At 36.1% G+C, this 115,343-nt stretch carries 112 protein-coding genes, 1 tRNA gene and 1 pseudogene (2 of these 114 only partly in view); 51 read left to right on the top strand and 63 right to left on the bottom strand.

The features are described 5' to 3' along the window. The 5 genes from GZ212_RS01200 to GZ212_RS01220 form a co-directional block, all read left to right on the top strand. Positions 1-133, top strand: the end of a protein-coding gene (locus tag GZ212_RS01200; RefSeq protein ID WP_166956532.1) for an NAD(P)/FAD-dependent oxidoreductase. It extends 1,397 nt beyond the left edge of the window; only the last 133 of its 1,530 coding nucleotides appear in the window; its start codon lies beyond the left edge, outside the window; it ends in the stop codon at positions 131-133. 3 nt (positions 134-136) lie between these two features. Beyond that, the gene (locus GZ212_RS01205) at positions 137-1,006 is read left to right on the top strand and encodes a cupin-like domain-containing protein (protein WP_166956535.1); all 870 of its coding nucleotides are present in this window, start codon (positions 137-139) and stop codon (positions 1,004-1,006) included. Further along, the gene (locus GZ212_RS01210) at positions 999-2,699 is read left to right on the top strand and encodes a C45 family autoproteolytic acyltransferase/hydolase (protein ID WP_370520423.1); all 1,701 of its coding nucleotides are present in this window, start codon (positions 999-1,001) and stop codon (positions 2,697-2,699) included. Before GZ212_RS01205 ends, GZ212_RS01210 begins: the two co-directional genes overlap by 8 nt. After that, positions 2,696-3,985 (top strand): phenylacetate--CoA ligase family protein, encoded by a 1,290-nt coding sequence (locus tag GZ212_RS01215; protein ID WP_166956538.1) that lies wholly within the window; start codon positions 2,696-2,698, stop codon positions 3,983-3,985. The genes GZ212_RS01210 and GZ212_RS01215 overlap by 4 nt, the downstream gene beginning before the upstream one ends. 80 nt (positions 3,986-4,065) lie before the next feature. Continuing rightward, positions 4,066-6,492 carry an ATP-binding protein gene (locus GZ212_RS01220; RefSeq protein WP_166956541.1) on the top strand — a complete coding sequence of 809 codons (2,427 nt, stop codon included), beginning with the start codon at positions 4,066-4,068 and terminating at the stop codon, positions 6,490-6,492. On the opposite strand, the gene GZ212_RS01225 is transcribed toward GZ212_RS01220, so the two are convergent. Together GZ212_RS01225 and GZ212_RS01230 are read right to left on the bottom strand one after the other, a co-directional pair. Then, positions 6,489-7,826, bottom strand: a complete 1,338-nt coding sequence (locus GZ212_RS01225; protein WP_166956544.1) for a sigma-54 dependent transcriptional regulator — start codon at positions 7,824-7,826, stop codon at positions 6,489-6,491. The genes GZ212_RS01220 and GZ212_RS01225 overlap by 4 nt on opposite strands. Before the next feature lie 144 nt (positions 7,827-7,970). Further along, positions 7,971-8,291 (bottom strand): hypothetical protein, encoded by a 321-nt coding sequence (locus tag GZ212_RS01230; protein ID WP_166956547.1) that lies wholly within the window; start codon positions 8,289-8,291, stop codon positions 7,971-7,973. A gap of 272 nt (positions 8,292-8,563) precedes the next feature. On the opposite strand from GZ212_RS01230, the gene nhaA reads away from it, so the two are divergent. Continuing rightward, positions 8,564-9,886 (top strand): Na+/H+ antiporter NhaA, encoded by a 1,323-nt coding sequence (gene nhaA / locus GZ212_RS01235; protein ID WP_206080359.1) that lies wholly within the window; start codon positions 8,564-8,566, stop codon positions 9,884-9,886. A 32-nt stretch (positions 9,887-9,918) separates the two neighbouring features. After that, a complete protein-coding gene (locus GZ212_RS01240; RefSeq protein WP_166956550.1) occupies positions 9,919-11,577 on the top strand; it encodes an FAD-dependent oxidoreductase in 1,659 nt (552 codons plus the stop codon). Between the two features lie 165 nt (positions 11,578-11,742). Here GZ212_RS01240 and GZ212_RS01245 read toward each other — a convergent pair whose 3' ends face one another. The 4 genes from GZ212_RS01245 to GZ212_RS01260 all read right to left on the bottom strand — a co-directional run bounded on the left by GZ212_RS01245 (position 11,743) and on the right by GZ212_RS01260 (position 15,958). Next, on the bottom strand, positions 11,743-12,192 hold the full coding sequence (locus tag GZ212_RS01245) for a hypothetical protein (protein ID WP_166956553.1): 450 nt from the start codon (positions 12,190-12,192) through the stop codon (positions 11,743-11,745). A 283-nt stretch (positions 12,193-12,475) separates the two neighbouring features. Continuing rightward, positions 12,476-12,549: transfer RNA gene (locus tag GZ212_RS01250), tRNA-Asn, on the bottom strand. A gap of 57 nt (positions 12,550-12,606) precedes the next feature. Next, entirely contained in the window at positions 12,607-13,953 is a 1,347-nt protein-coding gene (rseP, locus tag GZ212_RS01255) for an RIP metalloprotease RseP (RefSeq protein ID WP_166956555.1), read from the bottom strand. A 70-nt stretch (positions 13,954-14,023) separates the two neighbouring features. After that, positions 14,024-15,958, bottom strand: a complete 1,935-nt coding sequence (locus GZ212_RS01260) for a M1 family aminopeptidase (protein WP_166956558.1) — start codon at positions 15,956-15,958, stop codon at positions 14,024-14,026. A 97-nt stretch (positions 15,959-16,055) separates the two neighbouring features. Between GZ212_RS01260 and GZ212_RS01265 the strand changes: the two genes are divergently transcribed. From GZ212_RS01265 to feoB (GZ212_RS01275), 3 genes are all read left to right on the top strand, one after another. Beyond that, complete coding sequence (locus tag GZ212_RS01265; protein ID WP_053970665.1) at positions 16,056-16,727, top strand: SCO family protein; 672 nt, start codon at positions 16,056-16,058, stop codon at positions 16,725-16,727. Positions 16,728-16,800: 73 nt separating this feature from the next. Continuing rightward, positions 16,801-17,034 (top strand): FeoA family protein, encoded by a 234-nt coding sequence (locus tag GZ212_RS01270; RefSeq protein ID WP_053970666.1) that lies wholly within the window; start codon positions 16,801-16,803, stop codon positions 17,032-17,034. Then, positions 17,027-19,126, top strand: a complete 2,100-nt coding sequence (feoB, locus tag GZ212_RS01275; protein WP_166956561.1) for a ferrous iron transport protein B — start codon at positions 17,027-17,029, stop codon at positions 19,124-19,126. The genes GZ212_RS01270 and feoB (GZ212_RS01275) overlap by 8 nt, the downstream gene beginning before the upstream one ends. 159 nt (positions 19,127-19,285) lie before the next feature. On the opposite strand, the gene GZ212_RS01285 is transcribed toward feoB (GZ212_RS01275), so the two are convergent. The 4 genes and pseudogenes from GZ212_RS01285 to GZ212_RS01300 form a co-directional block, all read right to left on the bottom strand. Then, positions 19,286-19,720: a hypothetical protein gene (locus GZ212_RS01285; RefSeq protein ID WP_166956564.1), complete on the bottom strand. Its 435-nt coding sequence runs from the start codon at positions 19,718-19,720 to the stop codon at positions 19,286-19,288. Positions 19,721-19,730: 10 nt separating this feature from the next. Next, positions 19,731-21,906, bottom strand: a pseudogene (feoB, locus tag GZ212_RS01290) (ferrous iron transport protein B). A 16-nt stretch (positions 21,907-21,922) separates the two neighbouring features. After that, complete coding sequence (locus GZ212_RS01295) at positions 21,923-22,945, bottom strand: FeoA domain-containing protein (protein WP_166956567.1); 1,023 nt, start codon at positions 22,943-22,945, stop codon at positions 21,923-21,925. Continuing rightward, positions 22,942-23,601, bottom strand: a complete 660-nt coding sequence (locus GZ212_RS01300) for a metal-dependent transcriptional regulator (RefSeq protein ID WP_053970670.1) — start codon at positions 23,599-23,601, stop codon at positions 22,942-22,944. Before GZ212_RS01300 ends, GZ212_RS01295 begins: the two co-directional genes overlap by 4 nt. Positions 23,602-23,706: 105 nt before the next feature. Here GZ212_RS01300 and GZ212_RS01305 point away from each other — a divergent pair, with 105 nt between their 5' ends. Further along, positions 23,707-25,959: a TonB-dependent receptor gene (locus GZ212_RS01305; RefSeq protein WP_166956570.1), complete on the top strand. Its 2,253-nt coding sequence runs from the start codon at positions 23,707-23,709 to the stop codon at positions 25,957-25,959. 9 nt (positions 25,960-25,968) lie between these two features. Here the strand turns inward: GZ212_RS01305 and GZ212_RS01310 are convergent, their stop codons facing one another. Continuing rightward, positions 25,969-26,889 (bottom strand): hypothetical protein, encoded by a 921-nt coding sequence (locus GZ212_RS01310; protein ID WP_166956573.1) that lies wholly within the window; start codon positions 26,887-26,889, stop codon positions 25,969-25,971. A 227-nt stretch (positions 26,890-27,116) separates the two neighbouring features. Between GZ212_RS01310 and GZ212_RS01315 the strand changes: the two genes are divergently transcribed. Together GZ212_RS01315 and GZ212_RS01320 are read left to right on the top strand one after the other, a co-directional pair. Then, entirely contained in the window at positions 27,117-27,635 is a 519-nt protein-coding gene (locus GZ212_RS01315; RefSeq protein ID WP_166956576.1) for a hypothetical protein, read from the top strand. Positions 27,636-27,652: 17 nt separating this feature from the next. Then, entirely contained in the window at positions 27,653-28,177 is a 525-nt protein-coding gene (locus GZ212_RS01320; protein ID WP_166956579.1) for a hypothetical protein, read from the top strand. Between the two features lie 53 nt (positions 28,178-28,230). Here GZ212_RS01320 and GZ212_RS01325 read toward each other — a convergent pair whose 3' ends face one another. The 3 genes from GZ212_RS01325 to GZ212_RS01335 form a co-directional block, all read right to left on the bottom strand. Next, positions 28,231-30,027 carry a hypothetical protein gene (locus GZ212_RS01325; protein ID WP_166956582.1) on the bottom strand — a complete coding sequence of 599 codons (1,797 nt, stop codon included), beginning with the start codon at positions 30,025-30,027 and terminating at the stop codon, positions 28,231-28,233. Positions 30,028-30,037: 10 nt separating this feature from the next. Further along, complete coding sequence (locus GZ212_RS01330; protein WP_166956585.1) at positions 30,038-30,577, bottom strand: RNA polymerase sigma factor; 540 nt, start codon at positions 30,575-30,577, stop codon at positions 30,038-30,040. 61 nt (positions 30,578-30,638) lie between these two features. Beyond that, positions 30,639-31,427, bottom strand: a complete 789-nt coding sequence (locus GZ212_RS01335) for a TerB family tellurite resistance protein (RefSeq protein ID WP_166956588.1) — start codon at positions 31,425-31,427, stop codon at positions 30,639-30,641. 117 nt (positions 31,428-31,544) lie between these two features. Between GZ212_RS01335 and GZ212_RS01340 the strand changes: the two genes are divergently transcribed. The 4 genes from GZ212_RS01340 (at position 31,545) to GZ212_RS01355 (ending at position 34,439) form a co-directional block, all read left to right on the top strand. After that, positions 31,545-31,955 (top strand): BrxA/BrxB family bacilliredoxin, encoded by a 411-nt coding sequence (locus GZ212_RS01340; RefSeq protein WP_053970676.1) that lies wholly within the window; start codon positions 31,545-31,547, stop codon positions 31,953-31,955. 76 nt (positions 31,956-32,031) lie between these two features. Then, a complete protein-coding gene (locus tag GZ212_RS01345; protein ID WP_166956591.1) occupies positions 32,032-32,769 on the top strand; it encodes a 1-acyl-sn-glycerol-3-phosphate acyltransferase in 738 nt (245 codons plus the stop codon). A 12-nt stretch (positions 32,770-32,781) separates the two neighbouring features. Next, complete coding sequence (locus tag GZ212_RS01350) at positions 32,782-33,774, top strand: acyl-ACP desaturase (protein ID WP_053970678.1); 993 nt, start codon at positions 32,782-32,784, stop codon at positions 33,772-33,774. Between the two features lie 14 nt (positions 33,775-33,788). After that, on the top strand, positions 33,789-34,439 hold the full coding sequence (locus GZ212_RS01355) for an HD domain-containing protein (RefSeq protein WP_206080360.1): 651 nt from the start codon (positions 33,789-33,791) through the stop codon (positions 34,437-34,439). Here GZ212_RS01355 and GZ212_RS01360 read toward each other — a convergent pair. Continuing rightward, positions 34,436-35,320 (bottom strand): AraC family transcriptional regulator, encoded by an 885-nt coding sequence (locus GZ212_RS01360; RefSeq protein ID WP_166956594.1) that lies wholly within the window; start codon positions 35,318-35,320, stop codon positions 34,436-34,438. The genes GZ212_RS01355 and GZ212_RS01360 overlap by 4 nt on opposite strands. 207 nt (positions 35,321-35,527) lie before the next feature. Here GZ212_RS01360 and GZ212_RS01365 point away from each other — a divergent pair, with 207 nt between their 5' ends. Then, positions 35,528-36,127 (top strand): hypothetical protein, encoded by a 600-nt coding sequence (locus tag GZ212_RS01365; RefSeq protein ID WP_166956596.1) that lies wholly within the window; start codon positions 35,528-35,530, stop codon positions 36,125-36,127. An 81-nt stretch (positions 36,128-36,208) separates the two neighbouring features. Here GZ212_RS01365 and GZ212_RS01370 read toward each other — a convergent pair whose 3' ends face one another. The 8 genes from GZ212_RS01370 to GZ212_RS01405 form a co-directional block, all read right to left on the bottom strand. After that, a complete protein-coding gene (locus GZ212_RS01370; RefSeq protein WP_166956599.1) occupies positions 36,209-37,282 on the bottom strand; it encodes a PA0069 family radical SAM protein in 1,074 nt (357 codons plus the stop codon). 110 nt (positions 37,283-37,392) lie between these two features. After that, positions 37,393-38,175 (bottom strand): enoyl-CoA hydratase/isomerase family protein, encoded by a 783-nt coding sequence (locus GZ212_RS01375; protein ID WP_166956601.1) that lies wholly within the window; start codon positions 38,173-38,175, stop codon positions 37,393-37,395. A gap of 3 nt (positions 38,176-38,178) precedes the next feature. Further along, entirely contained in the window at positions 38,179-39,639 is a 1,461-nt protein-coding gene (locus GZ212_RS01380) for an ATP-binding protein (protein ID WP_166956604.1), read from the bottom strand. A 50-nt stretch (positions 39,640-39,689) separates the two neighbouring features. After that, positions 39,690-40,238, bottom strand: coding sequence for a CopD family protein (locus GZ212_RS01385; RefSeq protein ID WP_166956606.1), 549 nt, complete (start codon positions 40,236-40,238; stop codon positions 39,690-39,692). Between the two features lie 2 nt (positions 40,239-40,240). After that, positions 40,241-41,602, bottom strand: a complete 1,362-nt coding sequence (locus GZ212_RS01390; protein ID WP_166956609.1) for an MATE family efflux transporter — start codon at positions 41,600-41,602, stop codon at positions 40,241-40,243. A gap of 4 nt (positions 41,603-41,606) precedes the next feature. Next, positions 41,607-42,635, bottom strand: coding sequence for a ferrochelatase (gene hemH / locus GZ212_RS01395; protein WP_166956611.1), 1,029 nt, complete (start codon positions 42,633-42,635; stop codon positions 41,607-41,609). Positions 42,636-42,647: 12 nt separating this feature from the next. Then, positions 42,648-43,400, bottom strand: a complete 753-nt coding sequence (locus GZ212_RS01400) for a ThuA domain-containing protein (RefSeq protein ID WP_166956613.1) — start codon at positions 43,398-43,400, stop codon at positions 42,648-42,650. Continuing rightward, positions 43,360-44,259, bottom strand: coding sequence for a helix-turn-helix transcriptional regulator (locus tag GZ212_RS01405; protein ID WP_053970688.1), 900 nt, complete (start codon positions 44,257-44,259; stop codon positions 43,360-43,362). Before GZ212_RS01405 ends, GZ212_RS01400 begins: the two co-directional genes overlap by 41 nt. 189 nt (positions 44,260-44,448) lie before the next feature. Here GZ212_RS01405 and hemA point away from each other — a divergent pair, with 189 nt between their 5' ends. From hemA to GZ212_RS01480, 15 genes are all read left to right on the top strand, one after another. Then, positions 44,449-45,708, top strand: a complete 1,260-nt coding sequence (gene hemA, locus GZ212_RS01410) for a glutamyl-tRNA reductase (protein WP_166956615.1) — start codon at positions 44,449-44,451, stop codon at positions 45,706-45,708. After that, the gene (gene hemC / locus GZ212_RS01415) at positions 45,701-46,612 is read left to right on the top strand and encodes a hydroxymethylbilane synthase (RefSeq protein ID WP_053970690.1); all 912 of its coding nucleotides are present in this window, start codon (positions 45,701-45,703) and stop codon (positions 46,610-46,612) included. Before hemA ends, hemC begins: the two co-directional genes overlap by 8 nt. After that, positions 46,609-47,256 (top strand): uroporphyrinogen-III synthase, encoded by a 648-nt coding sequence (locus tag GZ212_RS01420; protein ID WP_166956617.1) that lies wholly within the window; start codon positions 46,609-46,611, stop codon positions 47,254-47,256. The genes hemC and GZ212_RS01420 overlap by 4 nt, the downstream gene beginning before the upstream one ends. Continuing rightward, positions 47,253-48,278, top strand: coding sequence for a uroporphyrinogen decarboxylase (gene hemE, locus GZ212_RS01425; RefSeq protein WP_166956619.1), 1,026 nt, complete (start codon positions 47,253-47,255; stop codon positions 48,276-48,278). Before GZ212_RS01420 ends, hemE begins: the two co-directional genes overlap by 4 nt. 3 nt (positions 48,279-48,281) lie before the next feature. After that, positions 48,282-48,818 (top strand): GNAT family N-acetyltransferase, encoded by a 537-nt coding sequence (locus GZ212_RS01430; RefSeq protein ID WP_166956621.1) that lies wholly within the window; start codon positions 48,282-48,284, stop codon positions 48,816-48,818. Further along, entirely contained in the window at positions 48,808-49,710 is a 903-nt protein-coding gene (gene hemF, locus GZ212_RS01435; protein ID WP_166956623.1) for an oxygen-dependent coproporphyrinogen oxidase, read from the top strand. Before GZ212_RS01430 ends, hemF begins: the two co-directional genes overlap by 11 nt. After that, positions 49,701-50,726 carry a DUF4421 domain-containing protein gene (locus tag GZ212_RS01440; RefSeq protein ID WP_166956625.1) on the top strand — a complete coding sequence of 342 codons (1,026 nt, stop codon included), beginning with the start codon at positions 49,701-49,703 and terminating at the stop codon, positions 50,724-50,726. The genes hemF and GZ212_RS01440 overlap by 10 nt, the downstream gene beginning before the upstream one ends. Before the next feature lies 1 nt (position 50,727). After that, positions 50,728-51,717 carry a porphobilinogen synthase gene (hemB, locus tag GZ212_RS01445; protein ID WP_166956627.1) on the top strand — a complete coding sequence of 330 codons (990 nt, stop codon included), beginning with the start codon at positions 50,728-50,730 and terminating at the stop codon, positions 51,715-51,717. 25 nt (positions 51,718-51,742) lie between these two features. Next, the gene (locus GZ212_RS01450; protein WP_166956630.1) at positions 51,743-52,831 is read left to right on the top strand and encodes a CNNM domain-containing protein; all 1,089 of its coding nucleotides are present in this window, start codon (positions 51,743-51,745) and stop codon (positions 52,829-52,831) included. Next, a complete protein-coding gene (locus GZ212_RS01455; RefSeq protein WP_166956632.1) occupies positions 52,831-53,304 on the top strand; it encodes a methylated-DNA--[protein]-cysteine S-methyltransferase in 474 nt (157 codons plus the stop codon). The genes GZ212_RS01450 and GZ212_RS01455 overlap by 1 nt, the downstream gene beginning before the upstream one ends. Positions 53,305-53,341: 37 nt before the next feature. Continuing rightward, a complete protein-coding gene (locus GZ212_RS01460) occupies positions 53,342-54,499 on the top strand; it encodes a serine hydrolase (protein ID WP_166956634.1) in 1,158 nt (385 codons plus the stop codon). Beyond that, the gene (locus GZ212_RS01465) at positions 54,489-55,202 is read left to right on the top strand and encodes a 3'-5' exonuclease (RefSeq protein WP_166956636.1); all 714 of its coding nucleotides are present in this window, start codon (positions 54,489-54,491) and stop codon (positions 55,200-55,202) included. The genes GZ212_RS01460 and GZ212_RS01465 overlap by 11 nt, the downstream gene beginning before the upstream one ends. Before the next feature lie 2 nt (positions 55,203-55,204). Beyond that, the gene (locus GZ212_RS01470) at positions 55,205-56,893 is read left to right on the top strand and encodes an ABC transporter ATP-binding protein (RefSeq protein ID WP_166956638.1); all 1,689 of its coding nucleotides are present in this window, start codon (positions 55,205-55,207) and stop codon (positions 56,891-56,893) included. A 421-nt stretch (positions 56,894-57,314) separates the two neighbouring features. After that, a complete protein-coding gene (locus tag GZ212_RS01475) occupies positions 57,315-57,959 on the top strand; it encodes a hypothetical protein (protein ID WP_166956640.1) in 645 nt (214 codons plus the stop codon). Between the two features lies 1 nt (position 57,960). Next, on the top strand, positions 57,961-58,617 hold the full coding sequence (locus tag GZ212_RS01480; RefSeq protein WP_166956642.1) for an outer membrane protein: 657 nt from the start codon (positions 57,961-57,963) through the stop codon (positions 58,615-58,617). A 3-nt stretch (positions 58,618-58,620) separates the two neighbouring features. On the opposite strand, the gene GZ212_RS01485 is transcribed toward GZ212_RS01480, so the two are convergent. From GZ212_RS01485 to GZ212_RS01525, 9 genes are all read right to left on the bottom strand, one after another. Further along, positions 58,621-59,274, bottom strand: a complete 654-nt coding sequence (locus GZ212_RS01485; RefSeq protein ID WP_053970704.1) for a 3-oxoacid CoA-transferase subunit B — start codon at positions 59,272-59,274, stop codon at positions 58,621-58,623. A gap of 2 nt (positions 59,275-59,276) precedes the next feature. Further along, the gene (locus GZ212_RS01490) at positions 59,277-59,978 is read right to left on the bottom strand and encodes a CoA transferase subunit A (RefSeq protein WP_166956644.1); all 702 of its coding nucleotides are present in this window, start codon (positions 59,976-59,978) and stop codon (positions 59,277-59,279) included. 290 nt (positions 59,979-60,268) lie between these two features. After that, positions 60,269-62,599 (bottom strand): penicillin-binding protein 1A, encoded by a 2,331-nt coding sequence (locus GZ212_RS01495; RefSeq protein ID WP_166956646.1) that lies wholly within the window; start codon positions 62,597-62,599, stop codon positions 60,269-60,271. 6 nt (positions 62,600-62,605) lie between these two features. Continuing rightward, the gene (locus GZ212_RS01500) at positions 62,606-63,094 is read right to left on the bottom strand and encodes a gliding motility lipoprotein GldH (RefSeq protein ID WP_166956648.1); all 489 of its coding nucleotides are present in this window, start codon (positions 63,092-63,094) and stop codon (positions 62,606-62,608) included. Continuing rightward, positions 63,084-64,313 carry a regulatory iron-sulfur-containing complex subunit RicT gene (locus GZ212_RS01505; RefSeq protein ID WP_166956650.1) on the bottom strand — a complete coding sequence of 410 codons (1,230 nt, stop codon included), beginning with the start codon at positions 64,311-64,313 and terminating at the stop codon, positions 63,084-63,086. Before GZ212_RS01505 ends, GZ212_RS01500 begins: the two co-directional genes overlap by 11 nt. Before the next feature lie 117 nt (positions 64,314-64,430). Further along, positions 64,431-65,435: a radical SAM protein gene (locus tag GZ212_RS01510; protein ID WP_166956653.1), complete on the bottom strand. Its 1,005-nt coding sequence runs from the start codon at positions 65,433-65,435 to the stop codon at positions 64,431-64,433. A 22-nt stretch (positions 65,436-65,457) separates the two neighbouring features. Continuing rightward, positions 65,458-65,688, bottom strand: coding sequence for a ferredoxin (locus GZ212_RS01515; protein WP_166956656.1), 231 nt, complete (start codon positions 65,686-65,688; stop codon positions 65,458-65,460). Beyond that, on the bottom strand, positions 65,688-66,932 hold the full coding sequence (locus GZ212_RS01520) for a peptidase U32 family protein (protein ID WP_166956659.1): 1,245 nt from the start codon (positions 66,930-66,932) through the stop codon (positions 65,688-65,690). The genes GZ212_RS01515 and GZ212_RS01520 overlap by 1 nt, the downstream gene beginning before the upstream one ends. Before the next feature lie 3 nt (positions 66,933-66,935). Further along, a complete protein-coding gene (locus GZ212_RS01525) occupies positions 66,936-68,015 on the bottom strand; it encodes a rhodanese-related sulfurtransferase (protein WP_166956662.1) in 1,080 nt (359 codons plus the stop codon). A 308-nt stretch (positions 68,016-68,323) separates the two neighbouring features. On the opposite strand from GZ212_RS01525, the gene GZ212_RS01530 reads away from it, so the two are divergent. The 5 genes from GZ212_RS01530 (at position 68,324) to GZ212_RS01550 (ending at position 72,597) form a co-directional block, all read left to right on the top strand. Further along, complete coding sequence (locus GZ212_RS01530; protein WP_166956665.1) at positions 68,324-68,728, top strand: hypothetical protein; 405 nt, start codon at positions 68,324-68,326, stop codon at positions 68,726-68,728. A gap of 125 nt (positions 68,729-68,853) precedes the next feature. After that, positions 68,854-69,297 (top strand): hypothetical protein, encoded by a 444-nt coding sequence (locus tag GZ212_RS01535; RefSeq protein WP_166956668.1) that lies wholly within the window; start codon positions 68,854-68,856, stop codon positions 69,295-69,297. Positions 69,298-69,318: 21 nt separating this feature from the next. Further along, positions 69,319-70,104 (top strand): hypothetical protein, encoded by a 786-nt coding sequence (locus tag GZ212_RS01540; RefSeq protein WP_166956670.1) that lies wholly within the window; start codon positions 69,319-69,321, stop codon positions 70,102-70,104. Between the two features lie 79 nt (positions 70,105-70,183). Further along, positions 70,184-71,593: a hypothetical protein gene (locus GZ212_RS01545; RefSeq protein WP_166956673.1), complete on the top strand. Its 1,410-nt coding sequence runs from the start codon at positions 70,184-70,186 to the stop codon at positions 71,591-71,593. A gap of 104 nt (positions 71,594-71,697) precedes the next feature. Beyond that, positions 71,698-72,597 carry a CPBP family glutamic-type intramembrane protease gene (locus GZ212_RS01550; protein ID WP_166956676.1) on the top strand — a complete coding sequence of 300 codons (900 nt, stop codon included), beginning with the start codon at positions 71,698-71,700 and terminating at the stop codon, positions 72,595-72,597. On the opposite strand, the gene GZ212_RS01555 is transcribed toward GZ212_RS01550, so the two are convergent. Next, complete coding sequence (locus tag GZ212_RS01555; RefSeq protein ID WP_166956679.1) at positions 72,594-73,538, bottom strand: FAD-dependent oxidoreductase; 945 nt, start codon at positions 73,536-73,538, stop codon at positions 72,594-72,596. The two genes, GZ212_RS01550 and GZ212_RS01555, sit on opposite strands and share 4 nt — an antisense overlap. Positions 73,539-73,986: 448 nt before the next feature. Here GZ212_RS01555 and recA point away from each other — a divergent pair, with 448 nt between their 5' ends. From recA to GZ212_RS01575, 4 genes are all read left to right on the top strand, one after another. After that, positions 73,987-74,994, top strand: coding sequence for a recombinase RecA (recA, locus tag GZ212_RS01560; RefSeq protein WP_053970718.1), 1,008 nt, complete (start codon positions 73,987-73,989; stop codon positions 74,992-74,994). A gap of 107 nt (positions 74,995-75,101) precedes the next feature. Beyond that, positions 75,102-75,527, top strand: a complete 426-nt coding sequence (locus GZ212_RS01565) for a hypothetical protein (protein WP_166956682.1) — start codon at positions 75,102-75,104, stop codon at positions 75,525-75,527. Positions 75,528-75,556: 29 nt separating this feature from the next. Continuing rightward, positions 75,557-76,099 (top strand): sigma-70 family RNA polymerase sigma factor, encoded by a 543-nt coding sequence (locus tag GZ212_RS01570; RefSeq protein ID WP_166956685.1) that lies wholly within the window; start codon positions 75,557-75,559, stop codon positions 76,097-76,099. Beyond that, positions 76,099-77,733 carry a hypothetical protein gene (locus GZ212_RS01575; protein WP_166956688.1) on the top strand — a complete coding sequence of 545 codons (1,635 nt, stop codon included), beginning with the start codon at positions 76,099-76,101 and terminating at the stop codon, positions 77,731-77,733. Before GZ212_RS01570 ends, GZ212_RS01575 begins: the two co-directional genes overlap by 1 nt. Positions 77,734-77,819: 86 nt before the next feature. On the opposite strand, the gene GZ212_RS01580 is transcribed toward GZ212_RS01575, so the two are convergent. After that, positions 77,820-78,557: a 1-acyl-sn-glycerol-3-phosphate acyltransferase gene (locus GZ212_RS01580; protein WP_166956692.1), complete on the bottom strand. Its 738-nt coding sequence runs from the start codon at positions 78,555-78,557 to the stop codon at positions 77,820-77,822. A gap of 123 nt (positions 78,558-78,680) precedes the next feature. Here GZ212_RS01580 and trpS point away from each other — a divergent pair, with 123 nt between their 5' ends. Further along, positions 78,681-79,649, top strand: a complete 969-nt coding sequence (gene trpS, locus GZ212_RS01585) for a tryptophan--tRNA ligase (RefSeq protein WP_166956695.1) — start codon at positions 78,681-78,683, stop codon at positions 79,647-79,649. Here trpS and dprA read toward each other — a convergent pair. Beyond that, the gene (dprA, locus tag GZ212_RS01590; RefSeq protein WP_166956698.1) at positions 79,646-80,746 is read right to left on the bottom strand and encodes a DNA-processing protein DprA; all 1,101 of its coding nucleotides are present in this window, start codon (positions 80,744-80,746) and stop codon (positions 79,646-79,648) included. The genes trpS and dprA overlap by 4 nt on opposite strands. 105 nt (positions 80,747-80,851) lie before the next feature. Between dprA and GZ212_RS01595 the strand changes: the two genes are divergently transcribed. Together GZ212_RS01595 and GZ212_RS01600 are read left to right on the top strand one after the other, a co-directional pair. Next, on the top strand, positions 80,852-81,790 hold the full coding sequence (locus GZ212_RS01595) for an SPOR domain-containing protein (RefSeq protein WP_166956701.1): 939 nt from the start codon (positions 80,852-80,854) through the stop codon (positions 81,788-81,790). A gap of 97 nt (positions 81,791-81,887) precedes the next feature. After that, positions 81,888-82,400, top strand: a complete 513-nt coding sequence (locus tag GZ212_RS01600; RefSeq protein ID WP_166956704.1) for an acyl-CoA thioesterase — start codon at positions 81,888-81,890, stop codon at positions 82,398-82,400. Between the two features lie 4 nt (positions 82,401-82,404). On the opposite strand, the gene GZ212_RS01605 is transcribed toward GZ212_RS01600, so the two are convergent. The 19 genes from GZ212_RS01605 to GZ212_RS01695 all read right to left on the bottom strand — a co-directional run bounded on the left by GZ212_RS01605 (position 82,405) and on the right by GZ212_RS01695 (position 100,402). Continuing rightward, complete coding sequence (locus GZ212_RS01605; protein ID WP_166956707.1) at positions 82,405-83,628, bottom strand: murein hydrolase activator EnvC; 1,224 nt, start codon at positions 83,626-83,628, stop codon at positions 82,405-82,407. Next, positions 83,628-84,407: a DUF4292 domain-containing protein gene (locus GZ212_RS01610; RefSeq protein ID WP_166956710.1), complete on the bottom strand. Its 780-nt coding sequence runs from the start codon at positions 84,405-84,407 to the stop codon at positions 83,628-83,630. The genes GZ212_RS01605 and GZ212_RS01610 overlap by 1 nt, the downstream gene beginning before the upstream one ends. Beyond that, positions 84,407-85,774 (bottom strand): lipopolysaccharide assembly protein LapB, encoded by a 1,368-nt coding sequence (locus GZ212_RS01615; protein ID WP_240923696.1) that lies wholly within the window; start codon positions 85,772-85,774, stop codon positions 84,407-84,409. The genes GZ212_RS01610 and GZ212_RS01615 overlap by 1 nt, the downstream gene beginning before the upstream one ends. A 22-nt stretch (positions 85,775-85,796) precedes the next feature. Further along, entirely contained in the window at positions 85,797-86,813 is a 1,017-nt protein-coding gene (locus tag GZ212_RS01620) for a nucleotidyltransferase family protein (protein ID WP_166956714.1), read from the bottom strand. 76 nt (positions 86,814-86,889) lie between these two features. Continuing rightward, the gene (gene dut / locus GZ212_RS01625) at positions 86,890-87,324 is read right to left on the bottom strand and encodes a dUTP diphosphatase (protein ID WP_166956717.1); all 435 of its coding nucleotides are present in this window, start codon (positions 87,322-87,324) and stop codon (positions 86,890-86,892) included. A 1-nt stretch (position 87,325) separates the two neighbouring features. Continuing rightward, the gene (locus tag GZ212_RS01630) at positions 87,326-88,753 is read right to left on the bottom strand and encodes a lipopolysaccharide biosynthesis protein (protein ID WP_166956721.1); all 1,428 of its coding nucleotides are present in this window, start codon (positions 88,751-88,753) and stop codon (positions 87,326-87,328) included. Positions 88,754-88,909: 156 nt separating this feature from the next. After that, entirely contained in the window at positions 88,910-89,770 is an 861-nt protein-coding gene (atpG, locus tag GZ212_RS01635) for an ATP synthase F1 subunit gamma (protein ID WP_166956724.1), read from the bottom strand. A gap of 89 nt (positions 89,771-89,859) precedes the next feature. Continuing rightward, positions 89,860-91,440, bottom strand: coding sequence for a F0F1 ATP synthase subunit alpha (gene atpA / locus GZ212_RS01640; protein ID WP_166956727.1), 1,581 nt, complete (start codon positions 91,438-91,440; stop codon positions 89,860-89,862). 77 nt (positions 91,441-91,517) lie between these two features. Beyond that, positions 91,518-92,054, bottom strand: a complete 537-nt coding sequence (gene atpH / locus GZ212_RS01645) for an ATP synthase F1 subunit delta (RefSeq protein WP_053970732.1) — start codon at positions 92,052-92,054, stop codon at positions 91,518-91,520. A gap of 5 nt (positions 92,055-92,059) precedes the next feature. Beyond that, a complete protein-coding gene (locus GZ212_RS01650) occupies positions 92,060-92,560 on the bottom strand; it encodes a F0F1 ATP synthase subunit B (protein WP_053970733.1) in 501 nt (166 codons plus the stop codon). An 81-nt stretch (positions 92,561-92,641) separates the two neighbouring features. Continuing rightward, positions 92,642-92,833 carry an ATP synthase F0 subunit C gene (gene atpE / locus GZ212_RS01655; RefSeq protein WP_053970734.1) on the bottom strand — a complete coding sequence of 64 codons (192 nt, stop codon included), beginning with the start codon at positions 92,831-92,833 and terminating at the stop codon, positions 92,642-92,644. 32 nt (positions 92,834-92,865) lie between these two features. Then, positions 92,866-93,987 carry a F0F1 ATP synthase subunit A gene (gene atpB / locus GZ212_RS01660; protein WP_166956730.1) on the bottom strand — a complete coding sequence of 374 codons (1,122 nt, stop codon included), beginning with the start codon at positions 93,985-93,987 and terminating at the stop codon, positions 92,866-92,868. A 115-nt stretch (positions 93,988-94,102) separates the two neighbouring features. Next, positions 94,103-94,492 (bottom strand): DUF6168 family protein, encoded by a 390-nt coding sequence (locus tag GZ212_RS01665; RefSeq protein WP_053970736.1) that lies wholly within the window; start codon positions 94,490-94,492, stop codon positions 94,103-94,105. Beyond that, positions 94,485-94,661, bottom strand: a complete 177-nt coding sequence (locus tag GZ212_RS01670) for an AtpZ/AtpI family protein (RefSeq protein WP_082316523.1) — start codon at positions 94,659-94,661, stop codon at positions 94,485-94,487. The genes GZ212_RS01665 and GZ212_RS01670 overlap by 8 nt, the downstream gene beginning before the upstream one ends. Before the next feature lie 13 nt (positions 94,662-94,674). Beyond that, the gene (locus tag GZ212_RS01675) at positions 94,675-95,100 is read right to left on the bottom strand and encodes a polymer-forming cytoskeletal protein (protein WP_166956733.1); all 426 of its coding nucleotides are present in this window, start codon (positions 95,098-95,100) and stop codon (positions 94,675-94,677) included. A gap of 13 nt (positions 95,101-95,113) precedes the next feature. Then, positions 95,114-97,675 (bottom strand): hypothetical protein, encoded by a 2,562-nt coding sequence (locus GZ212_RS01680; RefSeq protein WP_240923698.1) that lies wholly within the window; start codon positions 97,673-97,675, stop codon positions 95,114-95,116. 105 nt (positions 97,676-97,780) lie between these two features. Beyond that, positions 97,781-98,488 carry an ABC transporter ATP-binding protein gene (locus tag GZ212_RS01685; protein WP_166956735.1) on the bottom strand — a complete coding sequence of 236 codons (708 nt, stop codon included), beginning with the start codon at positions 98,486-98,488 and terminating at the stop codon, positions 97,781-97,783. Between the two features lie 12 nt (positions 98,489-98,500). Continuing rightward, entirely contained in the window at positions 98,501-99,985 is a 1,485-nt protein-coding gene (locus GZ212_RS01690; RefSeq protein ID WP_240923700.1) for a DUF5687 family protein, read from the bottom strand. A gap of 15 nt (positions 99,986-100,000) precedes the next feature. Then, positions 100,001-100,402: a DUF2059 domain-containing protein gene (locus GZ212_RS01695; RefSeq protein WP_166956737.1), complete on the bottom strand. Its 402-nt coding sequence runs from the start codon at positions 100,400-100,402 to the stop codon at positions 100,001-100,003. A gap of 117 nt (positions 100,403-100,519) precedes the next feature. On the opposite strand from GZ212_RS01695, the gene GZ212_RS01700 reads away from it, so the two are divergent. Further along, positions 100,520-101,581, top strand: coding sequence for a ferredoxin--NADP reductase (locus GZ212_RS01700; RefSeq protein ID WP_166956739.1), 1,062 nt, complete (start codon positions 100,520-100,522; stop codon positions 101,579-101,581). Positions 101,582-101,604: 23 nt separating this feature from the next. Here GZ212_RS01700 and GZ212_RS01705 read toward each other — a convergent pair whose 3' ends face one another. Both GZ212_RS01705 and GZ212_RS01710 read right to left on the bottom strand, forming a co-directional pair. Then, entirely contained in the window at positions 101,605-102,621 is a 1,017-nt protein-coding gene (locus GZ212_RS01705) for a glycosyltransferase family 9 protein (RefSeq protein WP_240923702.1), read from the bottom strand. A gap of 9 nt (positions 102,622-102,630) precedes the next feature. Continuing rightward, positions 102,631-103,242 (bottom strand): DUF4254 domain-containing protein, encoded by a 612-nt coding sequence (locus GZ212_RS01710; RefSeq protein ID WP_053970742.1) that lies wholly within the window; start codon positions 103,240-103,242, stop codon positions 102,631-102,633. Between the two features lie 71 nt (positions 103,243-103,313). Between GZ212_RS01710 and upp the strand changes: the two genes are divergently transcribed. Continuing rightward, positions 103,314-103,973 (top strand): uracil phosphoribosyltransferase, encoded by a 660-nt coding sequence (upp, locus tag GZ212_RS01715; RefSeq protein WP_166956741.1) that lies wholly within the window; start codon positions 103,314-103,316, stop codon positions 103,971-103,973. Here upp and GZ212_RS01720 read toward each other — a convergent pair. Continuing rightward, the gene (locus tag GZ212_RS01720) at positions 103,962-104,888 is read right to left on the bottom strand and encodes a DUF6427 family protein (RefSeq protein ID WP_166956743.1); all 927 of its coding nucleotides are present in this window, start codon (positions 104,886-104,888) and stop codon (positions 103,962-103,964) included. The two genes, upp and GZ212_RS01720, sit on opposite strands and share 12 nt — an antisense overlap. A 117-nt stretch (positions 104,889-105,005) precedes the next feature. Between GZ212_RS01720 and GZ212_RS01725 the strand changes: the two genes are divergently transcribed. Next, positions 105,006-105,233 (top strand): hypothetical protein, encoded by a 228-nt coding sequence (locus tag GZ212_RS01725; RefSeq protein WP_053970745.1) that lies wholly within the window; start codon positions 105,006-105,008, stop codon positions 105,231-105,233. Here GZ212_RS01725 and purD read toward each other — a convergent pair. After that, positions 105,228-106,499 carry a phosphoribosylamine--glycine ligase gene (gene purD / locus GZ212_RS01730; RefSeq protein WP_166956745.1) on the bottom strand — a complete coding sequence of 424 codons (1,272 nt, stop codon included), beginning with the start codon at positions 106,497-106,499 and terminating at the stop codon, positions 105,228-105,230. The two genes, GZ212_RS01725 and purD, sit on opposite strands and share 6 nt — an antisense overlap. Positions 106,500-106,582: 83 nt before the next feature. On the opposite strand from purD, the gene GZ212_RS01735 reads away from it, so the two are divergent. Genes GZ212_RS01735 through GZ212_RS01745 form a run of 3 tightly spaced genes read left to right on the top strand, consistent with a single transcriptional unit; the run spans position 106,583 to position 110,158 of the window. After that, entirely contained in the window at positions 106,583-107,893 is a 1,311-nt protein-coding gene (locus GZ212_RS01735; RefSeq protein ID WP_166956747.1) for a phenylacetate--CoA ligase family protein, read from the top strand. Between the two features lie 3 nt (positions 107,894-107,896). After that, a complete protein-coding gene (gene wecB / locus GZ212_RS01740; RefSeq protein WP_166956749.1) occupies positions 107,897-108,988 on the top strand; it encodes a non-hydrolyzing UDP-N-acetylglucosamine 2-epimerase in 1,092 nt (363 codons plus the stop codon). A 3-nt stretch (positions 108,989-108,991) separates the two neighbouring features. Next, positions 108,992-110,158 carry a glycosyltransferase family 4 protein gene (locus GZ212_RS01745; RefSeq protein WP_166956751.1) on the top strand — a complete coding sequence of 389 codons (1,167 nt, stop codon included), beginning with the start codon at positions 108,992-108,994 and terminating at the stop codon, positions 110,156-110,158. Here the strand turns inward: GZ212_RS01745 and GZ212_RS01750 are convergent. The 5 genes in view from GZ212_RS01750 to GZ212_RS01770 are tightly spaced (at most 32 nt apart) and all read right to left on the bottom strand, a layout consistent with a single transcriptional unit that may run on beyond the window. Further along, a complete protein-coding gene (locus GZ212_RS01750; RefSeq protein WP_166956753.1) occupies positions 110,155-111,513 on the bottom strand; it encodes an undecaprenyl-phosphate glucose phosphotransferase in 1,359 nt (452 codons plus the stop codon). The two genes, GZ212_RS01745 and GZ212_RS01750, sit on opposite strands and share 4 nt — an antisense overlap. 32 nt (positions 111,514-111,545) lie before the next feature. Next, positions 111,546-112,796, bottom strand: coding sequence for an O-antigen ligase family protein (locus GZ212_RS01755; protein WP_166956755.1), 1,251 nt, complete (start codon positions 112,794-112,796; stop codon positions 111,546-111,548). Next, positions 112,775-113,875 carry a DUF1972 domain-containing protein gene (locus tag GZ212_RS01760; protein WP_166956757.1) on the bottom strand — a complete coding sequence of 367 codons (1,101 nt, stop codon included), beginning with the start codon at positions 113,873-113,875 and terminating at the stop codon, positions 112,775-112,777. The genes GZ212_RS01755 and GZ212_RS01760 overlap by 22 nt, the downstream gene beginning before the upstream one ends. After that, positions 113,850-115,139 carry a hypothetical protein gene (locus GZ212_RS01765; protein ID WP_166956759.1) on the bottom strand — a complete coding sequence of 430 codons (1,290 nt, stop codon included), beginning with the start codon at positions 115,137-115,139 and terminating at the stop codon, positions 113,850-113,852. Before GZ212_RS01765 ends, GZ212_RS01760 begins: the two co-directional genes overlap by 26 nt. Before the next feature lie 20 nt (positions 115,140-115,159). Continuing rightward, positions 115,160-115,343 carry the 3' portion of a glycosyltransferase family 4 protein gene (locus GZ212_RS01770; protein WP_166956761.1) on the bottom strand. Its footprint extends 977 nt past the window's final position, so only the last 184 of its 1,161 coding nucleotides appear in the window; the start codon falls outside the window, past its right edge; the stop codon is at positions 115,160-115,162.

Genomic DNA, 115,343 nt, shown 5'->3' on the forward strand with positions numbered 1-115,343 from the left:
AGGACAAAGTCTCAACATGCATGGAATTCTTGGAGTAACAATAGGAGCCGTCTTAACCTGTTCAGAAATATTAGGAAAAGCCTATTTGGTAGATGCCATCAATGAAGCAAATCAAACTCAAGAAATAACCTAACCTATGGAAAGGATTCAAACCAAACCAATTGAGAGAGTAAAAGACATTTCAAAAGAAGCGTTTATTGAAAGGTACTATAAACCTCAAAAACCTGTTTTAATTGAAGGTTTGACAAAAGAATGGCCGGCCTACAAAAAATGGAATTTGGATTATATTCAAAGTCTATCTGGAGATCAAGAAGTGCCTCTTTACAATAATGAACCCACCAAAGGAAAACAATATTCGGCTGAACCCGTTATGAAAATGAAACTCTATGATTACATAGAGATTTTAAAGACGAAACCCACTGACCTGAGGATTTTTTTCTATAACATTCTAGATAACATGCCAAAACTGATTTCGGATTTTGAATACCCCGATATCGGTCTAAAATTTTTCAAAAGATTGCCTGCTATGTTCTTCGGAAGTGAAGGTTCAAAAGTACTTCCGCATTATGATATGGATTTATCCGATTTGGTTCATTTTCATTTTCATGGAAAAAAAAGTGTTATGCTATTTGCTCCAGATCAAACTCAATACCTTTATAGAATTCCCTTTTCGGTACACAATTTAGAAGAAATAGATTTAGACAATCCCGATTTTGAAACCTACCCTGCCTTAAAGAAATTACAAGGTTATGAAGTAGTCATGAATCATGGTGATGCTTTGTATATGCCCAGTGGTTATTGGCATTATATTAAATATCTCAATGGTGGTTTTTCCATGACTCTTAGAGCTTTCACCAAGAAACCAAAGACCTTTGCTAAAATGTTATATAATGTTTTTTTTATGCGGCATTTTGAAAACGGTATGCGTAAATTGTGTGGTCAGAAATGGATTGATTATAAAAACGAAATCACCATCAAAAACACCCATAAGAATCTCAGTGAATAACGCCCAAACTTCTATCATAAAATCCTTGGCTCCTTCTTGGCTTATTATTGGTCTTTTGGTTATCAATCTTTGGTCTTGTGGTGTTTCTAAGTCCATTAAAGATGCTCCAGAGGTAAGTAATTACAATCATAACATTCCCGAAAGAACCCAAATCAATGATTCCACCTTTGTGCTTAATTCAAGCCATCTTACCAAAAACGAACAAGGGCAATGGGAACTTATGGTTTCTGGCGATCCTCTCGAAATCGGAATGAAAACGGGACTTTTGACCCAGGAACTCTTTGTGAAACAAGAAGCTGCCTTTTTGGGAAAGGTGGAGGACATGGTCCCATCGAAATTCAAACAGAAACTACTTAGAAAAATATTAGCCTGGTACAACCGAAAAATGTACCTACACATTCCTGAAGAATACAAATCAGAAATCTACGGGTTATCAAAATATGCTGGTGATAAATACGACTATGTTGCCGATGATTATCTTCGCATTCTTTACTTTCATGGCGCCCATGATATTGGACATGCTTTTCAAGATTTGGCTTTGGTCGGTTGTTCTTCCTTTGCCGCCTGGGGAAACAAAACAGAAGATGGCAGCTTGATTGTTGCCAGAAACTTTGATTTCTATGCTGGTGATGACTTTTCAAAAAATAAAATCATCGCTTTTGTTGAACCCCAAGATGGTTACGCTTTTATGTCTGTTACTTGGCCGGGAATGATAGGTGTTGTTTCAGGAATGAATACCCAAGGACTTACAGTAACCATCAATGCTGGCAAATCAAAAATACCTTGGGCTGCAAAAACGCCTATTTCCTTGGTGACAAGAGAAATTTTGCAGTATGCATCAAATATTGAAGAAGCAATCGCCATAGCCAAGAAACGTCAGGTATTTGTTTCAGAATCTATTTTTGTGGGTAGTGCAAATGATAAGAGGGCTGTAACCATCGAGGTGTCTCCAAAGAACTTTGGTGTTTATGAAGTTACGAACTCCAATGAATTGATTTGCTCCAACCACTTCCAGAGTGATGCTTACAAAGATGATGAAAGAAATTTAAAGCATATAGCCGAAAGTCATTCCCAATACCGCTATGAGCGTATAGAGGAACTGCTGAACCAAACTGAAAAACTTACTCCTAAGAAAGCCATTGACATTTTGAGGAATAAAGAAGGTCTTCATGACGAGGCTATAGGTTATGGGAACGAAAAAGCCTTAAATCAATTACTAGCCCATCACGGTATTGTTTTCAAACCAGAGCAGGGATTGGTCTGGGTTTCTTCCAATCCTTACCAGTTAGGAGCATTTGTAGCCTATGACTTGAATAAAATTTTTGACAGTTCCATCAACGCTTCACCCGAAATCTCATTACAGGAAACACGGTTAACCATTGAAAAAGATCCTTTCCTTTATACCGAGGCTTATAAAAATTATGAAACTTATCGTATTGATAGTCGGAAGATAGTTCAAGCTATAGAGGAAGACACCTCCTTGGAAACAGCATTTCTAAACCATTTTAAAGCGCTAAACCCAAACTTCTGGCAAGTTCATTATTTAGTTGGTAAATATTACTACGAAAAAAGAGAATACAATGAGGCTTTGCTTAATTTTGAAAAAGCACTGACCAAAGAAATTACTACGATACCGAGTAAACAAGAGGTCGAAACTTATATTAAAAAAACACATCGGAAATTAGACGAATGATTCCTGAAATAGAAAAAGCATCCGTACAAAATATAAAGGCTTTCCAAGAAGCCAAACTGCAAGAATTATTATCGTATTTAAAGGAACATTCCACCTTTTACCAACGGCTGTTTGCAGGTCAAAATATTGATATAGAGCAAATCAAAACTTTAGAAGATTTGGTTCAAATTCCAGTGACCACCAAGGATGACCTTCAAAGATATAATGACGACTTTCTTTGTGTACCCAAAAACAAAATCATTGATTATGTAACGACCTCTGGCACTTTAGGGGATCCGGTAACTTTTGCTCTAACAGATAAAGACCTTGATCGTTTGGCCTATAATGAGGCTATTTCATTTGCCTGTGCTGGTGTGACTGGCGAAGATGTACTACAACTGATGACCACCATAGACCGCCGATTTATGGCAGGATTAGCCTATTTTCTGGGTGTAAGAAAATTGGGAGCAGGTATCATTAGAGTTGGTGCTGGTATACCAGAACTGCAATGGGATTCTATTCTAAAATTCCGACCAACCTATTTAATTGTTGTTCCTTCTTTCCTTCTTAAATTGATAGAATATGCGAAGTCGCATGATATTAATTTAGAAGAATCTGGTGTTAAAGGTGCTATCTGCATTGGTGAATCCTTGAGGAATCAAGATTTCACCTTAAATACTTTAGCTGAAAAAATCACCTCTCAGTGGGACATTCAATTATTCTCTACCTATGCGTCGACAGAGATGAATACCGCCTTTACCGAATGTGAATTTCAAAAAGGGGGACATCATCATCCGGAATTAATTATAGCTGAAATACTCGATGAACACAACCTCCCCGTACCTTCTGGAAAAGTGGGCGAATTGACCATTACCACCTTGGGTGTTGAGGGTATGCCTCTATTAAGATTTAAAACGGGAGATATGGTTACAGCCCATGAAGAACCCTGTGAGTGTGGTCGTCATACCATGAGATTGGGGCCTGTGGTGGGGAGAAAGAAGCAAATGATTAAATACAAAGGAACTACCTTATACCCTCCTGCCATGGAGAATATATTGAATGATTTTAATGAGGTAGAATGTTATGTTATAGAAATTTATCATAATAATATTGGTACTGATGAAATCTGTATAAAAATTGCGAGCCATAATAAATCAGATAAATTCATGCACAATATCAAGGATCATTTCAGAGCCAAACTAAGGGTTACTCCTAAAATAGAATTCCATGACAAAAAGGAAATTGAAACCATACGCTTTCCTTCCATGAGCCGAAAGCCCATTCTTGTAATAGACAAAAGAAAATAGCATGCCTTTTTAGTCTGGGTATAGGAGCTGCTGGTACAAATTTTCAATTATTTGATTACCTTGTCATTTCATTTTGATCTATGAAGCTACCAAAGCACAGAATTACCCTCAAAGTCATTATTGGCTACATTATTTTAGGTATCCTCGCAGTCATTTCGGGTTATTTGGTATTATCTGAAATCAAAACTTTTACCCAATTCCAAAACCAAGATATTTCTGATCGCAACAAGATCATTAAAACAGGTGGATTAATTGCCGATATTTATGAAAATGAAAGTTTGGCTCGGGCTGCTATTCAACTAAGTTCTTCTGAAAAGTTTGATGTTTATGTTGAGGAAAACGAAGCATTACTTAAAAAAATAGATTCCCTTAACTTCATGGTAGATAATGACTATCAAAAGCTCATTTTGGATAGTATTAAGGTTGTTTTTAATAAAAAACTTCAAAACATTACAGACCTTAAGGAGTTGAAACTAAATGACAATTCAGATCGTTCAATCGAACAGGCTATCAAGAAGTTAGGCTCTATTGAATCTATTTTAGGAAAAATCACGGTAGAAGACTTTGTAGAAAACCCAAATGCCTTGGATAGGAAGACTAAAACAAATCTTCAAGAATATGTAGACCTCATCAATAAATACAACCCGCAAGATTCTATAAACACTATAAGCCAGAAGGAAATTGATTCCATAGTGACCATTTCCAAAAGTATGCTTAGGGATTTACAACGTGACAATACCAGACAAAGAGCCTCCCTCTTGGAAACAGAACGAGAATTGATTGAAAACGACCTTACTACTTCCCGTAAATTAAGAGAGCTCTTAAAAGCATTGGAAAGTGATATCATTCTTTATTCAAACAATTTAAATAAGCAACGGGCACAAACCTTAAATCATAGCCGACAAATTATCATTATAGCATCTGTTATCAGTTTTATATTGATAGTTATTTTTTCCTTTATCATTTTAAATGACTTTTGGAAAAGTCAGGAATACAGAAAACAATTGGAAGCTGCCAATAAAACCACGTCTTCCCTTTTAAAGAGTCGCGAGCAATTAATTTCTATGGTAAGTCATGACTTAAGAACGCCGTTAAGTACTGTGACGGGCTACAGTGAATTGCTTCAAAAAAATACCACTTCAGTTAAAGAAAAAAATTATCTAGAGCATATTAGGAATGCTTCATCCTACATGGGACAATTGGTGGAGGATCTTTTGGAGTTTTCAAAATTGGAAGATGGGAAAATAGCTATTGAATCAGTACCATTCAATATAAGACAGAATATCGATGACATTGCTCAAGGTGCGCAAAACATTTATAAAAACAAGCCCGTAGAACTCATAGTAGAACATGACGAACAAATATCATGGCCTATTGTTAGCGATCCCTTTCGAATCAAACAAATCCTCTACAACCTGATTGTAAACGCCTATAAATTTACCAAAACGGGCAGTATAAAAGTTAGAAGCACTTTAGAATCTGAAGGATCTCATGACTTTTTAAAAATTTCCGTAAGCGATACAGGAATTGGTATTAGCAAAGACCAGCAAGAAACTATATTTAAGGCCTTTACGCAGGCCGATTCCAGTGAGGAGACTAAGCAAAATGGGTTTGGTTTAGGCTTGACTATTTCCAAAAAATTAGCGGAATTGCTGGGAGGCACCTTGACCCTTGAAAGTGATTTGGGCGTAGGCAGTACTTTTACCCTAAGAATTCCTGTTACTTTTTCAAAACAGCAAATAGTATTGGACACTCAGGCTCCTTTGGAAAACCAATGGAATCTTACCGCTTTGATTATTGAAGATGATCCCTCCTTAAGACAATTACTGAATGAATTGTTAGTCCAATATGGTGTGAGGCCTCATTTATATTCCAATGGGCAAGCGGCATTAGAACAATTGCACGGACTTACCTATGATTTTGTGCTCACGGATATACAGTTGCCAAAAATGAACGGTATTCAATTTATGGAGCGTCTAAAACAGGAGCCAACCTATAGTAACCAACCCATTTTTGCCATGACAGGTCGGGCAAATCTTTCCGTAGAAGATTACAAAGAAAGTGGCTTTGCTGAAGTATTGATCAAACCCTTTCACCCAAATGAGCTACAAAAATTATTGACTCAGTATTTTAAGAGTCGTTCTTTTGAGGCCGAAATAAACTCATCTTCTGTTGAATCATCAGAACCTGAAGGATTCAGCGTAAAATCTTTGGGATCTTTTATGAATCATGATCCCGAGGCCATAAAAAATACGCTTCGCTTGTTTTCTGAAGACAACGAACAAAACTATTTCCATTTGACGCAAGCTTTTCAGAATAAAAATATTGAGGCTATAAACCAAGTAAGCCATAAGATGTTGAGCATGTATCGACAACTAGAGGTGGAGCAGCTATTACCGTATCTCGAAAAATTTGAAACGGCATCAACCATTTCCGAAGAAGAATTTGAAGCATTTCAGGATAATATGGAAGTATTTTTAGCCTCTTTAAAATCGTATCTCGGCTAAGACAAATTGTACTCCTTTAATTTGTTATAAAGCGTTTTTCTAGTGATGTTAAGCAATTTAGCTGCTTGGGTCTTATTGTTTCCTACCTCTTTTAGTGCACTCACTATTAATTCCTTTTCATTTTCTTTGGTCGAAAAAGTTTTAGTAGGAATTTGGCTGGATTGCTCTTTTCCAAATTCTTCAGGAAGCGAATGTTTTTCAATCACCTGATCCTGAGTCAAAAGAACAGCTCTCTTTATGACATTGGACAACTCACGCAGATTTCCAGGCCAAGAATATTGCTGAAACAAAGTCATCACCTCTTTTGAGAACCCTACTATCGACTTATTCAATTGTTCATTGGCCATATCAAGGAAAAAGTCTGCAAATAGCACGAAATCATCCATACGATCCTTCAAGCTTGGAACTTTGATAGAAAATTCATTAAGCCTATGAAACAAATCTTCCCTAAAGTCTCCATTCCCAACCGCCTCAAATAAATTCTCGTTGGTAGCTGTAATGAGTCTGATATCCACTTTTATTTCTTCATTACTACCTATGGGCTTGACCTTTCTTTCCTGTAGCGCTCGAAGCAATTGAATTTGATTATCATAACTTAGATTCCCTACCTCGTCTAAAAAGAGTGTTCCACCATTGGCTGCCTCAAAGTGTCCCGTTTTATCACTTATGGCCCCTGTAAAAGAACCTTTTTTATGACCAAAGAATTCACTAGATGCCAACTCTTTTGGAATAGCACCACAGTCTACGGCAACAAAAGGTTGGTGCTTTCTATTACTTTGGTTATGGATCATTCTAGCAACAACCTCCTTCCCCGTTCCACTCTCTCCACTTATTAGAACAGTCATATTTGTTGGTGCTACCAGCCCAATGTAATCATTCAATGTTTTTGATGCTCCACTGATTCCAGCAACAGTATCCGGAGTTGATTTATTCTCGGATAAGTTATTTTCCAGGATTTCTATTTCTTCTGGTAATTGATCTTCCAAGGCATTGTGAATGACTTCTAAAACTTCATCTGGATTGAAAGGTTTGGAGATATAATCAAAAGCTCCCTGTTTCATAGCTTGAACAGCGGTAGAAACTTCAGCGTAGCTAGTCATCAACACGACAGGCACTTGGTAATAATGTGTCTTAATTTTCTTCAGCAATGAAATTCCATCGCCATCAGGCAACCTCAAATCTGTAAAAACCAAATCGTAGGATTCAGATTTTAGCTTCAAAACAGCCTTTTCCATATTAAAGGCCACTTGAACCTTATAGTCATGGCGCTCTAAGAACAGTTTAAGCATCTCAGAAAATGTGATGTCATCTTCTACCAACAATATGGATTTCATACAAGTAATCTCCTTTTTTACAAAAGTATTAAGGAAGCTTCACCAATTCCTTTAAAAAAAACATAAAAAAAGGGACGTCTTTACTAAAACGCCCCTTTAACAAGAAAAAATTCGAGTTTTCAGGATAAAATTTATTCTTAGCTATTAATCATCAATTTCATTTAAATCGTCTTTATCTATCCATTTTCCATCTTTGGAAGCAAAAACGGTTTTGGTTGTTCCCTCTACCATCAAATCTAGTTTGTACTGACCTTTATTATTGATATAGGCCTTATTAATGGTAGCTGTTTCGAAATCGTCTTTTACGGCATTGGTTACCGCGGTAGGCAATTTATTGATGGCGATTTCTTTGAAATCATCCACCATAACTACTATCATATTTTGGGTTTCACATGAATTATTAGTGGTGGCGAAGGCTGACAATCCTCCCGCCAATATCGCGACGGTTAAAATTACTTTTCTCATAATACTAAGTTTATTTGTTATTATTTGATTTATGATATCTATTGAAACAAACATGCCAGATAGCATTTAAATCACTTGAAACAATATAATCATCTGTTTTTCTAATACTTAAAGTTATTTTGAACAATTATTGAGAAAAGGAATCTGTGTAATGATGTGAAATGCACCATGAAATCCGTATAAATTTTACACATGGTTCATGTGGAAAGACGCTCTCGACTTTGAGATTATTATAAATATTAGTAATTTTTAGAAAATTTAAATCCTTTCCATTGCGTACTCTATTTCCAATAAAACGACTCATTCTTACGCCATTTGAAAAGTTTGTAAACATAGCCAGCTCCAGTGGTTTCATTTTATTTTTTGCCACCATAGTAGCTCTTATTTGGGCTAATTCACCATGGTCAGACTCATATGAAGCTTTCAAGAACTACCCTTTGGGATTCAGATTTGGAAATTTTGAGTTAATCAAACCGGTCCTATTATGGGTAAATGACGGACTCATGTCTATCTTCTTTTTCCTGATTGGATTGGAAGTGAAACGAGAAATTTTAATTGGAGAACTCAATACCTTAAAAAAAGCATCACTTCCCATTTATGCTGCTTTAGGCGGTGTGATTTTACCTGTCTTGATTTTTATTTTTCTAAATGACAACCCTGAAACAACCAAAGGTTGGGGAATACCAATGGCTACAGATATTGCATTCTCTTTGGCTATTCTCACAGTTTTAGGTAAACGAGTACCCATCGGTCTAAAAATATTCCTAACGGCTTTGGCCATCGTTGATGATATTTTAGCGGTAATGACCATTGCCATATTCTACAGTTCTAAAATTGAATGGATGCTCTTAGCTATGGCCATGATCCCTTATGCCATTTTGGTTTTACTTTTATTCTTAAAAAAATACAGCAAATACGTTTCGGTTATTTTGGGTTGTATCATTTGGATGCTCTTTTTAAAATCAGGGATTCATCCAACCATATCTGGAATTTTGGTTGCTTTTACCCTGCCCCTGAGTCAGACTTTTACGGTAAGAAGCTCTATTGCGCAATTGGAACAAACTGTGAGAAAATTAGCTAAAGCCAAAGCTTCAAATAAACCAATACTTACCAAAGAGCAAATTTATGCTATAGATGATATTGAAGATTGGACCAATAAAGTACAATCACCACTTCAATTACAAGAAAATGGGCTGCACGGATGGGTTGCTTTTTTTATAATTCCCATTTTTGCCCTAGTCAATGCAGGCATCAATTTTACTAGTAATACAGAGAGTATTGATTTATCCCTAGTGACCAATCTAGCCATCGCTCTTATCGTTGGAAAAAGTCTGGGGATTTCTTTGTTTTCCTTTTTGAGTGCCAAGTTTGGGCTTTCTGAATTGCCTTTAAACATAAAATACCAACAAATTATTGGTATTGGCTTTTTGGCCGGAATCGGATTTACCATGTCTATTTTTATAGCCAATCTGGCCTATGCTGATAGCCAAAAACTTATTGAGGACTCCAAATTTGGTATTCTAATCGGGTCTACTCTATCTGGAGTTATCGGTTATTTGGTTTTAAGATACTTTGGTCCCAAGAAGAACCCTTGATTTATGAATTTGACAATTTTAAATAATCCATTATGATAAGGAGCAATTTGATTATTATTCTTATTTTTTTGACTTCCATCGCATTTAGTCAAAATACTCTTCAAAAGGAAAACTATAAAGCAGATATTATTATTTATGGAGGTACGTCATCTGCGATTATATCGGGAATTAAAGCAGCTTCCTTGGGCCGAAGTGTAATAATTATTTCTCCCGACACCCATTTAGGAGGTATGACCACCAATGGTTTGGGATTCACAGATAGTGGTCATAAAGAATACATTGGCGGGTTAGCCAAGGAATTTTACCATAGGGTTTATCAATATTATTCAGAAGAAACGACTTGGAATTGGGTTTCCAGAAACAAGTTTAAAAATAAAGGTCAAGATGCCCCAAGTATAGATGATAAGACCCAAACGATGTGGACTTTTGAACCCCATGTAGCAGAACAAATTTTTGATGACTGGTTAAAAGAATATCCCATACAAATCTTAAAAAATGAGTGGTTAGATCGAGAACGACCATTAGATAAAGAAGCTCGGCAAATTATCGCCTTTTATACCCTTTCTGGTAAACGCATAGAAGGAAAGATATTTATTGATGCTTCTTATGAAGGAGATTTAATGGCTTTAACTGGGGTCTCCTATCATGTAGGACGCGAATCCAACTCAGTTTATAATGAAAATTACAATGGGATTCAAAAAGGAGTATTCCAACATGATCATAATTTTAAAGATTTAAAAATCAATGCCTATTGGGAGCATAATAGCAAAAAGTCTGGTCTATTGCCAAAAATATCTGAGGATACTCCTGGCAAAAATGGTGATGGAGATCATCGTGTTGAGGCCTATTGCTACCGATTATGTTTAACTCAAGTTAGGGATAATTTCATACCTATAACAAAACCAGATGGCTACAACCCCAAAAATTATGAACTATTAGGCCGAATCTATGAGGCTGGTTGGGACCAAACTTTTGTCAAATTTGATGCGATTCCAAATGGTAAAACCGATGTCAATAATCACGGCCCCTTTAGTCATGATAACATAGGAATGAATTATGAATATCCTGAGGCGTCTTATAAAAAACGGAAAGAAATAGAAAAAGAGCACCAAGCCTATCAACAGGGTTTGCTTTACTTTATTAAGACCGATCCTAGAGTCCCTGATTCCACAAGATTAGCCATGGCTAAATGGGGTTATGCAAAGGATGAATTCAAGGACAATAACGGGTTTCCACATCAATTGTATATCAGAGAAGCACGCAGAATGATTGGCTCCTATGTCATGACTGAGCATGATGTCATGGGGAAGAAAAAAATAAAGGACCCAATAGGGATGGGTTCCTACAGTTTAGATTCTCACAATGTACAACGATTTGTTACCTTTTTTCATCATGTAGAAAATGAAGGCGATATTGGGGTAAATCCACCACACCCTTATAGTATTTCTATGAGGTCTATAATACCAAAAGAAAATGAATGCACTAATTTAATTGTACCTGTTTGTTTATCGAGTTCACATATCGCCTATGGAAGTATTCGGATGGAACCTGTTTTTATGCTGTTAGGAGAATCTGCTTCTCAATTAGCTGACCTTGCCCTCAAGAATAAGACAACAGTTCAAAAAGTCAATTATAACGCTTTAAAAGGGGCTCTACTGGAAGCGAATCAGATTTTAACCTACCAGAAATAGTTCCTAACGATCTAAAAACAAAAAAGCCTTGATTTCTCAAGGCTTTTCTTTGAAAGCTCCCACAAATTAAACCACTTTAGTAGGAATATCGTTATTTACTAATTAAGATTGTCTGTAATCGAAAGCGTGGCTGAAAACATACTGACGAAACATAAGATTAATCTACTAAGGACAAATCTCTAAATCATCTGTTACTCCTGGACTTTGTCTGTCATAAATATAATCCATCACTCCTTCTTCACTCACGTCAATCCAGTGAAGCAAATTCTCTTCCACTGCAATAATCCAAACATGCTCATTATCAAATGTAATCTCCAAATACTCTTCAGAATTTTCGGTGATTATTGCATTAAATTCACTAATCTTATAATCAAAATTTTCATAACATCCCTGTCCATATATCAATAACCACTGCTCAAAAGGAACAGACTCGTCATTATGAAACATTAAAAATTCGCTGTTAAATTCATTAACCGCAATATGCCAAACAGTTCCTTGATATTGTTCTAAAAAAGTTCTTTCAACAACAGGATTGGTGTCACCGTCATCATTTGAACATGACGTAGCAATTGTAAAACAAAATACAACTATCAAAATAAAATATAAATTTTTCATGACATATAGATTTTGATATATAAATTATTAAAAAGTTAAGATTTAAAAAATGATAAAAATCATTAAAAAAGCTCAAAACCTGTACGTAACGTAAATAGAATAAACAGATTAACAAAAACTGGTTTAATTGGTTAATTATTCCCTAAAAAATTGATTTTGTCAAAAAATGGATGTCGAACCAAAAGTAGAAATATTGCTTTTGAGCTTTTAACCAGAGTTAACCAGCTTCCCAAGAATTAAACATAAAAAAAGCCATCATTTCTGATGGCTTTCTCTAAGTTTGCTCCCCCTCTTGGGCTCGAACCAAGGACCCTTTGATTAACAGTCAAATGCTCTAACCAACTGAGCTAAGGAGGAGTGTTTTTTCTTTTTGCGAGTGCAAATATATACTTATTTTTTAATCTCTACAAAATTTTAATCAAAAATTGCTTTAAAAAGATCATTGCCGTTTGCAAATAGGACTAAAGCAATCAAAATCACGAAGCCAACCATCTGCGCATACTCCAAAAATTTATCCCCAGGTTTTCTTCCAGAAACCATTTCATACAATAGGAACATTACATGGCCACCATCTAAAGCCGGAATAGGCAATAGGTTTAAAAATCCTAACATGATAGATAAGAAGGCCGTAATACCCCAGAAATATTGCCAGCTCCATACGGTTGGGAAAATATCATAGATGGCTTTAAAACCACCCACTCCCTTGTAGGCACCTGTACTTGGTGTAAAAATAGCTTTAACCTGCTTAACATAAGAAACCAAACGCTCTTTGGTTTTACTAAATCCAACTGGTATAGATTCTAAGAAACCATATTTTTTAACATCATACTCATAATATCCTAATTCTTCCAAAGTTTCTGGGGTGGCTCTCGTAGCGTATACAAGACCTAATTTTCCATCATCAGATATTTTAAGTGGTACATTAAGCTTTTCATGATCTCTTAAGATATGCGCCGTTACTTGTTGCCCTTTATAGGAGTCTAAACTTGAAACTACTTGGTCAATGTATTTGGTATCTGTATCATTAAAACCAACAATCACGTCTCCTTTTCTAATTCCACTTTGAGCATTAGCCGATGTATCTGGAACTTGGGCAATAATAAAAGGCATTCTTAAATCAATGAATCCTTTTTCTTTGGCATCAATTAATTGGGCTAAAAAATCTTGAGGCAAAGTAATAGTTGACTGTTCACCATTTCTTAAAATGGTAATGTCTTTCCCAAACAATACTTTTTCTGGAACCTCGGCAAAGTTTTCAATCTTCTCCCCATCAACCGCAATGATTTTATCACCAGTTTTCAAACCTGCTTTATTGGCAACAGTACTTTCAATCACATACCCATCTGAAATGTTATCATTAGGTAAGAACTTATCTCCATAATAATAGCTCATCCCAATATAGATCACTATGGCCAAAAGAAAATTAACTGTAACTCCTCCCAACATAATAATCAACCGCTGCCAAGCTGGTTTTGACCTGAACTCCCATGGTTGTGGTTCTTGGGACATTTGCTCGGTATCCATGCTCTCATCAATCATCCCGGAAATTTTCACATAACCTCCTAGAGGTAACCATCCGATACCGTAAACGGTTTCACCAATTTTTTTCTTGAAAAGAGAGAACTTAATATCGAAGAACAGGTAGAACTTTTCTACTCTGGTTTTAAACGCCTTGGCGGGAATAAAATGCCCCATTTCATGCAAAATGATCAAAAGGGACAAACTCAATAGAAATTGAGATATTTTTATAACAAACTCCATATGCTAGCAAAAATTACTGGGCACAAAAATAACTTTTTAAAGACATTTAGAAAATTTAACGTCAAGTTATCTAGTTTTTTAACACGGTCTTAGTAATAACGCCCCTATTTGAGTGAATTTTTATAAATAAAACACCTGCCGATAATTTTGAAATATCAAGCGACTCGCTCCAATTCGAACTCAAAACATGCTGTCCTAAAGCATTATACACTTTAATTTCATCTACTTGTAAAGATTCAGGCTTTTTAAGATAAATGGTGTTTTTACTTGGATTGGGATATAGTTGGAAGGCACTTTGCAAGGATTCTTCAATGCCCAAAGAAATGGTATTGTTTTTGGAAATTAAATCTGATTCTGGGTCAAAAAAGACATCTGTAACATTAAAAGTGATGCTTTCAGTAAAGGTTTGGTTGTTTTCTGAATTATCTAGTACAACATCCAATATCTCACCTTCGGCACCCACCAAACGAATGGGAACTGGAGCCTCAAAAAATGAGACGGATTCATGACTTTGGGTTTGCCCAATATTGATTTCAACAACAGTAGGTGATATTTGATCCACTGAAATATTATATGTGGGATAACCCTCATTGTAAATCCAATCATTAAAAAACTCTGTTAAATCCTCCCCTGAAGTGGCTTCCATGATATTCTGAAAATCTGGAGTTTTAGCATAGCCGTAAGCCAAATCATCATCGACTAGAAAATCTTGCATGCCCTGATAAAAATCGGTCTCTCCCAGTTTTTTTCTTAGCATGTGAAGGACCATAGCTCCCTTATTATAACTTAATCTACTACTAAAAACCCTATTGACACTCAAAGTATCAGCGTCTGGAATGTAGACCGCACCATCTGGTAGTGAAGTGATCGAATTTACACGGTTCTGCTTCCAGGTTATGAAAGGTGAATTACCATCAAAATCTTCAATTACCAATCCTGCCAAATAGGTTGCAAAACCCTCATTTAACCAAATATCCTTCCAACTTCCGCAGGTTACTTTATCACCATACCATTGATGAGCCAACTCATGGGCTATCAATCCTCTGTTGAATCCACCCATAAAAGAAACCGTGGTATGTTCCATACCTCCGCCCCACCCAAATTGAGCATGTCCATATTTTTCGTTTGCAAAAGGATATTCTTCAAATAAATCTGTAAACAGATTCATAATATCTACCGTGACCGGGGTTTGTGCTTGTGCCGTAGCTAGGTTTTCTGGATAGACATAATTCACAATCTCAAAGGGACTCCCATTGTTTTCAACCGTATGGTTATAAACCTCATAATTGGTCACAGCAATAGCAATAAGATAGGCTGGTATGGGGTATTTATGCTTAAATCTGGTTGTTTTTTCGTCTCCATTGATTTCTTGACTAATTTCCAACCCATTGGCGACTGCAATATTTTCTAGAGAATTTGGATTGAATGTCGGTGTGGTTAAATAGACATCTACCGAATCTATCTTATCAATTAAATCCTGCTTACAAGGCCACCAACCTTTTGCTCCATAAGGTTCTGAAAGCGTCCAAATAATGGGATTTCCATTATGGGTTGATTGCTCAAAAGAACCAAAACCAGAACTTACAGGGTTTCCGGAATATGAAATGGTCAAAGAATCCAGTGTCCCCATGAGTTGAGTTTCTGGCAACGTAATTACCACCTCATCATTATCGTTTTGATCGAATTCCAATGAAGTCCCATTTTGGGTCACATTGGAAACAGTCATATTTCCAGTTAGTTCAAAAACAACCTGAGTGAGATCTTCTTTGGCCTCAAAATAGGAAGTCACATCGCCTGAGATAAAAGCCATTTCCGGATTCACATCTAATTCCAGTCTGTGATATTTTAAATCGTAATTACCAGTATTTTCATTCATTATAACGGCCAATCTATTAAGGGCAGCTTTGGCCTCTGCTTCACTTATTTTTTCTACAGTGCCATTCAAATCCTGAGCAAAAATTTGAAATGGTAATAGACATAAAAAAAGGAACATGCTTCTTTTCATAACTCATTTAATTAGCTTGTTAAAATTACCCATTTTATTGATAATGAATTGTATTTTTGTCAATAATTCTGACTGTTCAAGACTAATCCTCTTACTTATGTTGAACTTCTTTAAGGGTTACAAATACATTGGTATTTCTTTGGCCGTTATTTCAGTAATCATTGTTATTATCATTTATAACGTTTTAAATGTTTACCAGCCTTTGCCCATATACCAGCCCACCATGGTCAACTCTGAATTGGTTGATAGCACCTTGCATTACCAAAAGAAATACCATAAGATTTCAGATTTTAAATTGGTTAATCAAAATGGGGATACCATAACGCAAGAACTATATAAGGATAAAATTTATATAGCTGATTTTTTCTTTACAACCTGTCAAACTATTTGTCCTATCATGACCGATAACATGGCGCAACTTCAAGAAAAGCTAAAAGATGACAACCAAGTGATGTTACTTTCACATTCAGTGACTCCTGAAATTGATAGTGTACCACAACTTAAAAAATACGCCCTGAAAAAAGGGGTCATAGATTCTAAGTGGAATCTGGTTACTGGTGACAAGAAACAAATTTATGAGTTGGCAAGGAAAAGCTATCTGGCTGTAAAAACAGATGGTGACGGCGGTCCGTTTGATATGATTCATACTGAAAACTTTATGCTGATCGACAAAAAGAAGCAAATAAGAGGCTTTTATGATGGCACCAACCAAGAAGATATGGAACGTCTATTAAACGATATTAAAACACTTGAAAAAGAATATGAGTAGTTTTCAAGCCATCGGTTTTTTTGGCGTGGAAAAATCACTTACTTTTGCTTTTTTAAAATCAATCTAAATAAGCTTGAACCTGACACTGGCACAATTAAAAAAGGGACAAAGAGGCATCATAAAGGATGTTTCCTCCATCCATATTCCACTTAAACTACTGGAAATGGGTTGCTTGCCAGGTAATTTTGTAGAACTAGTTCAAGTTGCTCCGTTTTCAGATCCCCTGTACCTCAACATTAACGGTTCTCATTTAGCTATTAGAAAAGAAACTGCTAGCCACATAATAATCGATTTAGAAAATGAGTAAGCAGATTAATGTTGCATTAATTGGAAATCCAAACACGGGAAAAACCTCTGTTTTCAATGCCCTAACCGGTTTAAACCAGAAAGTAGGTAACTATCCTGGCATAACGGTTGAGAAAAAAGAAGGCATTTGTAAATTACCTAGAGGTGTTAAAGCCCATATCATTGATTTGCCAGGAACCTATAGTTTAAATGCGTCTTCTCTTGATGAGAATGTGGTTATAGAGCTCTTGCTGAATAAAACCGATAAGGATTTTCCCGATGTAGCAGTCGTAGTGAGTGATGTAGAAAACCTAAAGAGAAACCTGCTTTTATTTACGCAAATCAAGGATTTGGAAATCCCAACCATTTTAGTCATCAATATGGCTGATAGAATGGCTTATAAGGGTATCAGTTTAGATATAGATTATCTTGAGAAAAAATTAAACACCAAAATAGCCTTAGTTAGTACAAGAAAAAAACAAGGTGTTGATGTTTTAAAAGAACTTATTGCCAATTACAAGGAGCTTTCTACAGAGCCATGTCTCAATGCTTCTGAAATAGACCCTCAGTATTTTGACGGATTAAGAAAAGCATTCCCTAATCAGTTGTTGTATAAACTTTGGTTGGTAATTACCCAAGATGTCAACTTTGGCAAGATTTCAAGGAATGAAATCGAGGTTTTGGATGATTTTAAAACCAAACCGAAGGCAGATTTAAAACGCTTACAGCAAAGAGAAACCATAAAAAGGTACCAATTTATTAATGATGCCCTTAAAAAAGGACAAACCATTGATTTAGCCACGGCCAAGGATTTAAGAATCAAATTAGATCGTATTTTAACCCATAAAGTATGGGGTTATCTTATTTTCTTCTTTATCTTATTGACCATCTTTCAAGCAATATATGATTGGTCTAGTGTGCCTATGGACTTTATTGATGGTATTTTTGCCTCTCTAAGTGAGTGGACCAGTACCCATCTTCCTCAAGGACAGTTCACCGATTTGATAGCAGAAGGTGTTATTCCCGGACTGGGAGGTATCGTGATATTCATTCCTCAAATTGCCTTTCTATTTCTATTCATTTCCATTCTAGAGGAAAGTGGTTACATGAGTCGGGTGGTATTCCTAATGGACCGTATCATGAGAAGATTTGGACTAAGCGGAAAAAGTGTGGTCCCTTTAATTTCTGGGACAGCCTGTGCTATTCCGGCGGTTATGGCCACAAGAAACATTGAAAGTTGGAAAGAGCGCCTTATCACTATTTTAGTAACCCCATTCACTACTTGTTCGGCTAGATTGCCTGTTTATCTTATAATCATTGCGTTGGTCATTCCTGAAGGGCGTTTCTTAGGATTAAGCTATCAGGCCCTTACCCTTATGTTATTATATTTATTAGGATTTGGCGCCGCTATTTGTTCGGCTTTTATACTCCATCAAGTTCTAAAAATAAAAAGCCGTAGTTTTTTTGTAGTTGAAATGCCTAACTACAAATTGCCTCTGTTTAAAAACGTGGCTCTTACGGTTATTGAAAAGACCAAAAGTTTCATTTTTGGCGCTGGTAAAATCATACTTGCCATATCCATTGTTTTGTGGTTTTTAGCGTCCTATGGACCAGGAGATAATTTCAATAATGCCGAAGAAATTGTTACAGAACAATTTAAGGACCAAGACCTATCTGAAGAAGATTTAAATCACCATATTGCCTCTTATAAATTAGAACATAGTTTTATAGGCCGTCTTGGAAAAAGCATTGAACCTGCCATCCAACCATTAGGCTATGATTGGAAAATTGGTATTGCCATTGTGAGTTCTTTTGCAGCCAGAGAGGTTTTCGTGGGCACCCTTGCTACGATTTATAGTGTGGGAAGTGAGGAAGAAGACACCATCAAAAATAGAATGGCAGGAGAGGTTAACCCAATTTTAGGAACGCCATTGTTCAACTTTGCCTCCGGGATTTCACTATTACTTTTTTATGCCTTTGCAATGCAATGTATGAGTACGTTAGCTATTGTAAAACGCGAAACAAACAGTTGGAAATGGCCCGCCTTACAACTCGTTGTTATGAGTAGTTTTGCTTATTTGGTAGCCTTGGCGGCTTTCCAAATTTTAAAATAATTTGTATCTTTTAGAAATGGAAAATGATATCATCCAAACCATATTAGTTTTTTCGGCAGTGATATTAGCCGCAGGCTTTCTTGTTCGGAAGTTTTTCTTTCCAAATAGTAAAAAAGCTGCCAATTCCTGTGGCAAAGATGATTGTGGCTGCCACTAAAACTACTCCATTATTGTAATAACCTGAAGACACCTATCACTGTCTTTTAGGGTAACTCCATCAACTGGATATGGCTTTAAGTTCTGTACATGAAGGGATTCGCCATCTACATCCAAAATTTGAGTCATGTCATCTTGAAAGTGCCTATAGGAAATCATTAAGCTCTTTTCTTCTAAAAGGACCCCTTCTTTAAAAATTTTCACTACCACAATGGCTTCGCCTGGACTAATGCAGTTCACCCCTTTAGGACAACGTGAATCTTGTTTGACCTCCATGAATTGCAATTGATAACCTTTCCATTCCATGGTTTCACCAAATTTTAAATTAAGAAGAATCTGGGGAGGATCCCCTTCCAATTTTATTTGGTCTTGGGCATACCCTAATTGCCCTAAAAAGGATATCGCTAAAACAACAAAAAAATACTTGATTGCATGCATCTTTTCAAATTTAAGAAAACATATACCAAATCTGTGCCACTAAAAAAGTAACTACAAATCCCATAGCCAAAGGCATCAATGTGGCGACCGCGGTCCATTTTACACTTTTGGTTTCTTTGTAAATAGTATAAATGGTCGTACTACACGGATTGTGAAGCAAACTGAACAACATAAGGTTGATGGCCGTTAATAATGTCCACCCTCCTGCTTTTAAAATTTCGGCCGTAGCATTGGCTGAATCCAACTCAAACATTACCCCAGCACCTGCTCCACCAGCCATCCCAGTAACCAAAACCGTAAGCATCAAAACCGTAGGAATTACAATTTCATTAGCCGGAATCGCCACAATATAAGCCACTAGAATGACTCCATTGAGACCTATCAACCACCCAAATCCATTGAGAGAATCAATCATCCAATAGGCAATACTGTGGTCTCCAATCATAATATTGGATATCAACCAGATGACAGCTCCAGCTGGGGCAGCAAAAACGATGGCACGCCATAGAACAATGAGTGTTCTATCAATCAAAGAAGTGTATAGTGTCTTCCAAAACCTTGGTGGACGATAGGGAGGTAATTCCAAGTTGAATGTAGAAACCTGTCCCTTTAAAACCGTTTTACTTAACAACCAAGAACTGGTAAACATAAAGGCCATTCCCAGAATGGCAATACCTATAACGGCAAATACAGAAGCTGTACCAGATAAAGCTTCGGGAACTATCGCACCAACAAAAATGGAGGCAATCAAAATTTGTGTTGGCCATCTCCCATTACATAAGGAAAAGTTATTGGTTATAATAGCTATTAAGCGTTCTCGTGGACTATCAATAATTCTCGTAGCTACAACTCCAGCAGCGTTACACCCAAATCCCATACTCATGGTCAATGCTTGTTTTCCATGGGCGCCTGCTTTTTTAAACAAATAATCCAAGTTAAAAGCCACCCTTGGCAAGTATCCGAAGTCCTCCAATAGCGTAAAAAGCGGAAAGAAAATGGCCATAGGAGGTAACATTACGGCAATAACCCAGGCCAAAGCCAAATACACTCCATCTATTAAAAAGCCACTTAACCACCAAGGCATCCCTATACTATTGGCACCAGATTTCAGTGCTGGGTGAATGGTATCCAACAATAATTCTGCAAGCAGACTAGAAGGATAGTTTGCGCCGATAATGGTAATCCATAAAATAACACCTAAAATCAAAAACATGATTGGGAATCCCCACTTCCTGCTAGTAACTATCTGGTCAATTTTGACATCGATAGCATTTCTTCCCCTTTTGCCGGCTGTGTTAACCGTTTCTTCTACAATCTCAGAGGCATCCGCATAAATACTTTCACTAATGTGATCATGAAATTCACCTCCTAGTTTCCATCGAAGCTCATTTGACAACCCTATGATATTTTCAACTTCATTCTTCATCTTACTGCATCTCAAATTCACCATTTCTTAAGGCCTCAACGACCCTTTCATCTCCCTCTAAAAGTCTGAAAGCAATCCAACGACTATTGGGAATGGATGGGAATTGTTTTTTTATTTTTTCACTTAATTTTTGAACCGCCTCATTAATGCTTTTGGGCACATTGGTAATTCTATGTGGTTGACAAACTATTTGTCCGTTAGCTACTTGACTTACCACATCAATAAGCTCTGGAATTCCTTTATTAAACCTGGCACTTGTGGGAACCACGGGGATTCCCAAACGCTTAGCCAATGCTCTCTCATTAACCTCAACGTGATTTCTCTTGGCTTCATCCATCAGATTTAAACATAAGACTGCTTTACCTGTTATTTCCAAAATTTGAAGTACCAAATTCAGGTTTCTCTCCAATCTTCCAGCATCTACCACAATTACGGTGACATCTGGCTTTCCAAAAAGGATAAAGTTTCTGGCAACCTCTTCGTCCTGTGATGTAGAAAGCAAAGAATAGGTTCCTGGTAAATCTACCAGTTTGTATTTTTTATCATTGTATTGATACGCTCCTTCAGCTCTTGTTACCGTTTTACCTGGCCAATTACCCGTGTGCTGCCTTAACCCTGTCAAGGCATTGAATACGGTACTTTTTCCAGTATTGGGATTACCCGCCAAGGCAATAACAAAATCGGTATTTTCTGCATTGACCCCCAATTTTTTTAATCCGTGTGGATTAAATTGCGGACATGCCTCACATGCACTTGTTATTTTCTTATTCTCCATTTTACCGTTTTTTAATAAGTATTTTGGCCGCCTGATCTTCTCGCAAAGCAATGGTGGTTCCTTTAACCAAATACGCTTTTGGATTGCTTAAAGGGCTTACCAAATCAATTTTTATAGGGGTGCCTTTTACAAAGCCTAAATCCAGAAGTCGTCGTCTGCCATCACCTCTAAATTCTTTGGAAATCCCTATAATTTCAGCCTCCTCCCCCTTCTTAAGGGAAGACAACCTAACAGCATCTTCCTCAAATACCACTTCCGTTTCAAAAACTTGAATCGTAATATTTTTTGCCACTTCTGGAGCTAAGACAAACTCTTCGCCCTCTGAATAGAACAACACCCGTTGCTTGCTATTTTCAACCACCCTAATTTGTGAACCTATATGTATGTTTTCTGCTAAAATCTGCCGGTAAATCACATCAGGTTCATCTTCGATATGAACAATTTTACCAACGGTATCTACTTCCAAATCTGCCAAAGATTCTCCTTCTATATCCAATACGTCTCCTTCATGCGTTGGGATAGGGTCTCCATGAGGATCGTACATGGGGTTTCCTAATTGGGTCGCCAACATATTGGTTTCCTCATGATTTAATCGGTGCTCCATTTTCTCAGCACGATGGTGCCACTCGCTTTTTTCAAATCCTGTTTTTTCCGCTAGATATTTTTCCCAAAGACGGTGAACACGCACAATTTTTATAGCATAACTCCTACCTGATGGCGTTAGTTCCAGCACCTCTTCAGTTTGGATGATGAGCATGCTTTTTTCCATGGTTTCCAAAACATCCTCTAGCGTTCCATCACTGTATTTCAAACTCTTGATCAAATCTTCCTTGAAAATATCAACTCCCTGATTTTCCCAAGTGTACATTTGTTTCAAAATATCTTCTGTGATGGTTTTTTGATCGGTTCTAACACTGTTTTGAATAATCCAAAACCAACCTTTGGTAGGTCGAAATAAAAAATAAAGCAAGCCTGCAAGAAGCACAAAAAGAATCAGGTTATATAATGGCTGACTTATATTCATTGGTTGCTCTTTACAAATAAGTTATTCGAAACCACTTTAGATATACTCAAAGGCTTGTTGTGCACTTCTAAAATCATGGATTCATCAAAAGCCTCTTTGGACAATACCTTAAACTGGGTTCCCAAAGCAATCTGATGTTTATCCAGATACTTCAAAAACTCTTTGGAAGAATCCTTAACACCAACACACATGCAATGTTCGTGTTCTTTGACCTGCGCCAAAAGCACCTTGTCCGTTTTCTTTATTTGTCCGTTTTTATCTGGAATGGGATCTCCATGTGGATCATGTGTGGGAAATTCTAAAAAGGCATCAAGTTGATTAATCAATTTTTCAGACTGAATATGTTCCAATTGCTCTGCCACTTCGTGAACCTCATCCCACGAAAAATTAAGGTGTTCCACTAAAAAAACTTCCCACAACCTATGTTTTCTAACTACCGAAGCCGCCAGTTTTCTGCCATTTTCTGTAAGCTTCGCCCCTTGATATTTTTTATAAACCACTAATTCCTTCTCTGCCAACTTCTTTATCATATCAGTTACAGAGGAAGCTTTAGTGGCCATTTTATCAGCAATAGCATTAGTACTCACCGAAATAGTTCCAAATTTTCCTAGATGATATATGGCCTTTAAATAATTTTCTTCGGCTAATGATAACATGGTTTTTCTTTTGGTCAAAGATATAGATTTACTTTAATAAAAACAATTTTTTAGTCTTGTCTAAATTTTATTTTAACTTTGCATAAAAATAAGTTTATTTCATACATGCGCCTCCTTTACTTTTTTATTCTTTTGGGCATTTTCAAAACCCACGGACAAAAGGATTTTACTATTTCGGGTTTGGTTACCTCCAATGGCGAACCACTACCCTACGTCAATGTTTATTTAAAAAACACCAATCTGGGAGGTGTGACTGATGAGCAAGGGAGTTATTTAATAAAAAATGTGCCTTCCGGGATTTATACCCTTACAGCTTCCTTTACAGGGTTTACTACCAAAACCAATAAAATAGAGATAACCAATCAAAATCTTAACATAAACTTCGCTCTTGATGAAACCGAAGCTCTAAACGAAGTAGTCATAACAGGAACCTTAAAACCTGTGAGCAGACTCGAGAGTCCGGTACCTGTGGAAATCTACTCGACCACCTTTTTAAAACAAAACCCAACCCCCAGTATTTTTGAAGCTCTACAGAATGTAAATGGAGTGCGCCCCCAAATCAATTGCAATGTTTGTAATACGGGAGACATCCATATCAATGGATTAGAAGGTCCTTACACCCTGGTTCTTATTGATGGCATGCCGATAGTAAGTGGACTTTCCACCGTATATGGCCTGTCGGGAATTCCTAATTCATTGATTGAGCAAATAGAGATTGTGAAAGGACCTGCTTCTTCTTTATACGGAAGTGAGGCCGTGGGCGGTTTAATCAATATCATTACCAAATTACCAGAAAACACTTCCAAACTCACATTAGATAGTTTTGTAACAGGCTGGGGAGAAGCCAACATTGATTTAGGATATAAAGCTACACTTGGCAATAAAACGAATGTCTTGACCGGAATTAATTATTTCCATTACAGCAACCCCATAGACAACAACAACGATCATTTTACTGATGTAACCTTACAAGACCGAATCTCGGTTTTTCAAAAATGGTCTTTTGACAGACCTAAAAACAGAGCTTTTTCAATTGCTGGTAGGTATTTCTATGAAGATCGATGGGGTGGAGAAATGAACTGGAACAAGAGCTATCGAGGTGGCGGCGACATTTATGGCGAAAGCATTTACACCTCTCGTTTTGAAGTGATAGGGAATTACCAGTTGCCTTTTAAAGAAAAAGTAAACCTCCAGTTTTCATACTCCGACCATGATCAAAACTCCGTATATGGGAACATGCCCTACATAGCGCAACAACGTATCGGTTTTGGACAATTAATTTGGGATAAGTCCATCCAAAACCATGATTTACTCTTAGGCACTGCGATAAGATACAATTACTATAACGACAACACCACAGCCACAGAAACGGCCGACGAGGTAACCATTCCTTCGCTTTTCATTCAAGACGAAATAGCCTTTAACAGCAAACATCATGTATTATTAGGCGCCCGTTATGATTACGATAAACGCCACGGGAGCATTTTTACCCCCAGAGTTGCCTATAGATTTAAACCTACTGACGAAGACATTGTCCGTATTAATGCTGGAACGGGGTTTAGAGTCGTCAATCTATTCACCGAAGAACACGCCGCTTTGACCGGCGCGCGCGATGTGATAATAGAAGAAGCCTTAGAACCTGAAGAATCATATAACGTGAACATCAATTACCTCAAAAAGATATACACAACTAGTGGTATGATGTTTACCCTAGATGCTTCGGCTTGGTATACCTATTTCACCAATCAAATTGTACCCGATTATGAAACCAATCCCAACCAAATTATTTATGATAATTTAGACGGACACGCCATTTCACAAGGTGTAAGCCTAAATTTTGATGCCGTTTTTGCTCATGGTATCAAGGCCAATATAGGCGCCACTTTTCAAGAAGTGAATCAATATGAAAACGGCGAAAAAAACAGGCAATTGCTTACCGAACGTTTCTCAGGAAATTGGGGTATGACCTACAAACATTACCCTACAGACCTTTCCTTTGATTATACCGGAAGCATTTATGGCTCTATGTTATTACCAACTCTAGGTGAATTGGACCCCAGAAGCAACGAATCGCCTATATGGAGCCTTCAAAACATTCAAGTCACGTATGATGGTTTACAAAACATAGAATTCTATTGCGGTGTCAAGAATATTCTCAATTGGACTCCTGGTAAAAAGGAGCCCTTCTTAATAGCTCGAGCCGACGATCCCTTTGATGAACATGTGGATTTTGACAGCAATGGTAATGTCATTCCTACCCCAGACAATCCGTATGCGCTTACTTTTGATCCATCTTATGTGTATGCTCCCAATCAGAGCAGGCGCTTGTTTTTTGGTATGCGCTTAAACTTAAAGTAAATGTTTGCTTTACACGCCGAGATTAGGCAATACAAACGATTTGGTATTTGGATGCAATCTGATCCACAAACCTGGATTGGCGTTTAATTGCTGTTTGGCTTCCTCCAGATCGGAACTAATTGTTGTTTGAAGCACCTTTGCATAAGTGTCTACTTTAGCTGGAGCTGTATCAGCATCAACCACCGACTGCACCACTTTTTTGGCTTGTAATATCGCCGCAGGACCAAGAGTTAAAATATATTTTGCTGCTCGACATTCCTGTTCGTCTCTTTCACTCACCAAACTGCCCCCTGCCTTAAATTTATTGATATGATGCTCTAAAATACTATTTGAAATAGGTATGATTCCCGCAACATGATGCCACTGCGCCCCTGAAAACGGTTTTATATAAGCCAAGTGAGACGCTTGGTTGGCTTCTGGTCCATGACCAATAAAAAAGATATCCAATCCACCTAAATTTTCTAGTTTCGTCAAATACCCCATAAGCGCCGTTTCCAGGTCATCTGTATCGGTTTGCATGGGGGTAAAGCTTTTTATTTTTTTGAAGAAGGTGTCTCCCAAAATACGTTCAAAATCCCTAACAAAACTGAAGCCATTAGCCATTTTCATTGGTGCCAAAGCGTCTTGTGTAAATACATTTAACCGACTTAACAATGCATCTTTCTCACCTGTTTTAGCGATCTCACCCAATAAACGATGTAATTCCTGAGCACCACGACCACCCAAAAGCGCGATGTTAATATCCCCTTCTTTTTCGGCTGCAGTTGCATATAATTCCTGCAACATGGCTTGTCCCACAGCTGCTTCGGAAGGCAGCACAGTTGGCGTTATTCCATGATCTACCAATTGAAACTCTGAAGCATCTAAATGAGACAACCATACATTATTATTTTCTTCTTGTCTTGTAAAAGGCGCTTTATTTTCTGTCATATCTGTTTTATACTATACGAATGAGGTTCAAAAATAAGCACAACAGGTTATTTTACACTTACTTCGTTCGATCTTTTTAAAATTGCTTGTCACCAATAACCTTATTCACGTAAAATAACACGTAGTTCTACGTATTTTTAATCAATTTTACCATTTGATAACATTTATTCTCATTTCTCTGTCATGATAAACTAAAACATCTGTTTATATTTAAACAAAAAAAGCAAATGAAACAGATAGCCCTACTCCTGTTTTCTATTTTTTTACTTTTCAGTTGTAAAAACGATGACGACAACCAAGAAGCCCTACCTCCAGCTACCCAAACAGGTGCTGGCACTTTTGCCTGTTATGTTAATGGTACTAGCTATATAGATGCTTCTGGAGGCTACTTTAATTGCTTTTATCAATTGGTGGATGGGGAGTATTATTTTCACATTGCAGGAGAGGACAGTGCTTTCGGAATTAGTGAAATTACTATTTATGCAAGTAAATTTGAGATTTATGAAGGAGAAAATTATGAATTGACAAATTTTGGAGATTATTCAATTGCTGCATTAATTTTAGCAGAAAATAGTCTTTCATATTCATATACTGACATATCGAACCCTGGAACTTTGACCATTACCAAACTAGATTTTGAAAACTACATTGTTTCTGGTGTTTTTGAATTTGATATTATCCACCCTACAACCGGTGAAATCATAGAAATACGAGATGGCAGATTTGATACGCTCTTCACCCAATAAAAAAGTTTTAGTTTTTTATGAAAAACCCTGTTATCTTACTTTGTTCCTTATTACTGTTGATTTTTAGTTGCAAAAACGATGACGATAACCAAGAAGCACTACCTCCAGCTACCCAAACAGGGGCTGGCACTTTTGCCTGTTATGTTAATGGTACTAGCTATATAGATGCTTCTGGAGGCTACTTTAATTGCTTTTATCAATTGGTGGATGGGGAGTATTATTTTGGAATTGGTGGAATTGATGAAAACCACAGCGTCTTTGATCTTATCGTAATAGCTTCTATTGGAGTAGAGATTGAAAATGAAATGCATTATAATTTAACTTGTAAAGAGCCCGAAAATTATTATGCCGAAGTCCTATTTTCCAATCAATACTTAGGTGCAACTACTTGTAATTCAAATTTAGGGAACATGACCATTACCAAACTAGATTTTGAAAACCACATTGTTTCAGGAGTTTTTGAATTTGATATCATCCATCCTACAACTGGGGAGACCATAGAAATACGTGATGGGCGATTTGATACACTTTTTACACAATAAACATCGAAATTCTTAAACTCTCTTCCCACTTAATAAGTACATGATCATAGAGCCTACTCTTCCAAATATGTATTCAGGTTTTCTAATTCTTCCTTCAAACCATCGCCATTTAATTCTTTGAAATCAACCTCTAATTCCGAAATATCTCCAACCAATTCCTCTTTCAATCCAAAATAAAATACATCTCCTTTTTTCTTGATCACAACCAGCATCACCTCTTCATCTTTTGGCAACTCACCAAAATCAAAATAGTTATTGTTTGATTTGCCACGAAGAATGGATTTTATCGATTTAAAAACCAAACTAACCTTGCTTCCGTCGGCATTTTTTAATTTGAATTTATATTTTACCCTTTCTTTTCGGCTGTTTATAAATCTATCGCAATTAATCCAACCCAATTTTGAGCTAACCATGACATATTGAAGAACATCATGGGTTGAAACCGAACGACGACCTGACCCCTTGATACTATCTCGCTCCGCCCATTTTCTATTAAAACCTTGAACATACAAAGAGTCGTCTGCCACCCGTATGACACGTCTTGACTTCGTTCTTCCTGGAAATTTAAATTCCAACGGAATAAAATAAGGAACCATCACTTCCTTGTTTCTCTGTTTGGCCGGACTCATTTGCGGCAATAGGTGAGCAACCCTCAACGCCTCCTCTCCTATTTTTTTATGAGGCGCATGGGCATATACATTGAAAACGTTTCCATTAGTATCAATTTTAAAAAATACGTTAACAGAAAATTTCCCAGTAAACTTTAACTCTTCAGCAATACTTAAATTAAACTTCTCTAAAAAGAAGGCCTTCATTTTCTCATTGAAGCAAGATATTAAAGCTTCCCTTCCTTCTTCTTGACATCCAGGGAAAACAGGGGGCTGCTCAACCAGGTTAAACGGGACTTCAACATAAGCCTCTTCAAATATTTCTGAAACTGGCTCCATGACTTCAATATTTTCCAATTCATCTTCCTCCTCTACCATCACCCAATTAACTCCAGAATCTGCCCACTCTCCAGTAAACAATTCCATATCCTTTTTCTTCTTTTTACACGGAAAACTTATTTCTATGGATTGATCAAGTTCTAAATTTTCACCTTCCCTTAAAGCCTCAACAAACAACATGCCTCCAGTTTCCAGAATTTCGCCTTCTGAGGTTGTTGATAAATTTGCCAACAGCATATCAGATATTTTGTAATACTCCGTAACCCTAAAATCAACCACGCCTTGAACCTTTAATCCTTTAGAATTCTTAAAGGAATTGGCTTTAATTTTAATTTGGGTCCCCTCGGGAAGCTTTAAAATTGTGTCCTTTTCAGACTGTAAAACAAAGTGAACCGCCTTTTTTACTAGCCTATCTACATGGCTACTTTCAACAGAATCTTTAGTATTTCTAATATGCTTATTGCCTTTAAGACTCTTTTTTTCCACAGGAATATCTTCTTTCCTATCTATTATGGTATCATTTAAAATAGAATCTATACTTACTGGCGGAACTATAATCGCTTTACTGGGCAGTTCCTTTTTTGGCAGTTTTGAATCTTGGCTATTGTTATCATTTGTTTTTAGGACCAACAAATAGACCAACAAAAACCCAACTAATGCAGCCGTAATTAAAATTCCGATCTTAAAATACCTCCTTGTCCTATATAACTTCCTAGCTTGTTGAATATCTTTTTTTAACGATGTCCTTTTCATTCCACCTAAGAATGCTTTATGAAAAGCAAAATCATTTTGAAAATCAACATCTGACTCCAAGTCTTTTTCAAACCTTAAAGCCTCCTCATAACTAAGCTGCTCTTTCAAATAAGCTTCAATGGCATCTATATTTTTTGTGAATTTTTCCATGGTTTCTGAATTAAGAATGATTGGTAATTAAAGTTTCATAAATGCTCTTAACCTTCTTAAGGCATTTATACTTTTGATTCTTGGCAATTTTTTCAGATTTGAACTGCATATGTTCTGCAATAACTTTGAAAGACCAATCTTTCAAGTAAAACAGTTGCAGCAATTGCCGACATCGATTTCCTAATTCAGAGAATGCTTTCTCTGCTAATTTGAATTTCCTTTCCTCCAAAACATCTTGGAACATTTCGGTTTCTTCCTTTGAAAAATCCATAAGCTCCTGTTTTGAGTATCCCTTTTGGATATCCTTCCAAACAAAACGTGATACAGAATATAAATAAGTGTAAAATGAAGAAGTAAGTTTGAAATTTGACTTTTCTAAATTGCGATGCAAGATGATTAGTGATTCTTGAAACACATCTTGAGCATCATTTTTAGTGCCTCCTTTAGACAAAATAAGCTTCTCAATCCTAGGGTAAAGGGCGTAAAGTTTTAGAAAGGCTTTCTCCTCTTGACCATTTTTAAAAAGAGCCAATATCTTTTTATCATTCATAAGGTTGTTTTTCTTATTAATGGTCAAATAGACAAAAGGTCTCCTTTAAATATCCATTTTTTTAAAATCCTTTTTCTTTTTGAAGTTGTTCGTAAGCCTGTTGTACCTGTCTAAATTTTTCCTCGGCTCCTTCCAGGTGCTCCTTCCCTAAATGCGCCACCCGATCGGGATGGTATTTTTTGGCCATTTTTCTATATGCGGCTTTTATCTCTTCAACCGAAGCATTTTTATCAATTTCCAAGATTTTATAGGCGTGGTCCACGCTGTTATAAAACATCTCTTTAATGCTTTCAAAATCTCGAGAGCTAACCCCTAAATAACCAGAAATGGTATAGATCTGCTTGACTTCAGCCTCGGTGACATGTTCATCTGCTTTAGCAATACCAAATAAAAAGTGAATGAGTTGAAGTCTGGAGGCGTGGTCCATCATCCGTTGAATTTGCATACAGACCTGTCTTGTAGAAATATCTTGTTGGTTAATATTTTTAAACAGCTTAAAGGCGTGGTTAGCCCGTTCCTTACCATACATGTTAGCAAAATATTGACGCACAAAATTCAGTTCTCTTTGATCTTGATGGTTATCAGCCTTAATCACTATAGATGCCAAGATCAACAAACTCACCTCAAAATCTCCGGAGGTTGTTTTTCGCTCGGTATACTGATCATAATTAGGCCTTTTTCGGTATCTAGGTCGTTCTCTTTTTCTGGGCTCCCCTTCTCCCAAATAGGGAAATCCATCACCATCTGCCATCGAATCTACAACCGACCCCAAAGCCAATCCAATAATTGCTCCTATAGGTCCGCCAAAAGACCAACCCAAAGCAGCTCCAAGCCATTTTGAAATACTCATGGAAACTATCAATTTAATTTATAGGTAAATATACTATTTGTTAGTAGAATGCTTCTGCCATTTGTTACACAATTGGTATCTTTGCCCCACAATTATTAATCATAAAAAATTAAATATATGTATCCAGCAGAATTAGTAAAACCAATGCGCGAAGATTTAACCAATGTTGGGTTTGAGGAATTGCATACTGTAGAGGCTGTTGATGCTGCTATAGCCAAAGAGGGAACGACCTTAGTAGTGGTCAACTCTGTTTGTGGTTGTGCGGCAGCAAACGCACGTCCTGGGGCAAGAATGAGTTTGCAAAATGCTAAAACGCCTGATCATTTGGTGACCGTTTTTGCAGGTGTAGATAAAGATGCAACAACTAAAGCTAGAGAATATATGATTCCTTTCCCTCCAAGCTCTCCTAGTATGGCTTTGTTTAAGGATGGTGAATTGGTTCATATGCTAGAGCGTCATCACATTGAAGGAAGACCAGCAGAAATGATTGCTGACAACTTAATGGATGCCTATAACGAGCATTGCTAGATTTAAAATCTAAAAAAAATTAAAGCCACATATCAATGTGGCTTTTTTGTTTCCAATTTTGGACTAACTTTGACCCATGCAAAAAATACTAGCTTATCCCTTAACTATTTTATATTTTCTGTTTTTTGGGCTGACCTTAATTGTTTTTCATCCCATTCAATGGGTTTGCTTTAATGTTTTTGGTTATCAAGCACATAAAATAAGTGTTGATTGGTTGCAGTTTTTTCTGATGCGCTCCATGAATGTTTTAGGAACTACTTATACGTTTCATAACGACTATGACATTGATACCAACCAACCTCTAATCATTGTAGCCAACCACCAAAGCATGTATGATATTTCTCCCATTTTATGGCATATGAGAAAACATCATCCAAAATTCATCAGTAAGATAGAATTGGGAAAAGGAATTCCCAGTGTGTCCTATAATTTAAGACATGGAGGCTCTGTTTTGATCGACAGAAAAAATCCAAGGCAATCCATTCCTGCCATTATGAAATTTGGAGAATATATCGAAAGCAACAATCGGGCAGCGGTGATTTTCCCAGAAGGAACTAGAAGCAAAGATGGAACTCCTAAAAAATTTCAAACCAAAGGTTTGGAGATGTTATTCAAAAAAATACCATCTGCTACCATAGTACCCATCACCATTAATAACTCCTGGAAAACGTTAAAATATGGGAAATTCCCTATGGGATTGGGCGCAAAAATCTCTTTAACTGTGCATAAGCCCATTAAATTGGCTACCTTTGAAAATAGGGAGAATTTGGTTTCTACAATAGAAGAAACCATTACCTCTGGAATTCAATACTAAAACCTTATAATTATGTCTTTAAAAAATGTAAGACTGGAAGTGATGCAGTTCTTGGAAAAAGACGTGGATTCACTCATCGAAAAATATCTTATCCCCATAGATAGCATTTGGCAACCTACCGATTTTCTGCCAAACTCAGAAAAAGACTCCTTCTTGAACGAAGTGGAAGAAATTAGAGAACTCTCAAAAGAATTACCCTATGACTTTTGGGTGGTACTTGTTGGAGATATGATCACCGAAGAGGCTTTGCCTACCTATGAATCCTGGTTGATGGATGTTGAAGGGGTAGACCAAGTGGGCAGAAATTCGTGGTCTAAATGGGTACGCCATTGGACCGCTGAAGAAAATCGCCATGGTGATGTGTTGAACAAATACTTATATCTCTCAGGAAGAGTCAACATGAAGGAAGTTGAAAAAACAACGCAATACCTAATTGCTGACGGGTTTGACATTGGAACCGATCGAGATCCTTATAAAAATTTCCTGTATACGAGTTTCCAGGAATTGGCTACCTATATTTCACATAATCGAGTCGCTCAAATTGCCAAGAAAAAAGGCAATATTAAGCTGTCTAGAATGTGTAAAATCATCTCAGGTGACGAAATGAGACACCACAATGCCTATTGTGAGTTTGTAGAACGTATTTTTAAGGTGGATCCTAGCAACATGATGTTGGCTTTCCACCACATGATGAAGTTAAAAATTACCATGCCGGCTCATTTCTTAAGAGAAACTGGGCAAAGCATTGGTCAAGCTTTTGAAGAATTTTCAAATACAGCACAACGTTTGGGTGTTTACACCTCTAAAGATTACGTTGACATTTTGGAAAAACTTCTTGTACGCTGGGAAATAGATAAAATTGGAAACCTCAACGATGAAGCTGAAAAAGCTAGGGACTATCTTATGAACCTACCAGCTAGATTAACCCGATTGGCTGAACGCATGAAAATCCCAAATGAACCTTATCAGTTTAAATGGGTTGAACCAGCTGCATTAAAAAGCTAAACATCTCTTTCTTTTTGGAACAAGAGCTTATAAAAAAAACTGAAGCGTTTGTTAAGCAAGAATTACAACATGCCGAAGGAGGCCACGATTGGTTTCACATCGAGCGTGTATATAAAAACAGCCTCTTGATAGCCAAAACCGAAAATGTCAATCATTTAATTGTTGCCTTGTCTGCATTACTTCATGACATTGCCGACAGTAAATTTCACGATGGCAATGAATCTATAGGTCCTGAAAAAGCTGAAAACTTTCTCAGGACCTTACATTTGGATCAAACCTATATTGATCATATTGTTCAAATTATCAAGAACATTTCTTTTAAAGGCGGAAATTTTCAACCCGATTTTCATTCAGCTGAGTTGGAAGTTGTTCAGGATGCTGACCGCCTGGATGCTATCGGAGCCATAGGAATTGCCAGAACCTTTAATTATGGTGGGTTTAAAAACAGGAAAATTTATGATCCTGAGGTAAAACCTCAACTCAATATGACCAAGGAAGCTTATAAAAAATCTGAAGCTCCAACTATTAACCATTTCTATGAAAAGCTTTTACTTCTCAAAGACCGCATGAATACGGAAACAGGAAAAAAACTGGCTCAAAAACGACATGATTTTATGGTTGATTACCTCAATCAATTTTATTCCGAATGGAATGGTACGGTTTAGTACTGAATAATGTGTTTAATTTCTGCGCGATATTTGGAGGCGCTCTTTCCTGTAATTTCCTTAAACAGTTTATTGAAGTGTGAGAAGTTATTAAAACCACTTTCAAAACAAACATCTGTAATACTCAGCTGACTTTCGTTTAGTAACTTGGTGGCGTGCACTACGCGATATTCATTAACGAGTCTCGTAAAGGTTTTCCCTGTTGCCTTTTTCAAATACCTACAAAATGCCGGTTCGGTCATACTCACCTTATCTGCAATTTCCTCTAAGGAGATGGCTCTTTTGAAGTTGTTGTTGATGAATTTGAAAATGATATTTAGCTTTTCGTTGTCCTTAGGTTCTGTCTCAAAAGCAAACCCATCGACGTTCAAAAGTGTGTAATCTTTGGAAAGCCCAAGTTCATTGAGTATTTCCAATAGCTTGATGATTCTTTCAAAACCTTCATAGGTAACTAGACTTTGTATCTTAGGCCCCACTTCCTTTTTTGTTTCAGGCTTAAATAAAATACCCTGCTTTGCTCTTTCCAATAACTGTTTGATATTGGTCATTTCAGGTTTATCAAAAAACAAGTCCCCCAAAAAATCAGGTTTGAATTGAATAATGGTTTCGGAACCATTACTAGTCAAACGATCTGTAAACCCATAGTGCGGTAAATTGGAACCTAAAAGCATTAACTGACTATTGTTAAAATAAGACAGATGGTTTCCAATATGACGCTTCCCTTTCCCTTTATTGACATAAACCAATTCTATCTCTGGGTGAAAATGCCATTTTCCATTACTCTTTTTAATCACATCATTAATGGCTTCGGTATGATGCCTTACCAAAATAGAGTTACCAAAACCTGTTGTAACCTTTTCGTATGTAGCCTTTATTTTCATTTCAGAACTCTTTTCGCTGCAAAATTAAAATTTACTCGAACTGCAAAAATATGGTTTTTTAACAACTATCTATACTATTTTAACCCTACAACGTTTTCGTTTATTTATTGATGTTAATTTAGCATATAAATTTGAAAAAACTGTTGTTTTTATCTGCTCATTTAGCCTCTAAATTTGCCCCATGTGAAACCCATAAATCTCACTGTTATGAAAAAAGTACTTAAAAACAGCTTAATATTGGTAGCCGTATTTACTACCTTCTTAAGCTTCGGAAATGATTTTCCGCCATTGGCTAAAAAAAGAGCCGTAAAAGAAACCTATGTGACCTTTAAAGATGTTAAAAAAGGTGCAACATTAACCTTAAAGGATAACGATAATGAAGTTATCTATCTTGAGAAAATTCTTTTGTCGGGTACTTACGAGAAAAAATTTGATCTTTCTTTACTTCCTTCAGGAGAGTACTATTTTGAATTGGAAAAAGACATTGAAATAAAGACCAAACCATTTACTGTCACTTTTCAAGAGGTAACATTCCACGACAAAGAAGAAAGCCAATTCCATAAACCAATAGTTAGAATTGAAGAAGAAAAAGTGTTTATTTCTCAGTTATCCCTTAAAAAGCATCCACTTAAAATTGAGCTTTTCTATGACGGAAATGGCAAGAGCAACGAATTGGTTTATTCTGAAAAACTATCAAACGACATTATCTTGGAGAGAATTTTGAAACTTTCTAAAAATGAAAAAGGAAACTACAAATTAGTTATGTATTCAGAAGGACACGAATACATCGAAAAATTTAGTTTATAAGTCTGTTTTTGAATTTAAATTAGTGTGTGAAACGCTTATTGATTTTGAGTAAAAACCCCGAAGGATCGGGGTTTTTTTATTTTAAAACAGCCTTAACTGACCATTTTTATTAACCTCATGCAAAGACGTATTTAAAGGCGTCAAAGCTCTATCCTTGAAATATTTTCTTTTGGCCAAGCTCATGGCTATTCCTATTTGCTCTGCAATTTTTCCTTCTCCCTTCATCCTGACACCATACCTACTTTCATTCAAAGTCCCTCCATGGCAGCTTTCAATTTGATGCAACACCTTTTCGGCGCGATCTGGCAGAGTCTTTTTGATCCAATCTGTGAAAATTTCACCAATAGCGCCGTTCAACCTAACCACTGTATGTCCAATTGATTGTGCTCCATACTCTGAAATCTTTTTTGCCAATGGTAAAATTTCATGACTATTTATAGATGGGATGACAGGAGCTATCATCACATTCACGGGAATACCTGCATCGCTAAGTATTCGAACCGTGTCCAATCGCTTTTGAATAGTTGCCGTTCGAGGTTCTAAAATGCGTCTGGTTTCCTCAGATAAAGAGGTAATGGACATATTGACTTGAATCAGCTGGTCCTTGTTTAGCTCTTTCAATAAATCCAGATCCCTTAAAATCAAACTGTTTTTAGTTATAATTCCCACGGGATGCCTTAATTTTAAAAAAACTTCCAAACACTGTCGGGTTAATTCAAATTGCTTTTCGGCTGGTTGGTAACAATCTGTATTACCAGACATGACAATAGGATAAGCCTTCCATGATTTTTTTGATAAAAAAGATTCCAAAAGTCTAGGCGCGTTTTTTTTAACCATAATTCGCCTTTCAAAATCAAGGGCTGCATCATAACCCCAGTATTCATGAGAATTTCTTGCATAGCAATAAACACAGCCGTGTTCACAACCTTGATAGATATTCATGGAATATGACATCCCCACATCGGGACTATCCACTTTATTGACTATGGTTTTTGGAAAAACTTCTAAAAAAAGCGTCTTGTTTTTATCAGCCTCTTCGCCTTCCTTAGCACAATACTCCAAAAAATCTGCCCGAACTTCATGATTCAGTTCAAAAAACCGATTGGCGACATTCATTTGGGCACCACGCCCTTTGATGGCAGTTTTGGAATCCATAATACTGGTTTAAAAAGAAATTTGCTCAGGAAATCTTTTTAAAGCTATCAATTATTAGCCTCCAATAATGTTAAAGTATTTTGAAGTTATCCACAATGGACTCTGCCTTCCTATTTTCCAGGAAAATCAGCAGGTCGTTTTTCTAAAAATGCTGTGGTTCCTTCAGCGAAATCTTCTGTTCCAAAACAGTTTCCAAATTCATTGATTTCGAGTTCAAAACCATTAACACCATCTTCATAATTGCCATTGATAGCCTTAATTGCTGAAGCAATAGCAACTGAAGAATTTTTCATGATTTTTCCCGCTATTTTTTGAGCTAAAGGCAATAACTCCTCTTGGCTAGACACGTGGTTTACCAAACCATATCCCAGTGCCGTATTGGCGTCTATCATACCAGCGGTCATAATAAGCTCCATCGCCCTACCTTTTCCAATCAATTGCGGTAGTCGTTGGGTTCCACCATAACCAGGAATCACACCCAAAGAAGTTTCAGGCAATCCCATTCGGGCGTTGTCACTAGCAACTCTAATATGGCATGACATAGCTAATTCCAATCCGCCACCTAAGGCAAAACCATTGACAGCAGCTATCACAGGTGTTGACAAATGAGCTACGAATTCAAACAATAACTCTTGCCCTTTAGCCGCTAAAAGCTTTCCCTCGTTGACATCAAAATGGGCAAACTCACTAATATCGGCTCCCGCTACAAAAGCCTTTTCACCACTACCTGTAATGATAATGACTTTAACATCACTATCTTGATCTGCCTCCTTGAAAGCTTCGTGAAGTTCGGCAATGGTTTCTTTATTTAATGCGTTTAGTTTTTTCGGACGATTAATGGTAATGGTAGTAATTCCGTTATCAAAATCGGCAATAATATTGTTGTAAGACATAATTTATTCTTTTGGAAAGGATACCCTAAAAGTGGTCCCTTTATCTTTAATAGATGTAAAGGTAATACTTCCATGGTAAGTTTCCACGATGTTTTTAACCATAGCCAGGCCAAGTCCCATCCCACTCGTTTTGGTAGTAAATTTAGGTTCAAAGATTTTTTCTTTGTTTTCTTCTGAAATTCCTTGCCCATTATCGGCGACAGAAATAACCACGTTTGATGCTTCTTCAAAAACATGAACCACAATATTTTTGGGCTCTTGATCTTCAGGAATCGCTTGGATACCGTTTTTAACCAAATTGGTAATGACCCTTATAAGCTGTGTTCTATCAAACTTGGCAGTAATTTGTTCTTTATCTGAGTTGAAATGGATAAAGTCCTCACTAAAAATATCCAAAGCCAATTTGGTAATTTCTACAACATTAAGGGTTTCACTTTTTTGTGCAGGCATCTTGGCAAAATTTGAAAATGCCTCGGCAATAGAACTCATAGTATCAATTTGCTGAATCAAGGTTTTTGAATATTCATTGACCTTATTGAAGATTTCTGGATCTTGAGGATCAAATTTCCTTTGGAAACTCTGCACGCTCAGCCGCATGGGTGTCAAGGGGTTTTTTATCTCATGAGCTACTTGTTTTGCCATTTCCCTCCACGCTTGTTCCCGCTCACTTGTGGCCAACTTAACCGCACTATCCTCCAGTTCGTCAATCATGCTGTTATATGAAGACACTAATAATTCTATTTCCTCACTTGGTGACTCAATGTTGATCTTTTTGTTTCGCTTTTCTAGTCTTGTTTCCTTGATTTTATCACTAATGGTCTTCAAGGATTTTGTGATGTATTTGGACAATAAGTAGGCCAATCCTACTGCAATGAAAAGCATAAACAAATAGGCAATTCCCAACTTAATCAAGAAATCTTCCAACTCTTTGTTTAGAAAGTTATCATCTCCCAGATAGGGGATATGCAAAATGGCTAGAGGTTTAAACTTACGATCTGTGATATAGGAAAAAGAAGCCTGCTTTATCTGACCGTCTTCCATACTTTTAATGACATATCGATGTTCAGCTGTATTGGCCAATTGGTTTAAAATCTCAGCATCGAGACATTTTGGAATAGAATCGTTGGGCATGCTGGCTTTTGAAGAAATCAAAAAGCCTCCTTCCAGATCATATAAATTAATCGTTAGCCTATGAATGGCAGCAATTTCATAAATCTTATCATTATACCTGAAAATATTAGGTATTTTCTCAGTTTTGACTTCGTAAGTTGTCTCATTGATCACATAATCTATGTGTTCTTTAATATTTGCTTCCTTACTTTCTAGTCTGTCCTTATGATAGTCCTGAGCTTCTTCGTTATATTGATAAACTGTTACCACCGCAATGACAATGGAGGCTAAAAGCACCAAAAAAATCATGGCTATAAAGATGCGGTAACGAAACGAAAATCTTCTAAGCTGCATTTAAAGAAATCTATTGAATTGACCTAAAGGTAACAATTATCACACCAAATTTAAGCGTTTGGATTTTTACTTCTTATATTCTTGTAAACCCTAAATCCAAGCATGATTAATATTCCAAGAACTATTAAACCAACGAGACCAAACACCCAATTGATGGCACTTTTCAGAATAACCAAAAAGACTACAGCAAATAGGATAAAGGTGGCCCCTTCGTTCCAAAGTCGCATAAAATTGGAAGTTTTTTTTACCTCTCCTCTCTGTAGCTGCTTGAAAAACTGATGGGTTTTTAGATGATAAATTATCAATAGCACCACAAAAAGCAACTTCACATGCATCCAAGGTTGTTGCAACCAAAATGGTTGTAAAATTAATAACCAAACGGCAAAAATAGTTGCTAAAATAGCAGATGGCCAAGTAATAATATTCCATAGCCTTTTGGCCATCAATCTTAATTGATCCCCCAAAATTTCCTTTTCGGGAGATGGTTTATGAAAAGCCTCAATTTGATAGACAAACAGTCTAGGAATATAAAAAAGACCAGCAAACCAAGTAATCACAAAAATGAGGTGTAATGATTTTATGTAGTTATAATATTCCACAGTTAATTTGATTGAATAGGTTGACCAATTAAATGTTTTCTCACCTCCTTATTCAAAAAATAGGCCGTAACAATGGTTGATAAAACATCAGAAATAGGAAAGGACATCCATACACCTCTTTCCCCTAAGAAAATAGGTAAAATAAGAATAAGTGGAATAAAGAAGAATCCTTGCCTAGTCAAGGTTAATAAAAGTGCCGGAATGGCTTTACCTATGGCCTGAAAGTAGGCAGCACCTATTAGCTGGATGGCAATAATAGGAGTTGCCGCAAACACCCAACGCATAGCAGAAGGTGTTTCTTTTAGAACTTCCTCATCATCAGTAAACAGCCTGGTGATGTAATCTGGAAAAACCATCAGCAACACAAAAATGATACTGGCCAAGATAATGGCATATTTAATTGCTGTATTAATCGATTCGCGAACTCGAGCATATTCAGAAGCGCCATAATTATATCCCGCTATTGGCAAGAATCCCTGCGAAATACCAAAAACAGGAAACAAGGCAAACATGAGCATTCTTCCGACAATGGCATAAGCCGTTACAGATAACTCCCCGCCTAAATTGAAAAGAATATTATTCATAAACAGATAGGTAATACTCACAACCGCTTGTCGAGCAAGGGTAACAAAACCCAGCGACCCTATTTCTTTAACAATATCTTTTTTAAGAAACAAATGATGGAAACTCAATTTCAATTCAGAATGTTTGGACTTGAAATACCAAACAATAAAGAGGAAACACAACAAATATGATCCGGTAGTTGCCCAAGCAGCACCTGCCATTCCCCAATCCATCAAATTGATGAAAACGTAATCCAAGATTAAATTTCCAATAGATGGTATCAACATGGCATACATGGCAAATTTAGGCTTGCCCTCGGCTCTAATAACCGTATTCCCCATCATACAAAGTGCCAAAAAGGGCACCCCATATAACACTATGATATAATAAATCTTTGCTGGACCAAAAATATCGCCTTTTCCACCAAAAGCTGGAATCATGGTGTCTACAAAATAAAGCCCCAAAACAGCCAAAATGACTGTAAAAGTTATGGTTAACGACAATTGATTCCCGAAGGTTTGGAGGGCCTTCTCTTTATTTTTTGCACCCAAAGCCCGAGAGATTATAGAAGATCCCCCTACACCAATACTCATACCAAGTGCGGCAATAAAAAAGGAAACTGGTAACACAACGTTGATAGCCGCAATGGCAATAGAACCAATCCAATTTCCAACAAAAATGGTATCCACCAAGATATTCAGGGACATCACCAAAATACCTATGGAAGCTGGAACCGCTTGCTTCACCAATAATTTACTTATTGGCTGCGTGCCTAAATCATCTGATGTTACTTTGGACATAAATTTAAGATGTTACAGATTGGCCCCAATGGTTTATCCATTTGCTCAACAAATTTACCCATTCTTGGTCATCATTCAAACAAGGCACTGTGGTGTAATTCTTACCTCCTACTTCATGGAAAATTTCCTGACCTTCCATGGCTATTTCTTCTAATGTTTCTAAACAATCACTAACAAAGGCAGGTGTTACAATGGCTAAGTTTTTTACACCATTTTTACCTAACCTTTCAATCGTTCTATCGGTATAGGGTTGTAACCATGGATCAAATCCTAATCGAGATTGGAATGATGTAGAAAAGGCGCCTTCCTTCAAATTGAGTTTTTCAGCCACAAGTCTTGTTACTTCAAAACATTGATGTCTGTAGCAGAATTGGTGCGCTTTTGAAGCAGTCACACAACAGCTACCATCAATTTTACAATGTGATTTGGTAATATCACTCTTTTTAATGTGTCGCTCGGGGACGCCATGGTAAGAAAACAAAACGTGATCATAAGATTGACCTTGCAGATGTCTAGCAATACTGTTTGACAGCACATCAATATAATCAGAATCATTATAAAAGGCTGGTAAATCCGCTATGCTTAAATTCGGAAAAAATGCCTTTCTAACTTCTTCAGCTTTAACAATAATTGTTTCTGTAGTTGCCATGGCAAACTGAGGATATAGAGGAATCATCAATACTTCGTCAACACCCTGATCAACCAACTCCTGAAGTCCTTTTTTGATGGTCATACTTCCATATCTCATTGCCAATGCCACGGGAAAATCGATTTGCTTTTGAATCTTTTCCTGTAATCTTTCTGAAATTACAATAAGGGGAGAACCTTCTTCCCACCATATTTTTTGGTAAGCCGCTGCTGAAGCCTTGGGTCGTGTGTTTAAAATAATCCCACGAACAATAAAACTACGCAATAGGTATGGCACATCAATAACACGTTCATCCATTAAAAATTCATCCAAATAGGTCTTTACATCCTTTGGATTCGGGCTATCTGGAGAGCCTAAATTGACCAACAATACGCCTTTTTTCATCTATATTCTATTCTATTTTTTTAAACAATATTGAATACCACCAAGTAAATGGCCTAAAAACTCTTTTTCTAGATAAGATTCCTTGGTATGGCCACATCCTGTGTAAAATGACCTGCCACCATCAAATTCTTGATACCAAGCAATGGGATGGTGTTTTCCATTTTCTCCACCAATATAGGATGATTCATCCAACTCCATGATAACCTGTATATCATCTTTTATACGCTTGTAATTATACCATTCATCAAATCTTGTCCACTCTTTTGAAAGATGTTGGCAAGCCTGATGACTAGGCTCAATAACTCTAATTTTGGCTTCTGATTGTTCTGGGTGATTTAAAAAATAAGCCCCGACCAAATCACCATACCAGGTCCAATCATATTCAGTATCTGCCGCAGAATGTATTCCCATAAAAGCGCCACCCTTGTTTATGAAATTCTTAAAACTAATTTCTTGTTCAGAATTGAGTACCTCCCCGGTTGTATTTAAAAAAATGACCAAATCGAAATCCTTTAATGTGTCTGGGGAGAATATTTTTGAATCTTCGGTATGTACCACCTCAAATTCATTTTCTTTTCCCAACTTCTTAATGGCCTGTGCACCGGTTTCTATGGACTCATGCCTGAAACCAACCGTCTTAGAAAAGACTAAAACACGATCATTTTTACTACACGAAAAAAGCAGTCCAAATATCAGAAACAGGAAACCCATTCTGAAAATTGCACTAAACAATGGATTGAATATATTTTTTAGGTGTTGTACCATATTTCTTCTTAAATGCCGAAATAAAGTGGCTGGCTGTACTATATCCAACTTTTAAACCTACTTCATTGACATTATGCTCTCCAGATTCTAAAAGTTTTCTAGCATATTCCATCTTGTAATCAAACAAAAAGCTAAAAACGGAATCACCATATATTTCTTTAAAGCCTTCTTTCAATTTTTTCAAGCTCAATCCAATTTCTTCAGATAACTCTTGCAACGTTGGTGGCTCAGCCATCCTTGTAATCATAATATCTTTGGCCATCCTCAGCTTTTGCACATTGGTTTCATCTACTAGAAATGGGCATTGTTCAATATTGGCATCTTCGCTGCGGTGAAAATACAAACTTAAAAGTTCATAGGCCTTACCTTTAAAATAGAGATGCTTTATATTGCTATTAAGATTGTAATTGATAAGTTGATTTAAAACAATGGCCATGGACGGCGTAATAATACCATCTTTGTAGTACTTTTTATCACGATTATCCGCACTCAAAAAAGTAATATAATCTGCTTCTTGAGAGAACAAACCGTGAAACTTCTTAATAGAAATAATTAAGGATATAAGCCACGAACTTGGATTCAATTCTAAATGTATTGGTAAATCCCTTTCTGGATTGTAAAGCAACAAGGACTTTTCATCAGGAATATTTAGGGCATATCTTCCTTGATTAAACATAAATTGACATTCACCTTTAACACAAAAATGAAACTGGATAAAACTACTATCAATCTCACGTTCAACGATTTGTTTTTCTGCAGTGTCATTTTGATAAGTGAGCACTAAAAAATCAGAATCTACTTCCACCTCAGTGAACGACCCTTTAGCGGTATTTTTTTCTGTATTTAAATTAGCTTCCATTTTCTTTTATTTAGAATTATTCTAAACAGATATTCTGTAATACCCTATACAGTCCACAAAAGTATAACTTTTCACTGCTTTATGCCCAAATCGACACTAAAAAACCAATAGCGACAATAAAAGTTCCTTAAGCGTTATTTTTTTTTTGACCAGCCTTCTATTTTTGTCCATTGAATTTCCAAGTCAGGTATGGAATACAACAACATTTCGAAAACCACATCATTTTATGCCATTGGTTTAAGTTACAAAAAAGCCGATGCCGAAACTAGAGGTCTTTTCAGTTTGGACGAAACTGGGAAGCAATTAGTTTTAGAACAAGCCAAAGAGAATGGCCTTGACAGCCTCATAGCCGTTTCCACTTGCAACAGAACCGAATTGTTTGGGTTTGCCGAACATCCCTACCAGCTCATAAAATTACTTTGTGATAATACTAAAGGCTCTATTGAAACCTTTCAAGAAGTTGCCTATATCTATAAAAACAACGATGCCGTTTCCCATATGTTCAGAATGGGTTCGGGACTAGACAGTCAAATCCTTGGTGATTTTGAGATTATCAGTCAGTTAAAAATAAGCGCTAAACGATCTAAAAAATTGGGCATGCTGAATGCCTTTTTAGAACGTTTGGTCAACGCCATTATTCAGGCTAGTAAGCGCATTAAAACCGAAACAGACTTATCTTCAGGAGCTACATCGGTATCTTTTGCCTCCGTTCAATACATCATGAACAATGTTCCTGAAGTGAGCGCCAAAAACATTTTACTCTACGGAACAGGGAAAATAGGCAGAAACACCTGTGAAAATTTGGTAAAGCATACCAAAAATGAACACATTACCTTAATCAATAGAACAAAAACAAAGGCCGAAGAAATTGCCGGCAAGTTTAATCTATTGGTAAAAGACATCAACCAACTGCAAGAAGAAATTCAAAGTGCAGATATTTTGGTAGTTGCTACTGGTGCTCAAAATCCGACAGTTGATAAAAGCATCCTTCAAATCAAAAAGCCTTTATTAATTTTAGATTTATCCATTCCAAAAAACGTCAACGTGGATGTCACTGAATTGGATCACGTGACGTTGGTACATTTAGATGATTTAGCAAAAATTACAGATGAGACGCTTGAGAAGCGTAAAAGTCATATCCCCGTTGCCGAGACCATCATTGAGGAGATCAAAGCTGATTTCAATATATGGCTTAACACTAGAAAATTTGCACCTACTATTAAAGCTTTAAAATTGAAACTCAATGATTTTAAAGCTGCTGAATTGGAAAACCAAAGGAAAAAATTTGTAAATTTCAACGAAGAGCAGGCAGAAATTATCGGCAATAATATTATACAAAAAATAACCAATCACTTTGCTCATTATCTAAAGGAAGACGCTATGTCTACCGACGAAAGCCTCGACTGGATTAAAAAAGTATTTCAATTAGAAGATACAGGGCATGTCTAAAATAATTAGAATCGGTACTCGCGATAGCAAATTAGCGCTTTGGCAAGCTGAAACCGTTCAAAATAACCTTCAACAATTAGGATACCGCACCGAATTGGTTCCTGTGAAATCCCAGGGTGACCTCATATTGGATAAACCTCTTTATGAATTGGGGATTACCGGAGTTTTTACAAAAACATTGGATATTGCCATGATTCAAGGTGATGTAGATATTGCGGTGCACTCCATGAAAGATGTTCCAACCAGACTTCCCAATGGCATTATTGAAGGGGCCGTTTTAAAACGTGCTAACATAGAAGACATCTTAGTATATAAGAAGTTGGATTTTCTGGAATCAAAAGGCACAATAGCTACGGGAAGCTTAAGGAGAAAAGCTCAATGGCTTCATAAATACCCTAACCACGAAGTAACTGGCTTGAGAGGGAATGTGATCACACGACTTCAGAAACTTGAAGAATCTGATTGGGATGGAGCAATTTTTGCAAAAGCGGGCCTTGAGCGTATTGAAATCTTACCTGAAAACCATATTTCCCTGGATTGGATGATTCCAGCACCAGCACAAGGAGCCATGTTGGTTGTTTGTATGGATTCAGATGAGTTTTCCATTGAAGCCGTTTCCAAACTCAATCATCAAGAAACCCAAATTTGTGTAGGTATTGAAAGAGAATTCCTTAAAGTTTTGGAAGGCGGGTGTACAGCACCCATTGGCGCTATTGCCAAGATAAACCATGACCAAATTGATTTTAAAGGCGTGCTGTTATCTCTTGATGGGAAGGACAAAATAAGCATAGAAAGAACCATAGCTCTGGATAATTACACAGGCTTTGGAAAAGCCTGTGCTCTGGAAGTTTTAGAAAATGGAGGTTATAATTTGATGCAAAGCATCAAGAAGGAGCTGTCATGAAAGTAATTTCAACCAAAATATTGACTCAGGATCAAAAACAGATTCTGAAAGATGCCTCTATCGAATTAATTGAATACTCTTCCATTCAAATTGATTTTTTACCTTTTGATGAAGATATTATTGCAGATAATGCCATCATAACCAGTCAAAATGCCGCCAAAGCGGTTATTGATAAAAAAATTCTAATCAGAAACTGTTATTGTGTTGGTGAAAAAACCAAATCCTTTTTAGAAGAAAATGGCCAAAATGTGAACAAAATGAAGCAAAATGCTTCAGATTTGGCTCATTTTATATCTAAAAACCTAAATAATGAGCAGTTTTGGTACTTTTGCAACAACTTAAGGCGAGATGATTTACCAAGTATCTTAAAGGCTCAAAACATCAAGATTAATGAAGTTGAAGTCTATAAAACGTCTTTAAATTTTCAAAAAGTAAATGAGGCATTCGATGCTATCTTGTTCTTTAGTCCGAGTGGTATCGAAAGCTTTACAAATCAAAATAAATTAAAGGATCAGGCTGTTTTTTGTATTGGAAACACTACCGCTCAAGCTGCCAAAACTTTTACAAACAACATTCATACTGCCAGTAAACCAACCATAGAACATGTATTGCAACAGGTAGTTAAATACTCAAAACAAAAATGATTAAAAACGATTTATTCTTAAGAGCACTTAAAGGAGAAACTGTAGAAAGACCACCGGTTTGGATGATGAGACAAGCCGGCAGATATTTACCAGAATTCATGGCGATTAGGGAAAAATATGATTTTTTCACTAGATGCCAAACTCCTGAATTAGCAAGCGAAATAACCGTTCAACCCATCAGAAGATATGGAATGGATGCTGCTATTCTTTTCAGTGACATTCTTGTTATACCGCAAGCCATGAATATTGAGGTCCAAATGAAACCTAATTTTGGTCCTTACCTGCCCAATCCAATCAGAAGTCAAAAGGATGTAGATCAGGTCATAGTTCCAGACGTAAAAGAAACGCTAGACTATGTTTTTCAAGCTATTAAGGCAACTAAAGAATTATTGAATGAGGAGATTCCTTTAATAGGGTTTGCAGGTTCCCCTTGGACCATTCTATGTTATTGTGTGCAAGGTCAAGGCAGCAAAACTTTTGATAAGGCTAAAGAATTTTGTTTTACAAATCCAATAGCAGCACATCAGTTACTTCAAAAAATTACAGATACTACTATTGCCTATTTAAAGGAGAAAGTAAAAGCAGGAGTCAACGCTGTACAGGTATTTGATTCTTGGGGAGGCATGTTATCTCCTGTAGACTATCAGGAATTTTCATGGCCTTATATCAACCAAATCATTGAGGCTTTAAAAGATGATGCGCCAGTCATTGCTTTTGGAAAAGGTTGTTGGTTTGCATTGCATGAAATGTCAAAAAGTAATGCCTCTGCATTGGGAATTGACTGGACTTGCTCTGCGCAAAACGCACGTTATCTAACAGGGGGTAAAATCACACTTCAAGGAAACTTTGATCCAGCTAGATTACTTTCACCACCTGCAGAAATAAAAAGGATGGTCCACCAAATGATTAATGAGTTTGGGAAAGACAGATATATCGTAAATTTAGGACACGGTATTTTACCCAACATTCCATTGGATCATGCTAAAGCCTTTGTTGATGCGGTAAAAGAATATACCGTATAGCATATGATATCAGTTTTTGAGACATTTTATATTGACACGCTTAAACCTGAAGACGCATTGAGCTTAAGTAGCTTAATGATTCGTAATGGAAAAAGGTTTCAGGAATACCTTCCCAAGACCTTAGCAGCCAACTTATCAGAAAGTGCCTCAAAAGACTACATACAAAAAAAGCTTACTGAATTTGAGAATAAAGTAGAATTCACTTTTGCAATCAAAGACAAAGACACCCATAAAGTAGCTGGATTGGTCATTTTGAAAAATATTGATTGGGTCAAAAAGCAGGGAGAATTTGCCTATTGCTTAGGAAGAAAATACTCAGGTAAAGGTTGGATGAGTCAAAGCATGGAATCTCTCAAGGAATATGCCTTTTTAAATTTAGGTTTAAATAGGCTTCAAATTTTAATTCACAAAACAAATATAAGCAGTATCAATGTTGCTAAACGGGCTGGTTTTTCTTGGTCTGAAACCTTGGAAAACGAGTATGTTTCTGGAAAATCAACATTAGATATGGAATTATATGAATTAGCTCATGAAAGATAGATTTTACCAATACATACAAGACTTACAAGACATTATTACTTCAAAATTAGAGGAGCTTGATGGTAAAGCTCGTTTTCAAGAGGATTTATGGGAACGACCAGAAGGTGGTGGCGGACGCACTCGTGTCATCCAAAACGGGAACGTATTTGAAAAAGGAGGCGTCAGCATTTCTGCAGTTCATGGAGCATTACCAGAATCTATGCAAGCCTATTTTGGTGTTAAGGATGCTGATTTTTTCGCCTGTGGACTAAGTTTGGTACTACATCCAAAAAACCCAATGGTGCCAACCGTACACGCCAATTGGCGCTATTTTGAGATGTACAATAAGAAAGGTGAGGTTGTTGATCAATGGTTCGGAGGCGGACAAGATCTAACTCCTTATTATCTATTTGAAGAAGATGCCATTCATTTTCATAAAACCTGCAAATGGGCCTGCGATAGACATCATCCAGAATTCTATCAAAAATATAAAGAAAAATGTGATGATTACTTCTGGAATACCCACAGAAATGAGGCTAGAGGTATTGGTGGATTATTCTTTGATTATTGCAAAGCCCAGGAGGATTTTGGAATGGATGCATGGTTTGATTTTATAACCGAGGTAGGTGATAGTTTTTTAGAAGCCTATGTGCCTATTTTATTAAAAAGAAAAGACTTAACTTACACAGAGCAACAACGTAAGTGGCAAGAAATAAGAAGAGGACGTTATGTTGAGTTTAATTTGGTACATGATAAAGGCACTTTATTTGGTTTAAAAACCAATGGAAGGATTGAGAGTATTTTGATGAGTTTGCCTCCACACGTGCAATGGGTCTATGACCACCAACCAAAACCAGGAACAGAAGAAGAAAAACTAATCAACATATTAAAACAACCGAAATCATGGGTTTAAAAAAACTAGCACTATCTCTTTCATTAGCCATTTTACCTATTATCACCTTTTCTCAAGAAACCGAAGAAGAGATCGTTTATAAGGAAGAATCTGAATACAAGGTTTCCTACCCCAACAGAATTACGGCAAGAGCCTTTTATGTTAACACCTCAAATTCTTTGATTTTAAAAGACCGGTTTTCTGATCTGTTTTTCAATCTCGAACCCAATAAGCAAAACCGAATAGGTGCTTCGGTTTCTTTTAGAGGCCTCTCAGCTTCTTATTCCTTCGCTCCCGACTTTCTTGCCGAAAATGAAGACAATGAACATTCCAGACTTTTTAATTTTAGCCTAAGGAATTTTTTTGGAAAGCACTTTATGCAAACCTTCGATATTTTTAATGAAAAGGGCTTTTATTTAAAATTAAACAATGATGACGCCATATCTGTATATCTTCCAAATACCAACAACTTTAAAATTGGAGGTGCAACATCCTATATTTGGAATGAGAACTTTTCATTTAGGGCCATTACCTCACAAGATGAAAAGCAATTAAAAAGTACAGGGAGTTTTATCCCCAGAATTGTATATTATTACACCAAGTTTAATTTGGAAGGTGAATCGGGAACAGATGGTTCCTACATCGACTCCAGTTACTATTCTTTTGATATCGCTTTTGCGCCTTCTTACTATTACAACTTTGTACCAACCAAAAATTTATTACTGTCGGCAGGAGCTTCAGCTGGTATAGGCCTAAACAGATCCAAATCGGAAGGCGAAGACCCTTTGGTGACGCTATTGACCGAATTAAACTTTAGAGGATCAGCAACCTATGATATAGACAACCTCTATTTAGGAGCGCATTACAGCTACTTAATTTTGAATCATGCCGCAGATAGAACAAGCCGAATAAAGGATAACATTCCTTATTTCCAAATTTTTGTAGGATATCGATTCAAAGCTCCTAAATCCCTTGTTCAGTTTGCTGATAAAATGCAAGGGAAATTGAATGAAGAAATTGAAAAAATAAAACCATAACATGTATCCTATAAACCGCAACAGAAGATTAAGAACAAATGCAAGTATTCGTTCTTTAGTGCGAGAAACCATAATAACTCCAAACGATTTTTTAGTACCCCTATTTGTGGTAGAAGGAAAAAGTGTCAAGGAAGAAATTGCTTCCATGCCTAACTATTTCAGATTAAGTCTAGACCTTTTAGAAAAAGAGGTTAAGGAATTATGGAGCATGGGATTGAAATCTGTCTTATTATTTGTAAAAGTACCTGACCAACTAAAAGACAACAAAGGAACCGAAGCCATCAACCCCAATGGGCTCATGCAAAAAGCCATTAAAACTGTCAAGGATGCCTGTCCTGAAATGATTGTTATGACCGATGTTGCCATGGATCCTTATTCCATCTATGGCCATGATGGCATTGTGGAAAATGGCCTGATCCTAAATGATGAAACTGTTGATCTTTTAACTGAAATGAGTCTTTCTCATGCAGAAGCAGGCGCTGATTTTGTAGCTCCCAGTGATATGATGGACGGTCGTATTTTATCCATTCGTGAAGCCTTTGAAGACGAAGGTTTTTTCAATACGGGTATCATGGCTTATTCCGCTAAATATGCGTCTGCATTTTACGGCCCATTTAGAGACGCTTTGGATTCAGCACCAGTGGATTTAAAAAACATTCCTAAGGACAAAAAAACATATCAAATGGATTATGCCAATCGCTTTGAGGCGCTAAGGGAAACCGAACTGGACATTGAAGAGGGAGCAGATATTGTTATGGTGAAACCAGGATTATGCTATCTGGACATAGTACGCGATATTAAAAATGAAGTAGATGTCCCACTGGCTGTTTATCAAGTTTCTGGGGAATATGCCATGATCAAAGCAGCAGCAGAAAAAGGTTGGCTAGACCATGATGCCGTTATCCTTGAACAAACTTATGCGATCAAAAGAGCAGGGGCAGATATTATTGCTAGCTATTTTGCTAAGGATGTTGTGAAATTGATTTCGTAACTTCGTACAAACCCATAACCAAAACATGAGCGCACTATTTTTCTGGGCCTTTATCTCCATCTTCTTTTCCTTTATGTGTTCCATTCTGGAAGCCGTACTATTAAGTGTTACGCCCACCTTCATTACAGTCAAAAAACAAGAGGGTAAACATTATGCCACAGTATTGGAAAACTTAAAAAAAGACGTTGATAAACCTCTTATTTCTATTCTTACGTTAAATACCATTGCCCATACCCTGGGTGCTATGATGGTAGGAATTCAAGCAGAGAAACTACCTTATAAAATAGAATTGTTTGGAATTAATACGGTAGGAGTTGTATCGGCGGCCATGACCCTATTAATTTTAATTGCCTCAGAAATCATACCTAAAACCATTGGCGCCACCTATTGGAAATCTTTGGCAAATTTCACTTCAAAAGCTCTAACAATCTTAATTTTCCCTTTAAAATGGACTGGAATTTTATGGGTATTACAATTAACTACTAAACTTATTGGTGGAAAGGGACATCATGGAAGCGTTTTCAGCCGAGAAGATTTTCATGCCATGACCAATTTGGCAGAAGAAAAGGGTGTGTTCCTAGAATCTGAAAGCAAGGTGATTAAAAACATGTTGACTTTTAAGGATGTTTTGGCAAAGGATATCATGACCCCAAGAACGGTCATGAAAATTGAAAATGAAACAACAACCATTAAAGATTTTTTCGATAGAAATTCCAATATTCGCTTTTCAAGAATTCCTGTTTATACTGATGATACTGATAACATTACAGGTTTGGTATTAAAGGATGAAATCTTTAGGGAAATGGCCTTTGGGAATGGGGACAAACTACTATCAGATATCAAAAGGACCATTATCATTATAAATCGTAGCATGCCCATCCCAAAACTATTCGAGCAACTTGTAGAGAGTAAAAACCATATGGCTTTAGTAGTTGATGAATATGGCTCTGTAAGTGGTTTGGTAACTATGGAAGATGTCATTGAAACGCTTTTGGGCATGGAAATTATGGACGAAAGTGATAGCATCGCAGACCTTCAACTATTAGCTAGAAGAAGTTGGGAAACCCGAGCTAAACGTTTGGGTCTGATAGAAGAACAGAAACCAAAAGAATAATGGATTTCTGCATCATCCATACCCCTTTAGGCTACACTAAAATTGAAGGGGATCATTTGGGTGTTTCCAAGATTTCTATTTTGAATAGTGAAGTGAGCATATCAAAAGCCATCCCAAAATCTCTTGAAGAATGCTCACGTCAATTACAAGAATATTTTGAGGGTAGCAGGACAGAATTCCAATTAAACTTGAATCCAGCAGGAACAACTTTTCAAAAGAAAGTTTGGACCGAATTACAAAAAGTACCCTACGGAAAAACCAAAAGCTACCTTGAACTATCCCGCAACTTAGGAGATGAAAAAGCCATCCGAGCCGTTGCCAATGCCAATGGCAAAAACCCCCTATGGATTGTTATTCCTTGCCACAGAATTATAGGAAGTGACGGCAGTCTTACAGGTTATGCAGGCGGATTGCACAGAAAACAATGGCTTTTGGAACATGAAAGTCCGTATAAACAAGAAATACTATTTTAATTTTTTGGTTATATTTAGTTACATCTAAATTAACTATATGAAATTTTTAAAGCCCCTTGCCAAATGGTTAGTTATTGTCCTAGGACTCCTAATCATTCTTCTTTATATCACTAACACTGACTACCTTATCAAGGCCGTAAGAACCATTTATTTAAAAGGCCATACCACTGCTTATCTAGAAGATTACAAAGAATTTGACAATAAATTCATTGAAGCAGGAAACCCAATACCCTGGCCCTATCACAAGGACTTCAACTTGGCTACCATAACTGATAAATTGGCCCAGACTAACAAAGAGTTAGGTACCATAGCTTACGTGATTATTAAAAATGACAGCATTTGGTTTGAAACATATAATGATGGCTTTGGCGAAGACTCCAAATCCAATTCCTTTTCCATGGCAAAAAGTTATGTTACCGCTTTACTTGGAAAAGCCATTATGCAAGGATATATTAAAGGACTAGATCAACCTGTTTGTGATTTCCTCCCTGAATTTTGCGAGGGAATGGCAGCAAAAATGACGGTTGGCGACTTATCCAGTATGTCCTCTGGAACCAATTGGGATGAAGCCTATTATTCGCCATTTTCAATCACCACCAGAGCCTATTTTGACGACAATTTAAAAGAAGTCATTAAAGGGTTAAAAGTGGTTCAAGAACCTGGCCAACAGTTTAAATATGCCAGTGGAGATACTCAATTGCTTGCTCTTGTTTTAGAGCGAGCCACCGGTAAAAAACTATACAATTATCTTTCTGAAGAGTTATGGAAGCCCTTGGGATGTGAACTGGATGCTCCATGGCAAGTTGATAGTGAAGAACATGATTTTGTTAAAGCCTATTGTTGTATTGCTAGTGATGCCAAAGATTTTGCAAAATTAGGAAAGCTATATAAAGATTATGGCAATTGGAATGGAAAGCAGATTTTAGATTCAGCTTTTATAGCCAAATGTGTGACACCCAGATTTTCATCCAGTCCCCAATATGGTTATGGTTGGTGGTTAAAAACTATAGGAGACAAATCCTTTTTCATGATGCGGGGACATCTAGGACAGTATGTTATTGTAGAGCCTGAGGACAACATTATTATTGTTCGTTTGGGTCATTCTAAAGGCGCAGGAAATGCCGTTGCAGTATTTACAGATGATATCAGCATCTATATTGAAGAAGCTTACAAAATGTTAGGTTATGATCTCTAAAATTAATCTTGAAAACATCCTTTTTTTAGACATTGAAACGGTTCCCGAAACAGAACATTTCAATGATTTGGATGAAACAAAACAGGAATTGTGGGACGCCAAATCCAGATACCAAAGAGGTGATGACTATTCTCCCAATGAATTTTACGACCGAGCTGGTATTTGGGCAGAATTTGGCAAAATCATTTGTATCTCCGTTGGCTATTTCAATCTTAAAAATGACGTAAGAACCTTTAGAGTTACCAGCTTTTATGGTGAGGAACCGAAACTATTAAAAGATTTTAAAAACCTACTCATTACCCACTTTAGTCAAACCAAACATTTACTATGTGCCCATAATGGGAAGGAATTTGATTTTCCATATATTGCCCGACGAATGATCATCCACAATATAGAACTTCCTTATAAATTGAATCTGTTTGGCAAAAAACCTTGGGAAGTGCCTCATTTGGATACCTTAGAACTTTGGAAATTTGGTGATTATAAAAACTACACCTCCTTGAAGTTATTGACTAATGTTTTGGGAATCCCTTCTCCTAAGGAAGATATTGACGGAAGTGAAGTTTATAAAGTCTATTACGAAGATGGTGATATTGACAGAATAATCAAATACTGCGAAAGAGATACCATTGCCGTGGCTCAAATTTTCCTGAGATTACGCGGCGATGACCTGCTTCTGGATGACGAAATTATCCACATTTAAGGATGGACAACAAATTATTAGACATTACAGACTTACATGTTTCTTTTGTTTCCAATCAAAAGGAAAAAGAAATCATTCATGGTATTTCGTATCAACTTTTTGAAAATGAAATTTTAGGGGTTGTAGGTGAATCTGGTTCTGGGAAATCAGTTTCTTCATTAGCTCTTTTGGGTTTACTGCCCAAAGGAATTTCTAAAATCACCAAAGGCTCCATATACTTTAAGGGGCAAGACCTTACTCATTTATCAGATAAGGAATTTCAAGCTTTGAGAGGCAATGAAATTGCCATGATTTTTCAAGAACCCATGAGTTCCTTAAATCCATCCATGCGATGTGGTGAACAGGTTATTGAAATTCTTTTACAACATACCTCATTAAGCCAAAAGGATGGGAAGCAGAAAACCTTAGAACTCTTTGAGAAAGTAAAATTACCAAACCCAGAAAGGGTATATAAAGCCTATCCACATGAGATTTCAGGCGGACAAAAACAACGGGTTATGATTGCGATGGCCATTGCCTGCAACCCTAAAATTTTAGTCGCTGATGAGCCAACCACCGCTTTGGATGTAACCGTTCAAAAAGAAATTATCCTTTTGTTGAAACATCTTCAAGCCACCGAAGGGATGAGTATTATTTTTATTTCGCATGATTTATCCTTGGTTTCCGAAATTTCAGATCGTATTCTAGTTATGTATCAAGGTCAAATAGTAGAACAAGGCCCTGTTAAAGACATTTTTCTAGCCCCAAAGGAAACTTATACCAAAGCACTTATAAACTCAAAACCCGCTTTGGATGTCAGACTCAAAAAACTACCTACCATCCAGGATTTCATAAATGACACCACTAACAAGGATGTCATTACCCTGGAAGACCGCCATAAAAAACATCAAAAGCTCTATTCGCAAGCTCCTATTCTTGAAGTGAACAATGTAGAGAAGGAGTATGTATCCCAAGCCGGATGGTTTGAAAAACCCACTTTTTTTAAGGCTGTAAACGATGTTAGCTTTTGGTTGTATGAAGGCGAAACCTTAGGACTGGTTGGGGAGTCCGGTTGTGGTAAATCTACTTTATCAAATGCCATTTTAATGTTGGATACACCCACCGCTGGTCAAATATTTTATAAAGGTACTGACATCACAAAATTAAACAGAAAGTCGTTAAGGCGATTAAGAAAAGACATTCAAGTAATCTTTCAGGACCCGTTTGCTTCCTTAAACCCAAGAATTCCCATTGGTAAAGCTATTATGGAGCCCATGAAAGTCCATCATATTGGCTCTTCTGATAAAAACAGAAAGGAAAAAGTCATGACATTGTTGGATAGAGTAGGCTTAAATTCTGAATCGTTTTATAAATATCCGCATGAATTTTCTGGCGGACAAAGACAACGCGTGGGAATTGCCAGGGCCATCGCATTAGAACCTAAATTGGTTATTTGTGACGAATCTGTTTCTGCGCTTGATATATCGGTGCAGGCACAAGTTCTTAATCTATTAAATGACTTGAAAGATAATTTTGGATTTACCTACATTTTTATTTCCCATGACTTATCGGTGGTGAAATATATGTCTGACCAATTAATTGTCATGAATCAAGGAAAAATTGAAGAGATGGGTGATGCTGATAAGGTTTATGGGCATCCAGAAAAAGAATACACCAAAAAATTAATTCATGCTATACCCAAAGGGTTATAGCATGAATATTTTCTTGGCCAGATACCAAAGACTTTTAACAAATCTTATCGTTCTGTTGTAGTTCATGAATAGTCTCATCTCATAACTAGAAGTAGGTCGTTCAGGTAGATTTGAGGCAACATTCATAATAGGTTAGTTTAGTAAATTTGGGGCTCTTTAACTACGGTTTTAGATTTGGGGCATCTTAAAATCTTAGTTGTTAATTTTTTATTTTTAGTTGGTTAATTCTTGGTTTTGATTGGGACTGCTAATATGGAATAATTTTCTTTTAAAATCAGCTTAAAAGCCATATTATTCGATAAAATACATCTTTTTTTAACATATTTAGTTAAAAAATATGTTTTTTCTTACATTAAATTTTCTTTTAAGCTGAGTTTTCTATCTCGTTTATTTCCTTAACTTTAAGTCAAAAATTGCTTACATGAAAAAATTACTTCTACTTTTCATAATGGGTTTTCTATGTAGTTGTGAGATCCAATATGATATTTCCACCCGATATGTGTTTGAAGGACATATCACAGACAGAAACAACCAACCCATCAAGAATCAAACCATTGAATTATGGATCTATAATTCCCATGATACCGATCTTATTAGCTACACAACTTCTTCAGAGGATGGTAGTTTTGAAATGGTCATTCCGAAACCTACCAACGAAAGAGAGTTTGAAGTTAGAATTTTAGGAACCTCTCAATACCGTCAAAAAGCTTACGTCAACATTTGGGAGTCTGATATAAAAAATTACTACTTCCCACTGGATAATGTCACCCTTATTGAGAATGATGACATCACTCAGTTGCAAATCGCTTTAAATCAGATAAACCCAGAAAATACCATAACAAAAATGGAACTTGATGGCCTATTAGCAGATTTAACCGTTTGGGTAAACCCGTTGGAAACCGAATACCCAGAATATTATTATGACATGTACTCTAAAACTGTTGCTAAAAACCAAATTCTAGACCTACACTATGAAGTGACAAATAGTTCAGGCCAAACCACTGGTTTTGATGAACAAATAATCGTTGGAAATGAAGTAGAAACCCCATATACTATTACCTACTAAGATGAAAAAGATTCTATTTATCCTAATTTTAATAGGTTATTCAACCTTCATTAAAGCTCAAGAAACCGCGGACCAAAACGAAAGTCAATCAACCGAATCCAAAGGTTTATCTGTGAAACCCCAAATGTATTTTTACACATTACACCATTTTAATTATGGGAATAACTTCCTTTCAGATGGTCATGAGCCCAAATTGGCGGGAGTAGGATTTCAACTAAATACTATCGAATATTACAATTTCAAATTGGGGTTTGGATTTGACTATATGAGATATGACGTCACCAACGTTGCTACCATAGGAAATATTAATAGAACTCATTACCATTCAGCATATGGTAAAATTCTATACCAATGGGATATCACAAAACCCATCTCTCTTGAACCCTATGTGGGTTTGGGAGCAGTTCAAGTGCGTCAAAATTTTAATTTAAATCTAAATGCATTGAATGAGGACTCTAACAGCTTCTACGGAATGATTTTTTATGCGGGTCTAAATGTGACTTTTAATTTAATTGACCATTTTTCGGTGTATGTTGGAGGTAATTACAATAATGTTAGTTTTAACATCGACACCCACAAAACCTGGGAAGATTACTTTAATAAAATCAATCAGGCCCAAATACATTTAGGCCTGATCGTAACTTTTGGTGATAATTAGAACTTAAATATTCATTTCAGGAACTTCGCCATCAACGATTAAAGTCCCTTCAGTGGCATTTTGAATATCTTCCACTGATACTCCAGGAGCGCGTTCCAAGAGATGGAATGCCCCATCCTTTATTTCAATAACGGCTAAATTGGTTACTATTTTGGTAACGCAACCAACTCCTGTCAAAGGCAATGTACAACTCTTTAATAACTTAGATTCTCCAGCCTTATTCGTATGCATCATGGCTACAATGATATTTTCGGCACTAGCTACCAGGTCCATGGCGCCGCCCATACCTTTTACCATTTTTCCAGGTATTTTCCAATTGGCTATATCTCCATTTTCGGCAACCTCCATGGCTCCCAAAATAGTTAGGTCAACATGCTTTCCTCTAATCATCGAAAAGCTCATGGCTGAATCAAAGAAACTAGCACCAGGAAGCGTTGTTATGGTTTGCTTTCCTGCGTTAATGATGTCGGCATCTTCATCACCTTCAAAAGGGAAAGGCCCCATACCTAACACCCCATTTTCACTTTGAAATTCGACTTCAATATCATCACGAACAAAATTGGCTACCAAGGTTGGAATTCCAATTCCCAAATTCACATAGTATCCATCTTTAACTTCTTGAGCAATTCGTTTTGCTATTCCGTTTTTATCTAACATACCTAATTTCTTTGTCTTACTGTTCTTTGTTCAATTCGTTTTTCATAGGTCTCACCTTGGAATATGCGTTGTACAAATATTCCCGGAATATGAATTTGATTGGGATCTAAACTACCAACCGGCAATAATTCTTCAACCTCAGCTACCGTAATTTTGGCGGCTCCACACATGGCTGGATTAAAGTTTCTCGCCGTACCCTTGAATATAAGGTTTCCTGCTTCGTCACCCTTCCAAGCTTTTACAAAGGCAAAATCTGCCTGAAAGGCTTCTTCTAAAACATACATTTTACCATTAAATTCTCTTGTTTCTTTACCTATGGCTACTTCGGTTCCATATCCCGCAGGCGTATAAAACGCAGGAAATCCAGATTGAGCTGCTCTGCATCGTTCTGCCAAAGTACCTTGTGGGATCAACTCTACTTCAAGCTCGCCACTTAGCATTTGTCTTTCAAATTCATCATTTTCTCCTACATAAGAAGAAACCATTTTCTTTATTTGACGCTTTTGCAACAGCAATCCCAAACCAAAATCATCTACCCCTGCATTATTGGAAATACAAGTCAGACCATTAACATTTAATTTTACTAGTTCAGCAATGGCATTTTCAGGTATACCACACAGACCAAATCCACCTAACATCAGGGTCATATTATCGGTTATACCTTCTAATGCTTCCTGTACATTAGATACCTTTTTTAAAATCATTTTTGTTGATTGTTTGTATTTGTAATTTATGGTTTGAAAAATACGAAAATAACCGCGAGGAAAACAGAGAAATATTAAAATTCACCCCTTGACTATTGGCGAATTCGCAAAACAATGGTCTATGAATTTAAATCCTTTTTGAACAAAAAAAATCTGAAAGCCTATTCTTTTCAAAAGGCACCATGAATAGAAACTATTTTTATAGGGTAAAAAATAACACGTCTAGTCGATAATCTATCCTAGGATAAACAATTGACTAAAAAATTTATCTAACCTACTTTTAGAAATAGTTAAAAGATATCTAGAGCATCGGGCTTTTCTTCCTCTGGAATCGTTTCTTCCGAAGAAGTACTATCATCACAATCAACTGCAATAGTTAATTCTTCTGGACGTTCAAAATCCGCCTTAGAGACCTCCAGTTCTTCGTCATTATAACAGCTTTTCATAAACTGTCCCCAAATAGGAAGTGCCATTGAGGCTCCTTGTCCGTAAGTAATCGTTCTAAAGTGTGCAGCACGGTCTTCAGCACCAACCCAGACCCCTGTGACCAAGTTTGGAACCATACCCATAAACCAGCCATCACTTTGATTTTGGGTTGTTCCCGTTTTACCAGCTATAGGGTTGTCAAATTCGTAAGGATAACCTGTTATGATTTCTTTATAAACGGCTACATTAGTTGCCCAATTGCTGCGTAACCTTTGCCCCGAACCATATTGGGTAACACCTTCCATTAAATTAACGGTTACATATGCTGCCTCCTCACTTAGTACATCTCTTGTTTCTGGTTTGAATTGATATAAGATGGTCCCATTTTTATCTTCGATATGGGTTACCATGACTGGTTTGTTATAAACCCCTTTATTAGCGAAAGTAGCATAGGCCGCCACCATTTCATATACACTTAAGTCAGCTGTTCCTAAAGCGATAGAAGGTACTGGTGGGATCTCTGCTTCCACACCTAATTTTTTGGCCAAATCCACCACGGGTTGTGGCCCAACCTTATCTATCAATCTAGCAGTAATGGTATTAACCGAATTTGCTAAAGCACTCTTTAATGTTAAGTTTCCACCATAGCTTCCATCTGAGTTTTTTGGCGTCCATGGCTCTATCAAACCGTACTTTCCAGCTTCAATAGTTATTTGGGTATTAGGCAGCTCATCGCATGGAGACAAATGCAATTGATCGATAGCCGTAGCATATACAAATGGCTTGAACGTAGAACCAACCTGTCTTCTACCTTGTTTAACGTGATCGTACTGAAAGTGTTTATAGTTCATACCTCCAACCCAAACTTTTATGTGACCTGTTTGGGGATCCATAGACATCATACCTGGCTGAAGGAATGATTTGTAATATCTCATGGAATCCAAAGGTTTCATGATTGTATCTATTTCACCTTTCCATGAAAAAACCGTCATTTGGGTAGGTGTGTTAAAAGATTCCAATATTTCCTTATCTTCTTTTTTAAGGTCATACTTCATGTGCCTCCACCTTTCTGATTGTCTAATTCCACGCTTCATCAAACCATCAATCTCATCTTTAGTTAACTCTAAAAATGGAGCGGTAGGGTTCCTGTCTGGAGTGTTTTGGTGATCAAATTCGGCTTGAAGTCTAGCCATGTGTTTTTGAACCGCTTCCTCGGCATAGGCTTGCATTCTAGAATCAATAGTGGTGTAAACTTTTAAGCCATCGTTATAAAGGTTGTACTTAGATCCATCAGGCTTAGGGTTATCTTTTATCCAATCCTTTAAGAAATCCCTCAAGTACATTCTAAAATAAGTAGCAATTCCCTCACGGTGGGACTCAGGAGAATAATTCAAATCAAGATCCAAATCTTTTAAAGAGTCCTTAACTGTTTCTTGGATGAAATCATATTTATACATCTGATTCAGAACCACATTTCTTCGATTTGTCGTTCCAACAGGGTTTCTCCTTGGATTATACAGAGAAGAATTCTTAAACATCCCAACCAACATAGCAGATTCCTTGACTTCTAAGTCTCTAGGCTCCTTATTGAAATAAATTCTTGATGCCGAACGAATACCATCAGCATTATTCCCAAAATCATAAATATTAAAATACATGGCTATGATTTCTTCTTTGGTATACTGGCGCTCCAAACGAATGGCGATAATCCATTCTTTAAATTTTTGAAGAATTCGTTCTACGATATTTTGGGATCCTTCGCCATGAAACAATTGTTTGGCCAATTGCTGAGATATCGTACTTGCTCCACCTCCTTTTCCTAAGGTTAAAAAGGCTCTTAAAGTTCCACGTGCATCTATTCCAGAGTGGCTATAAAATCGAGCATCTTCAGTAGCTACCAAAGCATCTACCAAGTGTTTTGGAAGATCATCAAAACCTACTGGAGTTCGGTTATCGTTAAAATAATATTTACCCAGTGTTTTCCCATCAGAAGAAATAACTTCGGTTGCCAAATTGGTTTTTGGGTTTTCTAATACGGTATGGTCTGGCATTTCTCCAAAAACGCCCCAAGATGCCAATAAAAAAAGAAGGACGACAAACAGAATTCCTCCCAGAAATAATCCCCAGAACCAGCGGATAAATTTGCCAAAATCACTATTGGTACTGGATTTCTTGGTTTGTTTTTTCTTTGCCATAGCCAATTAGTTTTGTTCTATTTTTTCGATTCGGAAACCTACATCTGTAACTCCTTTCAAGTTTTCAACACCATCTACTTCTCCATTCTCCCTCATAGCCTGTTGTACCTTCAGGGTATACTCCCCAGACTCCTTAAAAACAACACCTTCTTTATACCACAACTTATTCTCTTTGATGTCTGAAAATCCAGTTCCTAGCAAGGATCCATCTGCTTTCGCCATTTCATATTCCAAAGTATCTGTTACCTTTTTCCCATGAGGAAAATCCATCTCCACAATTAAAAACAAGTTTTTGAAGGGGTAATCATTGGTGTTTCTAAGATTTACGAATAAATTATAGGGTTGGATCGTATCTGGAGGATTAATTTTAAAACTAATGATCGAGTCCTTATGCCATTTATTTGGTAAGGAATGATAAGTATCATAAACCCTTTTGGAATCGCAAGAAACCAAACTAATAGTTAAAATAAGTAGGAGGAACAGCCTATTTTGCATTCGATTTTTTGTTTTGGGGTTTTCTTCCTCTTTTGTTATTGTTATTCTCTTTGTTATTGTTATTCTTAGTGTTGCTGCCTTTGCGATTGTTGTTGCTCTTTCTCTTGTTATTGCGCTTTCTACTTCGCTTAGGCGTATCAAAACGAGTTAAACTATCTTGACCTACAACGTTCTCAAACTCATTTTTAGTATCTTCAACCAAGTCTGCAGCATATTCTTCAAGACTCGCTACTTTCTTCTTTTGTTTGTTCAATTCCAATATTTCATTGGCTTGATCTTGGGTAAGTTTGTGCCAATTGGCATACTCCCCTTCATAGGCATACCATAGAAAGCCTTTAAAAATATCCGTCTTTTGACAAACGGCAGTTCCCTTTTCAGTAACTAATTTGGCATCTGTTTTAGGAAAGTCTTTAAGCGCATCCAGATAGGTGTCCAATTCATAATTAAGACAACATTTCAGCTTTCCACATTGGCCTGCCAACTTTTGGGGATTTAAAGAAAGTTGTTGGTATCTCGCCGCCGAAGTACTTACCGATCTGAAGTCGGTTAACCATGTAGAACAACATAATTCCCTTCCGCAAGAACCAATCCCACCAAGTCTGGCTGCTTCCTGACGGAACCCAACTTGTTTCATTTCAATTCTAGTCCTGAATTCTTTGGCGAACAGTTTGATTAATTCCCGAAAATCGACGCGATCTTCTGCGGTATAATAAAAGGTAGCCTTACTAGCATCCCCTTGATATTCTATATCTGAAATTTTCATTTCCAAGCCCAAGTCTATTGCAAACTGACGGGCTTTCACTTTCATTTTCTCCTCCTTTTCTCGACACTCTGTCCATATATCTATATCCTTTTGAGAGGCTTTTCTATAGATCTTTAAAACATCGGTCTTAGTGTCAAATTTCTTCCTTTTGATTTGTACTCTTACTAATTCACCAGTAAGCGTAACCATTCCTACATCATGACCCGATTGGGCTTGTGTAGCAACGACATCACCAATTGAAAGCGATAAATTTTCGTTATTTATATAATAGTGTTTTCTTCCATTTTTAAAACGCACCTCAACCCAATCATAAGGTTTTTCCCCATTGGGCAGAGACATATTAGAAAGCCAATCGAAAACAGTTAATTTATTACAACTGTCCGTTCCGCACGTACCATTATTCCTACATCCCTTTGGCTGACCGTTTTTTCCAGTCGCGCAACTTCCACATCCCATAAATACTGTATATATATTGATTCTGAACGAGATAAACCCTATTTCAGAAGACGATTAATAAAAATTGTTCAAGATGTAAAGATAAGATTATTCTAATGAGATAAAAAACCTATTTTTCTAATTGAAATCCACCTCGTAATTTAGTCTGTTAGAAAGCGATTTTAAGGTCTTTTTAGACTTGAAGATATTGGAAAACAATTGCTTTTCCCATCCTATTTTTTTTGAATACTCATTGAAACTTTCCTCTCGCCATTGAAACCCATTTTTCCAAAACTTTTGAGGGGATACATAGCAAAAAGTATAATCAAAAATAAGACTGGAATCATTGATTGATTCCTTACTTGGAATTTGGTCTGGCGCCAACAAAACAATATTATTTGCTTTGCAATTGGTTCTTATTTGGCCTATGATATTGGGATAGTCCTTCCGTAAAACATCTAGGTCAAATTCTTGATATTCTGTATTTCCAATTTTTTGAATGGGTCTAATTTGAAGTACATCAAAACTCTGCCCATCAAAATGCTTAAATAGGTGCGTTAACTCATGAAAATTATCCTTATTGAAGGTATAATTGATTCTCACCTTAAAATCATAGCTCTTCTTTAACTTGGCAAATGCTTTAAACGCCTCATGAAATTTCTCATAGTTTGCCTTTTTCATAAACCCTTCATAGCTTTCTTTAGTAACCCCATGAAGAGAAATGGTAAATTCATTTAAACCGGCATCCAATAGTTCCTTGATACTATCTTCAGTCAATAAATTGGCATTGGTAGTTATGGAAATATAAGGTACCTGATATTGCTTTCCCAATGCGACAATCTTTGGCAGATTTTTATACAAAGTTGGCTCTGTACCACAACCTATCTGAAGCTTTAATGCTCTCTTAAAAATGGCTTTAGCCACTTGCTCCAACTCTTCTTCTTTAAACTGACCTTTGAGAGTTTTTACATAATCAGCATCTGTAAAATAGCACATTTTACATCTGAGATTACATGCTAAAACAGGGTCAAGATTAACCGCTAAATACCGCTTGTTCAACTTATGCAATAAATAGAGTCCCATGAATTTAACCCGGTGGCTCTTTATTTTTCTATTAAGTTGTAAAAGCTTGTAAATATTCATTCGACGTAGTAGGGTTTACCTATTAAACGTTTTTGACCGAAATTATTTTAACGGGACACGCCTTTGCGGCTTGATCACAGGGTTCAAAAATAGTGTGGTCTGGCGACTTTATGGTAAAGAATCCCTTTTTTTCTTGACTTCGTAGCAGTACCGACTTCCCATCCTTTTTTGACATTTGAAATTGCTCTGGTGCCAATTCCACACAATAATTACAGCCTATGCATTTATTTCTTTGTAGGGTAACTACAACCATTAAGCTTCTACTTTATTTTCAACAATTTTGTAGAGTTTGTCAGAAGGGCGCACTCTAAAAGGAATAGGAATGGTCACTGAATCGCCTTTTCCTCCTTTTTCAAGTTGTTCATCATTGACCAACATGGTATCCACGGTGATTTCTTTGGAACCCGTAGTAGGACCCGTTATTAAAATGGTATCGCCAAGTGACAAATCATAGGCCTCGATTTTGAATTCGGCAATGCTTGTTTTGGGATAATAATGAACTCCTTTCCCTATATATACTTTCTTTTGGGTAGCATGAGACCCAGAACCTTTACTCCATTCTCCAAGTTTTTGACCTAGGTAATAACCACTCCAGAAACCTCGATTGTATACTTTTTCCAAGTCCTGCATCCAACCGATCACTTTTTCTTTACTATAGGTTCCTTCTTCTATACTATCAATAGCTTCACGATAACATTTTATAACCTGAGCCACATATTCTGGAGCTCTTCCCCTACCTTCAATTTTTAAAACCTTGATTCCAGCATCCACGACTTCTTCTAGAAAATCAATAGTACACAGATCTTTTGGAGACATGATGTACTCATTATCTATCTCCATTTCAAATCCAGACTCTTGGTCAATAACTGTATATTTTTTTCTACAATTCTGTTTACAAGCCCCTCTATTTGCTGAAGAATTATGAGAATGTAAACTCAAGTAACATTTACCAGACACCGCCATACACAAAGCACCATGACCAAAAATTTCAATTTCCACCAAACGCCCAGAAGGTCCTTTGATCTGTTCCTTTTCAATCTGTTCGGTAATCTTTTTGACCTGCCTTAAACTTAGCTCTCTACTTAATACCATAGTATCAGCAAACATGGTATAAAACTTTACCGTTTCAATATTGGTAATATTGATTTGCGTAGAAATATGCACCTCCATTTGATGTTCGCGAGCCATAGCTATCACCGCCTGGTCCATAGCAATAACCGCCGTAATATTTGCCTCTTTGGCCTTTTTGACAAGAGTCTTTACAATTGACAAATCATGGTCATAGATAATGGTATTCAAGGTAAGGTAGGTTCTAACTCCTTTTTCTTGACATCTTCTGGATATTTCAGGGAGGTCGTCTAAAGTAAAGTTAATAGAAGCCCTTGCTCTCATGTTGAGTTGCTCGACTCCAAAGTATACTGAATTGGCCCCATTGTCCAAGGCTGCCTGTAAAGATTCAAAATTACCCGCCGGCGCCATTAATTCTATCTGCTGCATAACTTAGTCTTTTAATACATTGGGTTGTAATACTTCGAATATGTTTCGCAAGTCTTGCTTAAAAGGTAGGTGATCTGCTCTTCCTTTTTTGAATATATCATTGCTATTTCCCTGCCCTTTTCTCAAAGCCTTTTGCTCCTCATAAGGTAAATGGATGATTTCCTGACAATTGGTTGAACAGCAATTCTCCATCTTTTCTTTACATTCATCACACTGAATAAAAAGCAGGTGGCAGGCTTCATTGGCACAATTGGTATGGGTATCAGCTGGTTTCCCGCACTGATGACACTGAGCGATAATATCTTCTGAAATGCGCTCGGAGCGTCTTTCATCAAAAACAAAATTCTTTCCTATGAATTTGTTCTCCAGTCCCTGAGCGTTCACTTGTCTCACATAGTTAATGATCCCACCTTCCAACTGAAACACGTTTTGAAATCCACGATGTTTGTAATAGGCACTGGCCTTTTCACAACGGATTCCTCCAGTGCAATACATGACCAAGTTTTTATCTTCTTTGTGATCTTTTAAATCGTCTTCTATGATAGGTAGAGACTCCCTGAAAGTATCTACATCAGGAGTTACCGCATTTTTGAAATGTCCTATTTCACTTTCATAATGGTTACGCATATCTACCAACACCGTGTTTGGGTCTTCAATAAGCTCATTGAATCTTTCGGCATTGACATGCACACCAATATCAGTCACATCAAAGGTTGCGTCATTTAAACCATCGGCTACAATTTTATCACGCACTTTGACTTTCAATTTTAAAAAGGCAAAGTTGTCATGTTCTATGGCGATGTTAAGGCGCACATCCTTTAAAAAGGTGATGGTATCCAAATGGGATTTGAAGGCATCAAAATTTATGGCTGGCACTGATAATTGGGCATTTATACCTTCATGGGCCACATAGATTCTTCCTAGGACATCTAGTTGGTCCCAAGCTAGAAACATATGGTTCCTGAATAATTCTGGATTGCCAATTTTGGCGTATGTGTAGAAAGAGATGGTAAGCCGGTCTTGACCCGCTTCCTCAATTAGTTTCGCTCTTTCTTTAGCACTTAAGTTATTGTACAGTTGCATGCTATACCAATGGTTTAAGGTTAAAGATTAAATTTTTGAGCTGCAAAGGTAATGTTTTTTAACTATTTGCATTAAAACATAACATCAAGGCTCTAAAGGGCAAGTTTTACCCAAGTTATTGTTGGTGATTTGGCAATCAAGTATGTACTTTTCACTAAGCCCTAATGAGATTTAAATAAAATTAATTCCAGTACGTCCTATTGATCCGAACCAAACTTGAACGAGGTTTGAGTGATTTCTGGTTCTTTTCATTTTAGGTATTAGCATTTGTAGGATTTTTAATTATTTTTAGCCTGCAAAAACCAAAAATGGAACACGTCAAATTGTTTAAGCGGAGAAAACAACTATCAATTGCAATTGGAGTAGTTGGTTTACTTTTCATTTTGTTATTCATTCTTGATCGTACTACTGACTTAGGAATGGGCAGTACCTCTCCATTATTGGGTTTTATTTTTGTGATCCAAATGTTCTTAAATTTTGGAAATTTCAAGAAATACTTTTTTCAATTTGACAAACAACACATCAAATGGAGATTTCCTGGTATGGCTGAACCTAAAGTCATCTGTATTTCGGAAGATTCCATGGATATTACAACCAACTGGAAAGGTGTACAAATAAACCACGAAGACCAATATTATGAGATTTTGACCGACGGTTTATGGAAAGGAGAGAAAAAGCTCATCTACAAAACATTGAAACAATATTATAGTTGAGCCGAATACGGTCTTTTCTCACATTAATCGTTTCAAAATAGCTTAAAATGAGGTTCTTTAGCTATCTTTAATCCCATGCGAGCTTATAAAGATCTCGTTTAAAAACGCCATTGTTAAAAGACCTTATGAGACCTCTTTTATTTTTAATCGCTACTTTTTTGACAATTCCTTGGACCATTGCCCAAGAGAACTTGGAAAACAGGGAGCTTGTATTTGACCTCATGGATTTGAAAATAATTCAGCGAGCCGATTCCATACTTTCGGATGCGGCCATTTGGAACAAACAGGATGACCGCAAATGTGATGATGATATAACCAACTTCAAGTACAGTTTATTTTGTGCTCTTTTCAAAGCATCCATTGATGTTTCTGGAGAATACATCCACAGAAGGCCAAGTCTTCAAATTGTGAGGTTCACCTTGGAAAAATATGAAAACGGTCGCGTAATTAACCATAGACTTATGGATTGGAACAACCACGCTGACACTACCTTCGAAGAGGTAAAGCAAGTTTTACGGGAATCTGAAGAAGTGGTGAAACAACAACTAAACAAATCAACCAAAAACTAATTGGCCATTTAAAATAGCATTATGAAGTACATTTTTCCTTTTTTGATCTTTAATCTTTTATTTCTAGGTTGCTCTAATAATCATGTTGAAAAAAAAGGCTTTCAAGTAAGTGATATCACCGAAGATGAAAGCGGTCAAAAAGTGGTTGGACTTCCCATGGACTCTCTAAAACTGGAGACCAGACCAAGAAATGTGCTTTTGACCTATAACAATGAGCACCGATTGACACCAATCTATAAAGTGAATTATAATAAAAAAACGAACGAACCCTTTGTGGGCTCTAATTTGTATCATTCAACTTGGAATGATAATGATAGGAAAGGGAACAATTGGAACAATAACTTCATGCCAGGTTTTGAAGCGATTTACGGTTATAACTTTGTGAACGTTTCCCATTACAACAACTTGACAAATACTGAAAACAAACTTTTTGACAAACCTGTTTTGATCAAAACCCTTTACTATCCCGCCTTTTCCAAAGACACTCTGAATTATGAGCCTGTAAAAAGAGGTTATTACATGGTATCAGTTTATGATGAGGACTCTAACAAAGATGGTTTTATAAATATGAAGGACTTGAGAAGACTCTATCATTTTGACATGGACGGAAAGAATAAAACGACACTAATCCCGAAAACACATTCGGTCATGAGTTCGGAATATGATGCTGCCAATGACTATATGTACGTTTTTGCAAAAAAAGACAGCAACCAAAATGGGCAAATGGAAACTGAGGAGCCCACAGACATTTTTTGGATTGATCTTAAAAACCCGGAAAAGGTGGGAAAACAATATCAAGCTGAATAAAATAACTTCCCAAAGTCCCCATTTATAGAGTTGCCGATAATTTGGGATATTGCCTATTTTTGCTCATGTTTGAACATCTATGACCCACAAACAATTTACTTTTAGGACCACCAAGCCAGAACAGAAGCAACACTGCTCTATTGTTACCATCCATAATTACTATTTACAGTTTAGCAATGACCTGAATTATACCTTTTCAGAATATAAAGGCAATTCCATCCATCTGTTAGGGAATCTTTTTGACTACATACGTACAGAGGTATCCAATCAAGAACTATTGGACACTTTAGCAAATCAACAGTCAAAGGAGGACTTTTTTAAAATGCTCAACACTTTTTATGGTGAATATGTCCTTATTCATGCCACCCAAGAATCCTTGATTGTATTGAATGACTGTTGCGCCCAAAAAGAGGTTTATTATTCTGAAGACTATAGTGATTTGGCTTCAGAATTACATTTCATTTCATCAACATGGGAACATCCAAAGAATCATGCTTATTATAATTCCAAGCTTTATGATCAAAAGAAATTATTTATAGGGACCACAACTCCAGACCCATCTTTAAATCACTTGTCCCCTAATCATTATCTGGATTTACTGAACAAAAAAACGGTTCGTTTTTTCCCCTTTTCAAAAATAACTCCTCAATCTATCGATGATGTTGCCAAAAAAGCCGCACTCATGTTGAAAGGTTATATTAAAGCTATTGCAAACAGACATCCTATCATTCTGCCTGTTACTGGAGGATTTGATAGTCGATTACTATTCCTTGCCAGTTTACCAACGGAATGTGATTATTTTGTTTTCCAACATGATAATATGAATGAATCCCATTATGACATTCAAATAGCCAAAAAGTTAACTCATTTGTTCAACAAAAAACTACATGTTATTGAAGATGGAGCAACTGATATCACTTCAAACAAAAACAATTCTTTCAAAACTGACTATCAAGAATTCATTCCAGGCAAAGTAATAATCAATGGAAACATAAGCGAAGTAGCTAGAAATTTTTTCAATTACATTAAGCCAGTTTCTGGAATAAAACTTGCTGTTCTTAATGGTTTTTCCACCAACAACTTTGTAACAAATCAATATGATCAATGGTTGACCAAAAACCAAGGCCAATTTGAAACTTTTGGCTATAACATGCTAGATATGTTTTATTGGGAAGAGAAAATGAGCAATTGGGCCGCTAGATCAAAAACAGAAAATTCCAAAGAAGGTTTAGAGGTCATGTCTCCCTTTAATTCTCGAGCACTTTTAGAATTGCTACTTTCCACTAAAAGAAAAGACCGGGATAAGTACACAAGCAAACTTTACCAAAAGATTATAGAAAACTTGGTGACCAACCATAAAACCATAAATGGAATCCCTACAAATCCTGATTTTGAGAGAAAAAAGGCGCTTTTTCTCAAAAAAATAGGGTTATTTCAATTTTATGATGAGATACTTTTAAAAGCAAGGATTATGAAACGAAAGATTTGAGACCTTCAAATCATGATTATTAAATAGTATCCTGTAAACCTCATTTTATAGGAACACAAACTTGCTTTACTTTGTTAAATCCATTCAATTATAAAATTACACGTTTGACCTTAAAAAATAAAAAACACAGCTGGTTGCTAATTTCTGGAATAGGCATGTTCTGTTTGGGTATGGTAACCTCTTTTTTTATTGACTTCTATGAAACCGAAATTGAAAGTTATACCAAAGCTTCTTTTCCCGTATTTCTTTTTATAGCCATCATACTGGCTCCTATTTTTGAGGAATTGAGTTTTAGAGGAGGCTTTGTTCAATCCAAAATTTTAAGAGCTACCTCCCTTATTGGTTTAGTGGCTCTGTTCTTTATAACCCAAAGTTATTTAACCAAAGTAATTACCCTTATCTATTTAGTTTTATTGATTGTTTCTTTTTTTAAGAAAGAGGTCTCTTTACTAGTCCCTTTAGCCCTACTCAACGCTTTTCTATTTGCACTATTCCATCTGGACACCGATCATTTAATAAGTTGGAATGCATTAGCTGGATTTAGCTTTAGGAGTGCTTTTGCTTTTTTTGCTATTTGGATTTGTATCAATTTTAATCTGTTAAAATCCATACTTTTCCATTCCGTATGGAACTTAAGCCTCATGTTAGTTTTTTCCTATTCCCTATTTTTCCCAGATGAAACCATTCAACATTATGAAAACGATAACATACAAGTCACTTGGAATAGAACTTCAAAAAAGTTTCATGGAGAAGTCAACTTTCCAACAATGAACCACATAAAGGCAACAAATTGTGAAGCTCCCTTTTTATTAAAATCAGTATTATGGAGCGATTCTACTGCAAGCAAAACAAATCATCTATTACCTAGCGAACCTTTTATGGGCTATGATTTTGAAATTAAGCTAAAAGACACGCTTTCTAAACGCCCCAATTTATACCAACCCATCAAGCAATTTTTACTGGATGAAGAATTATTGCTTATTACAAACCCTGAAGAGCATTAAAGTTGCTTTTTAAAACGGTCTGCCAATTCCATGGCACACCCCCAAGCTACAGTAAAACCGGCACCACCATGACCGTAATTATGAAAAATGTTGGAGTATTCGGCATCATATTCAAACCGCACTTCGCTCCTTAAAGGTCTCAAACCCACTAAAATTTCTAAAACTTCCGGTTGTTTCTCACTTAAGCCCGAGGTTTTCAATCGGTCCAAAATTTTTTGAGTATCGACATCATCTACTTGTTCATTATAATCATTGATATAGTCCGTCCCACCCACAATGCTATCTGTACTTCTATTGAAGATATAAGTCAGCTTGCCAGGTTCTGTTGAGTTGACACAAGATGCTCCTGTTAGCTTTTCACACCTCAGGATCTGTCCGCGCATGGGTTTTAAGTGAATATCCCGACACAAATCCTTAGCCCCCATTCCCGTGCAATTAACAACCCTGCACCCTAATGAGGCCATTTCTTGAAGCGATTTTACTTCCTTCAGGATAAATTGTCCATCAGCATCCAAAAATTTCTGAAATAAATAAGGCAAATATAAAGGCGGTTCTGCTAAAGGTACTTGGGCCAAAAAAGCATTTTCAACACCCTTTGGTAGTTCATGGTCATGGGCTTTTCTAACTTGGTCATCTGGTAAATGAGAAGTCCAAGACGTATCACTTTCAGAATTATAAACTACCATGAACGGTATGATAGACACGCCATTTTTCAGACTTACTTCTTCTAAGTATTTCTGATAGGAATACGCAGCCCATTTATTTGCCTTTTCAATGGGATGCACTTCAAAAGGAAACCAAATAGCACCCACTTTATGGGATAAGGTCTTTTGAAACGGTTCTTTTGAAACGATTTCGACTTGAAATCCCTTTTCCTGTAGTTGCAGAGCTGTTGTAAGCCCAACAATGCCGCTACCAACCACCACAACTTTCTTTTGCATAAGCTCTTTATCACTAAGTTTTCAAAGATATTTAAAAGCGTCTTTAAAACATTCTTTTTACTCTTGTAAAGCCCTAAAAACAAAAAGCACTTTATAGAAACTATAAAGTGCTTTAAGTAGACTAACTCGTTATTATTAATTCAATTTTTTTCTCAAAAAACAAAATCAAAAAACGAGTTAACCACCATCGGCTTTACAGTTACTGTTTATAAAAACAGGAACTGAAACACCCCATGCGTTAATAAATTTCTTAAAAAATTTCATCTGGTAATCATTTTAAATTAAACATTCCGGATGAAAATTTGCTGCACTCTGCAGCTCTTTTCATAGCAAAAGTTCCCCACTTTATTCTATAGATGCAAAAAGAATAAAAAGGTTGCGTCATAAAATTGTAAACTGATAAAAGTTGTAGTACTTTAGCATTTATCACAATGAAAAAAAACAGAGTATGAGCAGCGAGAAAGAAGCCAAATTAAAAGCATTAAAATTAACCTTAGATAAATTAGATAAAGCTTACGGAAAAGGAACTGTCATGAAAATGAGTGACCAAGCGGTTGCTGATATTGAGGCTATCTCATCTGGTTCTTTAGGCTTGGATTTAGCACTAGGAGTTGGAGGATATCCACGTGGCCGGGTGATTGAAATTTACGGACCAGAATCCTCTGGTAAAACCACCTTAACATTACATGCCATTGCCGAGGCTCAAAAAAAGGGAGGCATCGCCGCCTTTATTGATGCAGAACATGCTTTTGATCGATTTTATGCCGAAAAGTTAGGAGTTGATTTAGAGAATTTAATCATCTCCCAACCAGACCATGGAGAACAAGCATTAGAAATAGCCGACAACTTAGTGCGCTCAGGAGCCATTGACATTATTATTGTGGATTCGGTTGCCGCATTGACGCCCAAAAGCGAAATTGAGGGAGAAATGGGAGACTCCAAAATGGGGTTACACGCCCGATTAATGTCTCAAGCTTTGAGAAAGTTAACGGCTTCCATCAGCAAAACCAATTGTACTATGATTTTCATCAACCAATTACGTGAAAAAATAGGGGTCATGTTTGGAAACCCTGAGACTACCACAGGTGGGAATGCTTTGAAATTCTATGCTTCCGTAAGGTTGGACATTAGACGTTCTACCCAAATAAAAGATAATAACGGGGATGTTTCTGGTAACAAAACTCGTGTCAAAGTGGTTAAGAACAAAGTGGCACCACCGTTTAAAACGGCTGAATTTGACATCATGTATGGAGAAGGAATTTCAAAAGTTGGAGAAGTTCTAGACCTAGCTGTTGATTTTGGTATTGTTAAAAAGAGTGGTTCATGGTTTAGTTATGAAGATAGCAAACTAGGGCAAGGAAGAGATGCTGTTAAAGCATTATTGAAAGATAACCCAGATTTGATGGATGAACTTGAACAGAAAATCAAGGAAGCTATCAAAGAAAATCAACAATAAAAAAACAAATCCCGAAAAATTCGGGATTTTTTTATATCCAGACGCAACCTTTTTATTCTTTCTGCATCTACTAAATGAATTGTTAAACCAAAGATATACTTGATTCAATGATGAGGAGTTTTAAAATATTTGTAACCTTGGTTTTGACTGTAGTCATGTTTCAATCATGTAGCCTCAGTGATGATGACACAATCAATGTTCAATATGAATTGTTACCCGTTGAGGAAGCCTTTTTGCCCACAGAAATGACCGTTAATGAAATTTATGAAATAACGGTCTCTTTTATTCTGCCTACCGATTGTCATGCTTACAATGACATTTATTATTCCAAGGACGATTTTGAAAGAACGGTAGCCATTGTTTCAGCCTATTTTGCAAATAATGAGCCATGTGAAACGCAAACTGCCATTTTTGAAACCAATTTTAATTTTAAACCCCTAAATTCAGGGACCTATACTTTTAAGTTTTGGAAAGGAACAGATGATTCCGGAACAGATCTCTATGAAGAAGTTCTGGTAGAAGTTTCAGAGTGAGTTATTAGATTTAATTAATTCAAAACAATGTGAGTTTAAAGCAACTCATACAAAAATGTAGTAATCATGATACCCAAGCACAAAGCGAATTATACCAGATATTTTCGGGTAAATTGTTTTCGGTTTGCTTGAAGTATTCAAGAAATTACGCGGAGGCGGAAGATAATCTGCAGGACGCGTTTGTGACTATTTTTAAAAAAATAGCACAATTCAATCATAAAGGTTCTTTGGAAGGATGGATGAAACGAATCACCGTCAATACAGCGCTTCAAAAATATAGAAAACAAGGTGTTTTTGAAATTATTGATGAAGCTCAGATTGAAGTTGTGGAGGTGGAAATTGAAGATGATGATATTACTCTTGATTATCTGTTGAAAATTATTCAGGATTTACCGGATAGGTACCGACTGGTTTTCAATTTATATGTTATGGATGGTTATTCCCATCAGGATATTGCTGAATTGCTATCTATTTCACCCGGAACATCCAAATCCAATTTAGCCAGAGCCCGAAAGATTTTAAAAGAAAATATTGAAGATTACAAAAGGCGAATGAATTCGCAGACACTATAATGAGTGATAAAAAGCACATAGACCGAATTTTTCAAGAAAAATTCAAGGATTTTGAAGTTGCGCCAAAAGATCATGTTTGGAAAAACATCCAAATGGAACTTCAAGCCGACGAAAAGGATACTAAAGTAATCCCTGCCTGGTATAAATGGGCCGGTGTGGCAGCCTTGTTATTAATTCTATTGACCGTGGGTGGTCTTGTTTTTACCAATATTGATGTGGTACCAAATGACAAGATCTTAAACCCTGAAAATTCTGTTGTGGATACAGAGCTTCCTGACACATCTAGTTCAAATGAAGGAGATAATTTAAACATCATTAATGATCCAGAATTCAATGATGCTCCAAGTGTGAGTGATAATGGACAAGAAAATCAAGAACAAAACAACCTCCAAAACACAAATACCAATAGAGCAAATCCATTAACCCAAACTTCAAAAGATAAAAATTTCAAGACCCAAGACAATTCGAGAACGGGAAATAACTTAGTTGATTCGGTTCATACGGATGCTACCTCCTCAACTGGTCTAGCCAACAATGTAAAATCGAACGTTGGAGATTTTAAAGAAAACGCAAAAGAGAACCTTGAAGACAACAATCAAGCGTATTCAAAGGCTTTGGCAGACAACGAGAACAACTCCAAATCCCAAAATAACAAGCTTAACAATCCTTCTGGAATATCCAATCAATCTAAAGACGTAAGATCAACCACAGAGGAAAATCCACTTGTTCAAAAGAATGCATTGGAACAAAATAAATCTGAAAACGCCCTAGCTACCCACCAGATAAATAAAGACTCAACAGCCATTAAGGCTGAAGAAAGCATTGAAAATTTCCCTGAAAAAGAAAAAGAGATGTCAATTGAAGAGGCCATCGCCGAGGCCGAAGAATCAAAGGAAAAAGATGAAAAAGAAAAATTAAAAAACAGGTGGCAAGTGTATGCAAACATTGCCCCTGTTTATTACAATTCCTTAGGCGATGGCTCTCATATTGATGAACAGTTTGTGGGAAATTCAAAAACTGGTGAAGTAAATACCAGTTATGGTGTCAATGTAGGTTATGTGATTAATGAGAAATTAACTATCAGAACAGGAGTTAATTCATTAAAACTTAGTTATGACACTAATGATGTCATTCTTTATGAAACCCCGGGTGGGGGAACTGGAGGAAATCCACAATATTTAAAGAATTTAACCATGGCCCCAGGAAATGAATCCATTAATGCCATTAGCGCTGATAATTTGGGTGTTCAAACTGTAAGCTCCATGTTTGACGCCAATGCTGCCATAAGTCAAAGAATAGGTTATTATGAAGTGCCCTTAGAACTGGAATACACCCTAGTTAACAAGAAATTTGGCATAGGTGTCGTAGGCGGTTTTAGCACTTTCTTTTTAAATCAAAATGAAGTTTATTCAGAGTTTGAAAGCTACAACACTTATATAGGTGAAGCCAACAATATCAATAATGTGAGTTTTTCAGGAAATTTGGGAATTGGATTGAATTACAAATTCTCTCCCAAGTTCAAGTTCAATTTTGAGCCTGTTTTCAAATACCAGTTTGGAGCTTATGAAAATACATCTGGAAATTTCAACCCTTATATCTTAGGGGTTTATACCGGATTCAGTTTTAAGTTTTAGTTTTTAGTTGGTTAGATTGTTCATTGGTATAAAAATTCCAATAGAACGACTAGGGAAAAGCTGCTTGGTGTCATAGGCAGCTTTTTTCATTTTTGATAACTATGAAGGCTCTTTAAAATAACATTTCTAGATTTTTCATTTAACTCCTTGGTAGTCGCTATGGTATAATCCTTTGTTTCTATAAATGGTAAAATCTTGGCTCTCATTCTACCTGGACTTCCACTAAAAAAGGTGTAAGAGAACCGTTTTATATTATCAGGAAACACCATGGGCACGATGGGAATTTGGTGATTGATTGCTAATCGAAATGCCCCATCCTTAAAACTATCGAGCAAAATAGACTCATCAGGAACTCCTCCCTCTGGAAAAATACAAATACTTAAACCTTGCTTCAATCTCTTTTGGGCTCTCAAAAAAACTGCCTTCCTGCTTTTTTCTGAACTGCGATCAACCAATATGCAGGTACGTTTATAAAAGAATCCAAACAATGGTATTTTGGCTAGCTCCTTCTTACCCACAAAAACAAAGGGATTTTTAACAGCTACTAACATCAACATGATATCAGCCATAGAGGTATGATTGGCAATAAACATATAGCTTTCCTTTCTATGAGGTGTTTGGTCTCTGTCAATTTTTACTCGGAAGCCCATTCCAACTAAAATGAATTTGGCCCATAATCTAGCAATCCTGAAGAAAAACGGATACCAAGATTCCTTGGCTATAGATATTAATAAAATAGGAAATAATATAATGATGGGTAAGGCCACCAAAATGTAAAACCAAATTCTATATAAAAGCCAAAAAGGATATTTAATAAATTTCATTGGCAACAAAAATAGTATTTATCTCCATATTCCTACAGAATGATAAAAGTTTAAATTCTAACACCTTCTACTTTTCATAATTCTTTAGGATTGGTTACTTTTGCTGTCCAATATTTGAAATCCATGGCGAGAATTTTAACAGGAATCCAGAGTACAGGGACACCACATTTAGGTAATATTTTAGGTGCCATTTTACCAGCGATAGACATGTCTAAAAAAGAGGAAAATGACTCTTTTTTGTTTATTGCCAATTTACACACCTTAACCCAAATTAAAGACGCTGCAGAACTAAGAGAAAACACCTATTCTGTTGCGGCAACCTGGCTAGCCTTCGGTTTAGATATTGACAAAACCGTTTTCTATAGACAAAGTGATATTCCACAAGTTACTGAATTGTCTTGGTATTTAAGTTGCTTCTTTCCTTACCAAAGATTGACTTTAGCGCACAGTTTTAAAGACAAAGCCGATAGGTTGGCAGACGTCAATTCTGGGTTGTTCACCTACCCTATGTTGATGGCAGCTGATATTTTGTTATACGACGCTAATATCGTTCCGGTTGGGAAAGATCAATTACAGCATATAGAAATGACACGAGATGTGGCTTCTAGATTCCATGCTAAAATGGGAGACACCTTTGTATTGCCAGATGCCAAAATTGAAGAACATGTGATGATTGTTCCTGGAACTGATGGCGAGAAAATGAGCAAAAGTAGAAACAACTTTATCAATATCTTTTTGGACGACAAGAAACTGAGAAAGCAAATCATGTCCATCCAAACTGATAGCACCCCACTGGAGGAACCTAAAGACTGGAAGACCTGTAATTGTTTTGCTATCTATTCTTTATTAGCTTCTGATGAAGAAGTAGAAACCATGAAATCCAATTACGAAAAAGGAGGCTATGGCTATGGACATTCCAAACAAGCTCTTTTTGAATTGATTGTTGAAAAATTTGCAGAACCGAGAGAAAAGTATCATTATTATATGAACAACCTTGAAGAAGTTGATAAAGCCCTATCAGTAGGTGCTGAAAAGGCTAAAAAGGTTGCAAATGATGTGCTTTCTAGAGTTAGGGAAAAAGTAGGGTATTAAATAAGCTCAAACAATTTCCCGGGCAAAGGCCTAACGACGCCTTTCAATTCCATATTCAAAAGAATACCTGCTAATTTATAAGTTGGCAACTGGGTGTCTAGAGCAATCACATCAAGTAACTGCTTTTTTTGATCCTTTAAATAGTTGTAAATAAGCTGTTCATCCTCATTTAAATCCACAAACAGTTGTCGCTGTATGGTTGGCTTTTCTTGTTCCAGTTTCCAATCCAGCATAAAGGGCACATCCATGGAGTTGGACAACATCTGTGCCTTTTGTTGCTTAATCAGATTATTGCACCCTACACTTTGGCTATCGGTCACCCGACCAGGAACAGCAAATACCTCCCGGTCATAAGAGTGGGCAATATCAGCCGTTACCAAGCTACCTCCCTTTTCGGCAGATTCAATAACAATGGTCGCTTCACTCAGGCCAGCAATAATACGATTTCGTTTTAAAAAGTTCTTCCGGTCAAAATTTGAGGTACTCCAAAAGTCAGTGAAAAATCCACCATGAGCTTCTACTGATTTCACATATTTGGAATGTACCTTAGGATACATATCGTTAAATCCATGAGCCAAACAACCAATCGTTTGAAGGTTATGATCTACAGCAGCCTTATGTGCTGTAATATCTGTTCCATAGGCAAAACCTGAAACAATAATGGGATTAAATGGAGCCAAGTCCTCAACTAATTGCTTGCAAAATTCCATGCCGTGGCTTGTGATTTTACGTGCCCCCACAATACTAATAATCCTTTGATTATTCAGGTTGACATTTCCCCTTTGAAAAAGTAAAATAGGGGCATCGATACAGTGTTTCAATCTTTCGGGATAATCCGATTCCATAAAATAAAGACAGGATATTTGATGAGTCTGAATAAAACGCAATTCATGTTCTGCCTCTCGTAAGTGGTTCGCATCAAACAGACCTTCCAAACTTGCTGCTCCAACCCCATCGATTTTTAATAGATTGCCTCTTTTTTCTTTTAAAACAGCTTCTGCAGACCCGCATACACCAATTAGCTTTTTAGCTGTTATATCCCCTATTTTAGGAACATGTTGCAATGCCAGGGTATAAATTAATTGCTGTTCGGTCATGGGTATCTGTTTGAAATACAACCTACAAGAAACTAAATTTTATGATGTTAATAAATAGTTAAGGGTAAAATTTATTGGTTTCCAAAAATTTCTAACTTTGTTTTTATGCACTTAGAGACGTACATAAGCGATTTATTATACCGATACGAATGCGTGACCGTACCTGAATTTGGTTCCTTTTTAACCCAAAGGGTATCTGCGAGCATTCATTCATCTACAAATGCCTTTTATCCGCCTAAAAAGATTTTGTCTTTTAATGAGCAAATCCAAAAAAATGACGGGATTTTAATAAGATACGTAGCCGATGTAGAAAAAATCCCTTATGAAGTAGCATCCAAAAAGGTAGCTAAACACGTGAAGTACATAAAATCGTATATGACCGAGGGCGAAACCATCTCCTTTCATAATATTGGTGATTTGACCCTTAATACGGAAGGGCGTATGCTTTTTGAGCCTTCCTATCATCTTAACTATTTAACTGATGCCTTTGGTTTGGCTCAATTTAATTCGGACACCATAACCAGAGAGGTCTTAAAAGAAGAGGTTGAAGCTATTGAAAAAGTAGTGCCATTGACGGTCACTCCTGAAAAACGCCAATCTAGAAACTATTTGAAATATGCAGCCGTTGCTGTTATTGCATTAAGCTTAGGTGGCTTTTTAGCATCTAAATTTTATGTGAATCAAATAGAAACGCACAATCAAATGGCTCAGGAAGAAGCGAGTCAGCAATTGGAAACCAAAATCCAAGAAGCAACCTTTGTGATTTCAAACCCATTACCTGCAGCGACTTTACCAGTTAAAAAGCTTTCTGGAAATTACCACATTGTTGCCGGTGCCTTCAGAATAGAAGAAAACAGTGATAAAAAAGTAGAGGAACTTCAAGCTGAAGGGTACAATGCTCGTAAAATTGGTGTCAATAGATTCGGACTGCATCAAGTGGTTTATGCCAGTTATGAAAGTCGCTCAGAAGCTCTAAAAGCGCTTCAAGACATCAAGAAAAATGATAACAAAGCGGCTTGGTTGTTGGTTAAAGAACTAGATTAAAACGCTCCATTTTCATACACCTTTTTCAGTTTTTAGGCTTTTATCCTAACTTCTTTGAAATAACCCGTACCTTTGCACCTCATTTTTGATGTTAGGTATGCAACTAAAAACTCCAGAACAATCCAAAACGACCATGACGGACTTGGTACTTCCAAGTGAAACTAACCCATTAAACAATTTATTTGGTGGCGAACTTTTAGCCCGTATGGATCGTGCAGCTAGTATTGCAGCAAGAAGACACAGCAGACGTATTGTTGTTACGGCTTCTGTAAACCATGTGGCTTTTAATAGAGCTGTTCCTCTAGGTAGTGTTGTAACGGTTGAAGCAAAGGTATCCAGAGCCTTTAAAACTTCTATGGAAGTGTTTATTGATGTTTGGATTGAAGACCGTGAATCTGGAAATCGTACCAAAGCCAATGAAGCTATCTACACTTTTGTGGCTGTAGATGAAATAGGCAAACCTGTACCCATTCCAGAAATCACTCCTGAAACTGACTTGGAAAAGGAACGTTATGCGGCTGCTTTAAGACGTAAACAACTTAGTTTGGTATTGGCTGGAAAAATGAAACCTCAAGAGGCTACAGAACTTAAGGCCCTATTTGAAGAATAGATTTTTACATCTGAAAAATCCAATCGGCTGGATTTTGGGTGTTGATTTCTTTCCAAATACTAAATTTCAATGTGGTTTCTCCATTGCTAGGGTTGGTAAACACTTTTCCAATGACCTGTTTGGTATCTACCATGTCTCCTGGGTTGACAAATACCTTGGATAAATTGGTGTAATTGGTAATGTAATTACCGTGTTGTATCATGACCAACACATTCCCGTGTCTGATGGCCTGCACTCTTAAAACCTTTCCTTTATAAACGGCGCGAACATCGGCATCTTTTTCAGTAGCAATTCTAACCCCATTACTTTGAATGGTAATGGTTCTGTCAATTGGGGAAGGTTGCTTTCCATAGCGTACTTTTACAACCCCTTTTTCTACGGGCCAGGGCAATTTCCCTTTATTAGCTACAAAACTACTTGCTAAGGCCTTATCCTCAGGCGTTAAAGCAAAACTGCTAGTATTGGTACTTTTACCTGCTTTCTTATTTGAGCTGGCAATAGCTTCACGGATCATTTTTTCAATTTCTTTGTCAATGCGGTCGGCCTCCTTTTGCTTTTCTTTGATTTGATTGCGGTACTTACTCAGGTTTTGATTGATGGAGGCCATCAAAGATTGTTGCTGCCTCAACTCCCCTTCTAATTCCCTTTGAGCCACTCTATTTTCAGCAATCAACTTTTGCTTGTCATCTTTTTGCCTTAATAATTCTTTATTGCTTTTTTGAAGTTCGGCAGTCTTCACTTTAATCGCTTCCCCTTGCTCCTTTTGAAACTTTGAGTATTGGGTCATATATTGAATGCGTTTATAAGCTTGTTTAAAGTTGCTAGAAGACAATAAAAACATGATTCTGCTTTGCTCACTTTTGCTCTTGTACGAGCGCAAGATCATTTTGGCATAATTCTCCTTTAAGGTTGTTAGTTCGTCACGTAGCTCTGATATTTTCTTTTGATTGGCGTTGATTTCGCGGGTCAATAAATTGGCTTGTTGGTTGGTGACCTTAATTAAATTCTTTCTCACGTTCACCTTGTAGCTCAAATCTTCAATTAAACTGGTTTGTGACTTTTTTTGCGATTGATTTTTAAATAACAAATCATTGATTTGTCTTATTTCTCTTTGAAGTTCTTGACGGCGCTCCTCAAGTTCCTTTTGCTTCTTACTTTGTGAAAAAACAGAAGAGGTGAAACACATCAAAAAAATGACGAAATATGTAGCTAGTTGGTTATGGCGCATTATTCAAGTTCTATTTCTTCAAAGCCCGAAGGAATCTTAAACGGGAATCTTAAATCTTCATTCAAAGATATTGATTTGTACTCCAATTCTATGGTAGTTTGTTGATCCTTTTCCAAAGAAATAACTCTTAAATTTTCAGGAAAAATTTCCTTTTCCACTTGTTGATAGCTCAAATAATCAATCTCCAAAAATCGATTGGTTGCAGACTGTGCCAATTGTTGTGACTTCATCTTGAAATTTCTCCCGCTTATGATATAGAACAGCTCAAACAATGCTGTTTGGTCTTTAGGCTGAAACAAATAAGAATCATCATTGATAGACATGTCAAAATCTGTTCTATTCAGTTCAAAAAGGGACTCTCCCATTAGGATGTTCTGCACCATTTTAAAGTCCACTTGTGTTCCTAAAATTTTACTGATATAAGCAAAATCACCATCAAAATAGGTGTTATCCAATTTGTTGTAGAAACTAACCTTTTCAGGTGTTACTTGAGCCCTAATCACATTAAAAGCGGCAGTAATCCAGATGATTTCATCCTTTTTCATACGCAATGTAATGGTATGGGTTTGGGAACTTTGTCCTTCCTTATAAACCAAACGTACCTTGGATTGAAGGGTATTGAAATCGGCTAATCGCTTTTTGTTTTCCTTTAGTACCTCTTTGGCAGAAAGGGATAAGTTATTTTCACCTTCAACTAAAGATTTTGTTGACTTACAGCCAACAAAAACCATAAAACACATGCTTACAACTATGGAAAAATAGACAGATGATTTGCTCATTAATTGGTAGATTCTAACTGTTTGGCTTTATCACTAAACGTTTTAGCCTTCTTTGTATTGTTTAATTGGGTATAGGACAGGCTAAGTTGGTTATAAAAATCAGATTCCATTTTGGTATCTTCAATGATATAATCCAAACCTGTTTCTAAAACCTCTGCTGCTCTATTGAACTTCCCAAGTTGATTTAATGCTACGCCATTGATTAAATAGAAAAGGGGCTGAGACGGATACTTCAACAAGGCATCACTACTTTTGGCTTCCACCTTTTCAAATTGTTTTAAGTCCAACTGAAGGAGCATTATATTCTTGAGTAATCCAAAATTTCCCGAATCCACTTGATAAGCCTTTTCAAAATATTCCAACGCTTTGGGCTTATCGCCCTTGTTCAAAAAATAGTTGGCAACACCTTCATAGGATTTTCCATTTTCGGAATCCAAATTTAACGTAGTAGCCTCTACTAAATCAGCTTCATACTCTGGATGCTCTTTTACAAAATTGACAAAATCTGAAAGTACCATAGTTTTGGCTTCTGGATTTACCTTTAGACTCCCCATCACAATTTTCATAGATTCAATAGCCTCTTGGGTTTGCCCGTCCTCTAAATAAAACTTATAAAGAGCTAAATGCACCAACTCAGAATTGGGCTTGATCTCAAGTAACTTTTTTGCAGTCTCAAAGGCCTTCTCGTTATCGCCACTTTCACTGTATCGATAAATCAACGCCAAATAGTTGGTTTCTTCATCAGGATTACTTTCCAGACGATCTTCCAAGTTTTCAATTTGATCCTTTTTACGACCAGTAGCGGCATAAATTTGATTTCTTAAATGATCTCTAGAAGAGGATACACCACGCTTTTCATCCAACTCATCCAATATTTTTAAGGCATCTTTGTATTCTTTATTATCAAAATACAAATGAGCCAAATCTTCTTTATATTTAGGATGATATTCAACTATATCCTCAACCGTTCTGATGGCTCTTTTGTAATCCTTCTGTTGCATGTAAACATCAAAAAGCTCATTGGCATACCATTCATTGGTTGGCTCCATTTTAACGGCATCTTTCAACGCCTCCTCAGCGGCTCCAAAATTTTTGAGTTTGTTGTAGTTTTTACCCAATTCATAATAAAAAACCGATTGGGATTTATCCATTTCAATACACTTCAATAAAGCAGTAACAGCTCGGTCATAATTTTCAATGGCCTTTTGCTTTAACGCCTCAAAGAACAGTTCCTGTTTCTTATCCTCCACTTCGCCCAAATCATCATTTGGGGTTTTATTGAAATCAACCTGCGCCTCCATTCCCAAAGGTAAAAAGGAAAGAAACCCTAAAAATAAAATGAATATGTAACGGTTATATTGCAACATAGTGGTTTAGTCGAAACAAAAGCTATTCCAAAACAGAGTAATCACCTATACTTACTCTTGAGAAATCTCCATCATAATAAGCGTGATTACCTATCATGGCCTCCTCTAAATTAGCATTTTTAATAGTAGAAGCGCTCTGTATTAAACTATTTTTAACGGTAGAGTTCTCTATGATCGTTTGATTCCCGATTGATACATTGGGACCAATGGTGCTATTTTTCAAAATGACCCCCTCCCCAATATAGCAAGGTTCGATGATTTTAGAATTTTCTAAAGTTACACTTTCTGAAATCAGGTTTTCCCCATCGCTTTGAAGGAAATTCAACATTTTACCATTGGTTTCTACGGTAATGGCCTTGTTTCCACAATCCATCCACTCATCAACAGTACCCGTCTTAAAAATGCGACCATCTGCCATCATACGCTTGATACCATCATTAATTTGATATTCCCCTCCATTCATGATATTTTCATCCAAGACTTCTTGAAGCTTTTCTTTTAAAACTCCAATATCCTTAAAATAGTATATCCCGATAACCGCTTGGTCTGAAATAAATTCTTTTGGTTTTTCTACCAATTCCACGATTTCCTTTAGGTCGTTTAATTTGACAACCCCATAGGCTTCCGGATTTTCCACCTTTTTTGTCCAAATTACGGCGTCTGCTTCTGGATCCAAATCAAAATCAGCACGAATCAAGGTATCTGCATATGCTACAACCGCAGGACCTGACAAGGAGGGTTCTGCACTCATGATGGCATGACCTGTACCTAAAGGCTGATCTTGGCGGTATATGGATCCTTGAGCTCCTAAATCGGATGCCAGTTTTTGCAAACTTTCAACAACATCTTCACCAAAAAAAGCCGGATCTCCGAGTACAAAGGCAATTTCTTCAATAGGTTGGTTTAAAACCTTTGCTATATCCTTAACCAACCTATGAACAATAGGTTCTCCTGCTACAGGAATTAGGGGTTTTGGAACCGTTAACGTATGTGGTCTAAGTCTGGAGCCACGTCCAGCCATGGGTACGATTATTTTCATATTAGTGCCCGCTAATGCGGAATCTTTTTTAATTCAACAAAATACTTTGACCTACTCCTAAAAGGTCAATCGAGGTTTACTTTACCCCCGTGCTACCAAATCCACCAGCACCTCTCGAAGTTTCAGATAAATCATCTACTTCTTCCCATTCAGCTCTTTCATGTTTTGCTATGACTAATTGGGCGATTCTTTCACCATTCTCGATGGTGAAATCCTCATTGGATAAATTGACCAAAATCACACCTATTTCACCTCTATAATCCGCATCAATGGTTCCTGGTGCATTTAAAACTGTAATGCCCTTTTTGGCTGCCAAACCACTTCTTGGTCTAACCTGTGCTTCAAAACCTACAGGCAATTCCATAAACAACCCTGTTTTTACAATGGTTCTTTCCAAAGGTTTTAGGGTAATTAACTCATTGGTAAAGGCTCGTAAATCCATTCCGGCCGAAGCCAAGGTTTCATAACTAGGTAAATCGTGATTGGATTTATTGATAATTTTTATCTTCATCTTAATTCTTTAATAAGCGTTTTAAGTCTTTTCTTTCGACTATTATGACAACCCCCAAAAATACTAAAAGCAAAACGGTACTCATAAGATAATTACTTTTAAATCGGAGATAAATGATGCCGGATAAAATAACAGTTAGCCCCAAATAAAGTAAAATCTTACCCAAATCATATGGAACGGGATAATGCCTTTTCCCAATGACATAGGATAAAACCATCATTATCCCATAAGCTGCCAAGGTGGCCCAAGCAGACCCCATAAATCCTATCCTAGGAATCAAATAATAATTTAATGCTATAGTAATAAATGCGCCTACCAGTGACAAATACATTCCAAATCTGGTTTTATCGGTTAACTTATACCAAATGGCCAAGTTAAAATATATTCCCAAAAACAGATTGGCCAACAAAACGATGGGAACAATATCAATGGCTATCCAATAAGAAGAATCACGAACAACCAATTGCTTGAATAAATCAAAATAAGCCATAATAAACACCATCATTAAACTTCCACAGATCACAAAATATTTCATGATATCTGCATAGGTTTTTTTGGCATTTTGGTTTTCGGCATGATTAAAGAAAAACGGTTCGGCGCCCAAACGAAAGCCCTGAATGAAAATAGTCATAAAAACAGCTATTTTGTAGCAACCACTATAAGCCCCGTTGATATCCTTTCCCAATAATTCTGGCAACAGCCATTTATCAAAATTCTCATTGATCACATACGCCATTCCTGCAACCATAACAGGCCAACCATAATTCAGCATTTGTTTAAGAATATCCATGCTGAATTGGATTTTGGTTTTTATAAAGTAAGGCGTCAATAGAATAAAGGTAACAATACTTGCAGCCAAGTTTGCAACGAATATATATTTCACTAAATCTTTTGAATCATAGCCGGGATACCCTATTCCAAATTTTGGAATAGCCCACAGGAAGAAAAAATTCAAAACAACATAAATAGCAATATTTGTTAATTTAATTGCCGTAAATTTAATAGGCCTTCCAGTAGCCCTAAGAAAGGCGAATGGCACGACAACTAATGTATCTAAAGCTAGTACTCCTAAAAGCAAATTAAAATAAGACAACTTCAAATTGACCAAAATAGCCAAAGCGTCATTATTCAAGAAAACCACCAGAAAGAACAACACCGTAGTCACGGTAAGGCTTATAAAAGCGGTTGAAAACACTTTATCCTTATCATGATGTTTACTGAAAAATCTGAAAAAGGCCGTTTCCATACCGTAGGTAAGCAGCACATTAAAAAAGGCAGCATATATATAAAAGGTGGTATTATCTGAATAACTGGTTGTTTCCAGTTTATCGATATGCAAAGGCACAAGCACAAAATTCATCAATCTAGGCAACACAGTTGCCAAACCGTAGATGATGGTATCCTTTAAAAACTTTTTAAGTGCGCCCAAATAATAGGTATTTAATTCTGCTAAAAATACGTTTTTATGCAAGTATATGCAACGTGTATGACTATAATAGGGGAATTGATCCTTATAAAAGAAAAAAGCCCCACAACGTGAGGCTTTCTATATTTCTGAGCCAAAACATTTTGGCATCTTGTTTTATTATCCGTTTAGGGCTTCTGCACCACCTACGATTTCCAAAATTTCGTTGGTAATAGCCGCTTGACGCGCCTTATTGTAGGTTAACGTTAATTGATCTTTTAACTCCTTGGCATTATCAGTCGCTTTGTGCATTGCAGTCATACGAGCACCATGCTCAGAAGCAAATGAATCACGCACAGACTTGTACAACTGAGTCTTTAATGATTTCGGAATTAAGGTTTGAACGATTTCCAATTTGGAAGGTTCAAAAATATAATCCAAGTTTTTATTGGCTTCATTCTCCACTGGAACGATTGGTAAAAATTGTTCCGTCATGACAATTTGAGTAGCAGCGTTTTTGAACTTGTTGTAAATCACCTCAATTTTATCAAAATCTCCAGCAACAAACTTGTTCATCATCCACTCTGCAACTTCAGCGACATTGTCAAATGTCAAATCATCATAAATATGGTTGTGATTACCAATTACATTGAAACGCTTAGAAAGTACATCGTTACCTTTTTTTCCTATAGTTACAAAAGAAACTTCTTTACCTGGATACACTTCAGTAGCCAAACGTGTTGCTTCTTTAACAATATTAGAATTGAAGGCTCCACATAAACCTCTATTGGAGGTAATTGCAACTACAAGTACTTTTTTTACTTCTCTTTGCTCAGAATACTTACTTCCAGAATCGTCATCTAAAGTAGCACTCAAATCTCTAAGAAGTTCAGTCAGTTTATCTGCATAAGGTCTCATGGCCGTAATGGCGTCTTGAGCCTTCTTCAACTTTGCAGCAGAAACCATTTTCATAGCACTGGTAATCTGCATGGTTGAACCAACCGACGTAATTCTACTGCGTATTTCCTTTAAGTTTGCCATAATCGCTTTTTTGTCATTCTGAATTTATTTCAGAATCTTCTTTAATTCTAATTTGAGATCCTGAAACTAGTTCAGGATGACAATAGATATTATGCTCTATATTTTTCTGATAATTCTTTAGCTACTGAAGTTAAGGTATCGATTACCTCATCAGTTAATTTTCCAGCTTTTAAAGAATCCAATACATCTCTATGCTTAGCATTTAAGAACTCTAAATAATCTCTTTCGAATTCCTTTACTTTCTCTACAGGAACATCTCTCAACAAGTTTTTAGAACCTGCATAGATAATAGCTACCTGATCTTCTACTGTAAATGGATCGTTTTGAGCTTGTTTTAAGATCTCAACGTTACGCTTTCCTTTTTCAATCACATTTAAAGTAGCTGCATCCAAATCAGAACCAAACTTAGCGAAAGCTTCCAATTCACGGAATTGGGCTTGGTCTAATTTCAAGGTACCTGCCACTTTTTTCATAGATTTAATCTGAGCAGATCCACCTACACGTGATACAGAGATACCAACGTTAATTGCAGGACGTACCCCAGAGTTAAATAAATCTGACTCCAAGAAAATCTGTCCGTCTGTAATCGAAATTACGTTAGTAGGAATATAAGCAGAAACGTCACCAGCTTGTGTTTCAATAATTGGTAAGGCCGTTAAAGAACCTCCTCCTTTTACAATTGGCTTTAACGATTCTGGTAAATCATTCATTGTTTTTGCGATTTCATCATCAGCAATAACCTTTGCAGCACGCTCTAACAAACGAGAGTGTAAGTAGAAAACGTCTCCTGGATAAGCCTCACGTCCTGGTGGTCTTCTTAATAACAAAGACACCTCACGATAAGCTACCGCTTGCTTAGATAAATCATCATAGATGATTAAAGCAGGACGACCAGTATCTCTAAAATATTCACCAATTGCAGCTCCTGCGAAAGGTGCATATACCTGCATTGGAGCAGGATCTGATGCATTTGCAGCAACGATAGTAGTATAAGCTAACGCCCCCTTATCTTCAAGAGTTTTAGCAATGTTAGCAACTGTTGATGCTTTTTGACCAACTGCTACATAAATACAGTAAACAGGCTGTCCGGCATCATAAAATTCTTTTTGATTTAAGATGGTATCAATACAAACTGTTGTTTTACCAGTTTGACGGTCACCAATTACCAACTCACGTTGACCACGTCCTACAGGGATCATGGCATCGATAGACTTAATACCAGTTTGCAATGGCTCATTTACCGGTTGACGGAAAATAACCCCAGGAGCTTTACGCTCTAAAGGCATCTCATAAGTTTGCCCTTCAATAGCACCTTTACCATCGATTGGGTTACCTAATGTATCAACAACACGACCAACAATACCTTCACCAACATTGATAGAAGCGATACGATTGGTACGTTTTACAGTTGCTCCTTCTTTAATTTCTTTAGAAGGACCTAACAATACCACACCAACGTTGTCTTCTTCCAAGTTCAAAACCATTCCTTCAAGGCCTGATTCAAACTCTACTAATTCCCCGTATCCAGCATTTGATAAGCCGTATACACGAGCAATACCATCACCAACGGTAAGTACTGTTCCTACTTCATCCAATGAAGCACCTGCTTCAAAACCTGATAGTTGTTGTTTTAAGATTGCTGATATTTCAGCCGGTTTTACTTCTGCCATCTTTTTAATTTATTTAAATCCCTCAACTTTGCTCGGGACATGTATTAGATGTTAGATACCTACAAGGACCTAACTATTTAATTTAATATAAATTCTCTTTTAAGTCTGTTTAATTTATTGGCGATACTCGCATTGTATTGAATATCTCCAACTCGTAAAATGAATCCACCAATGATGTCCTCATCCACTATATTTTTTATCTCTGCTTCCTTCCCGGTCAATTCTTTAACCTTAGCCAACACTTTTGTCTTTATATCATCTGTCATAGGAACAGCTGTAGTTACTTTAGCAACTTGCATATCATTCAAATGATCAAACAATAAATTGTATTGCACTGCAATTTCATCTAAAAGCGCTATACGTTTATTGGCAATTAAAGTGTCTATTAAATTGCTTGTACTAGGGGTGATATCTTTGAAAGTACCAACTAGTATCGATTTTTTAATAGCCGATCTAACCACAGGACTTTTAAGCACATTCTTTAGGTCTTTGTTATCTGCAATGGTCTTTGAGATTAGTTTCATATCATTGTTTACAACCTCAGTTGTATTTTGATCTTTTGCTAAACTCAAAATGGCTTTTGCGTAACGTGCTGCTGCTCTAGTTCCTGCCATGGTTATTAATTTAAGGTTGTTTCACCCAACATAGATTCTACCAAATCCATTTGTTTGTCTTTGCTAGACAACTCGCCACGTACTACTTTCTCAGCAATCTCTAAAGACAATGTAGCCACCTGGTTTTTCAACTCGGTCATAGCTAATCGCTTCTCGCTTTCGATTGCAGATTGTGCAGCTTCAATCATTTGATTGGCTTGAACTTGTGCTTCATCCTTTGCATCAGCAACCATTTTAGCCTTGATTTCTCTGGCCTCTTTAAGCATCGCCTCACGCTCAGCTCTAGCTTCTTTTAATAATCTGTCGTTATCTGCTTGAAGGTTTTGCATTTCAAGTTTTGCATTTTCTGCAGCTTTCAAAGCATCTTCAATTCCTGATTCTCTTTTCTCAACAGCATCAAGAATTGGTTTCCAAGCAAATTTTCTCAACAATAATACTAATCCAACAAAAAGCAATAATTGCCAGAAAAATAGTCCGAATGAAAATTCATTAATTAACTTATCCATTTATATCTCGGTTATATCTAATTAATCCTTTTTTAATAAAACACCAGCTACAACCAACCGTTATAGCTGATGCTTGTGTTATTATGCCGCGAATAAAGCAGCAAATCCAATACCTTCAATAAGGGCAGCTGCAATAAGCATAGCTGTTTGGATTTTTCCTGAAGCTTCAGGTTGACGAGCAATAGCTTCCATAGCTTGTCCACCAATTCTACCGATACCTAAACCAGCACCGATAACAATTAAACCAGCTCCTACAATGTTTGGAATAGTCATAATATATATATTAAATAATTAAACATTCAATTTTAGTGATCGTCGTGGTGTTCTTCTACAGCCGAACCAAAATACAATGCTGAAAGCATGGTAAAAATATAGGCTTGTAAAGCAGCAACCAACAACTCCAATAAGGATAAAACAAACGCCAATCCGAAAGACAACGAACTTCCTATCCAGTTTTTAAAGATAAACATCAAACCAATGATACTCATCAATACAATGTGACCAGCTGTGATGTTAGCATACAAACGAATCAATAATGAAAACGGTTTGATAAAAGTTCCTAACAATTCAATTGGTGCTAAAATGATTTTCATTGGAACAGGTACTCCTGGCATCCAGAAAATGTGTTTCCAATAATTTTTGTTACCAGAGAAAGTGGTAATCAAATAGGTTAAAATTGCTAAAGCAAAAGTTACTGCTATATTGTTAGTAACATTAACTCCTAGCGGCGTTAAACCTAATAGGTTGATAATCCAAATAAAGAAGAACACACTTAACAAAAAGCTCATATAACGCTTGTAATGCTTCAACCCAATATTTGGAATAGCAATATCATCACGAATGTAAAGTACTATAGGCTCTAAAAAACGTCCCATTCCAGATGGAAGCGCTCCTTTTTTATAAGATTTTGCCATGGAACTGAACATCCATAGAAGCAAAAGACCTACCATAAAAATGGTAAAGACATTTTTAGTGATTGATAAATCAAAAGGCTTTACGTTAGTTGGATGGTGGTGGTCATCTAGAGTTATGTCACCTTGTGCATTGGTTTTGTAAACCTTATTATGGTAAAGTGTGTAATATTCACCTCCTACCTCAGCAACTTCTTCTCCATGATGAAATTTTGAAGAGGAGAACACTTTTAATCCGCCATCCCATAAAATAACTGGAAGTGGGAATCCGATGTGTACTTTTTCTCCCGCATCATTGGTATAAGAATACAAACTAAAATCATGAGAATCTAACAAGTGATGATTTATGTATTCTTTAATCTCTTTCTTGAGTCCTTCTTTACCCTCAACACCTGGAGCAACTTCTTGAAGTTCCATCTCTTCATGTTGATTTTCACCATGTTGAGCTAACATAGTAGAAAGGGACAAAGAGGCTATAAAAAACAAAAGCAAACTAAAAACTGACTTTCTTTGCATGTCGAAACAAAAATTGTATCCTTAAAAATTGGTGCAAAGGTATGCTTTTATCTCAAAATCAAAAAAGAAAATTTTACATTATTTTGGAATGCTTCTTTCGCCCCTTAAATTGGGACTAATCTAAACTGTTTAAGAGCCTTACGCCTCCAAAAGTTTCTGTAATCAAGGAAGTTGCATAGGGAACAAAAAATGAAGTGAACTCTAGAGTCGATACTTCATTGTCGGCATGATAAGCTGGGTAAAAGAGAATGAAAAAAAATATAAACTTCAAAAAGCTTCCAAGCATGAATAAAAATCCCAACTGATCTCTGAATTTTTCTTTGAAAAAATACAAACAGAATAGAATCCCCATAGCCAAACAGGTATTCACGATATAAGCCAACACAATTTTATGCTCATAAGGTGGCAGCTCCATTTGTTTTAAAACGACTGTATGGATAAAAAAAGCAATCAACGAGGTGATTGCTATTATTAAAAGGTATATGAATAATCTCTTTTTATTCATTCAATTTATTAATTTGTTTCAATACCACATAAAGGGAAATGCCTACTCCCAATAAAGTACAGACAATAAGAAATAACTTGCCACCATCGGTAAATTTGCCATCCAGCCATTTACCCAACAGCACAAACAAATAAATGGTGATTCCCATTTGAATGGCAACCCCAGACATGGCAGCCAGATTCTTAAGCTGATTGCCCTTGTTCTTGTTTTCTTTCTTTTGGTTGTCCACCTTGGTTAAATTCCTTTACGGCTCCTTTCATGGCGCAATTTACATTGAAGGTTGCTCCCGGTTCTACAGATAGTTTCCCTAATACCACTTCTCCCTCTACATGGGCTGAAGATTTAAGATTTAGGGTTCCTGATAAATTTAATTTTCCGGAAAATTTTCCTTCAAAATGTGCATCGGTCCCATTTAAGGTTCCTTTAATCAATCCTGATTTTCCTACCACAACTTTTCCTGGGGTTTTGATATTTCCTTCAACGATACCGTCAATTCTAATATCACCCTCGCTGGTTAAATCACCAATAATTTTGGTTCCCTTCGCTACAATGTTTTGATTCGTAGACGTATCAAAAGATTGCTTTTCCTTTTTGTTTTCTGAAAACATAGCCATCTTACTTTTAGTTATTAGTTTCTAAATAATTCAAATAATCATCCATGTTCTTATGGATTTGGATGATTTTATAGTTTGAAGACGAAACTGGGAAAAACTGATGGACAATCTTGTCTTTCTTCCTTTCCTCAAGCGCTAGGGCAAATCCTTTAGCTCCTTCTCTACTCTTCAAACCATGAACTACTACAAAGGTAGTATTGGGGTTATAAATGTCGATGGAAGTGGACAGTTCAAATACATTAACCTGTTCTACCTCCTTGTCTAATTTCTTTTTAAATGCTTCCAAGGTTTCTGAATCGGCATTGTTGAAATAATACACGATTTTAAAATTGGTTTCATTGGCATTTTCAGCGAAATCCTTCACAGCCAATTTGGGCAATACTTCAGTTACCATACGTTGCGCTTCAATGCCTTCTGGTGTGTTGGAATAATTTACTGCCACATCATTAATACCCTTAGAGTACTTTTCAAATCCATATAAACGTCCTTCTGCTGTGGCTTTTAATATTTCAAACTTCGGCGCCATAGGATCGCCTTCCAGTTGGGTGATCATTTCAGATGACTTGCCAAGAACTTCTGCATAGTTTTGGTTTTGCAACTCTTGGTACAACCTTTCATAAATACTTTCTGGACTGTTTTCATCCTTTTGGGTTGCCGACTCTGGATTTATCAGTATCGCTGCATATCTTGAATCTGGGTATTCTGAGATAATCTCCTGTTTTATTCTTTCAGCTTTGGCTGTTTCTCCCAACTCTAGATACACACGATATAAATTGTACTTGGAAGGAAGAATGAGTTTTTCCTCTGGATCACTTTCCAACAAAGCTTCCAAGCGATTTTCAGAAAGTCGATATTCTTTGAACTTCTCCTTATATATAATACCCAATTGGTAATAAGCAAAATTGCGTTCTTTGGCAATGCTATCTATAGCCGTTTGTTCCACTGGAATTTGCCCAATGTAATAATTAGGGTCAAACATTTCAGTTTCATCAATTGTGGCAACTTCCTCTTCTATCTCTTCAGTATTTGACGTTCTTAATTGATTGGAAGACCACCTCCAGTTGTCCTCAGGAGCCCTATCTCCCCAAACCTGTCTGAATTCATTTTTCCCAAATGAAATGGTATTTTGATTGTAGAAATAAAAACTTGAGGCACTTTGTGGATTTGGCCCCCTATTTGTTTTATTTACTAAATTATCATTCACAGTTACCAATCCTTGATTGGCCATTCTTTCTGCCGCTTCTTGACGTTCCTTTTCCTCTTCGGCTTTTACCTTTAAATCTTCAGTATATTGCGTAAAATATTCCAATCGCTCGGTATCATTCATAGCCACCAAGCCTAAAATACTGTCATTTGCTTCAGCAATATCCTCATAGAGTATGACATCTTCTAGGTTATCCCTTTTTCTCTTGATAATTCGATAAGGCTTCTTATTTTTTTCCATGTTCAACATGGTGCTGTCGTAATATAAACCAGCAGTCTTATACTCTGCTTCATCAAAATAATAATCTCCTAAGATTACATAATTTCTGGCTCTTAGTTTTTTATCTCTGGTAGGCGTTCTTAAAGACTTGTTGTAATATACCAAGGCTAAGGAATCCATTCCTTCTGTCAAAAAGAACTCTCCCTTTTGGTGATAGATACGATCTAAATACGGACGGTTTTCACGATTCTCTTCAAGCTTTGTCAATAACTCAAGAAACGCCAATTTATCTCCATTATCATAATCAAAATTCTTGGCCTTTTCCAAATGAGCACTTATATAGTAAATTCTTGGAGTTCTTCTATTCAGTTCAATAACTTGATCAAAGGCAAAGTTTGCACTGTCTTTATATCCTAATTCATTATACAACTGTCCTTGAATAAATCGGTATCGCCCTCGTTCGTCATCATCTTTAGTGCTATTGCTTGCGGTTTCAAGTTGGGTAACAGCACTGTCCAAGGATTTGGTATTGATATAGGCTTGTGCCAACATGGAAGTAGCATCTGCCAAATCTTGACCCTGAATATCTTCTTCCAACAACTTTTTCAAATTCTCAATGGCCAACTCATCATTGTCTAAACGAATATTTGTCTTCTCTCTCCAAATTTTCGCCTGATTGATTTTATCACTAGCTGGATATCTATATAATATGTAATTAAAGGCCTGTAAAGCTGGAACAAATCGTTGGTCAAAATAACGGGATTGGCCCAACAATAAATAAGCTTCATCCATTTGCGGATTGTATTCCTTTCCAGAAATACTCATACTGTGTTTTTGAATGGCAATAATGGCCTTGTCTTCAGCCCTGTTGAAGTTTTCATTTTTGCTTTGACCAGGAAGAATCACATCTTCAAAAACCTGCATTCTTTCTACGGGCAATACTTGCCAATAATCATCCTGGTAGGCCGTATTAAGGGTTTTCTTTCCTTCTTCCAACGCCAAATAACCATTATATAACGCATTGTATTCTGCAGTTACGGCATGATAATTTCTACTTACAAAACTGTTTTTCTTTCTGGAGCAGGAAGATAACAGTATTGCAATGGAAAAAAGCCAGATACCTATTTTTACAAAAGAAGTCTTCAAATGTTGGTTATACTTGGTTATTAAATAACTAAAAACGGCCACACATATTATGTGTAGCCGTAAAAATAAGCATCTTTTTGAATTATCTTATAAATTGAATATTAATTAAGCGCTTTCAGTTCCTGAAAAATGGGCTTCCAATTCTTTTAAAGTAGCATCACTGGTTACCAAATCCTTAACTATTTCTCCTTTTTCAAGCACCACAATACGCTCACAAACATCAGTAACATGTAAAAGATCATGACTGGAAATCAATACGGTAACACCTCTTTTTTCAGCTAATTCCTTAATGATGTTTTTGAGTCGAATTTGTGTAGTTGGATCCAAATTGGCAAAAGGCTCATCTAGAATAATCACTTCTGGATCTCCAATTAAGGCTGCCACAATTCCCGCCTTTTTTTGATTTCCTTTACTTAAATCCCTTAAATATTTCTTCTGCCCTAAGATTTCTCCATGAAAAAAATCTTCAAACTGGCCTAAAAGCGCATCTACATCCGCTTTGTTTCTTCCTCTTAACTCCCCAATAAAATAGAAATACTCCTCTGGAGTCAAATAGCCAATTAAGAAACTCTCATCAATGAAGGCCGAAGTAAAAGGCTTCCAATCTTCACTCAAATTCACTTGAATCTCATTGTTCTTGATAAAACCTGTGGAAGGATTAATTAAATCCAACAATAAACTGAAATAGGTGGTTTTACCCGCCCCATTGTTCCCTACCAGACCAAAACTTTGTCCTTTGGGAATATCCAGCTCCTCTATTTTTAAAACGGTCTTATTATTATATGTTTTTGAAAGGTTTGATGTCTGTATCATAATTTTGAGGTATTAACTGTCCTGACCAAAGGCACTGATCATTTTATATTTTGACTCCAAATATTTTTCTGTTATAAATCGCATTAATTTTTGATGGAACAAGATTCCTATAATTCCCAATATGGCCAACACGGCACAACCCGTCTCAAAATTGGAAATGGCGTAAACACCCCCAAAAATAGCCAGTGGTAATAGCATTAAAGGAATTCCGATAAGCCACTGTACGGCACCTGTTCCTTGGTAATTAAATGCGGCTCTTTGGCTAAGGTCTATTTTTTTCCTGTTAAACGCCCCTCCAAACAATACCACGTGGGTATTAACCCCAATATTATATAGGGCTGCCGAAAAATGAGCCAATAAAATTTTCCATCCAAAATACACATAAGGGATACTCAACACAAAAAGAATAATCACACTCATGGCCATAAGGGTAAACTTAGATTTTAAGTACTGCTCATACTTGATATTTTGGCTCATCAATAATTTGTAATAGGCACTATCCCATGCTGGTATGAATTGGCCAAAACTGATCATAAAAATACCCGTCACAAAAATGCCTACAAATCCAAAAATCCAAGGCATTTCTTGATAGGTGGGATTGGGATAAAAGGCCAAACCATATAGTAATCCAATTATCATTAAAAAGGCTGAGGATTTAGATCTCTTGTTTCTCCAAATCAGCTTTAAATCCAATTGCATAAATGGTGCTAAATCACCAAACCTTTTAGTCCAACCTAAATCAGCCACATTTACCTCAGCAACCTTGGACTTTAATGAGCTATCCAGATACAATTTTTGTTTTAAAATCTTGAAATTAAAAAGATAAACTCCTGCCAAAATCAAAACCAAAATTATCAGATAAATGGGTTGATTATATACCGCCGTCATGGCATTCCCCGTGAATTTTGACAGTGAAACAATATCAAAATAATTCAGCGCAAAAAGGCCTCCAACTAAGACAATAATTGGCAAAAAGGCAAGCTCACTGTCAGATGAAAAACTTTCAATAATGAAATTCAAAAAGTTCATGATTAAGGTCATGATGATCATGGCCAAAATCCAAACCAATACCGACACCAATGGGTAATCATTAATGATTAACATGACTCCAAATGGAATGACAGCAAATAATGGCAAGAAATTAATAAAAGAAAGTGTCGATTTTCCTAAAACATAATTGACCACCTTACTTCTTTTGACGGGCAATGTCAATAATGGCTTGACACTCATTACTGGCAATTTCTGAAAAAAGAACCTTATCATAAGCTCAGCCAACCACCAATAAAATAACACGCCATTTACAATAATGAGCGGGTTTTGATCGGGAAACTGCTCCTTAAGAATAGGATATAGAGCAACACCCATCACCAAAAAGGAAGCCATAAAATATAAGGCCAATAATATCAAAAGGATATTAAGTGCCACACTTTTTTGCCAGTGGGACGACCTAAAAAACTGCTTCCATTCAAGATTTAAAAAATGAGAAATTTTCATCATTTGAAAGAGTTGGTTCTACATATATTTTTGAGCAATCTGCTGAAGTTTCATTCCCCAGCTTTGACCAATGACCATCCCTTTTTGAGATAATTTAGACTGGCTAGCTGATAGTTTTTTACCCAATTCTGTTTGGTAAAATTTATTTAATTCTACTATTTCTTCTTCTGAAAATTCATTCATGTAAACTTGAGCCAAATCTGTGTATAATTGGTCCAAAGTCCCTTTGGCTTCCTTTAAATAATCAGGCTTTTTGTCCTCTGGCACCATATTTCCAATTTGGGTGATCACATCTTCAAACATTTGGGTTGCACCCGTTGCTTTTATTAATTGAATGGTTTGTGATTTTAAAGAGGCGTCTTCTTGAGCTTGAAGTGAAATAGAGAATACAAACGCCAATACAAAAAATAGGTTTTTCATAATTAAATATCAATTGATTAATAGGATTCAAGTAATGAGTAACAATATTACCAATTTTGTTACAACCACAGTCTTAATTGAGCAGAATGTTCCCTATTTTTGTGGAAAATTTATTCCATGGAATTTCACAAACTATCCATAAAAGATATTCAACGCGTTACTTCTAAATCAGTAGCCGTAAGTTTTCAAATACCTCAAGATTTAAAATCTGTATTTACCTTTCAAGCAGGCCAATACATTACACTTAAGGCTCAAGTAAACGGTGATGAAGTAAGAAGAGATTATTCTTTATGCTCATCACCCAAAAGTGGTGAATTAATGGTTGCCATTAAAGAAGTAGAAGATGGTACCTTTTCAGCATTTGCCAACAACACCTTAAAAGTAGGAGATGTTATTGAAGTAGCTCCTCCAAGAGGACGCTTTATATTTACGCCTAATGATAAAATCACCAAAAATATTGCAGCATTTGCAGCCGGTAGTGGAATCACTCCTATCATGAGTATTATTAAATGTGCTTTAGAGGAAGAAGTTCACAGTAAAATGGTTTTGGTCTATGGTAATAAATCAACAGACGACACCATGTTTATGGATGAATTGCTTGATTTACAACACCAATTTAGCGAGCGATTAGCCATCCAATTGGTTTTTAGTCAATCTCCAGAAGATGATGCCATTTTTGGACGCATTGAGAAAAGCACTGTCAATTTGGTCATGAAAAACAAGTATAAGCACATCGATGTAGATGCTTACTATTTATGTGGACCTGAAGGCATGATCTTTACCGTAAAAGATGTTTTGATTGAAAATGGCGCTGATGAAGATCGCATTCATTACGAATTATTTAAAGCAGCCAATTCTGATGAAGTGAATGTAGATTCAGATATTGCTTCTGGAACTGGCAACACTCACGTAACGGTAACTGTTGATGATGAGGAAATTTCATTTGAAATGTCTCCTAAACAATCCATTTTGGAAGCGGCCTTAGACCATGATGTAGATGCACCATATTCTTGCCAAGGAGGTATTTGTAGTAGTTGTGTTGCTAGATTGAAAGAAGGAGAGGCTACCATGAGACAAAACAATGTTCTTACGGATAGCGAGATTGCGGAAGGTTTAATTTTAACCTGTCAAGCTCATCCCACTACTTCCAAAGTAGTCGTTGACTATGACGATATCTAAATTTAAAAGGGTATTATTGAGAGCTAGATAATAGCATTCACTTTATTGACTATTGTTTCTGGCGAGATTGTTCGTGCCGCCTCTTGATAATCTTTTGGATATTTGTTCCCGTAAATCGATGTTGGAATTTGCGGGAACATTTTTCTATTAGGCACTAGGGAATAATCTGAAGGTTGATTAAAAGGTGTAAATCCTGCATAGGGATGCGTTACTCCCCAAACTGTAATGACTTTAACACCTTTCATCGCTGCCAAATGACCATTTCCAGAATCCATTGAAATCATGACGTCCAAATTGGAAATCACATCTAGTTCCTCTTGAAACTGAAGCTTCCCTGCTAAATTTACAATGTTACTTTGAGGGTTTTCTAACTTCTTTAATTGCTTGATTTCATCCTCTCCGCCACCAAACAAAAGCACTTTGTGTTGTTCAGCCAATTTGGAAATTACTTTTTCCATTAAATCCAAAGGATACATTTTGCCTTTATGAGCAGCAAATGGCGCAATTCCTACCCACTTCAAATGATCCTTTCCAAGTATAGAAAGTACCTTGTCGTTTAAAGTTTTTCTTTTAGGAAATTGAGGTTTTGACAAATTTAAAGGATATCCCAAGGTATCAAAAACATCGGCATATCTCTGCGCAGAAGTTTTTAATTGGGAAAAAAGCTTTCCCGAAACCAGTGCTTTCTTTTCTGCCCGTCCTTTATCAATGGCAGCCGACTTAAAATCCATTAAGAAAAATCTTAAAATTTTAGATCTTAGTACGTTATGAATGTCGGCAACGGCATCAATTTGATGTTTCCTAAGTTCTCTAGAAAGTTTAAACAAGCCCCATATTCCTTTATGGTTGCCCTTTAAATCAGCTTCAAAAACCGTAAGATTGGGAATCCCTTCAAATAAGGGACTAAAAAATCCTCGAGTTAAGACGGTCAATCTCAGGTTGGGGTTTTCATTTACCAACTCTCTGATTACTGGCACTGAAATAGCTACATCACCCATAGCAGATAAACGAATTACCAGAATATGCTTGGGTTTACCCATATAAAAGGACTATTTATTGGCTGCTCTTAAAACTGGATTTAATTCATCATCGTTGTACATTTTCATTTGTTTATAAACTTTCATGTACTTGTCACCATTAGAAATATCATTCAATAAATCATCAATGGCGGTTGATAAATCTGTGCGTTGTTCCAAAAGCACATTTAATTTATTTTGACAGGCTTCCCTATGGGCCTCAGAAGCATCTTCCCTGTTGGCTTCAACAGCCATGTGATATATTTTCAATGCCAAAATGGAGAGTCTGTCAATTGCCCATGCGGGACTCTCAGAATTAATCTTGGCATCCGATTTTACTTGTACATCTTTGTACTTATCCAGAAAATAACTATCAATAAACTCAACCGTATCCGTTCTATCTTGATTGGAAGCATCTATTTTACGCTTTAGCGTCAAAGCTGCTACCGGGTCAATATTCGGATCCCTAATGATATCCTCGTAAGCCCATTGAACCGTATCAATCCAACATTTCCTGTATAAAAGGTGACCCAATAAATCTGATTCTTTATCATACTTATTTTCAAATGGTTGATCTACAGTGTTTTTAACCTTATAGGTTTGAATAGCTTCTTGGAATATTTTGTTAGCTTTATCTGAAATCATAACTTCTAAATTATAGATACAAATATACTTCTTATTATTAACTTTACTACAATCAACAACACGCCTTTGATATGCAAATTCACGATCTTTCAAAAACCAACTCACTTCTGAATAAATTTATTTCTGAATTACGAGATGTTTCCATCCAGAAGGATGCCATGAGATTCAGAAGGAATATTGAGCGTGTGGGAGAAATTCTAGGTTATGAATTAAGTAAAACACTAACCTATTCCCATCAAGAGGTAAACACACCTTTAGGAACTTCAACAATTTCATTGCCCGATGAAGCCATTGTACTTTGTTCCATTTTAAGAGCCGGAATCCCTTTGCACCAAGGCCTTTTAAACTATTTTGACAAAGCCGAAAATGCATTTATTTCTGCGTACCGACATCATAAAGACGATCCTAAATCATTTGAAATCATGGTAGAATATTTAGCTTGCCCAGATTTAGATGGTAAAACACTTATTTTGGCTGATCCTATGCTGGCCACAGGACAGAGCATGGTAGCTACATTTGAAGCCTTAAAACCCTTTGGAACTCCCAAAAGCATCCATTTGGTAAGTGTTATTGGAGCCTCGGAAGGTTTGGATTTCGTCTCAGAACATTTTAATCAAGATGTTCACCTCTGGATCGCTACCGTTGATCAAAAATTAAATGATAAAAGCTATATAGTTCCTGGTTTGGGAGATGCGGGTGATTTAGCCTTTGGACAAAAACTACAAAATTAATCCCACCACCGGAGTCAATAACAGAATCCAAACCAATACTTCCTGAAACCATTTTTCGTTAATGATTTCAAAATAATTAGTCAGAATAATAGATAAAGGCACAAATAAAAAAATGAATTCGGCACCTGTTTTATTTGGAGAAATAATAAGGATTAACACAGAAATAATCGTCGCAATCAAAATCAAAATAAATGAGGGTTTATAACTCTTGGATTTAGATTTTATATTCCTCACATAATAAAAAAGCGACCAAATAAAATAAGCTATAATAATGGTAGCAGAGGTAATAATCTGGGGTTTGTTTAAGGTTGAAAAATCTAAACTTATTTGATATGGCATGCTCCACAAGTATTCAGACAGATTGATTTGGAAAATAATCATAAATCCTGCTGCAATCATAGCTATTGTTAACATGCCTAGGACCGGAATAAACCAATCTTTAATATTTACGATTCTAAAGAGGAATAAAGCAGCAAAAATAAGAATGAAAAACAACCCAGACCAGAAATAAAACAAGGTGGCAACGCTTATCCATATAGCCGCGTCAAAGAGCTTTTTCTTAACCTCCTTTTGAGTTCTTAAGCTCACTATCCTACGTAGGGAAAACATCACAAACAAATTGGCAAAAATCAAATTGGTATCCAGAAAGGTTTGTGGAATCATGGTCATAAAGAGGGTGAAAAACAACACCCTAAAACTATTTTTTTTGGTTAGTTTGTTCTTGCTAGTTACAAAGTCAAAAACAAAAACGGTCACCAAAACAACACCAAATATGCCGGCTTGTTTAAAAAACTCCAAAAACCCAAAAGGAATATTTGTTAAAAAAAGTTTAGAGATGACAAATGCCACAAGTAACACCAAGCTAATGATAACTAGGTGTATAGGTTTTGATTTACTAAAAAAATTGGCAATCATAAATCTCAGGGTTTTTCCAAAACAACTATTGACTATCCTTAGCCAAGGAATAATTAAAAAACAATCCTTTTAAATTAATTTGAAAAAAATGTACTTTTGTCAGGTAAATATAAAACTATGAAAGATTTCTTTTACGCGATACAGGATTTATTTGTAAATGTTTTGTTTGCTCCATTAGATGCTCTTAGAGCATTAGAGCTTGAAAGTTGGGCTGCTGCAAACACTCTAAATTGGATTTTCATGATTGTTGGAGCAGTTGCTTTCACATACTGGATGCTACAACTTAAAAAATACAATGATAACAATGAGGAAGATAAATCAATTTCTTCCCATTCTTACCTATAAATCAAATCCGATATCCTTACGATAATACATCTTATCAAAATGTAGTTTTTCTATATTTTGATAAGATTTTTTTAGTGCCTCTTCGTAAGTATTTCCATAGCTAGTCATAGCTAGTACACGTCCGCCAGAAGTAACTACTTGACCATCTTTTAAAACTGCTCCTGCATGAAAAGGGATGGAACCTTCAATTTCATTCAGTCCTGTTATTTCTTTACCTTTTTCATAAGCTTCTGGATAACCTCCTGATACGGTCATTACTGTTGTTGCAGCACGCTCATCAATTTCAATATCAATAGCATCTAAAGTACCATTGGCCATAGCAACCAACACATCAACCAAATCATTTTTCAGTCTTGGCAAAACAACCTCCGTTTCTGGATCCCCCATTCTCACGTTATATTCGATAACCTTTGGGTCTTCCCCTACCTTAATCAATCCAATAAATATAAACCCTTTGTAAGGAAGGTTGTCTTTTTGTAGTCCCTCTACGGTAGGCTTAACAATTTGACTCTCAATTTTATTCAAAAACGCTTCTGTAGCAAATGGTACTGGAGAAACAGCACCCATTCCTCCTGTATTCAATCCTGTATCACCCTCACCTATGCGTTTATAGTCTTTTGCTGTAGGCAAAATCTTGTAATTTTTCCCATCGGTAAGTACAAAACAACTTAATTCGATACCATCCAGGAATTCTTCGATAACCACTTTGGAACTGGCATCACCAAATTTGGCGTCAACCAACATGTTTTTCAATTCCGCTTTGGCTTCATCTAAATCGTTTAATATCAAAACCCCTTTTCCAGCTGCCAGTCCATCTGCTTTAAGAACATACGGAGGATTTAAGGTTTCTAAAAATTTGAAACCTTCTTCTACATTACTGGCATTGAAACTTTCATAGGCTGCAGTTGGAATCTCATGACGCATCATAAACTCTTTTGCAAACTCTTTACTGCCTTCAAGTTCTGCAGAAGCTTTTACTGGGCCAATAACAGGAATGTTTTTCAAGACTTCATCATTCAAAAAGAAATCATGAACCCCCTGAACCAAAGGATCTTCTGGCCCAACAACCACCATATCAATTTGCTCTCTTAAAACCAATTCTTTAATAGCTGGGAAATCGGTCACTCCAATATTCACATTTTCTGCTATGTTTGCCGTACCTGAATTTCCAGGTGCAACAAATAGTTTTTCGCATTTTGGACTTTGAGCAATTTTCCAAGCAAAGGTATGTTCTCTACCTCCAGAACCAAGAATTAAAATAGTCATGATATTTGATGTTTGCTGCAAAAATAATTGCTTTTGGGCTTAAAAAATAATTATTTTACAAAAACATAAATCCTTTCATCCTCTTGAATTTATTTGATCTTTCTTTGAAATTAAATGGCTTTCCATTGCGACAAGCCAAGATCAAATTAGACCAAATCCAAAAGTTGGAGGATGATGCTTTCGAATCATATCTTCAAAAGCAGAAAAAGGACATAGTTACCTACCATTTAGAACATAACCCTTTTTACAAACAACTATCTCAAAATGTGGATCCCAATCATTGGGAAAGCCTTCCAGTTTTAACCAAGAAAGATTTACAACAGCCTTTGGAAAAAAGGCTTTCCAAGGGGTTTACCGCAAAAAATGTGTATGTAAATAAGACTTCAGGTTCTTCTGGCGATCCCTTCATTTTTGCAAAGGATAAATTTTGTCATGCCATGACTTGGGCGGTCATTCAAAATCGATTTGGTTGGTATGGATTGGATTTTAATGTGTCAAAACAGGCTAGGTTTTATGGGATTCCTTTAGACAAAAAAGGGTATTACAAAGAGCGATTTAAAGATTGGTTGAGCAGCAGGTATCGATTTTCTGTTTTTGATTTAAGCGATAACGCTCTGAGATTATGCCTTAAGAGATTTAAAGAAACCCCATTTGATTACATCAACGGTTATACCTCTTCAATTTTACAATTTGCTAAATTCTTAAACAAAGAAGGCCTTATTCTTAAATCAATTTGCCCAAGTCTTAAAGCTTGTATGGTAACTTCAGAAATGCTGTTTGAGGAAGACAAACTGATAATGGAAGCTTCCTTTGGCATCCCAATAATTAATGAATATGGCGCCTCTGAACTTGATTTAATTGCATTTCAAAATCCTAACAATGAATGGCTTTTGAACAACGAAACCTTATTTGTAGAGATTTTGAATGATGAAAACAAACCAGCTAAACCAAACGAAGAAGGCAAAATAGTGATAACGTCTCTTTACAATAAAGCGCATCCCTTCATAAGGTATGAAATTGGAGATTTAGGCATTTTATCTGGAGAGAGTTCCTGTAAAAAGCCTATTTTGAAAAAGCTAATTGGACGAACCAATGATATGGTGGTTTTGCCGAGTGGAAAAAAAGCCGCTGGACTAACCTTCTATTATGTTACCAAAACTATTATTGAAAATGATGGGAATGTGAAGGAGTTTGTCGTTGACCAAATGAGTCCCAACACTTTCAAAATCAAATATGAAAGCACCAAAGATTTGAGCCAAGAGACTAAACAAAACATCGTATTTCAATTAGAAACCTATCTTGAAAAAGGTTTGAGTATTCAATTTGAGCGAAAAGAAAAAATTAAACGAACAAAATCAGGTAAACTCAAACAGTTTACCTCGCTAGTAAAATAACATATGAACATCACAATAGTTGCTGGTGCCCGGCCCAACTTCATGAAAATAGCTCCAATAATTGCCGCTATAGAAAAGAAACAAAAAGAGGGATTCAACCTTCAATATAGACTGGTACACACGGGCCAACATTATGATAAAAACCTGAGTGATACTTTTTTTGAGGAATTACATATTCCTTATCCTGATATCAACCTAGAGGTTAAAAGCGGAACTCAAGCTCAGCAAACAGCTGCCATTATGATTGGATTTGAAAATGAGCTTAAAAGGAATCCTTGTGATTTGGTATTAGTAGTAGGCGATGTTACATCTACCATGGCATGTACAATTGTTGCAAAAAAAGAAGGAGTTAAAGTAGCTCATATTGAAGCCGGAATAAGGTCTGGAGATATGTCTATGCCTGAAGAAATCAACAGAATTGTCACTGACAGTTTAACTGATTATTTTTTTACTACTTCAACCTATGCTAACCAAAACCTAAAAGATTCTGGAGTTCCTGACCAAGCGATTTATTTTGTTGGAAATGTCATGATTGATACCTTACTTAAAAATGAAACAAGATTTTCAAAACCCGAAATATGGCATACACTTGATTTAAAGGAAAAACAATATTTGGTGATGACCATGCATCGACCGAGTAATGTGGATGAAGAACATCAGCTAGAGAAATTAATTACAGCAATCGTAAAAAAAAGTGATCAAATGCCCATTATTTTTCCTGTTCATCCCAGAACAGAAAAAATATTGAAAAACCTTAATCTGGATTTTGAAAAACTGCATTTAGTAGCCCCATTAGGGTATTTGGAATTTAATTATCTCGTAAAACATTCAAAAGGCGTGTTGACCGACTCGGGGGGCATCACCGAGGAGACCACCGTAATGAATGTTCCTTGCATTACCCTTCGTGAAAATACAGAAAGACCTGAAACTTGTGAATTAGGAACCAACATTTTAGTTGGCCATGATTTTTCCAAATTGGATTTAGCATTAGACGATTTGCTTTTCAATAATTGGAAGGAAGGTTCTATCCCAGAGTTATGGGACGGAAAAGCTGCAGAACGAATTGTTAATCAAATAATTCAAATACATCTTTAAAACGTGAAGGAAATTTGCATTATAACAAACTATTTCCCTCCAGAAACAGGTGCGGCTTCCAACAGGATTTTTCAGCTTGCAGAAGGCCTTAAATCCAAAGGATTTGAAACGACAGTTATTTGTCCACTACCCAATTATCCAACCGGAAAAATATTCGCAGAATATAAAGGCAAATTAAGGCGTCTAGAGGACATTAATGGGATTAAGGTATGTCGGCTTTGGATTTTTGCTAGCAATTCCAAAAATAAGCTCTTACGGCTTTTATCGATGCTTTCCTTTAGCTTAAGTTTGACTTGGTTTTTTATTTGGAATAAAATCCCGAAAACGGTCATTGTTCAATCACCACCCTTATTAGTGGCCTTTACAAGTATGTTCTTTTTAAAAAGTAAAAAAAGAAAATTAATCTTAAACGTAAGTGATTTATGGCCTTTGGCCGGATTGGAACTTAGAGCTTTTAAAAAAAATCTCAATTACCGCATCCTAGAAAGAATCGAAAAATATAATTACCAAAAGGCCCATTTGATCTTAGGGCAAAGCGAAGAAATTTTATGTCACATTAAAAAGATATGCCCTGAAAAAGAACTGTTCCTATATAGAAATTACCCAAATTTTAAATCACCTTCATTAAAAGAAACTATTCCACTAGAAGGAAGAAAAATTAAATTGGTATATGCTGGCCTTCTCGGAATAGCACAAGGCATTTTAAAATTGTGCAATAACCTAGATTACTCCAAAATTGAATTTCATATATATGGCTCTGGTGCCGAAGAAGATTTAATAAAATCCTTCATTGAAGAAAACAATCATTTACCAATCTTTTTCCATGGATCCTTGTCCAGAGAAAAATTACATAAAGAACTTTTGGAATATGATTTGACCATTATTCCCTTACTCAACAGAATTTATGGGTCTGTACCTTCAAAAATATTTGAATACGCCAAACTTGGTCTTCCTATGCTTTATTTTGGAGGTGGCGAAGGTGAAACTATTATAGATGAAAATGCACTAGGTTGGGTTGTTCCTCCCGCCAATTATAACTTGCTTAATTACACATTAAATAATATTTATTTAAAGGACCTTACTTCAGCTAAAAAACAGAGGATACAAAGCAAAGCTCTAGAATTCTTCAATCATCAGGGACAACTAGACAAATTAGTAAAAATTATCTAATATGCTTTTTCATCACCTTTAACGGCGCTGATAAAGGTTTTAACTATAATCTTGAGGTCTAATAGAACAGACCAATTTTCGATATAAAAAATATCATATCTAACTCTACCTATAATGTCTTTGTCGGTTTCAACCTCCCCCCTAAAACCACTTATTTGAGCTAACCCGGTAATACCTGGCTTTACGAAATGTCGCACCATGAACTTATCAATCTTTTTTGCATAAATGTTGGTATGGCTCACCATATGGGGTCTTGGGCCCACTACTGACATGTCTCCAAAAAGTACATTGAAAAATTGAGGCAGCTCGTCAATGCTAGTCTTTCTAATAAACTTACCTACCTTGGTTACCCTATTATCTCCCCTAGTTGCTTGAAAAAGATGGGCATCATCATTGGGTGTCATAGATCTAAACTTATAGCAATCAAATTCGGTATAATTAAACCCATTTCTCGATTGTTTGAAAAAAACAGGGCCTTTGGATTCCAATTTTATAAGAATAGCTATTATAGGTGTTAACCATGATAGGATAAAAACAATCACAAAGGAAGCAAAAAGAATATCAAAAGCGCGTTTAAGAAATTTGTTGACGGGCTCTTCAATTGGGATATTTCTTAAAGATAAAATAGGGATGTAATCATAATACTCATATCGCAGTTTTTTGGAATAAATATCCTTATTGTCCGGTAAAAACTTCAGTATTTTAAGATTGTTATCGGCATAATCGATGACCCTTAAAATTTGGTTGTTTGACAATTCGGATATGGAACAATAAATTTCATCTATTCGCTCTTCATTCATCAACCTAAAACAAGATTCCAAATCAAAACTCTCCCTGTCCTTTACATTAAATGTTTTTTTGTGGATATAACCGTATTCTGGATTTTGGGTGAAAAATTTCTCAAGTGCAAGTGTTTGCTTATTTTTCCCTAAGATGATAGTATTTCTGAAATTTCCACCTAAGGCAGATCGATATTTTTGAAGCAAATAATAAATTGTGAATTTAGAAATCGTAATAAGCAAAAAAACAACCAACACATATTCCAAAATCGTCCGTGGAAGAAAATCAAATTGGCTATACCACCCTGAAAAAGCAAAAATCAACAAGGTAAACATGAATAGTTGCCTTCCTATCAATGTTATAATTGTTACTTCCCTAGTATATCGGTATACTTCATAAAATCGAGAATATATTGAAAGAATAACCCAGGCGCTAGAAATTACTACGAAAAAAATGATTGGGCTAAATCCTTTAAAATAAAATAAATAAGCTAAAATATTAATAAGACCTAAATCTATAAAATATGAAATGGGTCTAAGGTAAATAGAGTAACGTCCTGGTTTCTGTATACTCATTAAAGATTATAATTAAATTGTTTCATAAATAATTATTTTCTAACTGTAAAAATACTCCTATTAAATAAACAATAAAATATTATAAAAAAGAAAAGCCCCCTTTGAACCCATAAAACTGATTCTGTAAAAAACCATATTGGGATTAAAATACTGAAGAAAATAAACAAAAAATATTTTGACCTAATAGCCATTAAAACGTTCAAAGCAATTATTAATAGAATTAAAAATAAGCCGAAAATGCCCGATTCTGCAAAAGTTTGGGCATAATTATTATGATAATTATATAAATGATAACCCTTATATGTGCCATATTTTAAATGCCTTTTTTTTAAATCATCTCTAGAAGCAAATAATCCAAAACCTTTTAAAAAAATTCTCTTTTCTTGTATTTGCTCCTTCAAAAGCCTCAACTGAAAAAGTCTAATTGAAGTTCCGGTCCATGGATAAACTTTTGAGAAATGATCTTTCTCCAAAACTTGTTGTAAACTAATTTTCTCTCTTGAATTAATAACTAATTCCTCCTCTACTCTTTTAAGAATTTCTTTTGATGAGAAACTTATTATTAATAAAATAAGTATTCCCCCAAATACAAGTTTTAAAAATTTAATCCTTTTAAAATAAAATTGTCTGAAACCGAATAAAAGAGTTCCCAGTATAGTACAAAAAAGGATGGATTTTGAGGATAGTAATATCAACAAAAAAAGTAAAAATATTAATGCAAATAATTCATAGGGCCTTTTTTGAGATTTAAGTAGCAAATAAAAAAAACTTATCGAAAAAAAAGCGGAAACATAGATAGCATTTAATTCAAAATCTAAAGTTAAATCATGATATGTGAATTCTGTAAATGATCGAGACTTCATATACCTAATGAATGCTGAAATAATAAAAAGAACCCCAAATAATAAATTAGAGCAAGTATAGGTATTAAGTATAAATTTGAATTGATCCAAAGTAAACTTTGGAATTATTAAAAAAGAACAAGGCACCAAGAATAATGCCAACATTCTACCTAAACCCTTCAGTGTTAATCCCTCATTTAAAGTCCATAAATAGGTTGTCAAAAACCAAACATAAAGTATTATTGGAAGCAATAATGCTAAATCTTTGAAAGAATAGAACTTTTTATTTGTAAAAAAAAAGATTGCACAATAAACAACCAGAAGAGCCAAAGCTATACTACTAGGGGCATACCCTAGCATTAGGGTTGATAATATTAAAGCTACAAAATAATGTGCTTTATTAGTGGAAAATAATGTCTTTAACTTTGGTAGTACAAACACTCACTTATAAAATTTAAGTATTCATTATTGATTAACTCCCAATTGTAATTCTTTTCAATTTCTTTATAACAATTAAGGACCTTTTCTTTAAAATCAACTTTTCTGATAGTATCTATATAATTTTTAACATCTTCAGAAGATTCAAAGTAAAATGCATTTTCCGACAAAATGCTTTTATTAAATATGTTATTATTTGCAATAATTAAGCTATTGGAGGCCATAGCTTCCAAAAGGGAAGGGTTTGTTCCTCCAACTGAATGTCCATGAAAATATAAATTTGAAAAATACCTGAGACTATTTAATTTTTCAATATTATATATACCCCCAACAAATTTAATGTTTTTGTGATTTTTGAATTTTAATTTTAATTTCTTCCCATAATTATTTATATCATGCTTACCTATAACCAAAAAAGGCTGATTGTTTTTTGACATGGCAACCCCTTCCAGAATGGTCTCAATATTATTTTCTGGCTCAATCCGCGCAATTAACATATTATATTCATGTTTCACTAAATTATACTCCTTTAATACATCTGTATTAGGTTTCTGAAAAAGTTCTGCCCCATAAGCTATATATTTTGAATTTGCATTATAGGTTTGATTTAAATATTCCTTTATTCCTAAAGAATCAGAGATTAAAAAATCACTAGACCTTACAGCTAATTTTTCAGCATATTTCAGAAATTTCTGAACAAGTTTTGAATATTTTGTACGCTTCCATTCCAGACCATCCATGTTAGTGACAATAATTGATTTCTTAGGCAACAAACGAAACCATATAGTGCTACTCGTATAACCAAGTTGTAATATAATGTCAAAATCTCTTTTTCTTGAATCCAGGATACAATTTAAATCGTATATAAATTGTCCAGCTGTACCTATTTTATTCTCTGGGTCATGACAATGAATAATGTTAACCCCTTTATAGTTCTTATCCTGATAGGGATGATCATGAGAATTGTAAACATAGACCTCATGGCCTCTTTCTTTTAGGAAAACTGAAAAGTATTCTGCAAATTGTTCGAATCCTCCATGATGATTTGGTATTCCCCTAGTTCCTAATACGCCTATTTTCATTCTTTTTTTGATTTTTAGAATAAATACACTGTAATGAGAAAAGACCCCCAAGAAAAAAAACTAAAACATCTCCTTTATTGTAGATTCCCGTAATTATTAAAGATGTTAAAATAAAAAAAATGCCAATCCCTGATATTAAATTATTAATAAAGATTTCCTTTTTATTAAGTTGAATTTTATATGATTGAGAATAAATATAAAACAAAAACCACAGGTAAATAGTTAATCCTAATATTCCTGATTTGAACAAAATAAAAATATACCCATTATGAATTATTGGTATATATCTAAACTTTTTACCGTCTAGGGGCGCTTCAAATCCTAAATCAACCTGAGCTCCTAGCCCTTTCCCAAAAATCCAACCTAGATTATATTTGGAACTATTAATTCCATCAATGGCTTTTAAGGCTTCATAAGCCCTCCAATGATCCCAAAGATTTTCATGATTTTTTATGTTTATGTTTAAATCTGGTTGAAATATTTCAGATGGAGCTTGCTTTATTTTGTAGAAAAACCCTTCAACTCCTTCACTTTCTCTATTTAAATCAAAAAATTGCAATAAAGTCAAAAAAGAAATTATTAAAAAAGAAAAAATTGAAAAATACAATAGTCCTTTTGAAGAAATTTTGGTGTAACCTTTAACTGCTAAAATTATTAACAGTACACTAATAAACATTGTTCTTGAAAAGTAAAAAACAAAAGAAATTATTAGAATCCATCTAATCCATTTAATCCGTCTTAAAATAAAAGAGGAGAAAAACACTTTAGTTTGTTTGACAGAAAGCAATGCTAATGCGAATAACTCTATAAAATTGTCTCTTCCTAATTCCCCTCTAACTCTAGTAACCGAAAAGGGAGTATTAATTAAAAAAAAGAATAATCCTATTAAATGCCATATGGCAGATATAAATGCTGCATATATCAATGCCTTAAAAAGAAAATTTTTATCTTCTATCTTATTAATGATTAGATAACCTGATAAAAGGAATAAAATTGGTTTAAATAAAAATCCAAAGTCTTTTAATATATTATACAAATCAGCTGAATAAAGCACTCCTGAAAAAATAGAAATAATCAAAATTAGAATTAAAGAAAAAACAATTTTGATTATAGTAAGAGAGTATTTTATTGGGGGATGAACCAATAATAAAAATAAAATAAGAGCACCAAAAATTAAACTAAGTTCAATGGACTTGAAAAATAAATTAATAAAAATTAAGAGATAAAATAATGCCTTATATATTTTTTGCAAACTAATTTTCATCAATTAAAAAATTGAGCTTCTTAAATGTTTCTATATAAATTAATGAACTTGCTAACATATGTATCAAGGGAAAATTTCTTAAGAGCTCTTAGCCTTCCCTCCCTTCCAAATTTAAATCGTTTGTGCTCATCATTAATTAACTGTTTTAAGAACATTATTAATTCGCTTTTATTATTCGGTTCAAAAAGAAACCCCGTTTCATTA

It is taken from the genome of Mangrovimonas sp. CR14 (genome assembly GCF_011764015.1).
Lineage (GTDB): Bacteria > Bacteroidota > Bacteroidia > Flavobacteriales > Flavobacteriaceae > Mangrovimonas > Mangrovimonas futianensis.

Coding starts and splice junctions, on each gene's coding strand:
- GZ212_RS01600 (WP_166956704.1), top strand. CDS start 81,888: ATGCAACTAAAAACTCCAGAACAATCCAAAACGACCATGACGGACTTG.
- GZ212_RS01225 (WP_166956544.1), bottom strand. CDS start 7,826: ATGAAATCCATATTGTTGGTAGAAGATGACATCACATTTTCTGAGATG.
- GZ212_RS01555 (WP_166956679.1), bottom strand. CDS start 73,538: ATGCAAAAGAAAGTTGTGGTGGTTGGTAGCGGCATTGTTGGGCTTACA.
- GZ212_RS01480 (WP_166956642.1), top strand. CDS start 57,961: ATGAAAAAGATTCTATTTATCCTAATTTTAATAGGTTATTCAACCTTC.
- GZ212_RS01690 (WP_240923700.1), bottom strand. CDS start 99,985: ATGATGAAAATTTCTCATTTTTTAAATCTTGAATGGAAGCAGTTTTTT.
- GZ212_RS01340 (WP_053970676.1), top strand. CDS start 31,545: ATGTATCCAGCAGAATTAGTAAAACCAATGCGCGAAGATTTAACCAAT.
- GZ212_RS01465 (WP_166956636.1), top strand. CDS start 54,489: ATGATCTCTAAAATTAATCTTGAAAACATCCTTTTTTTAGACATTGAA.
- GZ212_RS01365 (WP_166956596.1), top strand. CDS start 35,528: ATGAAAAAAGTACTTAAAAACAGCTTAATATTGGTAGCCGTATTTACT.
- dprA (WP_166956698.1), bottom strand. CDS start 80,746: ATGACCGAACAGCAATTAATTTATACCCTGGCATTGCAACATGTTCCT.
- GZ212_RS01345 (WP_166956591.1), top strand. CDS start 32,032: ATGCAAAAAATACTAGCTTATCCCTTAACTATTTTATATTTTCTGTTT.
- GZ212_RS01315 (WP_166956576.1), top strand. CDS start 27,117: ATGAAACAGATAGCCCTACTCCTGTTTTCTATTTTTTTACTTTTCAGT.
- GZ212_RS01520 (WP_166956659.1), bottom strand. CDS start 66,932: ATGCAGCAGATAGAATTAATGGCGCCGGCGGGTAATTTTGAATCTTTA.
- GZ212_RS01725 (WP_053970745.1), top strand. CDS start 105,006: ATGAAAGATTTCTTTTACGCGATACAGGATTTATTTGTAAATGTTTTG.
- GZ212_RS01475 (WP_166956640.1), top strand. CDS start 57,315: ATGAAAAAATTACTTCTACTTTTCATAATGGGTTTTCTATGTAGTTGT.
- GZ212_RS01220 (WP_166956541.1), top strand. CDS start 4,066: ATGAAGCTACCAAAGCACAGAATTACCCTCAAAGTCATTATTGGCTAC.
- GZ212_RS01335 (WP_166956588.1), bottom strand. CDS start 31,427: ATGAGTATTTCAAAATGGCTTGGAGCTGCTTTGGGTTGGTCTTTTGGC.
- GZ212_RS01470 (WP_166956638.1), top strand. CDS start 55,205: ATGGACAACAAATTATTAGACATTACAGACTTACATGTTTCTTTTGTT.
- hemB (WP_166956627.1), top strand. CDS start 50,728: ATGTATCCTATAAACCGCAACAGAAGATTAAGAACAAATGCAAGTATT.
- wecB (WP_166956749.1), top strand. CDS start 107,897: ATGAACATCACAATAGTTGCTGGTGCCCGGCCCAACTTCATGAAAATA.
- GZ212_RS01575 (WP_166956688.1), top strand. CDS start 76,099: ATGAGTGATAAAAAGCACATAGACCGAATTTTTCAAGAAAAATTCAAG.
- GZ212_RS01580 (WP_166956692.1), bottom strand. CDS start 78,557: ATGAAATTTATTAAATATCCTTTTTGGCTTTTATATAGAATTTGGTTT.
- GZ212_RS01700 (WP_166956739.1), top strand. CDS start 100,520: ATGGAATTTCACAAACTATCCATAAAAGATATTCAACGCGTTACTTCT.
- GZ212_RS01620 (WP_166956714.1), bottom strand. CDS start 86,813: ATGAAAATAATCGTACCCATGGCTGGACGTGGCTCCAGACTTAGACCA.
- GZ212_RS01260 (WP_166956558.1), bottom strand. CDS start 15,958: ATGAAAAGAAGCATGTTCCTTTTTTTATGTCTATTACCATTTCAAATT.
- GZ212_RS01610 (WP_166956710.1), bottom strand. CDS start 84,407: ATGAGCAAATCATCTGTCTATTTTTCCATAGTTGTAAGCATGTGTTTT.
- GZ212_RS01500 (WP_166956648.1), bottom strand. CDS start 63,094: ATGCAAAATAGGCTGTTCCTCCTACTTATTTTAACTATTAGTTTGGTT.
- GZ212_RS01710 (WP_053970742.1), bottom strand. CDS start 103,242: ATGATTTCAGATAAAGCTAACAAAATATTCCAAGAAGCTATTCAAACC.
- GZ212_RS01595 (WP_166956701.1), top strand. CDS start 80,852: ATGCACTTAGAGACGTACATAAGCGATTTATTATACCGATACGAATGC.
- GZ212_RS01230 (WP_166956547.1), bottom strand. CDS start 8,291: ATGAGAAAAGTAATTTTAACCGTCGCGATATTGGCGGGAGGATTGTCA.
- hemH (WP_166956611.1), bottom strand. CDS start 42,635: ATGAAAAAAGGCGTATTGTTGGTCAATTTAGGCTCTCCAGATAGCCCG.
- GZ212_RS01215 (WP_166956538.1), top strand. CDS start 2,696: ATGATTCCTGAAATAGAAAAAGCATCCGTACAAAATATAAAGGCTTTC.
- GZ212_RS01450 (WP_166956630.1), top strand. CDS start 51,743: ATGAGCGCACTATTTTTCTGGGCCTTTATCTCCATCTTCTTTTCCTTT.
- GZ212_RS01695 (WP_166956737.1), bottom strand. CDS start 100,402: ATGAAAAACCTATTTTTTGTATTGGCGTTTGTATTCTCTATTTCACTT.
- GZ212_RS01455 (WP_166956632.1), top strand. CDS start 52,831: ATGGATTTCTGCATCATCCATACCCCTTTAGGCTACACTAAAATTGAA.
- GZ212_RS01240 (WP_166956550.1), top strand. CDS start 9,919: ATGATAAGGAGCAATTTGATTATTATTCTTATTTTTTTGACTTCCATC.
- GZ212_RS01265 (WP_053970665.1), top strand. CDS start 16,056: ATGTTGAACTTCTTTAAGGGTTACAAATACATTGGTATTTCTTTGGCC.
- dut (WP_166956717.1), bottom strand. CDS start 87,324: ATGAAGATAAAAATTATCAATAAATCCAATCACGATTTACCTAGTTAT.
- GZ212_RS01540 (WP_166956670.1), top strand. CDS start 69,319: ATGAAGTACATTTTTCCTTTTTTGATCTTTAATCTTTTATTTCTAGGT.
- recA (WP_053970718.1), top strand. CDS start 73,987: ATGAGCAGCGAGAAAGAAGCCAAATTAAAAGCATTAAAATTAACCTTA.
- GZ212_RS01350 (WP_053970678.1), top strand. CDS start 32,782: ATGTCTTTAAAAAATGTAAGACTGGAAGTGATGCAGTTCTTGGAAAAA.
- GZ212_RS01440 (WP_166956625.1), top strand. CDS start 49,701: ATGGGTTTAAAAAAACTAGCACTATCTCTTTCATTAGCCATTTTACCT.
- GZ212_RS01400 (WP_166956613.1), bottom strand. CDS start 43,400: ATGGTACAACACCTAAAAAATATATTCAATCCATTGTTTAGTGCAATT.
- GZ212_RS01605 (WP_166956707.1), bottom strand. CDS start 83,628: ATGCGCCATAACCAACTAGCTACATATTTCGTCATTTTTTTGATGTGT.
- purD (WP_166956745.1), bottom strand. CDS start 106,499: ATGACTATTTTAATTCTTGGTTCTGGAGGTAGAGAACATACCTTTGCT.
- hemE (WP_166956619.1), top strand. CDS start 47,253: ATGATTAAAAACGATTTATTCTTAAGAGCACTTAAAGGAGAAACTGTA.
- GZ212_RS01310 (WP_166956573.1), bottom strand. CDS start 26,889: ATGACAGAAAATAAAGCGCCTTTTACAAGACAAGAAGAAAATAATAAT.
- GZ212_RS01460 (WP_166956634.1), top strand. CDS start 53,342: ATGAAATTTTTAAAGCCCCTTGCCAAATGGTTAGTTATTGTCCTAGGA.
- atpE (WP_053970734.1), bottom strand. CDS start 92,833: ATGACTATTCCAAACATTGTAGGAGCTGGTTTAATTGTTATCGGTGCT.
- GZ212_RS01380 (WP_166956604.1), bottom strand. CDS start 39,639: ATGCAGCTTAGAAGATTTTCGTTTCGTTACCGCATCTTTATAGCCATG.
- GZ212_RS01360 (WP_166956594.1), bottom strand. CDS start 35,320: ATGAAAATAAAGGCTACATACGAAAAGGTTACAACAGGTTTTGGTAAC.
- GZ212_RS01615 (WP_240923696.1), bottom strand. CDS start 85,774: ATGTTGCAATATAACCGTTACATATTCATTTTATTTTTAGGGTTTCTT.
- GZ212_RS01675 (WP_166956733.1), bottom strand. CDS start 95,100: ATGTTTTCAGAAAACAAAAAGGAAAAGCAATCTTTTGATACGTCTACG.
- GZ212_RS01420 (WP_166956617.1), top strand. CDS start 46,609: ATGAAAGTAATTTCAACCAAAATATTGACTCAGGATCAAAAACAGATT.
- GZ212_RS01300 (WP_053970670.1), bottom strand. CDS start 23,601: ATGTTATCATTAGCCGAAGAAAATTATTTAAAGGCCATATATCATCTA.
- rseP (WP_166956555.1), bottom strand. CDS start 13,953: ATGGAGTTTGTTATAAAAATATCTCAATTTCTATTGAGTTTGTCCCTT.
- GZ212_RS01205 (WP_166956535.1), top strand. CDS start 137: ATGGAAAGGATTCAAACCAAACCAATTGAGAGAGTAAAAGACATTTCA.
- GZ212_RS01405 (WP_053970688.1), bottom strand. CDS start 44,259: ATGGAAGCTAATTTAAATACAGAAAAAAATACCGCTAAAGGGTCGTTC.
- GZ212_RS01525 (WP_166956662.1), bottom strand. CDS start 68,015: ATGCAACTGTACAATAACTTAAGTGCTAAAGAAAGAGCGAAACTAATT.
- atpB (WP_166956730.1), bottom strand. CDS start 93,987: ATGCAAAGAAAGTCAGTTTTTAGTTTGCTTTTGTTTTTTATAGCCTCT.
- GZ212_RS01375 (WP_166956601.1), bottom strand. CDS start 38,175: ATGTCTTACAACAATATTATTGCCGATTTTGATAACGGAATTACTACC.
- atpA (WP_166956727.1), bottom strand. CDS start 91,440: ATGGCAGAAGTAAAACCGGCTGAAATATCAGCAATCTTAAAACAACAA.
- GZ212_RS01665 (WP_053970736.1), bottom strand. CDS start 94,492: ATGAATAAAAAGAGATTATTCATATACCTTTTAATAATAGCAATCACC.
- atpH (WP_053970732.1), bottom strand. CDS start 92,054: ATGGCAGGAACTAGAGCAGCAGCACGTTACGCAAAAGCCATTTTGAGT.
- GZ212_RS01685 (WP_166956735.1), bottom strand. CDS start 98,488: ATGATACAGACATCAAACCTTTCAAAAACATATAATAATAAGACCGTT.
- GZ212_RS01650 (WP_053970733.1), bottom strand. CDS start 92,560: ATGGATAAGTTAATTAATGAATTTTCATTCGGACTATTTTTCTGGCAA.
- GZ212_RS01320 (WP_166956579.1), top strand. CDS start 27,653: ATGAAAAACCCTGTTATCTTACTTTGTTCCTTATTACTGTTGATTTTT.
- GZ212_RS01305 (WP_166956570.1), top strand. CDS start 23,707: ATGCGCCTCCTTTACTTTTTTATTCTTTTGGGCATTTTCAAAACCCAC.
- GZ212_RS01485 (WP_053970704.1), bottom strand. CDS start 59,274: ATGTTAGATAAAAACGGAATAGCAAAACGAATTGCTCAAGAAGTTAAA.
- GZ212_RS01720 (WP_166956743.1), bottom strand. CDS start 104,888: ATGATTGCCAATTTTTTTAGTAAATCAAAACCTATACACCTAGTTATC.
- GZ212_RS01760 (WP_166956757.1), bottom strand. CDS start 113,875: ATGAAAATAGGCGTATTAGGAACTAGGGGAATACCAAATCATCATGGA.
- GZ212_RS01495 (WP_166956646.1), bottom strand. CDS start 62,599: ATGGCAAAGAAAAAACAAACCAAGAAATCCAGTACCAATAGTGATTTT.
- GZ212_RS01670 (WP_082316523.1), bottom strand. CDS start 94,661: ATGTCTGGGGTTGCCATTCAAATGGGAATCACCATTTATTTGTTTGTG.
- atpG (WP_166956724.1), bottom strand. CDS start 89,770: ATGGCAAACTTAAAGGAAATACGCAGTAGAATTACGTCGGTTGGTTCA.
- hemC (WP_053970690.1), top strand. CDS start 45,701: ATGTCTAAAATAATTAGAATCGGTACTCGCGATAGCAAATTAGCGCTT.
- upp (WP_166956741.1), top strand. CDS start 103,314: ATGCAAATTCACGATCTTTCAAAAACCAACTCACTTCTGAATAAATTT.
- GZ212_RS01330 (WP_166956585.1), bottom strand. CDS start 30,577: ATGAATGATAAAAAGATATTGGCTCTTTTTAAAAATGGTCAAGAGGAG.
- GZ212_RS01530 (WP_166956665.1), top strand. CDS start 68,324: ATGGAACACGTCAAATTGTTTAAGCGGAGAAAACAACTATCAATTGCA.
- GZ212_RS01765 (WP_166956759.1), bottom strand. CDS start 115,139: ATGAAAATTAGTTTGCAAAAAATATATAAGGCATTATTTTATCTCTTA.
- feoB (WP_166956561.1), top strand. CDS start 17,027: ATGAGTAAGCAGATTAATGTTGCATTAATTGGAAATCCAAACACGGGA.
- trpS (WP_166956695.1), top strand. CDS start 78,681: ATGGCGAGAATTTTAACAGGAATCCAGAGTACAGGGACACCACATTTA.
- GZ212_RS01510 (WP_166956653.1), bottom strand. CDS start 65,435: ATGAATATTTACAAGCTTTTACAACTTAATAGAAAAATAAAGAGCCAC.
- GZ212_RS01515 (WP_166956656.1), bottom strand. CDS start 65,688: ATGGTTGTAGTTACCCTACAAAGAAATAAATGCATAGGCTGTAATTAT.
- GZ212_RS01245 (WP_166956553.1), bottom strand. CDS start 12,192: ATGAAAAATTTATATTTTATTTTGATAGTTGTATTTTGTTTTACAATT.
- GZ212_RS01505 (WP_166956650.1), bottom strand. CDS start 64,313: ATGGGATGTGGAAGTTGCGCGACTGGAAAAAACGGTCAGCCAAAGGGA.
- GZ212_RS01705 (WP_240923702.1), bottom strand. CDS start 102,621: ATGGGTAAACCCAAGCATATTCTGGTAATTCGTTTATCTGCTATGGGT.
- hemA (WP_166956615.1), top strand. CDS start 44,449: ATGGAATACAACAACATTTCGAAAACCACATCATTTTATGCCATTGGT.
- GZ212_RS01295 (WP_166956567.1), bottom strand. CDS start 22,945: ATGAATATAAGTCAGCCATTATATAACCTGATTCTTTTTGTGCTTCTT.
- GZ212_RS01545 (WP_166956673.1), top strand. CDS start 70,184: ATGACCCACAAACAATTTACTTTTAGGACCACCAAGCCAGAACAGAAG.
- GZ212_RS01325 (WP_166956582.1), bottom strand. CDS start 30,027: ATGGAAAAATTCACAAAAAATATAGATGCCATTGAAGCTTATTTGAAA.
- GZ212_RS01370 (WP_166956599.1), bottom strand. CDS start 37,282: ATGGATTCCAAAACTGCCATCAAAGGGCGTGGTGCCCAAATGAATGTC.
- GZ212_RS01390 (WP_166956609.1), bottom strand. CDS start 41,602: ATGTCCAAAGTAACATCAGATGATTTAGGCACGCAGCCAATAAGTAAA.
- GZ212_RS01430 (WP_166956621.1), top strand. CDS start 48,282: ATGATATCAGTTTTTGAGACATTTTATATTGACACGCTTAAACCTGAA.
- GZ212_RS01535 (WP_166956668.1), top strand. CDS start 68,854: ATGAGACCTCTTTTATTTTTAATCGCTACTTTTTTGACAATTCCTTGG.
- hemF (WP_166956623.1), top strand. CDS start 48,808: ATGAAAGATAGATTTTACCAATACATACAAGACTTACAAGACATTATT.
- GZ212_RS01490 (WP_166956644.1), bottom strand. CDS start 59,978: ATGATTTTAAAAAAGGTATCTAATGTACAGGAAGCATTAGAAGGTATA.
- GZ212_RS01565 (WP_166956682.1), top strand. CDS start 75,102: ATGATGAGGAGTTTTAAAATATTTGTAACCTTGGTTTTGACTGTAGTC.
- GZ212_RS01285 (WP_166956564.1), bottom strand. CDS start 19,720: ATGCATGCAATCAAGTATTTTTTTGTTGTTTTAGCGATATCCTTTTTA.
- GZ212_RS01750 (WP_166956753.1), bottom strand. CDS start 111,513: ATGAGTATACAGAAACCAGGACGTTACTCTATTTACCTTAGACCCATT.